This window comes from Rhodopseudomonas sp. BAL398 (assembly GCF_033001325.1).
In the GTDB taxonomy this organism is placed as follows: Bacteria; Pseudomonadota; Alphaproteobacteria; order Rhizobiales; family Xanthobacteraceae; genus JARJEH01.
Map to the genome: position 1 here is coordinate 2036473 of NZ_CP133111.1, position 113781 is coordinate 2150253.

Genomic DNA, 113781 nt, shown 5'->3' on the forward strand with positions numbered 1-113781 from the left:
CGGGCAGCCGGCCCCGCCACCACGTCAGGCCTCCGCAGCAGAGTATGACAGTGTCATGCAAAACTGCTATATCAATCCGAAAGGGTCCAGCCGATGCGCACCAGCAAGCCTATCACCGTCACCCTCGGCAAGCAGCAGACCAGTGTCGACCGCCGCCTTGCCTCCGGCGAGTACGAGTCTGCCAGTGAGGTGATGCGCGCCGCCTTGCGCGCGCTCGACCGCGAAGAGGCGTTGGTCAATGCGGCCATGCACGACAAGATCGCCGCCTCGCTGTCCGATCCCCGCGCCGATCTTGCGGCGGAGGATGTGTTCGCGCGGCTGCGCGATCATCACCAGCAGCAAGTGACCACCAAACCAACTGACGATTAAACGACGTGACCTATAGGGTCCGATTCCGCCCAAAGGCCGCCGCCGACCTGTTCGAACTCTACGATTATATCGCCGCCAGAGCCGGCCGTGCCCGCGCCGCGGCCTATATCGATCGCATCGAAACCGCATGCATGAAGCTCGCGACATTTCCATAACGCGGCGTCAAACGCGACGATCTGGCGCCCGGGATTCGGATCCTCGGCTTCGAACATCGCGCCGCGATCGCCTTTCGCATCGAGGATGACGTCGTGCGCATCGTACGGGTGTTTTATGCCGGCCGCGATTATGCGGCCGGGTTTGGCCAAGCCGACGACGATGGGGCAGACGGATAAGGCGGCAAGCACGCTTGCGCCATCTCCACCAAATGAAGCACCGTTTGCTTGGCCGCCGCGCCCCGGATGCAGCGCAACGCGCCGCCCTTGCGGCGTGGTGCGCTGCTGATCCGGGCCCCGGTTTGGCGCGCAGCAAAGCGGGGTCCCGGCTCTGCGGAGCAGCGCAAGCGCGCTGCACCGCGTCCGGGACACGGAAATCAACGGCGCGTCAAAGCGGCACCTGCCGCTCCAGCCAGGCGCCCGTCGCCTCCGGCGCGATCCATTCGAATTCGGGCAATTGGTGCCGGAACCAGGTGAATTGCCGCTTGGCGTAATGCCTTGTGTCGGCGGCGCCGATCGCCGCCGCTTCGTCGCGCGAAATCTCGCCACGCAGATGACGGATCAGCGCCGGCACGCCATGGGCCTTCATCGCCGGCAGCAGCGGATCGAGGTTGCGGGTGGCCAGCGCCGCGACTTCGTCCAGAGCGCCCTGCTCCAGCATGGTGTCAAACCGCGCGTCGATCCGGGCATAGAGGTCCTCGCGCTGCGGCGCCAGAAACAGCGCGACCACTCCGTCCGGCGGCAACAATGGCGGCAGGCCCTCGCCATGCCAATCAGTCAGCGAGCGCCCGGTGGCTTCGATCACTTCCAGTGCCCGGGCCACCCGGCTGCGATCGGCCGGCTGCAGCCGCGCCGCCGTCGCCGGATCGCGCCGCGCCAGCTCGGCATGCAGGGCTTCGACGCCGTCGCGCGCCAGCCGCGCCCGGACATCGTCGCGAATTGGCGATGGAACCGGCGGAACCGCCGACAGCCCCCGCGTCAACGCCTTGAAATACAACCCCGACCCGCCGGTGAAAATCGGCAGCAGGCCCTCGGCACGCGCCTGCGCCAGCATGTCGGTGGCGGCCGCCACCCAGGCCCCTGCGGAAAAATTCACCGCGGCATCAACGGTGCCGTAGAGCCAATGCGGCGCCGCGGCCTCGTCCTGCGGCGTCGGCCGCGCCGTCAAAACCCGCAAATCGCGATAGACCTGCATCGAATCGGTGTTGATCACCACGCCGCCGCGGGCTTGCGCCAGCCGCAGCGCTAAGGCCGACTTGCCGCTGGCGGTCGGCCCTGCGATAAGCACCGCCTTCGCCGCTGTCCCTTCCCCCTGTCCGATGTCGTCCGCCATGTCGCTCGTCGCCACGCTGATCTGCAATCCCAACGAGCCCGCGCTCGATGCCACGGTGATCGACGGCGCCCGCGCGGTGCTGCCTGCCCCCAACGACGCGGTCTGGCTGCATGACGGCGTCGCCGCCGACATCACCTTCGCCAGCGCCGACGACGCCCTCGCCCTCGCCGAGCGGCTGCGCGCCGCGCGCGGCGACCTGCCGATCGACGTGGTGGTGCAACCTGCCGCCACAAGGCGCAAGAAGCTTTTTCTCGCCGACATGGATTCCACCATGATCGGCCAGGAGTGCATCGACGAATTGGCCGATTTCGCCGGGCTGAAAGCCCATGTCGCCGCCATCACCGAACGCGCGATGCGCGGCGAGATCGAGTTCGAATCGGCGCTGCGCGAGCGCGTGGCCTTGCTCGAGGGCCTGGCCGTGAGCGTGATCGACGAGGTGCTGGCCAGCCGCATCAAGCTGACGCCGGGCGGCCGCGAATTGGTCGCCACGATGCGGGCGAACGGCGCCTATACCTGCCTGGTCTCCGGCGGCTTCACCCAGTTCACCGGCGCGGTCGCAGCACAGCTCGGTTTCGCCGAGCACCGCGCCAATCAGCTGCTGGTCGAGGGCGGCAAACTCACCGGCAGCGTCGCCGAACCGATCCTCGGCCGCGCCGCCAAGCTGGCGACGCTGCTGGAGCTGCGCGAGGCCGACGACATCGACGCCATCGACACGCTGGTGGTCGGCGACGGCGCCAACGATCTCGGCATGATCCAGGCCGCCGGCCTCGGCATCGCCTACCACGCCAAGCCCGCGGTGGCGGCGGCGGCCCACGGCCGGATCGACTATGGCGACCTCACCGCGCTGCTCTATGCGCAGGGCTACAAGCGCAGCGAATTCGTCGGCTGAGGCTCACGCGCCTCCCGCCGCGACGCCGAATAAGCGAAACGTTGTGCTTTCTCGTTTGTCATTCCGGGGCGCGAACTTGCGAGCGAACCCGGACTCCATTTGACAAGCGAATCCGACTTCTCCGCCCGTGTCCCGGGCGCGATGCGGCACACAGTGCCGCTTCGTAGAACCGGGACCCCGCTTCTGCCGCCGACACTACCGGTGCCCCGGCTCTGCAGCGCACCACACCGCTGCACGGCGCGTTGCGCTGCGTCCGGGGCACGGTTCGGTGTTGATGAAGCGCTGGCCGCGCTCAGATTCCGCGATGGTCAACAACCCGTTAACGCCGCCGACCCGGCAATTTACCCCACGCCGGCGACACGTTCAATTTTACTAAAGAAATCAGCAATCAATTGTGGCGGGCGTTTTGCGAGCGCGCATCTAAAGCGAAAACCCGCGGCATTCGGACATTTCTGCTTAACAGTTTGTCCAGCAAGCGCTCGCATAGTCGCCAGTCGAAACGAACATGATTTGGACTCGTGAGAATGGCAGAAGCTAATTCCCCGTCTTCCTTCGGCAAGGTGATTTCCGTGCGCGGATCGCTGGCGCGGGTCGGCTTGCTGATGGCGAGCGGCCTGGCGCCCGCCATGGTGCGCGCGACGGTCGGCCGCTTCATCAGCATCCGCACCGCGACCTCGACCATCGTGGCGATGATCACCGAGGTCTCCTGCGAGAACATGCCGGCGAACGATTCCTATATCGCCAACGCCTCGGTCGATCTGCTCGGCGAAATCATCACCATCGGAGCGCGGCCGAAATTCCAGCGCGGCGTCACCAACTATCCGACCATCGGCGACGCGGTCGAGCTGATCTCCAGCGAGGATCTGCGGATCGTCTATGCGCCGACCGGATCGGACCAGATCAATGTCGGCACGCTGCAGCAGGACCCCTCGGTGATCGCCTATGTGGACATCGAGGAAATGCTGTCGAAGCATTTCGCCGTGCTGGGCTCCACCGGCGTCGGCAAGTCCACCGGCGTCTCGCTGCTGCTCAACGAGATCCTGAAATCGCGGCCGCACCTGCGGATCTTCCTGCTCGACGTCCACAATGAATATGGCCGCTGCTTCGGCGACCGCGCTTTGGTGTTGAACCCGCGCAATCTCAAGCTGCCGTTCTGGCTGTTCAATTTCGAGGAAATCGTCGACGTGCTGTTCGGCGGCCGCCCCGGCGTGCCGGAAGAGCTGGATATTCTGGCGGAAGTGATCCCGATCGCCAAGGGCGTCTATACCCAGTATCAGAACGCCGACCGGATCGGGCTGAAGCGGATCGATCCGAAGACCATCGGCTACACCGCCGATACGCCGGTGCCGTATCGGTTGGTCGATCTGATCTCGCTGATCGACGAGCGCATGGGCAAACTGGAAAACCGCTCCTCGCGCATCATGTATCACAAGCTGATCTCGCGAATTGAGACGGTGCGCAACGATCCGCGCTACGCCTTCATGTTCGACAATGCCAATGTCGGCGGCGACACCATGGCGGACGTGATCAGCCATCTGTTCCGGCTGCCGGCCAATGGCAAGCCGATGACCATCATGCAGCTCGCCGGCTTCCCCGCCGAAGTCGTCGATTCCGTGGTCTCGGTGCTGTGCCGGATGGCGTTCGATTTCGGGCTGTGGAGCGACGGCGTCTCGCCATTGCTGTTCGTCTGCGAGGAAGCGCATCGCTACGCCTCCGCCGACCGCAATATCGGCTTCGGCCCGACCCGCAAGGCGGTGTCACGGATCGCCAAGGAAGGCCGCAAATACGGGGTCTATCTCGGCCTGGTGACGCAGCGGCCGGCCGAACTCGATCCGACCATCATCTCGCAATGCAACACGCTGTTTGCGATGCGGCTCGCCAATGAGCGCGACCAGACGCTGCTGCGATCGGCGGTGTCGGATGCCGCCGCCAATCTGCTGTCCTTCGTGCCCTCGCTCGGCACCCGCGAGGTGCTGGCGTTCGGCGAAGGCGTGGCGCTGCCGACCCGGCTGCGCTTCAAGGAAGTGCCGCAGCATCAATTGCCGCGCTCGGAATCGGCGATGTCGACCGTGCCGTCGGCCGCCGCCGGCCACGATATGCACTTCGTCAGCGCGGTGCTGGAACGCTGGCGCGGTGCCACCTCGCATCGCGACGTGCCCAACGATCCGGGATCGATGGAACGCCCATTGGCCCGCGCAATGGAAGCGCCGATGCTGCAGCCCTCGATGGGCCTCGATCCGGACCGCTTCACGCTGTTGAAAAAGCCGCTGCGCTAGCGCGCGCGCCTCTCGTCGCCACGCGCGACTTGCGCGGGCGGCGTGATCGCCTATGGTTCGCAGCCGCGCATCACGCGCCCTGCGGACCCGCCCCATGACCGAAGCTGCCCCACGCTTTCCGATCCCTGCCCTCGCCGACATGCCCGAGGACATCCGCGCCCGCATCGTCGCGGTGCAGGACAAATCCGGCTTCGTGCCCAACGTTTTCCTGGCGCTGGCCGCCCGCCCCGACGAATTCCGCGCCTTCTTCGCCTATCATGACGCGCTGATGGATAAGGACGGCGGCATCACCAAGGCCGAGCGCGAGATGATCGTGGTCGCCACCTCGGCCGCCAATCAGTGCCAATACTGCGTCATCGCCCACGGGGCGATCCTGCGAATTCGCGCCAAGAATCCGCAGATCGCCGATCAAATCGCGGTCAACTACCGCAAGGCCGAGATTACGCCGCGGCAGACCGCGATGCTCGACTTCGCCATGAAGGTGAGCCGCGACGCCGCATCGGTTGCCGAGCCGGATTTCGCCGAGCTGACGCGCCACGGCTTCAATAACGACGACATCTGGGACATCACCGCGATCGCCGCGTTCTTCGCGCTGTCGAACCGGATGGCCAACGTCACCAGCATGCGCCCCAACGACGAATTCTATCTGATGGGACGGTTGCCGAAATAGCCGCGGGCTCTCGCCGTGCTGGACTGGCCCGACATCCTCTTGCGTCTTGGCGTCGCAACGCTGGCCGGCGGCGCCATCGGTCTCAACCGCGACCTGCATGGCAAGCCGATCGGCCTGCGCACGCTGGGATTGGTCAGCCTTGCCACCGCGATGATCGTGATGGTGGCCGATCCCTCGGGCCGTAGCGGCGCGATCACCGACGCCACCAGCCGGGTGATCCAGGGCATCCTCACCGGCATCGGCTTTCTCGGTGCCGGGGTCATCATCCGCACCGAGCGCCATGCCCGGATTCACGGCTTGACCAGCGCGGCCTGCACCTGGCTCACCGCCTGCGTCGGCGTCGCCTGCGGCATCGGCCAATGGCCGATCATATCGGTCGCGCTGGCGATCACTTTCTTGGTGCTGATCGTCGGCGGCCCAACCGAACGCGCCTTGCACCGCCTGCTCGGCGGCAAGGACAATGGTGCCGACAAGGAGCCGAAGCCGGCGCCGAGCGATCCGCCGCCCTTGTGACGCGCCGCGTGCAGTGCAGCGCCAGTAGACGATGGACGAAGCCACGCGGGTCCGAGTTTTCCTGACCTGGCCGCCGCGATATGGTATCAAGCGGCAACCAATGCCGCGGACCGGCCATGAACAATCAGCCCTCCCCGATTTCGGACGACGAGCATCGCGTGCTGCAGTTTCGGCCGCGCAACGCAGCGCGTTTGCCGGAGGACCAGGACGTCCCGCCGCTCGGCGGGCCGCGACCGGCGAACGATTTGTCGCGCTATGCGCGCGGCGACGAGCCCGACGATTTTCGGCACCGCATGCTGGCCAACGCCGCGGCCTTCGCCTTTACGGTGGCGCTCGCCGCGATCGGCGTCTGGCTCGCCACCAGCATCGCTGATCTGCGTCGCAACCAGGACTGCGTGTTGATGGGCCGGCTCGATTGCGCCCATATCGCCTCGCCGCCGGGCTGAGTTTCGGGGCAAGCCGCGGCCGACGGCGCAGATCCGGCAAATCCGCCGTTTTTCCGCGCCATTGAACTCGGGGCAGCGCTCCGTTATACGGGCATTCACCCATCACAGCGCGGCCGGCCGAGCGCCCGACTGGCGCCGCCAATTGGCCCTTTTTATTCCGCTTATCAAAGGCTTAACGATGACTTCCACATTCGATCGAGTCGCCACCATCATCGCGGAAACCTGCGACATTCCGCGCGACACGATTACGCCGGAGAGCCATGCAATCGACGATCTAGGCATCGACAGCCTGGATTTCCTCGACATCGCCTTTGCGATCGACAAGGCCTTCGGGATCAAGCTGCCGCTGGAAAAATGGACCCAGGAGGTCAATGACGGCAAGGCGACCACCCAGCAATATTTCGTTCTCAGCAATCTCAGCGCGCGCATCGACGAATTGGTCGCCGCCAAGGGCGCCTAGCCGCCGGCGCCATGAACCTCGCATATTTCCACCTGATCGATCGAATCGCCGAGCTCAATCTCGATGAGCGGACCATTACGGTCGAAGCCCAGGTGCCGCAGGAAAGCACGATCTTCGAGGGCCACTTTCCCGGCTATCCGCTGATGCCGGGGGTGCTGCTGATCGAAGCCATGGCGCAGACCTCGGGCTGGTTGCAGATCGCGCTGATGAAATTCCAGCGCATGCCATTTCTGGCGGCGGTCAAGGAAGCCAAGATGCGGACCTTCGTCACGCCCGGCGAGACGCTGACGATCGAGGCATCGATCGTTCACGAAGGATCTGGCTTCACCATGACGGCGGCGAAGATCATGAGCGGCGGCAAACTGGCGTGCAACGCCACCCTGACGTTCCGCCATGTGCCGTTCCCCAACGCCGATCTGCGCGGACACATGGAAGTGATGGCCAAGCGCATTGGCTTTCCCGAACAGGCGATGACCGATGGCTGACACCGATGGCTGACATGGACAACACCCGCGCCGAACCCGTCGAAGCCTGGATCACCGGCATCGGCCTTGCCAGTTCGCTGGCTGATGGCCTCGGCGCCCATTGGGACGCGCTGGCTCAGCGGCGCATCAATGTCGATAGCACCAGCTTTGCGCCCTATATCGTGCATCCGCTGGCGCCGGTCAGCTTCGACACCCAGATCCCCAAAAAGGGCGATCAACGCCAGATGGAAGCCTGGCAGCGGATCGGCACCTATGCGGCCGGGCTGGCGCTGGACTCCGCCGGCATCAAGGGCAATAGCGCGATCCTGTCGAAGATGGACATGATCGTCGCCGCCGGTGGCGGCGAGCGCGACCTGGCGGTGGATTCCGCGATTCTGAGTTCGGACGCGCAGGGCAGTTCGCCACCCGGCTTCCTCAACGAACGGCTGATGAACGATCTGCGTCCGACGCTGTTTCTGGCGCAGCTGTCGAACCTGCTGGCGGGCAATATCGCCATCGTCCACGGCGTCACCGGCTCGTCGCGCACCTTCATGGGCGAAGAAGCCGCCGGCGTCGACGCGGTGCGGATCGCGCTGGCGCGGATCGCGGCGGGTCAGAGCGACATCGCGCTGGTCGGCGCGGCGCTGAACGGCGAGCGCAAGGACCAGTTGATGCTCTACGAGTTCGGCGACTTCAATCTGAAGGACACGTTCCAGCCGGTCTGGGCGCGCGAACCGAAAGGCGGGTTCACGCTGGGCTCCGCCGGCGCATTTCTGGTGATCGAATCGAAGCCGCACGCCCAGGCGCGCGGCGCCAAGCCCTATGCGCGGCTGACCAATGTGGTGTCCGATCTGACACGGCGGGCGCATCCCGGCGAGGTGACGGCGAGCATGGAGACGCTGTGGTCGAAGCTCGGTGCGGTGCAAAGCGACGCCGCCATCATCTCCGGCGCCACCGGAACCGAACCCGCGACCGCCGAGGAGCGGGCGTTTCTGCGCCAGCACCCGGACCATCCGGTGCGCGCCTTCGCAACCGCATTCGGCCACACCATCGAGGCACAATTTCCGCTCGGCATCGCGCTGGCAGCGCTGGCGCTCTCGCACGGCGCATTGTTTCCACCCAACGATCCAACCGGGGCGGAGATTGAAATGACCGCCGCCCCGACCCAGATTGTGGTCACCGGGACCGGACACTGGCGCGGCGAAGGCATGGCGCTTGTAGAGGCCGTCAGTTGAACCCGACCACCCGACCAATGGGGACGTCATGACAGTTACGCGCGATAAATTCGGCCGACCGATCGTGGTCGTCACCGGCATGGGCGTGGTCACCTCGCTCGGCATCGGCAAGACCGACAATTGGACCCGGCTGACCGCCGGCGAATCCGGCATCAAGACCATCACCCGGTTTCCGGTCGAGGGTCTGAAATCGACGATGGCCGGCGCCATCGACTTCATCAAGGTTGAGCCGTTCTCCTCGACCGTGCTGGGCGAGCGCCTCGCCAACATCGCCACCGACGAAGCCATCGCCCAGGCCGATATCGGCACCAAGGGCGATTTCCCCGGCCCGCTGTTTCTCGCCGTGGCCCCGGTCGAACTGGAATGGCTGCCGCGCCAGGAAGTGGCGCGCGCCAGCGGCGCCAACACCGAGATCAATTACGATGCGTTGCTGCGCGCCAGCGGCGGCGGCCAATTCGCGGCCTATCACCATCGCTTCATGTTCGGCTCGGTCGCCGACCATCTGGCGGAAACGTTCGGCACCAAGGGCTCGCCGATTTCGGTCTCCACCGCCTGCGCCTCGGGCGCCACCGCGATCCAGCTCGGCGTCGAGGCGATCCGCCGCGGCGAGGCCGACGCCGCGCTGTGCGTCGGCACCGACGGCTCGGTCAATGCCGAGGCGCTGATCCGGTTTTCGCTGCTGTCGGCGCTGTCCACTCAGAACGATCCGCCGCAAGCCGCGGTCAAGCCCTTCGCCAAGAATCGCGACGGCTTCGTGATGGCCGAAGGCGCCGGTGCGCTGGTGCTGGAAAGCTATGAGGCCGCCATCGCGCGCGGCGCCACCATCCTCGGCATCGTCGCCGGCTGCGGCGAACTCGCCGATTCGTTTCACCGCACCCGCTCCAGCCCCGACGGCAAGCCGATCGTCGGCTGCGTCAACAATGCCCTGTCGGATGCTGGTCTGGCCGCCGACCAGATCGACTACATCAATGCCCACGGCACCGGCACGCCGGAAAACGACAAGATGGAATATCAGGGCATCTCGGCCATCTTCGGCGAGCGCGCCAAGACGATTCCGGTGTCGTCGAACAAGTCGATGGTCGGCCATACCCTGTCTGCGGCCGGCGCGGTGGAAGCCGTGTTCTCGCTGCTGACGCTCGAACATCAGCGGATTCCGCCGACTATCAATTACGACGTCCCCGATCCGGCGATTCCCTTCGATGTGGTGCCCAACGTCGCACGCGACGCCCGCATGAGTGCGGTGATGTCGAACTCCTTCGGCTTCGGCGGCCAGAACGCCTCGCTGATTTTGACCCGCGAGCCGGTCTAGCCGCCATTGCGAGGCGTTGACGCCGCCGCCGGGTTGACGCCATGGCGGCAGCGGCGATACCCCAGCGCCTACAACTATCATTGCAGCCGAGGACACGATCGATGCGTGCGCTCACTTTGATCGCCGACCGCCAATTGGAGGTCGTGGATATGCCGCCTCCCCCGCCGCCGGCGGCCGGCGAGGTGCAGATTCGCGTCGCCGCGGTGGCACTCAATCACATCGACGTCTGGGGCTTTCGCGGCATGGCGTTCGTGAAGCGCAAATTGCCGATCGTGGTCGGCGCCGAAGCCTCCGGCGAGATCGTCGCGGTCGGCGACGGCGTGACGCGCTTCACGCCGGGGCAGCCGGTCGTGATGTATGGCGCGCAGACCTGCGGCCATTGCCAAGCCTGCCGCGAAGGCCGCGACAATTTCTGTGAGAATGTCGGCGGCTTGATCGGCTTCCACGTCGACGGCTTCGCCCGTGAGCTTCTGAACATGCCGGAGCGGCTGGTGATTCCGGTGCCCGCCGGCGTGTCGCTGCGCGACGCCGCCTGCGCGCCGATCGCGTTTTCCACCGTGCAGCACATGCTGTTCGACAATGCGAAACTGCAGCCCGGCGAGACCATCCTGGTCCATGCCGGCGGCTCCGGAATCGGCACCGTCGCCATCATGATGGCGAAGGCGATCGGCTGCACCGTGATCACCACCGTCGGCGACGATTCCAAGATCGAAGGCGTCAAGAAGCTCGGCGCCGACTATGTGATCAATTACCGCAACGACCGCTTCGAGCACGAGACCCGAAAAATCACCAAGAAAAAGGGCGTCGACGTCGTGTTCGAACATGTCGGCGCCGACACCTTCAACGGCTCACTCTTGGTGATGAAGCGCGGCGGTCGTCTGGTCACCTGCGGCTCGACCTCGGGCCCGACCGCGACCATCAATTTGATGCAGCTGTTTCAGCAGCAATACCGCATCTTCGGCTCGTTCGGCGCGACCATGACCAACATCGCCCAGAGCCTCGACAAGATGGCCGCCGGCATGGTGCCGGTGATCGATACCGAAGTGCCGCTGGACGATGTCGGCACCGCGCTGAAGCGGATGGAGAGCCGTCAGGTGTTCGGCAAGATCGTCGTCCGGTTCTGATGCGCCTACAACTGCTCCGGGCCAAGCTGCGCGCCAAGAAGGCGATCAAGCCCGTCGTCGGCTCGCTGGTCGGTGGGCTTGCGATCGGCATGCTGCGGCTGACTCGGCATTTCGATCCGATCAAGACCGCGAATTTTTTCGGCCGCCAGACCCGCAGGGTCGGGCCGCTGCTGCCGGAGCAGAAGATCGGCCGCGCCAATCTGACCGCCGCGTTCCCGGAGAAGTCGCCGGAGGAAATCGAGACGATCCTCGCCGGCGTCTGGGAAAATCTCGGACGGGTCGCCGCCGAATTCGCCCACCTCGATCATGTCTGGGATTTCGACCCCGATCATCCGGAGCGTGGCCGGGTCGAGATCACGCCGCGCACGCTCGAACTGTTCGAGCAGTTGCGGCTCGACGGCAAGCCGGCGCTGATCTTTGCCAGCCATCTCGGCAATTGGGAATTGCCGGCGGTCGCGGCGGTCGCGCATGGACTCGATACCGCGGTGCTGTTTCGTCGCCCCAACATCGCCTCGGTCGACCGCATTATCCAGGAGCTGCGCTCGGTCAAGATGGGAACGCTGGTCGCCGCCGGCAGCAGCGCCCCGTTCAAGCTGGCGCAGGCGCTGCAGGACGGCAAGCACGTCGCCATGTTGATCGATCAGCATTTTTCCAACGGCGTCGACGTGACGTTTTTCGGCCGCAAGGCCAAGGCCAATCCGATGCTGGCCCGGCTGTTGCGCCAGATCGAATGCCCGATCCACGGCGTCCGGCTGGTGCGGCTGCCCAACGACCGCTTCCGCGCCGAACTATCCGAGGAAATCCCCCCTGTCCGCGACGCCGATGGCAAGATCGACATCCAGGGCACCATGCAGGCGGTGACCTCGGTGGTGGAAGGCTGGGTGCGCGAACATCCCGAGCAATGGTTATGGCTGCATCGGCGGTGGCGATAGCGACAGCCTCATGGTGAGGAGCGCGCTCTTGCGCGCGTCTCGAAGCATGAAGGCCCTGCGTCGGCGATTGCAGCCTCATCCTTCGAGACGGCGCAAGAGCGCCTCCTCAGAGTCAAATTCAAGAAGCGATCAATAGAATCAAGCCGTCAAGGCCGTCATTGCGAGGAGCACCTGCGACGAAGCAATCCCGTCCTTGCCTGACGCCCCGTGATTGCTTCGCTTTCGGACGGCGCTGCGCGCCGGCCTCGGCTCGCAATGACGAATCCAGCTTGATTTGAGTGGTTTCTTTTTCGGTCAGGCTGTCAGGATGAGGCCCTCACCGCCCCGTCTTCACCCTGATCCACAGCCGGTTGATGATGCGCTGGGCGGCGGCGTCGCGGGCGGTGATGATGAACAGCCGCGCCTGCATCGCGGCGTCCGGATAGATCGTCTTGTCGCCGATCACCTTCGGGTCGATCAATTTCTTGCTGGCCAGATTGCCGTTGGCGTAGGCCAGGAAGTTCGAATTGCGTGCCGCGATCTCCGGTCGGTACAGGAAGTTGATCAGCTCATGGGCCTCTTCCACGTGGGGGGCATCGGCGGGAATTGCCAGATTGTCGAAGAACATCTGGGCCCCCTCCTTCGGAATCGCATAGCCGATATGGATTCCGTTATTGGCCTCGGCGGCGCGGCGCTGCGCCTGCTTGATATCGCCCGACCAGCCGACCACCAAACAGATCTCGCCGGTCGCCAATGCGCTGAGATATTCCGATGAATGAAACTTGCGCACGAACGGCCGCACTTTGCCGACCAGTTCGGCGGCCTTGTCGAGGTCGGCCGGCTTGGTGGAATTCGGATCGAGATGCAGATAGTTCAGCGCCGCCGGCAGAATATCGTCCGCCGAATCCAGCATGTGGACGCCGCAATCCTTGAACTTCGCCAGATTCTCCGGCTTGAAGATCATATCCCAGCTGTCGATCGCACCGTCGGGGCCGAGGATCCTGCGCACCGCATCGACATTGTAGCCGATCCCGGTGGTGCCCCACATGTAGTTCGCCGCATATTGATTGCCCGGATCGTAGACCGCCAGCTGCCGCGTCACCACGTCCCAGGCATTGTGCAGATTCGGCAGCTTCGACTTGTCGAGCTTTTGGAAGATATGCGCGGCGATCTGCCGCTGCAGGAAATAGGCGGTGGGAACCACGACGTCGTAGCCGGATTTGCCGGCCAGCAATCTGGTTTCCAGGGTCTCGTTGGCGTCGAAAGTGTCGTAGACGACCTTGATCCCGGTCTCCCGCGTGAACTCGTCGAGCACGCCGGGCGCCATATAGTTCGACCAATTGTAGAAATTGACGGTGCGATCTTGCGCCCGCGCCGGCTGTCCAAGCAGCGCGCAAACGCCGACGATCAGCGCGGCAAGCCGCAGCGCGCCGCGGATCGGCAGCGCCTCAGCGGCCATGGACCGCGTCCGACAACCGCTCGAGCGCGGTGTCGATCGTCTGGTCCTGCTTGGCGAAACAGAACCGCACCACCGACGTCACCGGATCCTCCTCGTAGAACGCCGAGACAGGAATCGCCGCGACCTTGTAGTCGGCGACGATCCGCTTGCAGAACGCCTCGTCGGTTTCGTTCAATCCCAAGGGGGCTAGATCGACGGTGAGAAAATAGGTGCCTTGCGACTGGATCACCGGAAAGCCGAGGCGTTCAAGCCCCTGAGCCAGCCGATCACGGCTTTTGGCCAGCTCCGTGCGCATCTGCAGGAAGTAATCGTCGGCCTTGCCGAGCCCATAGGCCACCGCGACCTGCAGGTTCGGCGCCGTCGTAAACGCCAGAAACTGATGCACCTTGGCGGCCACCCGCAACAGCGGCGGGGCGGCGCAGACAAAGCCGATCTTCCAGCCGGTCAGCGAGAAGATCTTGCCGGCCGAGCCGATCTTGATGCAGCGATCACGCATGCCATCGATCGAGATCAGCGGAATATGGCTGCGGCCGTCGAAGGTGACGTGCTCCCAGACCTCGTCGCAGATCGCCACCGCATCGAATTCCTGGCAGAATCGCGCCAGCAATTCGAGATCCTCGCGCGGATAGACCACGGCGGCGGGGTTGAGCGGATTGTTGAAGATTACGGCCCGGGTCTTGTGATTGAACACGCGCCGCAGCGACTCCTCGGTCAGCCGCCAATGCGGCGGCTCGAGCCGGACCAGGCGCGGAATGCCGCCGGCCTGCCGGATGATCGGCAGATAGGAATCATAGACCGGTTGGAACACGATCACCTCGTCGCCGGGCTCGACGACGGACAGAATGGCGCTGGCCAGCGCCTCGGTGGCGCCCGAGGTCACCATCACCTCGGTCCCCGGATCGAGCGTCACGCCGTGCCAATGGGCGTAATGCGTGGCGATCGCCTGCCGCAGCTCCGGGATGCCCATCATCGAGGGGTATTGGTTGTAACCGTCCATCACCGCGTCGGCGGCGGCGCGGCGAATATCCGCCGGCCCGGGATCGTCGGGAAAACCCTGACCGAGATTGATGGCACTGTTGTCGCGCGCCAGCTGCGACATCGTCTCGAAGATCGTGACCGGCAGATCGGCAAACACCTTGTTCATCGGCCGGATCAGCTGCCTGGCTTGGTCGGCAGGCCGGACGCCTTCCAGCCCAGAATGCCGCCGGCGAGGTGCTGGTCATAGGCCAGCCCCGCGGCCTGGGCGGCCAGCGAGGCCGTGACCGAGCGCTTGCCGGAGCGGCAGGCGAACACCACCTGCTTGCCCTGCGGATCGGGGATCTGCGCGGGGTCGAAGCTGGACAGCGGAACCACCACGGCGTTCGGATAGGCTTCGGCCGCCACCTCGTGCTGCTCCCGGACGTCGACCAGCAGATAGCGCCCCTCGGCGATCCCCTTGGAGACATCCTCCGCCGTCAAATCGTGAACTCGATGACCCTGAACACTCACTCTTGCCTCCCCGGCGGTCGCGCGACTCGCAGCCAATTCCGCAACCGCGAGGGCAGCGACGCCCTCCCATTGCCACGCCAAAGTCGCGCCTTGTGCGAGGAAAATCAAGCTCCGCAACAAATTCGTCATCATGGCTTGGTGAATATACGAGTCGGGTCAGCCACCCGTGATCGGATCAAATCCTGCCGGTCAGATCGTGAGGTCAGATCGTCACCTGGGTGCCGACCTCGACCACCCGTCCGGTCGGGATCTGGAAATAGTCGGTGGCGTCGTGGGCCGAGCGGCTCAGCGCAATGAACAGGTGATTCTGCCAGCGCGGCATTGCCGACTGCGCCGCCGGTTTCAAAGAACGCCTCGAGACGAAGAACGACGTCGACATGATGTCGAACTGCCAGCCCAGCTTGCGGGCAATCACCAGGGCCTTTGGCACGTTCGGTGATTCCATGAAGCCGAACCGCAGCCGCACCTTGGTGAACTTCTCGCTGACCTTTTCCATCCGAACCCGTTCCGACGGATCGACCCGCGGTGTTTGCGAGGTCTCGATGGTCAGGATCACATTGTGCTCGTGCAGCACCTTGTTGTGCTTGAGATTGTGCAATAGCGCGCTTGGCACATATTCAGGATCGCCGGTCAGAAATACCGCGGTGCCCTTGACGATATGCGGCGGTCGCTTCTCCAGGCTGGCGATTAATTCGTCGAGCGGCACCTCGGTCCGCCTGGTCTTGATCACCAGCATCGCGACGCCTTTGCGCCAGGTCCAGATCAGGATGGCCATGGCCAGCCCGAACAGCAGCGGCACCCAGGCGCCTTCCAACAGTTTCAGCAAATTGGCGCTTAAAAACATCGTGTCGACCACCACGAAGGGAATAATCATCAGCGCGGCCACGGCGGCGCGGAAGTTCCACAATTTCCAGATCACCACGAATCCCATGATGCCGTCGGCGACCATGGTGGTGGAGACCGCGATGCCATAGGCCGATGCCAGTCCGCTCGAGGTGCGGAACATGAGCACCAGCAGCACCACGCCGACCAGCAAAAGCGTGTTGACACGCGGCAGATAGATCTGCCCGGCGTGGGTTTCCGATGTGTAGCGAACGTCGAAGCGTGGCAGCAGGCCGAGTTGCACCGCCTGTGCGATCAGCGAATAGGCGCCGGTGATCACCGCCTGGCTGGCGATCACCGTGGCGGCCGTCGCCAACACGATCAACGGCACCAGGAACGTGTCGGGCGCCATCCGGTAGAACGGGTTTTCCAGCGTCGCCGGATTCGACAGCACCAGCGCGCCCTGGCCGAAATAATTGATCAGCAGCGCCGGCAGCACGAAAAACAGCCATCCGGTCTGGATCGGCCGGCGGCCGAAATGTCCGAGATCGGCATAGAGCGCCTCGCCGCCGGTCACCGCGAGGAATACCGCGCCCAGCGTCACCAGGCCGATGACCCCATGGGTCAGCATGAAATAGACCGCGTACCATGGATTGATCGCCGCCAGCACCGACGGATCATCCATGATGTGCGTGAACCCCATGATCGCGATGGTGCCGAACCAGACGATCATCACCGGCCCGAACGCCCGCGCCACCCTTGCGGTGCCGCCGCTCTGGACGCCAAACAGCACGACCAGGATCAGAACCGTCAGTGGAACCACGTAATGCTCAAGCGCGGGAGCGGCCAGCTTGAGGCCTTCAACCGCCGACAACACCGAGATCGCCGGCGTGATCATCGAATCGCCGATGAACATCGAGGCACCGAGCACTCCCAGCACCAGCAGCGGCCGGCTGCGGCGGCCGAGCGCGCGCTGCCCCAGCGCCATCAGCGACAGCGTGCCGCCCTCGCCGTTATTGTCGGCGCGCAACAGCAGCAGGACATATTTGGCGGTGACGACGATCAGCAGCGACCACAGGATCAGCGACAGCACCCCCAGAACCATCACCCGGGTCGCCGGCGCCCCCTCCGCTGCGGCGGTGACGGCTTCGCGAAACGCATAAAGCGGTGACGTTCCGATATCGCCGAACACCACGCCGATGCCACCGAGCGTCAGCCCCCAAAATCCGGTCGCAACGGGCGCTTCGCTGGATGCAACGGTGACCGCCATGATTTCCGAAGAATGCCCTGTCGGTGGTTTCGAACCCGCTAGCTGTCGGGGTTGTCGTTGCGCCGATTATAACACCGTTCCGGATAAGTCGACCCCATCTCTCATGGTGGCAACGGCAGAATTGCGGTGTATAATTCTAGGTCGCTCGGCCTATGGCTTCAAGCCTGGGGGAAGCGCTGGGCTCTCGCGCATCAGCGTGATGGTGACCCGGCGGTTTGCCGCCATCGATGGATCGTCGGGAAACAGCGGTTGGCTGTCGGCCTTCCCTGACACCGCGTAGATATGCGACGTCGGAAGGCCATCGCGCTCCAGGATCTGGCGCACCGCATTGGCGCGGTCGGACGACAGATCGAATGCGTTGTAATCGCTGCGCGGCGGCAGCAGCCCGGCCGAGGTATGGCCGACGATCGAGACCCGCAGCGGCGTCGCGCGCAGCGGCGCCGCCAGCTTCTCGATCAGCAGCTTGGTGCGCTCATAAGGAACCTTGGAGCCCTCGGCGAACATCGAACGGCCGTCCTGATCGATGATCTCCAAATTGAGGCCGTCCTTGGTCTCCTCGAACATGATGTTCTTGGAGATTTCGGCGATTTCCGGCATGTCCTGCAGCGCCTGGCGCAGCGACGCCGACGCCAGCGCGAATTCGCGGTCGACCTTGGTCTTGACGCCCTCGTCCTTCTTGATCTCGCCGGGGCTCGGGTTGTTGGTCGAGTGTTCGGGCGTGACGTGCTCGGCGTTCTTGACCTTGCCGCGGGTTGGCAGTCCGTCGGATTCGATGATGCCGGAATAGCGCGATTCGCTTTGCACGCCGAAGGCATCGCGCATCGAGCCGGCGACGATCATCAGCTTGACCTTGTCCTGCGTCGAGTAGGACACCAGCATGACGAAGAAGCTCATCAGCAGACCCATCAGGTCGGCGAAGGTGACGAACCAACCATGGCCGCCGGCGTGCTCTTCGGCTTTCTTCTTCTTGGCCATTGCTTGCTTTCCAGACGGTCGTCGCGCGCCGGCCTATGCCGGAACCGTCTCGCCCTCTTCGTGGCGGTGCTTTTCCGGCAGGTAGGCCAGCAGCATTTCGCGCACCAGCGTCGGGCTTTTGGATTCCCGGATCATCAGGATGCCGTCGATGATCAAGGTGCGGTTGGTGTCTTCATCGACTTTCTTGCCGTGCAGCTTGTCGGCGATCGGCAGACAGAACAGGTTGGCGACCAGCGCGCCGTACAGGGTCGCCAGCAGCGCGGTTGCCATGAACGGGCCGAGCTTGGAGGGGTCGGACATGTTGGAGAACATCTGCACCATGCCGATCAGCGTGCCGATCATGCCGAAGGCCGGCGCGCAATCGCCGATGGCGCGATAGATCTTGCTGCCCTCGTCGAGATGCATCAGAAAATTGTCGCGGTCCCGTTCCATGTTATCGCGGATGAATTCGAGGTCGTAGCCGTCGGCGACGTAGCGAATGCCCTTGGCGAGAAACGGCTCGTCGGTCTCGACCTTTTCCAGGCCGACCGGACCCGACTTGCGGGCGATCTCGGCGATCCGCGCCAATTCGTCGACCAGATCGCGCGCCGACAGGCTGCTCATCGTGAAGGCGAATTTGGCGCCGAGCGGCAGGCCGTGCATCATCACGCCAAGCGGAAACCGGATCATCGTCGCGGTGATCGATCCACCGAAGATGATGATCATCGCATGTTCGGAGATGAACATGTGAAGGTCGCCACCCATGAAGACCATCACGGCCACAACGGCCATACCGCCGATGAGCCCGGCACTTGTCATGATATCCATGGATCAACTCCGACGCATACGCGAACTGCCGGCTTCCTGCCGGGCGCAAACCAGTGCGGAACTGCGCGTTTCCAACGTAGCGCCGGCGCCATTAAAGACGCGTAAAGCTTAAGGCGCGGTTCCGCCGACGCCGGGTCGCGCATCGCTGGTTTTCGCTTTGATCAGCGCGTTCAAGGCTGCGCAGCGCCGCTTTTGTCGGGGCTGGCGACGCGGTCACCCTTTGCTAACCATAACCGAGGAGGATGGAACCGCGGCGCGAGCAACGCCGCGCTTGCGCCGACGGTGTCCTGGTTCAGTGGATCTCGGCGGACCGGGCCAGCGCCTGCTTCAGCTTCTCCAACGAGAACGTCGCACTACGCGCGACGTCGAGCATCGGCGTTTCCCGCCGGGCGCATAGTTCGGCCGCCTCGGGCAGCAGCGCCGCGACCTCGTGCGGCACCACCACCGCGCCGTGACGGTCGGCATGGATCAGGTCGCCGGAGCGCACCGCCATGCCGGCGACCCGGATCTCGTCGCCGAAGCCGGTGACATGGACATGGCCGTGGGACGGGCCGATCGAGCCGGCCAGCGCCTGGAAACCGGGCGCCCATTGCGGGATGTCGCGGATCGAACCATCGGTGATCACGCCGAGACAGCCGAGCGCCTTGTGGATGGCGCTGTTGACCTCGCCCCAGAATGCGCCGAATCCAATATTGGCGCCGTCGATGTCCTGGATCACGCTGATCCGCGGCCCCTCGCCGGTGCCGACATAATCGTAATAGGCTTGGCGGCCGGCCCGCTGTTCGGCCGCCGGCAAGGATGAGGCCGCGGTGGCGCGAATCGTCGCGGTGCGGGCGTAGCCGACGATCGGCGGCAGATCGGGAAATGGGCAGACCAGCGGCCTGGTGGTGAAGCCGATCAGGCGGCGTTGCGGCGCGACGATTTCCATCGCGTTGCAGATGGTCGGGGTGTCGTAGCGCCCCAGCGCTTCGAGCACGGTGACGGGCAGCAATCCGGGCGTGGAATCGGTCACGGCGTTTCTCCAGCTTCGCTCGACCCGGCGCGTTCTCTCGCGGCCGTTCAAGATCGGCGAATGCCACTGCCCTATAGCCGAAACCTGGGTCGGACCCAAATCGGATGGGCTTTGGCGGCCAGCAAGGGCGCTCAGTTCAGGTGGGCCGGCCGGTCATCCGCGGAATCACCCTTGAGCGGCACCAGCGGCGACGGGCTTTCGGCATTCGTTGCGGCCGCCGGCGCGGCCTGCGCCGCCGCGTTGCGCTGTTGCTCGCGATAGGAGCGCCAGCCGATCGGCAGGCTGAGCAGATACAGCACCGAGCAAATCGACAGAATGTGCCACGGATAGCCGATCAGTAGCGCGGTGAAGAACACCACCGCGACGAACACCGGCAGCACCATTTCGGGCGCCACCCGCATCCGCACCGTCTTGCCGGAAAACACCGGCAGCCGCGACACCATCAGGATCGCAACCACCAGAGTGAACAGCGCGGTCAGCACCGCCGGCGGCATCGGCACGCCGAGGAACGACATATAGACCGGCAACAGCACGATGATGGCGCCGGCGGGCGCCGGAATCCCGGTGAAGTAATTGGCCGCGAAGGCGGGCTTGTTCGGATCGTCCATGGTGGCGTTGAAGCGCGCCAGCCGCAGGCCGCCGCTGATCGCAAAGATCATCGCGGCGATCCAGCCGACATTGTTGAGGTCGTGCAGCTGCCAGAAATACAGGATCAGCCCGGGCGCCACGCCGAAATTGACGAAATCGGCGAGGCTGTCGAGCTCGGCGCCGAATTTCGACTGGCCCTTGATCATCCGCGCCACCCGGCCATCAAGACCATCCAGCACCGCGGCGAAGACGATCGCCGCCACCGCCAGCTCCATCCGGCCCTCGGTGGACAGACGGATCGCCGTCAGACCGGCGCAGATCGCCAGCAGGGTGATGAAATTCGGCACCAGCATCCGCACCGGGATCGAGCCGAACCGGCGGCGGGGGGAATCGGGCGAGTCGGGATCAAGCGGCATGTGCATCGGCCCTATATAGCAACCGCGAGGCTGCACCGCCATTGTGGCGGTTCCCCGGCCTCTGCCGCCCGCCGCGATGGTTAATCCGCGCGGTAGGTCCGGCCGCCATCGCCAAGGCTGAAATCGGCCAGCACGGTCTCGCCGGCAATCGCGGTCTGACCTTCCGAAACCAGCGGCTTGGTGCCTTCCGGCAGATAGACATCGAGCCTGGAGCCAAACCGGATCAGGCCGAACCGCTCGCCGGCCCCGACCACCTGGCCTTCGCGCACGAAGGACACGATCCGCCGTGCCACCAGCCCGGCAATCTGGATCACCCCGATCTTGCCGCCCGCGGGGGTCGAGATCACCAGCGAATTGCGCTCATTGTCTTCGCTGGCCTTGTCGAGCTCGGCATTGATGAATTTGCCCGGCGAATAGATGATCCGTTCGACCCGGCCCGCCACCGGCGCGCGGTTCACATGGCAATTGAACACGCTCATGAAGATCGAGACCCGCGGCAGCGGCTTGTCGCCCAGGCCGAGCTCGGGCGGCGGAATCAGCTGCACGATCATCGACACCCGACCGTCGGCGGGGGCCACCACGATGCCCTCGCCGACCGGCGTGACCCGCACCGGATTGCGGAAGAACAGCGCGCACCACAGCGTCAGCGCCAGCCCGATCCAGCCCAGCGGCGCCCAGATCCAGAACAGGATCAGGGTCGCCACCGCAAAGCCGCCGATGAACGGATAGCCTTCGGGATGGATCGGCGGGATCTGGGCGCGAATCGAATGGGCGATGGACATGGGATTGAAGCCTGGGTTCGAGAATGTGTTGCCAAAGACGCGACGCTAGTCGGCCACGGCCGGAGTCTCCAGATCGGTCATGGCCGGCGGCTGTGAATCATCGTCGATGTCCGCCGCGCGGACCGGCGAGGCCTCGTCAGCGATCAGCGCCAGCCGCTCGCGCGCTTCCTGCGCCTCACGTTGCCTGTTCCACATGCTGGCGTAAAGTCCGTTGGCGGCCAGAAGCTGTCCATGTGTGCCTCGTTCGGCGATTCGTCCCTGATCCAGCACAATGATCTCGTCGGCGCCGACGATGGTCGACAGCCGATGCGCGATCACCAGCGAGGTGCGGTTGCGTGATACCCGCTCCAGCGCTTCCTGGATCTCGTGCTCGGTATGGCTGTCGAGCGCCGAGGTGGCCTCGTCGAGCACCAGGATCGGCGGCGCCTTGAGCACGGTTCGGGCGATCGCCACCCTTTGCTTCTCGCCGCCGGACAGTTTCAGCCCGCGCTCGCCGACCTCGGTCTCGTAGCCCTTCGGCGAGACCCGGATGAAGGCGTCGATCTGCGCGGTCCTGGCCGCCTCCTCGACCTCGGCGTCGCTGGCGTCCCAGCGGCCGTAGCGGATGTTGTAGCGGATGGTGTCGTTGAACAGCACGGTGTCCTGCGGCACCATGCCGATCGAGGCGCGCAGCGACGACTGCGTCACCCCGCGGATGTCCTGGCCGTCGATCAGGATATGACCGGCGGAGACGTCGTAGAGCCGGAACAGCAGCCGCGAGATCGTCGACTTGCCGGCGCCGGAGGGGCCGACAATGGCGACGGTCTTGCCGGCCGGCACCTCGAAGCTCAGGCCCTTCAGGATCGGCCGCTGCGGATCGTAGGCGAAGCGGACGTCGTCGAACCGCACCGTGCCATTGCTCACGATCAGCGGCTTGGCGCCAGGCAGATCCTGGACCTCGGGATTTTTGTCCAGCACCGCGAACATCTTCTCGATGTCGATCACCGCCTGTTTGATCTCGCGATACACCATGCCCATGAAGTTCAGCGGCTGGTACAGCTGGATCATCATCGCATTGACCATGACGAAATCGCCGACCGTATTGGTGCCGTTGCGCACCCCGATCGCGCACATCACCATCGTCCCGGTCAGGCCGAAAGTGAAGATCAGCGCCTGCCCGGCATTCAGAACCGCGAGCGAGGTATAGGTGCTGACGCTGGCGCGCTCATAGCGCTCCATCGAGCGGTCGTAGCGCTCGGCCTCGCGCTCCTCGGCGCTGAAATATTTAACGGTCTCGTAGTTCAGCAGCGAATCGATCGCCTTGGTGTTGGCCTCGGAGTCGGAATCGTTCATCCGGCGGCGGATCTCGATCCGCCATTCAGTAGCCTTGTAGGTGTAGTACATATAGATGATCACCGTCACCATGATCACCGCGACGTAGCGCCAGTCGAACTGCCACAGCAGCACCGCCATCACCAGCGAGACCTCGATCACGGTCGGCACCAGCTGCAGGATCACCATCCTGACGATCACCTCGATGCCGAGCCGGCCGCGTTCCAGCACCCGGGTAAGGCCGCCGGTCTTGCGCTCCAGATGAAACCGCAGCGATAATTCGTGCATGTGCACGAAGGTCCGATAGGCCAGCTTGCGCACCGCATGCATTGCCACCTTGGCGAACATGCCGTCGCGCCATTGCGTCAGCAGCACCATCAGCACCCGCACGCCGCCATAGCTGAGCGTCATCAGCAGCGGCGACGCGATCAGCCACAGCGTCCAGTTCGACGGCTGGACCGGCGCGGTATCGGCGCCGGTGAGCGCGTCGATCGCCCATTTGAAGGTGAACGGCACCGTCAGCGTCGCCACCTTGGCGATCAACAGCAGCACCAGCGACCACAGCACCCGCTGTTTCAGGTCGGCCCGGTCACCCGGCCAGATGAAGGGCCATAGATGGACGAGAGTTCCGAACAAAGTGGCCTTCTGGGCGACGGCATCCTCGGGAATTTCGACGGAAGGGCCGGAGCCGTGAGAATGCGGATGCGCCATCAATTGTGCCTGGACAGAAAACGCGGCCAACCCGGCCGCCAGTGTCATGATCGGATGAAATTTCAGCTCGTCATATAGTGTTTTGTCGGCCCCGTGCACCCTGGCGTACCGATTCTTTGCTCCGGGAACGCAGTAGGACCGAATCGGCGGCGTCGGCCCGCCCAACGCAGTCTTGACGCTGTCATCTGGCGGTGCCACATCGCCCACCATGAGCAAGATCAAAACCGTCTGCGTCTATTGCGGCTCAGGCGCTGGAACCAACCCCCGCTTCCTCGAATCCGCCACCGCCTTCGGCAAGGAACTCGCCGAGAAAGGCGTCGCACTGGTCTATGGCGGCGGTTCTGTCGGCCTGATGGGCGCGGTGGCCACCGCCACGCTGGATCACGGCGGATCGGTCACCGGGATCATTCCGGGCTTTCTCGCCGATCGCGAATTGTCTTTGAAGCGGGTTCAGGACCTGATCGTCACCGACGACATGCATGCCCGCAAGCGGCTGATGTTCGAACGCTCCGACGCCTTCGTGGCGCTGCCCGGTGGCATCGGCACGCTGGAGGAACTGGTCGAGCAGATGACCTGGCAGCAGCTCGGCCGTCACCGCAAGCCGATCCTGATCGCCAATATTGACGGGTTCTGGGACCCGCTGCTGGTGCTGATCACCCATATGCGCGACACCGCCTTCATTCGCCCGACCTTTCCGGTCGAACTTTTGAAGGCAGACAGCGTGGCCGAGATCTTGCCGAAGCTCAACGCCGCCGCAGCTGCGACGCCGGAAGCTGCGACCATGCCGGCCGAAATCGCCGAGCGGCTGTAGCGCGCCGGCAGCCAGCCATCGACTTTGTCAGGTCCGGCTTTGTCAGGGCCGCGAAGGCATCAAGCATCTCTCACCGACGTCATTCCGGGGCGTGCGCAGCGACAGCTGCGCGCGAACCCGGAATCTTGCTCCAAGGACGACAGTGCGTTGCCGCAAGATTCCGGGTTCGCTCGGCCTACGGCCTCGCGCCCCGGAATGACAAACTTCTAACCAAAACGCGCTGCGTCAGCTCACGCCGGCGCGTTGGCCTTCACCAGCTTGTAGATCACCGAATCCATCAGCGCCTGGAACGAGGCGTCGATGATATTGGGCGACACCCCGATCGTGGTCCAGCGCTGGCCGTCCTCGTCCTCGCTCTCGATCAGCACCCGGGTCACCGCCTCGGTGCCACCATTGAGGATACGCACCCGGTAATCGACCAGCCGCAGCCGATCGATATATTTCTGATACTTGCCGAGATCCTTGCGCAGCGCGACGTCGAGCGCGTTGACCGGGCCGTTGCCCTCGGCGGCCGAGATCAGGGTTTGGCCTTCGACCTCGACCTTGACCACCGCCATCGCCACGGTGACGCGCTCGCCGTGCGAATTGTAGCGCTGCTCGACATTGACGTCGAATTGCTCGACCCGGAAATATTCCGGCACCTTGCCGAGCGTGCGCCGCGCCAGCAGATCGAACGAGGCGTCGGCGGATTCATAGGCATAGCCGGCGGCCTCGCGATCCTTCATCTCCTCGACCAGCCGGCCGAGCTTGGGATCACTCTTGTCGAAGGCAATGTTGGTGCGCGCCAACTCGGCCAGCACGTTGGATCGGCCGGCCTGATCCGACACCAGCACCTTGCGGTGATTGCCAATCGCGTCGGGCAGCACATGCTCGTAAGTGTGCGGGTCCTTCATCACCGCGGAGGCGTGAATCCCGGTCTTGGTGACGAAGGCGCTGGAGCCGACATAGGCGGCGTGCGGATTCGGCGCCCGGTTCAGCATGTCGTCGAGCGCGCGCGAGACTTTCATCAGCGTCGCCAGCTTGTCATCCGACACGCCGATCTCGAAGCGCTCGGAAAACTCCTTTTTCAGCTTCAGGGTCGGAATCATCGAGCACAGATTGGCGTTGCCGCAGCGCTCGCCCAGCCCGTTCAGCGTGCCCTGGATCTGCCGCGCCCCGGCGCGGACCGCCGCGAAGGTCACCGCGACGGCCTGCTCGGTGTCGTTGTGGGCGTGGATGCCGACATGATCGCCGGGGATATGCTTGGTCACCTCGGTGACGATGTCGGAGACCTCGTCCGGCATCGAGCCGCCATTGGTGTCGCACAGCACCACCCAGCGCGCGCCGGATTCATAAGCGGCCCTGGCGCAGGCCAGCGCGAATTCGGCATTGGCCTTGTAGCCGTCGAAGAAATGCTCGCAATCGACCAGCACCTCGCGGCCCTTGGCCTTCGCCGCCGCGACGCTGTCGCGGATCGAGGCGATGTTTTCCTCGTTGGTGGTCTCCAGCGCGACGCGGACCTGATACTCCGACGCCTTGGCCACAAAGCAGATCGCGTCGGCCTTGGCCTCGAGCAGCAGCGCGATGCCGGGATCGTTCGACGCCGAGCGGCCGGGCCGTCGCGTCATCCCGAACGCCGTGAAGGTGGCGCACTCGAGATTCTGATCGGCCGCGAAAAATTCGCTGTCGGTCGGATTGGCGCCGGGATAGCCGCCCTCGACATAATCGATGCCGAGATCGTCGAGCATCTGAGCGATCTTGCGCTTGTCATGCAAAGTGAAATCGACGCCGTTGGTCTGCGCGCCGTCGCGCAGCGTGGTGTCGAACAGAAACAGACGTTCGCGTTTCATGATGGTGCTCCCGGCGCGGCGCCAGCGGCGAGCGTCTTTTGCATCGAGGTGTTGGCGAGCCATTCGCCGTTGATGGTGACGGTGTTGCGCTGGGTGGCGACATAGCCGCGCTTGGCGAAGAATTCCGAGGCATTGTCGCTGGCGTCGACCGTGAGCTTCTGCGCGCCGCGAGCGCCGGCGAGCTTTTCCAGCGCGTCGCACAGCATCGCGGCGACGCCCTGCCCGACCGCGCCCGGATGCACATAAAGCAGGTCGATATGATCGGGCCCCTTGAGCGAGGCGAAGCCGACCGGCGCGTTTTGCAGCGTCGCCACCAGCGTCAATTGGCCGGCCAGCCGCGCGCCGAATTTCGGCTCATCATCGACCGCGCTGGCCCAGGCCTGCTGCTGTGGTTCGCTGTAATCGTCGCCGGTCAATTGCTCGACCGACGCAACAAAGATCGCGGCCAGCACCGGCACATCCACCGGCAGCAGCGGCCGCAACGCCGGTTTCGGCATGGCTTGTCCCATTATGATCACCAGAATCCGTAGAGTTTCAACACCAGCGCCACCGCGCCGACGAGCAGCGCGATCTTGATCGCGATGTAATACAGCCAATGCTTCGGAAACGGCGTGTCGGGCCGATGCGAGGTGTCAGGTTCGGTCATCGGGCGATCTCCCGTCTTGTTGCGGCGCGTGGCAAATTCTCACGCGCTCGCGCTGCTAGGCGAGCAGGAGCCATATGCGTCATTGCGAGCGAAGCGAAGCAATCCAGGGTGCCCAGCACGACGCCCCTGGATTGCGTCGTCGCTGCGCTCCTCGCAATGACGCCGCGCCAGGAGCCGCTCATCGCGCGATTTCCCACGTCGTCACCGGCTTGCCGTCGGCATCCTTGCCGTCCTTGATCGCAATGCCCATCGCGGCGAGCTCGTCGCGGATGCGGTCGGATTCGGCGAAGTCTTTTCGGGCGCGAGCGGCGGCGCGGGCGGCGATCTCTTTTTCGATTTCTCCGTTGCTCAGAGGCGTCGCCACAACCGTAACACTGCCGACCGAAGCTTGTGCGCTAGCCGCAGGAACGTTAATGCGCGCGCCGACCGGTCGGCGCGCAAGAACAGACTCTCGGTTCGAAAAACCGAGAAAGTTCATTGCAGCAGCCAGTTCTCCGAATCTCTTTTCTTTTCGTAGAGCATGCATCGCGGCAATTGCGCCAGATACATTGAGGTCATCGGCCAAACATTCGAGAATTTCAGACGAAACTTCCGCTGTGGGGATTGCCCCGTCAGTGTCGCGATACCAATCCCATAGCACCTTGTGATTCTCGTCCAACGCCTTGACTGTCCAATCAATCGGCGACCTGTAGTGCGTCTTGAGCATTGCTAGACGCAGTATTTCTCCGGCCCAGCTATCACCGCCAAACTTTTCCGTCTCCAGCAACTCCCTGATCGTCACGAAATTCCCCAGGCTCTTCGACATCTTCTCGCCTTCGACCTGCAGGAAGCCGTTGTGCATCCAGTAGTTCGCCATGGTCGGCGTGCCGTGGGCGCAGCGCGATTGGGCGATTTCGTTTTCGTGGTGCGGGAAGATCAAATCGAGGCCGCCGCCGTGGATGTCGAACACTTGACCCAGATAAGCGGCGCTCATCGCCGAGCATTCGATGTGCCAGCCGGGGCGGCCCCGGCCCCACGGGCTGTCCCAGCCGGGTTCGTTTTCTGACGACTGCTTCCACAGCACAAAATCGTTGGCGTGCTTCTTGTGCGAGTCGACCGCGATCCGGGCGCCGGCCTGCTGCTCGTCGAGCTTGCGGCCCGACAGCGCGCCGTAATCCGGCATCGACTGAGTATCGAACAGCACCTCGCCGCCGGCCTCATAGGCATGGCCGCGCGCGATCAACTGCTTGATCAGCGTCACCATGTCGGCCTTGCCGTCGGCGCGCGGCATCACGAAGTCGGTCGCCCGTGGCTCTACCGTCGGCCGCAGGCAGCCCAGCGCGTCGACGTCGGCGTGGAACTGGGCCTCGGTCTTCTCGGTAACCTTGCGGATCGCCTCGTTCAGCGGCAGGCCGGGAAAGTCGCGCGTGGCGCGATCGTTGATCTTGTCGTCGACGTCGGTGATGTTGCGGACATAGGTGACGTGGTTTTCGCCGTAGAGATGCCGCAGCAGCCGGAACAAGACGTCGAACACGATGACCGGCCTGGCATTGCCGATATGGGCGAAGTCGTAGACCGTCGGGCCGCAGACATACATCCGCACATTCTGCGGATCGATCGGGACGAAATCCCGCTTCTGCTTGGTCAACGTATCGTAGAGGCGCAACGCCATGCTGTCCGTCCTTGCGGCCGGGCGTCCAATGATCTCGTGTGAGAAAAGACGGCCTCAGCCAGCTGTTCGCTAGCTCATAATCCCGCGGCAAATGCCACAAATTGCGAGAAAACCGTTCATCTGCGCACCATGATCTAGCCAAGGGGATTGCGTCAAGCCCGACGAACTCCCGAGGCGGCGATCCGGACCGTTTTCGGCCCCTGACAAGTCCGGCGCGGCGCCGGGACGGCCATGGTTAATGATTCTTAACCTCTGGGGCCTATGCTGGGGCAGTCCTTCATTGATCCGGTGTGACATGAAATCCCTGACCGCGCTTCTGGCCTGCCTGTTCGTCGCCGCCGCTTCGGCCGCCTTTGCCGACAGCCGGGTGTTCATCATCGGCAATCAGACCGGCCATGGCGTCGACCAATGCCTGGCCAAAAGCGCGAAATGCGGCGCCCACGCCGCCCTGGCCTATTGCCAGTCGCGGGAATTCGCCCAGGCCACGGCCTATCGCCGGGTCGATCCCGACGAAATCACCGGATCGGTGCCGAAAACCGCCGGCAATTGCGCCGGCAGCGGCTGTACCGAATATGTCGCGATCACCTGCCAGCGCTGAGCCTTGCGGCGGCGCGGCTCTATCCCGCTGGATAATTGTGGGTTTTGCCACAGTGATACCCCGGAAACGACGTGACGCTGCCGCCTGGAGCGGCTAAGAGGCAGCGGCGTCGCGGCCTGGTCAGGTCCTGGTCGCAAGTCCTCGTGGCAAGTCATGGTCGCAAGTCCTGGTCGCAGGTATCGCGATGACCCCGGTCGCGCGGATTGCTGCGGCGGTTCTGCGGGTCGCCGGTATCGCCTTCGCTCGGAATCCTTTGAATGCCGGATATGTTCAAGACCCCCTCCTTCGCCCCGCGACGCCATTGGCTGACGGCCATCGTGCTGCTGGGGCTGTCGACGCTGAGCCCTGCCGCCTTCGCGCAGCAGGGCTATCCGCAGCAAGGCTATCCTCAGCAAGGCGGCCAGCCCAATCCGATGTGTCCGCGGCTGGAGGCGCAGCTCGCCTCAATCGACCGCGGCGGCGGCGATCCGGCCAAGGCCGAGCAGATCCGCCGCTTCGAAGACGCAGCCTCCCGGCAGCAGCGCGAACTCGATCGGGTGTCGCAGCAGGCCAAGCGGATGGGCTGCGACAGTTCGGGTTTCTTCTCGATGTTCAACGGCCAGTCGGCCGAGTGCGGCCCGCTCAACAACCAGATCCAGCAGATGCGCGGCAATCTCGACCAGATCACCGCCAGCCTGGAGCGGCTGCGCGTTGGCGGCGGTAATCCCGATCGCGACAATCAGCGCCGCTCGGTGCTGCTGGCGCTGGCGCAGAACAATTGCGGGCCGCAATACGCCAATCAGGCCCGCGAATCCGGCAGTTTCCTCGACAATCTGTTCGGCAACAACGGCGGCAATGGCGGCGCCGACATCGCCCCGCCGCCGGCCGGCGAACTCGGGCCGCGGGCCGGCACCTTCCGCACCGTGTGCGCGCGCAGCTGCGACGGCTATTATTTCCCGATCTCCTTCGCCACCGTGCCGGGCCGCTTCGCCGACGACGAGATGACCTGCAAGAATCTGTGCCCGGCCGCCGACGCCACGCTGTTCACCTATCGCAATCCCGGCGAGGACATGCACCAGGCAGTCTCGATCAACGGCACGCCCTATGCCTCGACGCCCAATGCGTTCCGCTACCGCAAGGAATTCATTCCGACCTGTTCGTGCAAGGCGGCGGGCCAGACCTGGTCGGAAGCGCTGAAGAACATCGACAATAAGTCCGCGGTCCCAAATGGCGATATCATCGTCACCGAGGAGAGCGCCAAGAAGATGGCCCAGCCCAAAGCCGCGCCGAAGTCGAGCGCAGCACCGGCCGCCACCCCGGCCGCCGCGCCCGCCGCCGCCGATCCCAACAAGCCGATCCGCTCCGTCGGGCCGACCTATCTGCCCACCGTGCGCTGAGGCCTCCGCCCGCGAGATCCCGGTTTCGCTCGCCGCTGACGCGGCGCGCGCTCCGGAATGACGGATCGCAGCAAGAACCCCGAAGCTGGGTCCCGGTTCTGCGAAGCGGCATGCATGCCGCATCGCGCCCGCCCTACCCCTCGAACGCCTCGCTGGAGGCGCGGCCGGCGCGGCTCACCAACGTCTCGTCGGGCGCGGCTGGCGCTTCGCCGGGATCGCGAAACTTGTTGGTGATCGGGTAGCGGCGGTCGCGGCCGAAATTCTTGCGGGTGACTTTGACGCCGGGGGCGGCCTGGCGGCGCTTGTATTCGGCGATGTTCAACAGCCGGTCGATGCGCAGCACAGTGTCGCGATCGAAGCCGGCGGCAATGATGTCGGCCAGCGGCTCCTCGCGCTCCACCAGCCGCTCCAGAATGCCATCGAGGATGTCGTAGGGCGGCAGCGAATCCTGGTCGGTCTGGTCCTCGCGCAATTCGGCGGTCGGCGGCCTGGTGATGATGTTGACCGGGATCACCTCGCCGGACGGCCCCAGCGCGCCGTCGGGTTTCCAGCCGTTGCGCAGCGTGCTCAGCCGAAACACCTGGGTCTTGTAAAGATCCTTGATCGGGTTGAAGCCGCCATTCATGTCGCCATACAGCGTGGCGTAGCCGACCGACATTTCCGACTTGTTGCCGGTGGTCACCACCATCGCGCCGGTCTTGTTGGAGATCGCCATCAACAGCGTGCCGCGGGTACGGGCCTGCAGGTTTTCCTCGGTGATGTCGCGCGGCAGGCCTTTGAAAGTGTCTTTGAGGATGTCCTCGAAGCCGTTGACGGCGGCGGCGATCGGCAGCACCTCGTAGCCGATGCCGAGCCTGGTCGCGAGCTCGGCGGCGTCGTCGAGCGAGACCTGCGCGGTGAAGCGGAACGGCAGCATCACGCCGCGCACCCGCTCGGCGCCCAGCGCGTCGACGGCGATCGCCGCGCACAGCGCCGAATCGATGCCGCCGGAGACGCCCATCAGCACGCCGGGAAAGCCGTTCTTGCGCACATAATCGCGCAGGCCCAGCACGCAGGCGGCGTAGTCGGCCTCGTCCTCGTCCGGCAGCTTGGCGATCGGCCCGTCACAGCGCCAGCCGGCATCGCCCTTGACCATCCGCAGCGTGGTCACGCTTTCGACAAAGGCCGGCAGCTGCGCCCCCAGCGTGCGGTCGGCATTGAGCACGAAGGAGCCGCCGTCGAACACCAATTCGTCCTGGCCGCCGACCTGGTTGAGATAGACCAGCGGCAGGTCGCTCTCGGTGACCCGCGCCACCGACACCGACAGCCGCATATCGGCCTTTTCGCGGGTATAGGGCGAACCATTGGGCACGATCAGGAATTCGGCGCCGGTCTCGGCCAGGCACTCGACCACGTTTTCGTAGTCGGCGGATTCCTCCATCCAGGTGTCTTCGCAGATCGGCACGCCGATGCGGACGCCGCGGATCGTCACCGGGCCGGATACCGGGCCGCGACAAAACACCCGCTTCTCGTCGAACACGCCGTAATTCGGCAGATTGACCTTGTAACGCAGCGCCGCGATCCGCCCGCCATCGAGCAGCGCGCAGGCATTATAGAGCTTGCCGCCATCGACCCAGGGGGTGCCGATCAGCACCGCCGGCCCCTCGCCGACGGTGTCGCGCGCCAGCTGCTCGATCGCCGCACGGCAGGCGGCCTGGAACGAGGGCTTCAGCACCAGATCCTCGGGCGGATAGCCGGCGACGAACAATTCGGGAAACACGATCAGATCGGCGCCGTCGGCCGCCGCCTGCGCCCGCGCGGCGCGTGCCATCGCGGCATTGCCCGCGATGTCGCCGACCGTGGGATTGAGCTGCGCCAGGGTGATGGTGAATTGGGTGTCGGTCATGGCCAAGATGTAGCTGGCGGCGGCGGGCTTCGCAATGTGGGGCGGCGGCATCACACCTCCCCGTGCCGACGATCGCATCTGAAAACCTGCAGCTGCGGCGGGCGCCATCCCTCCCCCTTGTGGGGAGGGTGACCCGCCCACTTGGGCGGGTCGGGTGGGGGGACGCGGGCACAGTGCTTGTGGCTCCCCCCACCCGACCCGGCTTCGCTGCGCTCGCCGGGCCGTCCTCCCCGCAAGGGGGAGGGATCAGAGCGCGCTCCCTCTCCCATGGGGAGAGGGTTGGGATGAGGGGTACAACCTCTCGTCGTGCCGTGCCCCCTCACCCGCCCGGCTTCGCCGGCGACCTCTCCCCGGTGGGGAGAGGTGGGCAGAACAGCAGCGCCGATGACTACAGCAGCCCCACGCGCTCACCGAGCGCGAACAGCCAGAATAGGCCGGCCATTGCCAAAGCCACGCCGACGGCGGCGGAGCCCATGTCCTTGACCCGGCCGATCTGCGGATCCTGTTCGGTGGTCAGGCGATCGGCCAGTTTCTCGATCGCGGTGTTGAGCAATTCGACCACCAGCACCAGCACCACGACGGCGATCAGCTCGACGCGGCGCATCGCGGTGGCGCCGACCAAAAAGGCCAGCGGCACTGCCAGCGCCAGCGCGATCAGCTCCTCGCGGATCGCCTGTTCGGAGCGGATCGCGAAGGCCAGCCCATTGCGGGAATTGATCGTCGCCCGCCAGAACCGCAGCATTATCTTGCCGCTTCGCGCATGATCAGGCCCGAAAATCGAAATCCGTTTTTCGGGCCCATGCGCTACAGCCCCGCGGCGGCCGGCAGCGGATTGGCCTTGCGGATACGGCCCTGCTTCAACAATTCGGCGATCAGGAAGGCGATGTCGATCGACTGGCCGGCATTGAGTCGCGGATCGCAGGCGGTGTGGTAGCGATTGTGCAGATCCTCGTCGATGATCGCGCGCGCGCCGCCGATGCATTCGGTGACGTCCTGCCCGGTCATTTCCAGATGCACGCCGCCGGCATGGCTGCCTTCGGCGGCGTGGATGGTGAAGAACGACTTCACCTCCGACAGGATGCGGTCGAACGGCCGGGTCTTGTAGCCGGAATTCGACGTGATGGTGTTGCCGTGCATCGGATCGCACGACCACACCACTTTGCGGCCCTCGCGCTGCACGGCGCGGATCATCGCCGGCAGATGATCGCCGACCTTGTCGGCACCGAAGCGGCCGATCAGCGTCAGCCGGCCGGGCTCGTTAGCCGGATTGAGCACGTCGATCAGCTTCAACAATTCATCGGGCTTCAGCGACGGGCCGCATTTCAGCCCGATCGGATTCTTGATGCCGCGGAAATATTCGATATGGGCGTGGTCGAGCTGCCGGGTGCGATCGCCGATCCACAGCATGTGGCCGCTCGTCGCGTACCAATCGCCGGTGGTGGAATCGACCCGCGTGAAGGCCTGCTCATAGCCGAGCAGCAGCGCCTCGTGGCTGGTGTAGAAATCGGTGGTACCGAGCGAGGAATCGACCGCGAAGGTCAGCCCGCAAGCGCGCATGAAATCCAGCGCGCCGGAGACCCGGTCGGCCAGATCCGCATAGGCCTTGGACTGCGGCGAGCCGGACACCGATTGCAGCATCCATTGATGCACATTCTCGACGCTGGCATAGCCGCCCTTGGCGAAGGCGCGCAGCAGGTTCAGCGTCGCCGCCGACTGCCGATAGGCATCCATCTGGCGCCGCGGATCGGGAATCCGCGCCTCCGGCGTGAAGCCGATGTCGTTGATAATGTCGCCGCGATAGCTCGGCAATTCGACGCCGTCGCGCTTTTCGGTGTTGGACGAGCGCGGCTTGGCGAATTGGCCGGCGATGCGGCCGACCTTCACCACCGGCGAGGCGCCCGCATAGGTCAGCACGATCGCCATCTGCAGGAACACCCTGAACAGATCGCGGATATTGTTGGCGCCATGTTCGGCGAAGCTTTCGGCGCAATCGCCGCCCTGCAGCAGGAAGGCTTCACCGGCGCAAACCCGGGCCAGCTCCTTCTTCAGGTTGCGCGCCTCACCTGCAAAAACCAGCGGCGGAAACGTCGCCAGCTGCGCCTCGACATCCGCCAATGCTTTCGCATCCGGATAAGACGGCATCTGCTGAACCGGCTTGCTGCGCCAGCTGTCGGGTGTCCAGCGTTCGGACATGGGACCAACTCCTGAATGAAAACCGCCGCTTAACGAAAGCGGCGGTGGCCGCCTTATACACAGGCTGGTCGCCGACCGCCAGTTGGAAATCGGTCGTCTGACGCAACCCGTTGCGGCTAAAGTCGAATTTGGCGTTCCGGGACGGCGGCGGGGCGCCCAACGGCCGTCGCGATGGCTGCGCGCCACGACATCGGCGCGAAGGAGTGACGAGCGACGGCAATTTGTCGCCCCCTCCTCGCCGGCGTCGGACAAGCGCACCGCGTCTGCGCTCGCCGCGCGTCACATATCTTTCGGAATGCGCCGGACTAACTGTCCGAAGCGCCGCGACTAATGATCGCAATCCGGTGATCAGCCCGGTCGGCATTCTGCGTAGCAGACAGCTTCGCTATTGGATCTCGACCTCGCGGCTCCACCTCGTTCATCCAGATACCGCTCGGCAATTCCCAGACGGACGACAAATGTACTTAGCGCGAGGATGACGGCGCAATTCTCCGTTGCGTTGAACCTTGCCTTAAGCTTCTCAAATTACGAGTAGTGAGATTACAAACAGAGGTGCATTCATCATGCTACCTATTTCAAATCTCGCGCGACGATTTTACCGCAACGAGAACGGCAATATTGCCGTCATATTCGCCTTGGCGCTGCTGCCGGTCTTGATACTCATTGGATGCGCGGTCGATTATGCACGCGCCACTCAACTTCGCGCCAAATTACAGGCTGCCGCCGACGCGGCGAGCATCGCCGCGGTCGCACGACAATCGGAGACCGCCAAGGCCTTCTTGCAAATGACGAAAGATGGCGAGGTTGAAGGCGGAGCCACCGAGGCAAAGCTCATGTTCGATGGAAACATCGATGGCCTCACCGGCTTCACCCTGAAAGAGTTCAAGGCGACGGTCAAAAAGAGCTCGTCGCAATTGACCGCCGTCACTGAATTCACGGCGGATGTTCCGACGATGTTTCTTGGCGTGATCAACAAAACGGTTCTGACCATTGGCGGAAGTTCGACCTCGACCTCGGGCATGCCGCTCTATATCGACTTCTACCTTCTGCTCGACAACTCGCCGTCGATGGGCGTGGGTGCGACAAAGGCCGACGTCGACATCATGGTCGAGGCTACGAAGAACAAGTCCTCAGATTCCAAATGCGCCTTCGCCTGCCACGACACCGAGAATTCAAATAATTATTACAAGCTTGCCAAGAGCAAAGGTGTAAAAATGCGGATCGACCGGCTGCGCGACGCCACCGTTCAGTTGATGGATACGGCGCGCAGCACCGCGACCTATTCAGACCAGTACCGCATGGCGATTTATGACTTCAACCGGTCCGCCTCGGCTGCACAGTCGGCCGCCGTCAGGAAGCTCGGGGCTCTCACCTCCAACATGTCCGACGCCAAGATTGCCGCCAGCTCCACCGACCTGATGACCGTGAATGGCCAGAACGAGTACAACGATCAGGACACCAGTTTCACCGAAATCTTCAAGGCGATGGACAAGGAGATCCCCGCGGCCGGCCCAGGCACGAAGAATGCGCCGCAGAAATACCTCTTCTTTGTTTCCGATGGCGTCGCCGATGAAGCCAATTCCAGTTGCGCCAAAAAGAAGACCGGAAACCGCTGTCAGTCCCCGATCAACACAAAGCTCTGCCAGACCATCAAAGACAGCGACGTCAAGATCGCGGTCCTCTACACCACCTATCTCGAGCTCCCCACCAACGATTGGTACAAGGAGTGGATTGCGCCTTTCAACAAGGGGCCTTTTGGCCCGTCGCCGAACAGCGAAATCGCCAACAACATGAGAGCCTGCTCTTCGGACGGCCTGTATTTCGAGGTCAGTCAGGACGAAGACATTTCTGCCGCGATGAATGCGCTATTTCAAAAGGCCGTCGCCAATGCCCGCATCTCTCGCTGATTGCCGGTCTATCACCACCGCATTTTCCACGCCCGCATTTTTGAGCCGGACATGGTGCATCAATGTATTACGACATTGCGATTGCGATATTCGCCGTCTACGGAATCCTGGCCATCCATGAACTCGGCCATCTCGTTGTCGCACGAGCCTTCGGGATTCGCACCTTTGGTCTGACGCTCGGCGTCGGACCCAAGCTCGTCGGATTTCGTTGTCCCTTGGGGGTCCATTGGACGATCGCTGCGCTGCCGATCGGCAGCAGCTGCAAGCTTTCCGCAGTCGCGGGCGCCGGTCCAGACAACGTCCAGACGGCACCGGCGGGCCGAGCCCTCGCGGATACCTCGATCGGCGAACGCGCCGCGATCTACGCGGCCGGCCCCGTGATGAACATCTGTGTGGCGGTCGGGCTGATCGGGGCGAGGAGCTGGAGCAATGGCGAGTTCTCGTTGTCGTGGATCGAACGCGCGGAAGCGACGACGATCGCGTTGATCGCAGGCATTTCGATCTTGATCGGCCTCTTCAATCTATTGCCGATCTTGCCATTGGACGGCGGGGTTCTGGCACTGCTTGCGCTCGAAGCCAGACGGGGCAAGCCGCTGAGCCGCCGCAGCGAGAGCCATTTTCGTACTGTGGGGCAAGGCTTGATCACAGCGGCGAGCGTGTCGATCGCGATCTTGTTCGCGCTGCGCTACTGGCATCTGATCTAGCCCGGCCGCCCTACTCCGCGGCCTCGCGGACGTAGCGCGCGCTCGGCGTCCGCATCGTCACCAACTCTTCCGCCGCGGTCGGGTGCAGCGCCATGGTGGCGTCGAAATCGGCCTTGGTGGCCTTCATCTTCACCGCCACCGCGATGATCTGGATCAGTTCGGCGGCTTCGGGGCCGACAATGTGGCAGCCCAGCACGCGGTCGGTCGTGCCATCGACGATCAGCTTCATCAGGATGCGGCCCTGATTGCCCGACAACGTCGCCTTGATCGGCCGGAAATCGGCCTTGTAGATATCGACGTGAGAGTGGATCGCACGCGCCTGCTGCTCGGTCAGCCCGACGGTGCCGACCTCAGGCTGCGAGAACACCGCGGTCGGAATATTGGAGTAGTCGACCGTGACGGGCCGCTTGCCGAACACGGTATCGGCAAAGGCGTGGCCCTCGCGGATCGCGACCGGGGTCAGATTGATCCGATGGGTGACGTCGCCGATGGCATAGATATGCGGCACCGAGCTTTGGCAGAATTCGTCGACGGCGATGCCGCCATTGTCCGGATTGATGGCGACGCCGGCCTTCTCCAGCCCGAGATTGGCGACATTGGGATGGCGGCCGATCGCGAACATCACTTGGTCGGAGGCCACGCTGGATCCGTTCGACAGATGCGAGGTATATTCCGCCCCGTGCTTGTCGACTGCCGCGACCGTGCAGCCGGTCAGGATGGTGATGCCTTCGCGCTCCATCTCGGTGCGCACATGATTGCGGACGTCCTCGTCGAAGCCGCGCAGAATATTGTCGCCGCGATAGACCAGCGTGACGTCGCTGCCCAGGCCAGCGAAGATGCAGGCGAATTCCAGCGCGATATAGCCGCCGCCCTGGATCAGGATGCGCTTGGGCAGCTCCGGCAGATAGAACACCTCGTTGGACGAGATCACATGCTCGATGCCGGGGATCGCCTTGCCGTGATTGGGCGCACCGCCGGTGGCGATCAGCACATAGCGCGCCCGCATGGTCTCGCCGGTGTCGAGGCGCAGCGTGTGGGCGTCATCGAACACCGCGCGGGATTTGACGACGCGGGCGCCGGATTTCTCGACATTGCTGGCGTAGATCGACTCCAGCCGGTCGATCTCCTTGTCCTTGTTGGCGATCAGTGTCGCCCAATCGAAGCGCGCGGGCGGAATCGTCCAGCCGAACCCGGCGGCGTCCTTGATCTCCTGATGGACATGCGAGGCATAGACCATCAGCTTCTTCGGCACGCAGCCGCGGATCACGCAGGTGCCGCCGAAGCGATATTCCTCGGCGACGACGACGCGGGCGCCATGCCCGGCGGCGATCCGGGCGGCGCGCACGCCGCCAGAACCGCCGCCGATGACGAAGAGATCCGCGTCGAAATCAGTCATCTCAGCATCCCGCTTGTTTGGCTCAGCGGTCCGCCTGATTCGACCGCGCGTTGGTTACGTCGTTCGGCGCCCGACCCGGTCAGGTCGGATGTCCTTGTCAGATCTCTTTGCCGCGCTTGCGCATCTCGGCGCGGAAGTCGGCATTGACCTCTTCGGAGAAGCTCTGCGCCCACTGGTTCATAAAGGCCATGCTGGCGGCAATCGACTTCGGCTCCTGCGTCAGCAGCTTCTTACCGAGCGGCGATTTGTAGAACGTCACCAGATCCTTCAATTCCTGTTCGGTGAAGTCCTCGGCATAGATCTTGGCCATGCCGTCCCCGATCTCGTGCTCGCGGCCCGCCAGCTTTTTGGCCACGATCAGCGCGACCTCCTTGAGGTCCTTCTGATAGTTGAGATTGTTGCGCAGCAACGCGTCCATGGTCCGTTGAACGATATTCGGCACCGCGCTGGCATACATCGCGGCGGCGTTCTTCATCGTCAGGATTTCCTTCGCGGCCGCGAGTGCGGCCGGCGACGGTGGCTTGGCCTGCGCTTGCGCCTGGCTCCCCGACGCGGCGATGCCGAGCGCAATGACCGCGGCGAACAATGCGTTGAAAAGATACTTCATTCCGATTCTCCAGAATTTCGGCATTACGGCCGTTCGATCGTTCGAATTCCATTGGGGCCCGCAAGCATTGCCATGTTTGCCATTCGGATGAACAGCCCATGTTCGACAACGCCGGCGATCGCGGACAATAAACCTGCTAGACGTGGGGCATCTTCGATCCGCCCCAGATGAGCATCCAGGATCCAGTGGCCGCCATCGGTGACGAAAGCATGGCCGTCCGGGCCATTTCGCAGCGCAATCGACCCGGATGCGCCGATCTGCGCCACCGCCCGCTCGATCGCCCGCCGGGTCGCCGCAAGGCCGAACGGGATCACCTCGACGGGCAAGGGAAACCGACCCAGGGTGTCGACCCATTTCGATTCATCCGCAATCACGATCATGCGATCCGACGCCGCCGCGACGATCTTTTCGCGCAGCAACGCCCCGCCGCCGCCCTTGATCAGATTGAGCGCGGGATCGATTTCGTCGGCGCCGTCGACCGTCAGGTCGAGCCGGTCGATCTCGTCCAACGTGGTCAGCGCAATGCCGCAGCGCTGGGCGTCGGCGCGCGTGCCTTCCGAGGTCGGCACCGCCACGACATCGAGGCCGCCGCGCACCCGCTCGCCGAGCAGTTCGACGAAATGCTTGGCGGTCGAGCCGGTGCCAAGGCCAAGCTTCATCCCGTCGCGAACATGCTCCAGCGCGCAGGCCGCGGCCTTCCGTTTCAACTCATCCATCGTCATCGCACGCCTCTTCCCCGATTTCGCGCCGTAGCAGCCCCCGCCTCGGCCCCTTGGCCGGCCTATCTAGCGGCGTTTGGCGGTCGCGAACAGGGCGGATTATCCCAATGAACGAACCGACCCAGTTGCATGATCGCGCCCGGGACGCTAGCGATTTGCCATGACATCATCACCCATCATCGTATTCGACCTCGACGGCACGCTGGTTGACACCGCCCCGGACCTGATCAACGCGCTGAATCACATCCTGACCCGCGAAGGCATGCCGGCGGTACCGATCGCCACCGCGCGCAACATGATCGGTCAGGGCGCCAGACGGCTGCTGGAACGCGGCCTGGAGCTCGACGGCCGCGCCTTCAGCCCGGCCGATATGGCGCGGTTGACCGAGGATTTCATCAGCTATTACGCGGCCCATATCGCCGACGAATCGCGCCCCTTCGAGGGCCTCGAGGCCACGCTCGACGAATTGTCCGGCCTCGGCTACCGCTTCGCGGTCTGCACCAACAAGCTGGAATGGCTGTCCAAGCTGCTGATCGAGCGGCTCGACATGACGTCGCGATTCGCCGCGATCTGCGGTGCCGACACCTTCGGAGTGGCCAAGCCTGACCCGACCATCCTGCGCGAAACCGTCGCCCGGGCCGGCGGCCAGCTCGCCAATGCGGTGATGGTGGGCGATGCCGGGCCTGATGTCGGGGTCGCCCGTCGCGCCGGGGTTCCGGTGATCGGGGTCGAGTTCGGCTATACGGAAACCCCGATCGCCGAGCTCAAGCCGGACCTGCTGATCAGCCATATGCGCGAACTGCCGGACGCCGTGGCGCGCCTCCTGCCGTTGGCGCGACCGGCGTAACAATCTGAAATATCAGGGGAAAAACACAACATCCGAAAGTCTTATTAACCATATCTTAACGATTGCGCTGGGACCAGTTGCCAGCCCAATCGGACGCTCTTATGGTCGCCCGCAGTGTGGCAGTTGGCCGCAGCAAAGTGGCGGATTTAGCATGCGTCGAGTCATTGTCATTACCGTTGCGGCCTTGGGTCTGGCCGGCTGTTCCTCCATGGACGCCTTCAAGTCGGAGCCCAAGCCAGTCGCTGTCCAGCTCGAATCGGTTCCGCCCGGCGCCGACGCCAGCACATCGGCCGGCCCCGGATGCAAGACCCCCTGTTCCGTCTCCGTCCCGCCGAGCGATTTCAGCGTGACCTTCACGATGGACAAGTTCGTGCCGGTGACCGTCCCGGTGCAGGTGGTGACCAAGGAAGGCAATCTGTTCACCGCGGCGACCACGACCGTCGATCCCAATCCAGTGTCCGCAGAATTGCAGCCGGCCAAGCCGGTGCGACATCGCCGCGGCCGGTCGGCGCCGCGCAAGCCGAGGGCTGCGGCCTCCGCCCCGGCAGCGGCCAGTTCGGCGTTTCCCGCCCCCGACGCCGCTGCCCGCTGAGCGGGCCGCACAGCGGGATACCATCCCGATTGTGTCAGCCCGACTTCATGCATAGATATTGACGAGCCGGATGCCGCCCCCGCGGCATCACCAACCAGGCGCGTCGCATGATCAAGCCGTCGTTCAACTTGCCCGCCGCCGAATCGCGGCCGATGACCGACCCGTTCGGCCGAACCATCAGCTATTTGCGGGTCTCGATCACCGATCGCTGCGATTTCCGCTGCGTCTATTGCATGTCGGAAGACATGACCTTTCTGCCGCGCGCCGACCTGTTGACGCTCGAGGAACTGGATCGGCTGTGCACCGCCTTCATCGCCAAGGGCGTGCGTAAGCTGCGGCTGACCGGCGGCGAACCTTTGGTCCGACGCAACATGATGTCGCTGGTGCGCTCGCTGTCGCGCCATCTGTCCAGCGGCGCCCTGAACGAGCTGACGCTGACGACCAACGGGTCGCAATTGGAGCGATATGCCGCCGAACTCGCCGATTGCGGCGTGCGCCGGATCAATGTCTCGCTCGACACGCTGGATCCGATGAAGTTCCGCGCCATCACCCGCTGGGGCGACCTCGACAAGGTGCTGGCCGGGATCGCGGCGGCGCGCGCCGCCGGCCTCGCGGTCAAGATCAACGCGGTGGCGCTGAAGGGCACCAATGAGGATGAAATCCCGGCGCTGATGCAATGGGCGCACGGCCTCGGCATGGGGTTGACCCTGATCGAGGTGATGCCGCTCGGCGAGATCGGCGAAGGCCGGATCGATCAATATCTGCCGCTGTCGCAGGTTCGGGCGCGGCTCGCCGATCGCTACACGTTGACCGACCTTGCCGACGACACCGGCGGCCCCGCCCGCTATGTCGGGGTCGGCGAGACCGGCGGCAAGCTCGGATTCATCACCCCGATGACGCATAATTTCTGCGAATCCTGCAACCGCGTCCGTGTCACCTGCACCGGCACGCTGCACACCTGCCTCGGCCACGAGGATGCCTCGGATCTGCGCCGGCCGCTGCGGGCCTCGCCCGACGACGCCCTGCTCGCCGAGGCGATCGACCGCGCCATCGGGTTGAAGCCGAAGGGCCACGATTTCATCATCGACCGCGCCCACAACCGCCCCAGCGTCAGCCGCCATATGAGTGTCACCGGCGGCTGAGCGGCGCCCGGTCCCCTGTATAACAGCTTGATCCGGCGTCCCTTTGTCGATTTTCCAATTGACGATCGCGCGGCGCGCTGAAATGGTGCCGACGCTTATCACCCCGCGGCTGAACCAGCCGGTGCCGGCTCTGGCATTGACGATCGGGGCGACATGGGAGGCGGCCATTGCGGGCTTTGCTGGGACTGAGCCGGGGAATTGACGCGTTCAACAGCCTGATCGGCCGCTGGCTGTCATGGCTGATCGTCGTCGCCGTGATCATTTCGGCTACCAACGCAATCGTTCGAAAAATATTCGACATGTCGTCGAACTCGTTTCTCGAATTGCAATGGGTGCTGTTCAGCGTCGTGTTCCTGCTGTGCTCACCCTGGACGCTTCTCGACAACGAACACATCCGCATCGACATCATCAACCACGCTTTGCCGCTGCGCCTGCGCGGCTGGATCGACATGATCGGGCACCTGTTTTTCCTGATCCCGTTCACGCTGGTGATGCTGTATTTCTCGGTGCCGTTCTTCCTGGTCTCATTGAGCCAGGACGAGCAATCCTTCAGCGCCGGCGGATTGCCGCAATGGCCGGCGAAATCGCTGATCATGATCGCCTGCGTGCTGCTGCTGATCCAGGCCATTTCCGAGATCATCAAACGCGCCGCGATGATGTTGGGAATCATTCCGGATTCCAACGCCACCGTCATTAGCGCGCAACGCGCCGCCGAACTCGAAGCCGAGCGACTGGTGATGCACATCGCCGGTGAGAAGCGCACCGCCGGCGAAAAAACTTGAGCCGCAGCGCGGTCATCGAGCTGAAAAGCAATTTCCTGGGGACCTATTTCCAATGACCGCTCTGTTCATCCACAACATGGCGCCGATCATGTTCGCGTCATTGGTGCTGTTCTTGCTGCTCGGCTATCCGGTGGCGTTCTCGCTGGCCGCCAACGGCCTGTTGTTCGCCTTTATCGGCATCGAGCTGGGGCTGTTTCACCCGGACTTCCTGCAGGCGCTGCCCGACCGCGTCTACGGCGTGATGAACAACGATACGCTGCTGGCGATTCCGTTCTTCACCTTCATGGGACTGGTGCTCGAGCGATCGGGCATGGCCGAGGATCTGCTGGAAACCATCGGCCAGCTGTTCGGCTCGATCCGCGGCGGCATCGCCTATGCGGTGGTGTTCGTCGGCGCGCTGCTGGCGGCGACCACCGGCGTCGTGGCGGCCTCGGTGATCTCGATGGGCCTGATCTCGCTGCCGATCATGCTGCGCTACGGCTATGACCGCCGCGTCGCCACCGGCATCATCGCGGCGTCCGGAACGCTGGCGCAGATCATTCCGCCGTCGCTGGTGCTGATCGTGATGGCCGATCAGCTCGGCCGCTCGGTCGGCGACATGTATGAAGGCGCTTTCATTCCCGGCCTGGTACTGTCGCTGATGTACGCCGGCTATGTATTCCTGGTGACGATCCTGGCGCCGAAGGCGGTCCCCGGCCTGCCGCTGGAGGCGCAGACGCTGCGCGAAATCGAGACCGCCAAGCATCCGCTGATCCTGCCGATCGCCGCCCTCTCGGCCGCCGCCACCGCGTACTTCTTCGTGGTCCATGTCGCCTTGTTCGACTGGTCGATGCCGGCCTTCACCTGGGCCGGCCTCGGCCAAACGGTGATGCAGGGCTTCTGGTTCGTGATCCTGCTCGCCGTGCTGTTTCGCCCTTTCATCGGCATTATCCGCACCATGACGATGTCGCTGTATCTCGTGGTGATCGGATCGACCATCCTCGGGCTGGTGGCGATGACATTCACCGGCGTCAAGTCGGGCGCCGACTACGTCGTGCTGACGATGTCGGCCACCGTCGCATTGTCCTTCGTGGTGGCGGTGATCAATCACGTGCTGCGGCTGAAACTGCTGTCGAAACTGGCCGAGCAGGTGGTGTTCGTGATGGTGCCGCCGCTGGGCCTGATCTTCCTGGTGCTGGGCACGATCTTCATCGGCGTGGCGACGCCCACCGAGGGCGGCGCGATGGGCGCGGCCGGCGCCATGATCCTGGCGATGATGAAGCGCCGGCTGACCTTCGACCTCACCCGCCAGGCCGCCGAAGCCACCGCCAAATTGTCGGCCTTCGTGATCTTCATCCTGGTCGGCGCGCGGGTGTTCTCGCTGACCTTCTACGGCGTCGACGGCCATCGCTGGGTCGAGGAGTTGCTGATCGGCCTGCCCGGCGGCCAGGTCGGCTTCCTGATCTTCGTCAACGCCTTCGTGTTCGTGCTGGCGTTCTTTCTCGACTTCTTCGAACTCGCTTTCATCGTGATCCCGCTGCTCGGCCCGGCCGCCGAAAAACTCGGCATCGACCTGATCTGGTTCGGCGTGATGATGGCCGTCAACATGCAGACCTCGTTCATGCACCCGCCATTCGGCTTTGCGCTGTTCTATCTGCGCTCGGTGGCGCCGCGGGAATCCTATCTCGACCGGGTCAGCGGCAAGCGCATCGAGCCGGTGACCACGGGGCAGATCTACTGGGGATCGGTGCCGTTCGTGATCATTCAGGTGATCATGGTGGCGCTGGTGATCACCTTCCCGGCGATGGTGATGCACTACAAGGGCGCGGCCTCGAAGGTCGATCTCAAGACCATTGAATTCAACCTGCCGCCGATGGAGCAGGCCCCGCTCGATTTCGGTCCACCGAAATAGGCTGAGCGCTCGGGCGCGCACGCCCCACGCCCCACGCCCAAGAGCCTGTCATTCCGGGGCACTGGCGGCGCAAGCCGCCGGTGAACCCGAAATCTCGCTCCATCTCCCTTCGTGCCTTGCCGCGAGATTCCGGGTTCGCGCGCGCTGATGCGCGCGCGCCCCGGAATGACGTTGTCGGTCGAAGGGCGCAGGCCAATGCAAAAAAAGCCCGGCCTTCTGGCGAAGGCCGGGCGTCTTGTTCTGCGGTGAAAGCCTGGATCAGCCGCGGGTGCGCGAGCGGATCATGAAGCTGTCGAAGGTGTATTCGGCGACCTGCCACCACAGATACTCGTCGGAGCGATAGGCCTGCATCGCATCGATCGACTTCTTGAAGTCCGGATTCTTCGCGGAGATTTCGCCCCACAATTCATTGGTCGCCTTCAAGCACGCATCGAGGATTTCGTTGGAGAACGGACGCAGCTGCGTGCCGCCGGCGACGAGGCGCTTCAAGGCCGTCGGGTTCAGCATGTCGTAGCGCGCCGCCATCCAGGTGTTGGTCGCCTCGGCGGCGTTGCTGAGAATCGCCTGATAGCTCTTCGGCAGCGCGTTGAACTTGTCGATATTGGCGAAGGCGTGGACCGTCGGGCCGCCTTCCCAGAAACCCGGATAGTAGTAGTACTTCGCGACCTTCTGGAAGCCCAGCTTCTCGTCGTCATAGGGCCCGACCCATTCGGCGGCGTCGATGGTGCCCTTTTCCAGCGCCGGATAGACATCGCCACCGGCGATCTGCTGCGGCACCACGCCGACCTTCTGCAGCACCTGACCGGCAATACCGCCGATCCGCATTTTGAGCCCCTGCAGATCGGCCACGGTCTTGATTTCCTTGCGGAACCAGCCGCCCATCTGGGTGCCGGTGTTGCCGCAGGGGAAGCCAATGACGCTGTACTTCTTGTAGAATTCATTGGCGAGTTCGTTGCCGCCGCCCTGATACAGCCACGAATTCTGCATCCGTGCGTTGAGGCCGAACGGCACCGAGGCGAAAATCGCGAAGGTCGGATCCTTGCCGACATAGTAATAGGAAACCGTGTGGCTCATCTCGACGGTGCCATTCGAGGTGGCGTCGAGCGCCTGCAGACCAGGAACGACTTCGCCCGCCGCGAACACCTGGATCTGGAACTTGTTGTCGGTCATCTCCGCGACTTGTTTCGAAAGATATTCCGCGCCGCCATAGATCGTATCAAGCGACTTCGGGAAGCTCGACGTCAGGCGCCACTTCACCTCGGGCGAGGATTGCGCGATCGCCGGCGAGGCAACCGCAGCGACCGCAGCGCCGGTTGCTGATACTTTCAAAAAGTCACGACGTTTCATAAGGCATCTCCTTGTTGACCGGATTTTCCCGGAATTTCATGGCGCGTGGTCGCCCCACAATGCGGTTCGCCTTCCCTAGCAGGCTTTGGCGCGAGGGGTCTGTAGCACGGATGGGTGCCTGCGGAAAACGGCTGCAACAAGTTCGGTCGAAAACATTGTACGAAAGTCGCATGCGACGATCCGCGCGGGACTCGATCGGCGCACGTCAACTCGCAGTGTGCACTGCAGTATCAATAGCGCCGCTCAGGCGGCGGCGGTCAGTTTGAGCTGATCCCTGACCTTGGCGGCGATATCGCGGTAGGCGGCCGCATGCGGCCCATCGGGCTCGCTCGCCACCACCGGCGTTCCGGAATCCGAGGTGGCGCGGATCGACATATGCAGCGGGATCTCGCCCAGGAACGGCACCCCGAGCCGCTCCGATTCCTGGCGCGCGCCGCCATGGCCGAAAATGTCGGATCTGGTGCCGCATTCCGGGCACTGGAAATAGCTCATGTTCTCGACCACCCCGAGAATCGGCACGTTGAGCTTGCTGAACATCGCAATGCCGCGCCTGGCATCGATCAGCGCCAGATCCTGCGGCGTCGAGACGATCACGGCCCCCTTCAACGGGACGTTCTGCGCCAGCGTCAGCTGGGCGTCGCCTGTGCCCGGCGGCATGTCGACCACCAGCACGTCGAGCGTGCCCCAGGCGACGTCGCGCAGCATCTGGGTGATCGCCGACATCACCATCGGCCCGCGCCAGATCATCGCGACCTCCTCCTCGACCAGAAACCCGATCGACATGATCGACAGCCCGAACCGCTCGATCGGAATCATCTTGCGCTCGTCGTCGAGTACGGGTTTTTCGCTGATGCCGGTCAGCCGCGGCACCGAGGGGCCGTAGATGTCGGCGTCGAGCAGCCCGACCCGCAGCCCGAGGCTGCGCAGGCCCAGCGCCAGATTGAGCGCCGTGGTGGATTTGCCGACGCCGCCCTTGCCGGATGCCACGGCGATGATGGCGGCAACGCCGGGGATCTCGGCCTGTTTCGACATCGGCGATGCGGGTCCGGGTCCCGCCGACGGCTTGTGCGCCGAAGCCGGGGCCACGCCGTGGTCATGCCGATGCGGCTGCGGCGCCGCGCCCGGCCGGCGCTCGGCGGTGAGCGCGATCATCGCGCCGGTGACGCCCGGGATGGCGCGCACTGCGGTTTCCGCCGCGGCCCGCACGCTCTCCCAGGCCTTCGCCTCCGCGGCGTCCACATTGATGGAGAAATACACTTTGCCATTGTTGACGGCGATCTCCGACAGCACCTTGGCCTTGGTGAGGGAGACGCCACGCGGCGACATCACTTGCGCCAAACGATCGAGAATTTGCTGTTGGGTGACGGTCACTGAAATCTCCTGCGTGGTGGCCAAGTTTCACAGCCGAGTGTCACAGGCAAGTGGGACGGCCGAGCCCAGACCGACCACAAGCCGACCATCTATTCAAGGTATGAATTGGGCCGAGTGTTGGGGCGCCAATCTGCCCCGCGCATGCGCCGCTTCGTAGTTCGGCTCGATCATCCTTCGGGCGTTGCCAGCCATCGCTTAAGGTTTATGCTGCACGTCCACCTTGCCGAGCCGCTTTCGCCGGCTCCGACGATCCCATTTTTCCACCACATTTCGGCAAGCCCCGGCTTGTGTCGAAAAAACTGAAGGTTGCATCATGGCAAAAGTCGCATTTCTCGGTTTGGGCGTCATGGGGTTTCCGATGGCCGGACACCTCATGCAGCGCGGCGGCCACGAGGTCACCGTGTATAACCGCAGCTCGGCCAAGGCGCAGGCCTGGCTCGACAAATTCGGCGGCCGCACCGCGCCGACGCCGAAGCAGGCGGCGGCGGATCAGGATTTTGTGATGGCCTGCGTCGGCAATGACGACGATCTGCGCAGCGTGACCATCGGCGACGACGGCGCCTTTGCCGGCATGAAGGCCGGCGCGATCTTTGTCGATCACACCACCGCCTCGGCCGAGGTCGCCCGCGAACTCGACGCCGCCGCCACCAAGGCCGGCTTCCACTTCATCGATGCCCCGGTGTCGGGCGGCCAGGCCGGCGCCGAAAACGGCGCGCTGACGGTGATGTGCGGTGGCAGCGCCGAGGCCTATGCCAGCGCCGAACCGGTGATCGCCGCGTATGGCAAGATGTGCAAGCTGCTCGGCCCGGCGGGCTCCGGCCAGCTCACCAAGATGGTCAACCAGATCTGCATCGCCGGCCTGGTCGAAGGGCTGTCGGAGGGCATCCACTTCGCCAAGAAGGCCGGGCTCGACGTCAACGCCGTGATCGAGACCATCTCGAAGGGCGCGGCGCAATCCTGGCAGATGGACAACCGCCACAAAACCATGAATGACGGCAAGTTCGATTTCGGCTTCGCCGTCGAGTGGATGCGAAAGGATCTGGCGATCTGCCTCGGCGAGGCCCGCCGCAACGGCGCCAGCCTCCCGGTCACCGCGCTGGTCGACGCGTTCTATGCCGAAGTGGAGAAAATCGGCGGCAAGCGCTGGGATACGTCGAGCCTGCTGGCGCGGCTGGAACGCTAGGCGGGACGGCTGCGCGGGCCGAGAACGCGCGGCTTTCGCCCCCGCGCGCGCGCTGCCGTTAGGTGGTTGTTAACCTGATTATTCTTCCTTCTAAGGCTGCTCTTAAGGATTTGGAGCGAAAATAGAACAGTAAAAACGCGCATGTTTTGCGCCGGATTTGTGTTGGTTGATGAGTAATCCCGCCGAAAAGCCCGAGGTGTTCCAGCTTCCGGCAGACAGCACGGTTGCGGCGCCTGTCCGCAACCGGCGCGCGGCATCGCAGCGGGTCCGCGAGGCGCGCGATCGGCTGACCTCGACCAGCGGCACAAGGCCCGCCTTCGATTACGAACTGGTCCGCCTCTACGCCCAGACCCGGCAGTCGGCATCAATGGTGGTGATGCTGCTGGTGGTGGCCACCGGGCTGCTGTTCGGGATCTGGATGGACGCGATTTCGGCGGCGGCCTGGACGCTGGGGATGCTGTGCATCCATGCCGTGGTGATCCGCAACTGCCACCGTTTCCTGGGCGAGCAGCCCTCGCCGATCCAGACCCGCAAATGGCGGACCCGCTTCGTGATGCTGGATCTGCTCTACGGCCTGGCCTGGACCACGTTGCTGATTCACCCGGCCGGCCTCGGCATCGTCTCCAACACCTTGCTGATGTTCCTGATGCTGCTGGTGATCGCGGTCTCCAGCATGCTGGCGGCGAGCTTGCCGATCGCCGCCCTGGCGGCGACCGCGCCGGTGACCCTGGCGATCGCGCTGAACTTCGCGCTCGGCGCCACCTTCGACAACTATGTGCTGGCGCTGCTGGCGATCACCGCCGAAGTGTATTTCGCGCTGCTGGCGCGACGGCTGCATTCGACCACGCTGGCGACGCTGGAAGCCCGCGCCGAAAAGGACGCGCTGATCGGCGAGCTCGAACAGTCCAAGGCGATTTCCGACGAGGCGCGGCATCGCGCCGAGGCCGCCAACGTCGCCAAATCGCGGTTTCTGGCGCAGATGAGCCACGAGCTGCGCACCCCGCTCAATGCCATTCTGGGCTTTTCCGAGGTGATGAAGAGCGAGATCTTCGGCGGCCACGCGGTGGCGGTCTACAAGGACTATTCGGCCGACATCCACAATTCCGGCGTGCATCTGCTCAACCTGATCAACGAGATCCTCGATCTGTCGCGGATCGAGGCCGGCCGCTACGAGCTCAACGAGGAAGCGATCTCGCTGGTCCATGTGGTCGCCGACTGCCACCATCTGCTGAAGCTGCGCGCCTCCAGCCGCGGCATCACCATCCACGAAGTGTTCGAGCAGGACATGCCGCGGATCTGGGGCGACGAACGCGCGGCGCGGCAGATCGTGCTGAATTTGCTGTCGAACGCCATCAAATTTACCCCGCAAGGCGGCGAGATCTGGCTCAAGGTCGGCTGGACCGCGTCCGGTGGCCAATATCTCAGCGTCAAGGATACAGGCTCCGGCATCGCTGAAGACGAGATCCCGATCGTGCTGGCGTCATTCGGCCAAGGCTCCAATTCGATCAAATCCGCCGAACAAGGCGCCGGCCTCGGCCTGCCGATCGCCAAGAGCCTGGTCGACATGCATGGCGGCACCTTCACGCTGAAATCCAAGCTGCGGGTCGGGACCGAAGTCATCATCACCTTCCCGCCCGAACGCGTGATGTCGGCGCTGGCGCCGATGGCCCAGGAGGCGCCGCCGCTGCAGCCCGGACATGCCGAAATCGACGAGAACAGCCGCCCGCGCAACAAGCCGATCATGAATGCCGGCACCGGGCTGTAGCCTGGAGCTTGCGAAGGAAGCCTAATGTGCGTCACCATGTGGCATGAGCATTGAAACCCCATGCATCGCCGTCTGCATGATCGATCCCGAAAGTGCCCTGTGTCTGGGCTGCGGCCGCACGCTGCCGGAAATCGCCCGCTGGCACCGGCTCGACTCAGCCGAGCGGCTGGCGATCATGGACGCGCTGCCGGCGCGGATGTCGGATGCCGGCCTGGTTCCGCCGGGCCAGCCGAGCGCGACAGCCGCCACGTAACAGGTGCGGCGTGAGCCGGCTGCTGCTGATCGCGCTGGTGCTGGTGGCGACGGTGGGCGCGGTGCTGGCCTATGGCGATCCCAAGCGGATCGCCCATGCCAGCCAACTGGTTGTGAGCATCCTGCACACGCCGAGCCCCAGACCGACCCGATCGGTGCAGATCCCGCGCGGCCATGGCGGCGAATTCGCGCTGCGCGCCAAGATCAACGGCGTCAGCGCGCCGATGGTGATCGACACCGGCGCGACCTCGGTGGTGCTGACCTATGAGACCGCGATGGCCGCCGGGCTGCCGCTGGAATTGCTGAAATTCGACGTCGCCGTCGAGACTGCCGGCGGCCGCACCCACGCCGCGAAACTGTCGCTCGACAGTCTGGCGATCGGCCGGCTGGTCGAGCGCTCTGTGCCGGCTTTGGTGGTGCCGCGCGGTCAGATGAAGACCAATCTGCTCGGCATGAGTTTTCTCGATCGGCTGGAAAGCTGGGAGGTCCGCGCCGACCGGCTGCGGCTGCGCGGCTACCCGTAACGCCGCGCCCTCCCCGCACGGCTTGCCCCGACCCGACCTTTGCCGGCGACAAGGGTCAGGCGATTTCGTAAGCCGGCCCCGCGACCAGCGCGATAGCGTCGCGCAACACCGCGACGCCGGCGCCGGGCCTGGTGCCATGCTCGGCGAGATGGCGGCGGAAAGCGCGCGCGCCCTTCACGCCATGAAACGCGCCGACCAGATGCCTTGTGATGGCGTGCAGCCGCGTGCCTTGCGCCAGCTGCTCGGCGATATAGGGCATCATCGCCTCCAGCGCGTCCTGCATGGTGGCGTGCGGCGGCGCCCCGCCGAACAGCTGCGGATCGACCGCCAATAGCCGCCACGGCTCCTGATAGGCGGCGCGGCCCAGCATCACGCCATCGACATGGTCGAGATGTGCCGCGGCCTCGGCGACGCCGGCGATGCCGCCATTGATGCTGATCGGCAGCTGCGGAAACGCCGCCTTGAGCCGATACACCAGCGCGTAGTCCAGCGGTGGCACGTCGCGATTCTGCTTCGGCGACAGGCCCTGCAGCCAGGCCTTGCGGGCATGCACGATCAGCGCGTCGACGCCGGCGTCGACCACCGCGCGCGCCATCGCATCGAGCGCGATCTCGGGATCCTGATCATCGATCCCGATCCGGCATTTGACCGTCACCGGAATCCGCACCGCGCGCTTCATCGCCGCGACGCAGTCGGCGACCAGCGCCGGCTCCGCCATCAGGCAGGCGCCGAAGCGGCCATCCTGCACCCGATCGGACGGGCAGCCGACATTGAGATTGATCTCGTGATAGCCGAAATCCTCGCCGATCCGCGCGCTGGTGGCGAGATCCGCCGGGTCCGAGCCGCCGAGCTGCAGCGCCACCGGATGTTCGCATGCGTCAAAGCCGAGCAGCCGCTGCCGATCGCCATGAATCACGGCGCCGGTGGTCACCATCTCGCTATACAGCCGCGCGCGCCGCGTCAGCAGCCGGTGGAACACGCGGCAATGCCGATCGGTCCAATCCATCATCGGCGCGACGGAAAATCTATGTGGCTGATTTGGCTGCATTTTTTCAGTACATTCAGATCGTTAAGTCTCGTCGTGTGCACTCATTTTGCGACGTCATACGACGCTTTTTCCGGGTTTTCGATGTCTCAGTGCACACGCAGCGCAAGCGCCGTGGCTACCTTTAGCAGATTAAAGTCGGGTTCGTGGCGCGCCCAAATCCGGCGCAAGGGGAAATATGTCAACGAGACTTTCCAGCGCCGAAAGGACGCCGAGGAACGGAGGATTGATATTGAACACCGGATTGATCAGCAAGAACCGGCAACGTCACGCAAATCACGAGATGCTCGGTTCTTTGGCGAACTCATCGCACTTCATCGCCAAGACTTAGTGGAAGTGGGCAAGAACATCGGGCGCTCGAAGAGCGCCAGTCTGATCTTACTCGACGAGAGACTTGCATGCGGCGGGCGGCGGCGGCATGGCCGACAATCGCTTCGTGAAGACCATCGCCGTCGACTGGGCGCTGCTGCGACAAAGTATTTTGAAGCGCTCCTCGCCGATGCGGTCCGGGATGAAGGGCGGGTCGGACGGCGCCAACACGGCGCCGAGGGGTGACGGGCCCTCCCCACCGGTTGCCACTCATGTCGCGGCGCTGCCTCAGAATTGCGCAAGGATTGCCCATGTTCTCCCCTTGCAGAAAGATATCGCTTTCCATTATGTCTATACATGTTAGAGTAACTGAACAGGGGTGGGAGTAGGCTTGGCCGCGATGAGTGAAGCAGTGCTGTCGTTCGATGCTATCGGCCAGGATTTCCCGACGCCGGGCGCGCGCTCGACCATTCGGGTCATCGACGGCATCAGCTTCGAGGTCGGAAGTGGCAAATTCGTTGCGGTGATCGGGCCGAGCGGCTGCGGCAAGAGTACGTTGTTGCAGATGGCCGCCGGCCTGTTGATGCCGACACGCGGCGGGGTTCGCCACCGCGGCCGCGCCGTCCGCGACGTCAACCGCGAAGTCGGCTTCGTACCGCAGCAGGCGCAGTTATTTCCGTGGAAGACGCTGGCTGAAAACGTCGAACTGCCGCTGCTGTTGCGCGGCATCGCCGCCGAGGAACGCCGGCATCGGGTCGCGTCCGCGCTCAAGGCGGTCGGCCTCGACGGCTTCGAGCATTATTTTCCAGGCCAGTTGTCCGGCGGTATGCAGAAGCGCGGCTCGATCGCGCGGACGCTGATTTACCGACCAGACGTTATCCTGATGGACGAGCCTTTCGGTGCGCTCGATGCACAGACCCGCATGGTGATGCAGGACGATCTGCAGATGCTGGCCCGGGACGCCGCCGCAACCGTGCTCTTCATCACCCACGACATCACCGAGGCGGTGCTGTTGGCGGACCGCGTCGTGATCATGAGCCAGCGCCCTTCCCGGTTGCTGGCGAATATCGAGATCAATCTGCCGCGGCCGCGCGACGTGTTCGAGCCATTTCGCAATCCCGGTTTCGATGCCGCCTACGACGCGGTGTGGTCGGTATTCCGTTCGCAGATCGATATCCGGGAACGTTCGCATTGAGAGAGAAGGCCACGATGAACGACGCCACCGCTACGGCCATTCCTCCGGCTGCCTCCGAAAATTGGGCCGGCAGGCGGCGCAGTCTGGTTGCGCGAGCCGCCCATGGCTTTCTGGTGCTGCTGCCCGGGATCGCGATCCTGCTGTTCTGGCAATGGGCGTCTGGCCGGCTGATCAAGGAGATTTATGTCAGCAAACCCACCGCGGTCGCCGACCGGCTCTATGAGCTGTTCAGTTCTGGCGAGATCTATCCGCACCTGTGGACCACCGGGCAGGAATTGGTGCTGGGCTATCTGATCGGCGTCGGTGGCGGCATCCTGGCTGGCTACGCGCTCGGCCGCTCGCCGCGACTTGCCACGATCTTCGAGCCCTATGTCATGGCGTTCTACGGCGTGCCCAAGATCGCGCTGGCGCCGCTGTTCATCATCTGGTTCGGCATCGGCATCTGGTCGAAGATCGCGCTGGCCGCCATCATGGTGTTCTTTCTCGTGTTCTATAACGTGTATTCCGGCGTCCGCGCGGTCGATCGCGAACTCGTCAATTTGACGCTGGTGATGGGCGCGAGCCAGCGCCAGCTGACCTATCACGTCTATCTTCCCGCCGCCGCCCCCTACGTCATGCTCGGCATGCGGATGGCGGTGCCCTACAGTGTCATCGGGGTCATCGTCGGCGAGTTCACCTCCTCGATCCAGGGCCTCGGCCTGTTCATCCACGAGGCATCGTCGACCTACGATCCCGCCGGCGTATTCGCCGGGATCGTCATCCTGCTGGCCTTCGTGGTGGTGGCCAATACCATCGCCGGGCGGCTGGAACGCCATTTCCTGCGCTGGAAAACCCCGACCGCACTGGGCCCGAGCGCAGTCTGAGACTCCCACCCGACCTGCCAAAGGAGCGAACATGCCTTCGATCAGCGGCCTGACCCGAACACTGACCCTGACAGCGACCTTGCTGCTTGTTCCGACGCTGGCGCTGGCGCAGCAACCGGTCAGGATCGCCCAGGGCTTCGCGTCATTGAGCTTCCTGCCGGTGTGGGGCGCCCGCGCGCTCGACAGCTTCGCGCCGCAGGGCCTCAGCGCCACGGTGCTGAATTCTCCGGGCGGCGATCCGGCGGCGCTGGCGGCGCTCGACGCCGGCGATGCCGATCTGGCGGCGGTCGGCACCGAGTCGGTGCTGCGCGCCGTCTCCAAGGGCCAACCGTTCGAGATCGTCTACAATCTGATGTCGAAAGTGACGTTGCAGCTGGTGGTCGCTCCGTCGCTGCTGGAAAAGGCCGGCGTCAAGCCGGGCGATCCGCTGCAGAAGCGGCTCGCCGCGCTGAAGGGCGCGATCATCGGCGTGTCCGCAGTCGGCGGCACCCAGGACACCGCGGCGCGCTGGCTCGCCACACAGGGCGGCCTCGATCCCAAGACCGACATCAAGGTAGCGCAGGTCGGCAGCCCGCGGGCGCTGCAGGCCGCGCTGGAGAACCACCGGATCGACGCCTTCGTGCTGTCGCCGCCGGAAGGCTATCTGGCGACCAAATCCGGCGCCGGCATCATTCTGGTCTCGCTCGGCGACGACTTTCCGCTGCTCGCCAACCAGCCCTATCTGGTGCTGGTGGCCAAGAAGCCGATCGACGACAAGGCGAAGGCGCTGATCGTCAAGACGGTCCGCGCGATGCAGGCCGCCAGCGCCGCGCTGGTGAAGGATCCGGAGGCGACCGCGCAGGCGATCCAGAAGCAATTCTTCGCCAAGGCCGAGCCCGCGGCGATCACCGCGGCAATCAAGGCGATGCAAAGCGGCGTCGCCAATGCCGGCAAGCTCGACGTCAAGGCGTTCGAGAACCAGCTCGCCTTCTCCAAAGAGGTCGGCACCGTGTTCGACAAGGAGTTCGATGCCGAAGCAGCCCGCAACGATGTCTGGACCAACGACTTCGTCGAGGCCGCCAAGAAGTAAGCAACATGTCGGGCCGGCTGAACCGCTCAGCCGGTCGGGGTGAAACGCGCGATCAGATCGTAGAGGTGGCCGGGATGCGTTATCCGTACCGCCGTGATCGGCTCGCCGGTTCGCCATGTCCGTCGTTCGATGACGAGGCACGCCGCCCCAAGGTCGATCTTGAGATCCTCGGCGAGACGCTGGTCGGCGTTGCATGCGGTGATGCGATGCTCGGCCTCGGTCCACGGCACATGGCCGACCAGCCAGGTGTTCGGCGGCGTGATCGAAAAATCCACCCGCAGCGCATCCGGCACCGCCTGCAGATTGATCAGCCGATCCTCGATCGCGAAGGGCTGGCCCTGGGCCTCGTGCAGACAGCGGATCGCCAGCAGCCGGGTGCCGGCGCCGACCGCGATCCGGGCCCTGTCGGCGGCCGTGGGCCGGCGCTGGTGCAGTTCGATCAGCCGAAAGCCGTAGCGCTCGCCGCGCTTTTCGACCTCGCCCTTGAGATCGGGTATCTGCAGGATCGCCGACTGCACGCGGGGCCGCGACACGAAGCTGCCGGCCCTGCGGCGGCGCACCACCAGGCCCGCCTCGGCCAGCGCCGAGATCACCTTGTTCACCGTCATCCGCGAACAGGAATAGGTTTCCATCAATTCGTGTTCGAACGGCACACGGTGCCCCGGCGGCCAATCCCCAGATGTGATCTTGGCCTCGAGATCGCAGCGGATTCGTTGATACAACGCTTTCGGCGCGATCTTCGCGCCAGCCTTAAGTTTCGCGGTCATGCGAGAAGCAACCCCTCGATCGCCCGGCGGAATCGCAACGCGACCGTGTCCCGGCAATGATGTTGGCCGTCCTTTACCACCTTGCGGCCCTGCGCCCATACGCAATCCACCAGCGGTCGGCGGCTGCCGAAAATCCAGCTATCGAGGATGGCATCGCCGGCGCGGCCGGCCAGGCCGACATCGTCCGCGTCGAGGCTGACGATATCGGCGAAGCCGCCTTCGGTCAGCCCGCAGCCTCCAACGCCGAGCGCCTGGGCGCCGCCGCGCAGAGCGCCGTCGAACAGCGCCCGCCCGCTCGACCCGTCGGCCAGCGCCATGACGTTGCGGGCCTGGCGCGCCAGGCGCTGCGAATATTCCAGTTGCCGCAATTCATCGGTGAGGCCGATCAGCACATTGCTGTCCGAGCCGACGCCGAACCGGCCGCCGTGCTTGACGAAGGCCGGCGCATCGAAGGTGCCGTCGCCGAGATTGGCTTCGGTGACCGGGCAAAGTCCGGCCACGGCGCCGCTCGCCGCGATCGCGGCGAGTTCGGCGTCGGTGGCGTGGGTGGCGTGGACCAGACACCAGCGGCGATCGACCGGGGCATTGTCGAACAGCCATTGCAGCGGCCGCTGCCCGCTCCAGGCGAGGCAATCGTCGACCTCCCTGGTCTGCTCGGCGATGTGGATATGGACCGGGCCGGCGCCGGCCAGCGCCACCACCGCAGCAAGCTCAGTAGGCGTCACCGCGCGCAGCGAATGCGGCGCCACCCCCACCACCGCGCCGGATTGCCCGGCCACGGCGCGCCGGCTCGCCTCCAGCAGCCGCGCGTATCGCTCGATATCGTTGATGAAACGTCCCTGCCCCGGATCGGGCGCGCGGCTGCCGAAACCCGCATGGGCATAAAACACCGGCAGCAGCGTCAGACCGATTCCGGTGGCCTGCGCGGCGGCCGCGATCCGCTCGGCCAGTTCGGCGACATTGTCGTAAGGCCCGCCATTCGCGTCGTGATGGATGTAGTGGAATTCGCCGACCCGGGTCAGCCCCGCTTCCAGCATCTCCACATAGGCCTGCGCCGTCACCGCCTCGATATCGTCGGCGGTCATCCGGCCGACGAAACGATACATCACCTCGCGCCAAGTCCAGAAACTGTCGGTCGAGGCGCCGCGCAATTCGGCGAGCCCCGCCATGCCGCGCTGGAAGCCGTGGCTGTGGAGATTGCAGACGCCCGGCAGCCCGATGCGATGCCGCTCGTCGCCGGGCTCCGCCGCCACGCCGCAGGACACTTGCGCGATGCGACCGGCCGCGACCGCGATTCTGACGTCGCGCACCCAGCCCTGCGGCAACAACGCCTGGTCGAAAAACAATCCCGTCACCGTGTGCCTCCGAACTGCGCGAAGCTCTGGACAGGTCCGATCGCGCCACTTAATATGTATAGACAAATCTGCATGCTGCCAAGCGCGGCGCCAGCACCGGGTCCACTATCATGATTGTCGTCGATCACGTCTGGCATCGTTGCCGTCTTGCTACGCTGTCGCCGTCCCAGCAGGGTCTCGGCGTCGTCGATGACGGCGTGATCGCCGCGACCGACGGCCGCATCGTTTATGCCGGCCCGGCGGCCGCCGCTCCGACGTTGGAGCCAAGGCAACGCACCGACTGCCAGGGCCGCTGGATCACGCCGGGGTTGATCGACTGCCACACCCATCTGGTCTATGGCGGCAACCGCGCACTCGAATTCGAACAGCGCCTCGCCGGTGCCAGCTACGAGGAGATCGCGCGCGGCGGCGGCGGCATCGTCTCGACCGTCAAGGCGACCCGGCAGGCCAGCACCGCGCAACTGATCGCCGCCACGCTGCCGCGGCTCGACGCGCTGATCGCCGAGGGCGTCACCACGGTCGAAATCAAATCCGGCTATGGCCTTGAACTCGACAGCGAACGTCGGCAGTTGCTGGCCGCACGGTCGCTCGCAACCGAACGCCCGGTCTCGGTTCGCACCACCTTTCTCGGTGCCCACACGGTGCCGCCGGAGATGAAGGGCGACAGCGGCGGCTACATCGACGCGGTCTGCACAACCATGCTGCCGCGGATCGCGGCGGAAGGCCTGACCGATGCCGTCGATGCCTTCTGCGAAGGCATCGCGTTTTCGCCCGACGAGATCGCCCGGGTATTCACCGCGGCCCAGACGCTCGGCCTGCCCGTTCGTCTGCACGCCGACCAGTTGTCGAACCTGCACGGCGCCGCCCTCGCCGCACGGTTCGGCGCGCTGTCCGCCGATCACCTCGAATATGCCGACGAGGATGGCATCGCCGCGATGGCAAGGGCCGGCACCGTCGCCGTCGTGCTGCCCGGCGCCTACTACTTCATCCGCGAGCGCCAGGCGCCGCCGATCGAGGCGATACGGCGCCACCGCGTGCCTATCGCGCTCGCCACTGACAGTAACCCCGGCACCTCGCCGCTGACGTCGCTGCTGCTGACCATGAATATGGGCGCAACGCTGTTCCGTCTTACCGTCGAGGAATGCATCGCCGCGGTGACGCGGGAAGCGGCGCGCGCGCTCGGGGTCTTCGTCGATTCCGGCAGTCTCGACGCCGGCAAGTTCTGCGATCTGGCGATCTGGGACATCGAGGCTCCGGCCGAGCTCGTCTACCGGATCGGCTTCAATCCGCTCCATGCCCGGGTGTGGCACGGCGCCACGACGTCTTTTGCCTGAAGGAATTCCAATCATGACACGCATCGACAATGCCCGCGTGATCCGCGCCGCGCGCGGGACCACGCTATCCGCCAGGTCCTGGCTGACGGAAGCGCCGCTGCGCATGCTGATGAACAATCTGGATCCGGAGGTCGCCGAAAAGCCCAGCGAGCTCGTGGTCTATGGCGGCATCGGCCGCGCCGCCCGCGACTGGGAAAGCTTTGATCGCATCGTCACCACCTTGAAGCGACTGGAAGGTGATGAAACCCTGCTGGTGCAATCCGGCAAGCCGGTCGGCGTTTTCCGCACCCATGCGGATGCGCCGCGGGTGCTGATCGCCAATTCCAATCTGGTGCCGCATTGGGCGAATTGGGAGCATTTCAGCCTGCTCGATCGCAAGGGCCTGATGATGTATGGCCAGATGACCGCCGGCTCCTGGATCTATATCGGCAGCCAGGGCATCATCCAGGGCACCTACGAAACCTTCGTCGAGATGGGCCGCCAGCATTTCGGCGGCGATCTCGGCGGCAAGTGGATTCTGACCGGCGGGCTCGGCGGCATGGGCGGTGCGCAGCCGCTCGCCGCGGTGATGGCGGGCGCATCCTGCCTCGCGGTCGAATGTCAGCCGTCGCGGATCGAGATGCGGCTGCGCACCCGCTATCTCGATTGTCAGGCCGGCACTCTCGACGAGGCGCTGGCGATCATCGAACAGGCCGGTCGCGACCGCAAGCCGGTGTCCGTCGGCCTGCTCGGCAACGCCGCCGACATCTTTCCCGAACTGGTGCGGCGCGGCGTTCGGCCCGACATCGTCACCGACCAGACCTCCGCGCATGATCCGGTCAACGGCTATCTGCCGAAAGGCTGGACGCTCGACCAATGGGAGCAGCGTCGCGAAAGCGATCCGAAGGCGGTGGCGACGGCGGCGCGGGCCTCGATGGCCGAACATGTCCGCGCCATGCTGGATTTCCATCGCATGGGCATTCCGGTGGTCGACTACGGCAACAACATCCGCCAGATGGCGCTGGAAGAAGGCGTCAAGGACGCGTTCGATTTTCCCGGTTTCGTGCCGGCCTATATCCGGCCGCTGTTCTGCCGCGGCGTCGGTCCGTTTCGATGGGCCGCATTGTCCGGCGATCCGGAGGACATCTATCGCACCGACGCCAAGGTCAAGGAGCTGCTGCCGGACAATGCCGCCCTGCATCACTGGCTCGACATGGCCCGCGCGCGCATCGCGTTCCAGGGACTGCCGGCGCGGATCTGCTGGGTCGGGCTCGGCGACCGCCACCGTCTGGGGCTGGCCTTCAACGAGATGGTGGCGCGCGGCGAGTTGAAAGCCCCGGTGGTGATCGGCCGCGACCATCTGGATTCCGGCTCGGTCGCCTCGCCCAATCGCGAGACCGAGGCGATGAAGGACGGCTCCGACGCGGTGTCGGACTGGCCGCTGCTCAATGCGCTGCTGAATTGCGCAAGCGGCGCCACCTGGGTCTCGCTGCATCATGGCGGCGGCGTCGGCATGGGGTTCTCGCAGCATTCCGGCATGGTGATCGTCTGCGACGGCACGCCGGAGGCGGCGACCCGGATCGGCCGGGTGCTGTGGAACGACCCCGCCACCGGCGTGATGCGCCACGCCGATGCCGGCTATGAACTCGCCATCGACTGCGCCCGGGAAAAGCAGCTCGATCTACCGAGCCTGCGCTGAGGCTCGAGCGCATTGCAGATCGTCCGCGCAACTGACCGCCTGGTGATGCCGTGGAAGAACGGCGGCGGCTCCACCACCGAGATTGCCGTCGCGCCGCCGGCGGCGTCGCTGGATGGGTTCGACTGGCGCGTCAGCATGGCGACCGTCGGCACCGACGGACCGTTTTCGAGTTTCGTCGGCGTCGACCGCACCCTGGCGATCGTCGAGGGCAACGGCGTGATCCTGTCCATCGGAAGCAATCTGCCGGTCAACCTCGGCGCATCCGCGCAGATCAGCTTTCCCGGCGACGTCCCGACCTCGGCCTGGCTGATCAGCGGCGAGACCACCGACCTCAACGTCATGACCCGCCGCGACCGCTTTCGCCACAGCCTGCAACGCGTCGCGCAACCGACCGCGCTGGACTTCCATGGCGCCGGCGACGTTGCGGTGGTGCTGTCGCTCAACGGCAGCACCGCGATCGCATCCGATACCGGACGCGACATGCTGGAAGACGGCGACGCGGCCGTGCTGCGGCAGACGGACCAGCTGGCGTACCGGATCCTGCCGGCAATCGGATGCGACTGCTTTCTCGTCTGGCTGCGCCAGATCTAGCGGCTGCTACGCGGGACTGGCGTAACCGGCCTGACGCGCGCCGGCGTCCCATTCGGCAATCGTCTCATAGGCCGCCAGATCAACCGGCGCGAAGCCGGCAAGGCACAGCGCGTCGCTCAAATCGGCGCAGTCCGTATTGCTCGCGAACCCCAGCAGCGTCGTGCGCAGCGCCGTGACCACCTCGTCCGGACAGGATCGGCTGGCGACCAGAAACGGAATCGGCGCGGCCTCCGTTGTCGCCACCACCCTGATCTGCGTCGCGAGCTCGGGCTCATGCCGGAGCATCAGATCGAGCGCGTAGCTGTCCAGCGGGCCGACATCGATGGCGCCGCTTAGCACAGCCTCGATCACGCGGCGCGGGGTGAACAGCGGACCAATGCTCTCGCGATAGAGATCATTGCGTCTGGCCAGGCGATACGGAAGCAAATGGTGGCGTAGCGCATTGTACCCGGAATGCGAATCCGCGACGGTGAAGCCGAGCCGACCGCCGAACGTCTGCTCCAGCGTCTGCAAGCGCGACCCGGCGCGGACGATCAGGCGCGTCGCATAGACCGGGCGGCCCGGCACCACCGCGTGAAGCGGCACCGGCGCCGCGATCGGTTGCGGCCGCTCCGTCGCCAGCAGATACGGAAACCCGCACATGAAGCCGCAGCCGAGATCGGGCCGCGACCACAGCTCCGCCAGCGGCAGCGGAAAGGCGTGATCGATCACGTTGAGATCGACGCCGGATGCCCGCGCCAGCCAAGCGAACAAGTCCCGCCACGCCGCCGCCGCCGCCGGAGCGACCGCATACATCCGTGCATTGGCGACATACATCATCGTGCGAGGCTCAGGACGTTGGTTCAGGCAAAGCGCAGGCGCTGACCGATGCCCAGGCGTTGAGATTTTTCCAACATCGCATGGCCGAGCGCGATGTCCGACAGCGACAGGCCGCGGTGCCAGAACAGATTGGTCTCGTCATCGCTCTGCCGGCCCGGCTTCAGGCCGGCGACGATCTGTCCAAGCTCGGCATGCAGCGTCTGTTCGGACAATTTTCCGGCCTCGACATGGGCGCGCAGGCTGCCGAACTTGCCGCCCTTGCACTGCCCCCAATCATCGACGACCAGCTTGGTCATCATATCCGTCAACGACAGTTCGATCGCGCTCATTGTTCCGTAAGGCACGACAAAGGCGCCCTTCTTGATCCACGCGGTCTTCAACAGCGGCGTCGGCTTGTCGAGCCGCGAGGCTTCGACCACGATATCGGCACCTTCGACGCAACTCTGCCAGTCCTCGGTGGCGACGACCTTCTTGCCGAGATCCTGGCTCAGCCGTTCGGCAAAGCTGTTGCGGCTCTCCTCGCGGCGGGAGTGCACGCGGATCTCGTCGAAATCGAACAGATGGTTCAGCAGCCGCACGTTCCAATAGGCGGTGCCGCGCGCGCCGATATGGCCGAGGATCTTCGAATTCTTGCGGGCCAGGTGTTTGGCGCCGAGCGCAGTTACCGCGCCGGTGCGCATGTCGGTGATGCCGCTGGCATCGAGGATCGCCTTCGGCGCGCCGGTGCGCGGGTCGAATAGCGCCAGGATCGCCAGTTCGGAAGGAAAGCCGAGCTTGTAGTTATCGACGAAGTCGCCGACGATTTTGACGCCCGCGGAATCGATCGGCGCCTTGATGGCACCGCGCAGCACGTTGAAGTGCCCGTTGGCGACCCCGGGCTCGAGATGAACGCGCGGTTCGATCACCGTTTCGCCCCTGCCCTGGCTGGCGAGGCTCGCTTCCACCGCCGCCAGGATCTCGTCGTCGGTGATCTTGAGCTCGTCGATGTCGAGGCGATTGAGATAGGCGATATAGATCGGCGGCAAGGCGCATCTCCTCGGCTTCGGCTGCAATATGTCTATACATTAAGGCGAAGCGACCGAATGTCAACGGCCTCGGAGATTCACGGCAGCGACCGGTCGAGCGCCATCACCGCCTGGTAGATCACCGCCGCGCCGGCCGCGATCGCGTCGCGATCCGCCCATTCTTCCGGGGCGTGGCTCTTGCCGCCGCGGCACGGGACAAAGATCATCGCCGATGGGCAGATCCGGCTCATGAAGGCGGCATCGTGACCGGCGCCGCTCGGCAGATCGGTTTCACCGAGCCCGAGATCGCGCGCGCCCTGCCGCAAGGCGGCGCGCAGATCGGCGTTGCAGGCGACCGGCGAGCCGTCGGACAGCGTGGTGAAGGATGCCCGCGTCACCTGCGCCGCCGCGGCATGCGCCAAGCTCTCCCGATCGATAAGCTCGACGAAGCGCGCGGTCAGCGCCGGCGCCGTGGTCCGCGCGTCCACGACAAGGCGGCAGCGCCCCGGCACGATGTTCGAGGCGGATGGATCGACGCTGAGGATGCCGACGGTGGCGACGAAGTAATCGGCTCCCTCGGCGGCCAGTTGTTCTGCGGCCCGGCGCACCGACACCACCGTGGCGGCGGCCGCCACCAGCGCATCGTGGCGCAGCCCGATCGGCGTCGTCCCGGCATGATCAGGCTCGCCCTGGAACACGATCTCGATCCGGCGGATGCCGACGATCGACGTGACGATGCCGACATCGAGCGATTGCGATTCCAGCACGATCCCCTGCTCGATATGCAATTCGAGGAAAGCCCGGATGTCGTCGCGCCCGGCGCGCGCGAGCTGGTCGGGATCGCCGCCGACCCGCCGCAACGCATCGCGCAACAATTCGCCTCCGGGCTCGCTGAGATCGAGCATGCCGGCATCGAGCGACCCGGTCATGCCGCGGCTGCCGATGCAGGACAATCCATATTCGCTCGGCTCCTCGGCCAGGAAATCGATCACCTCGATGCTGTGCCGGGGCCGGATGCCGGAATCCCGGAGCGCCCGCACGATCTCGAGCCCGGTGGCGACGCCGGCGATGCCGTCGAACCGCCCGCCGGCCGGCACGGTGTCGCTATGCGATCCGATTGCGATCACGCCGAGCGCAGGATCGCTGCCTTCGATCCGGCCGATCAGGTTGCCGGCCGTATCCATGCGTGTGGCGAGCCCCGCCTCGGCAAACCGCCGCGCCAGCCATTCGCGCCCCTCCAGGAACAACGCGGTGAAAGACCGCCGCGTATAGGGGCGAGCCGGATCGGTGATCCCGGCAAGCGCCATCACATCGTCCCAGAGTCGAGTCGCATCGAGCGGCAAATTGGTTTTCATCTGATTCCAGTCCAGCAGGCGCGATCGCCCGGCACGTGTGGCCCGTCGGGGCAGCGGAGCCGCATAAATACGCTATAGCGGGTTGTCGCAAGCTAATTTCACCGCTGCAGACGCTCCAAGCAGCGCCCCGGGCAGTTCCACACCGCACCGTCACACGCGCCGTTGCGCATTCCGGATTTGGCGCATCGCGTCCCACTTACGCGCGAAGGCTCCCGTCGTGTTGCCGATGCAACCGCCGCCTTCCCTCAAAGTAATGGACGAAAGGTGCGGACGCCACCGATCGCAACGATTGGAAGCGGCGCAGCCGCCTGCGGTACATATTCGACGTTGAGCGCGAAGCTGATCGGCGGCACGCCGATGCCCAATCCGGCAATGAAGCCAAGAATCGCCAATTGCGTTACGCTTGACGCCAAGACGCTACTTAGCGTGACGGCCAATGTGGCGAGATATCCTCGGCGACGTTACCAGTCAGATGGCGTGCGTCAGTTCGCAGCGGTGACCATTTTGCCGGGCTGTTTGGCGCCCCGCTTGGCCGGCACCGCCAAGATCGCGGCCATTGCTGCACGCAGTCGGTCGGTAGCATCCGCAGACACCGACTCCGCGCGCCAACCGACGTAAACGTCGGGCCGGACCAGCAGTGCACCGTTCTCGCGCGACCTCTGGAATTTGCATCTCGATAACGGCAAGCAGGGCGTCGGGCACCGGCATCTCCGCGCAACTTTGAGACAACATTGCTGCCATGCTTTGTGACCTTGTCACGGAACAATCGGGTAACAATGCTAGCAAGGCGCCGCCAAAGGAAATTCGCCGGAGGTTCAGACTGCTCTATTGCGATTAAGTGGCGCACTCATAAGCAGAGCCCCACTTAGTCGAGATTCGACCTCTTCACCGCCATAGCGACCTCCTGATTGGCCGTGTGCGAGACCTCGCACACGCAATGTCAAGGTGCGGGTATCGCAGCCACCGACGCCCTCGGAGCGGCTACCCCCTTCATAGGATATCGGCCCTCATGATCGACTCGACATTCGTTGAGCTGTCGCGTTGGCAGTTTGCCTCGACGGCACTCTATCATTTTCTGTTCGTGCCGTTGACGCTCGGACTGTCCTGGCTCCTGGTGATCATGGAGACCGTCTATGTCATGTCGGGAAAGGAAATCTACAAGGACATGACCAAGTTTTGGGGCAAGTTGTTCGGGATCAACTTCGCCCTCGGGGTCACGACCGGCCTGACTATGGAATTCGAGTTCGGGACCAATTGGTCTTACTACTCGCATTATGTTGGCGACGTCTTCGGCGCGCCTTTGGCGATTGAAGGCCTGATGGCCTTCTTTTTGGAATCGACCTTTATCGGCCTTTTCTTCCTGGGATGGGACAGGCTCTCGAAACGCAAGCACCTGGCCGTAACGTTCCTCACCGCGATCGGCTCAAATCTGTCGGCGCTGTGGATCCTGATTGCCAATGGCTGGATGCAGAATCCGGTCGGCGCGGTGTTCTCTCCCGAGACCATGCGGATGGAGATGACGAGCTTCGCCGAGGTGTTCTTGAACCCGGTGGCTCAGGTCAAGTTCGTCCACACCGTCGCGGCCGGCTACGTGACGGCCTCGGTCTTCGTGATGGGCATTTCGGCCTGGTACATTCTGAAGGGCCGCGATCTTGCGTTCGCGCGCCGCTCCTTCGCGGTGGCCGTGGGCTTTGGCCTGGCGGCGTCTCTATCAGTGATCGTGCTCGGCGACGAGAGCGGCTACACGCTGGGCGATGTGCAGAAGGTCAAGCTCGCGGCGATCGAAGGCGAATGGAAAACCGAGCCGGCTCCAGCTGGATTCACGGTGTTCGGCTTCCCCAGCCAGACCGGCCACAAAACGGGAGATGAGCTGAAGATCCCCGCAATCCTCGGGCTGATCGCCACGCGATCCTTGGACACGCCGGTGACCGGCCTCGCCGATCTCGAAACGCAGCACGCAGCCCGGATCAGGTCGGGACAGATCGCTTATGCCGAGCTCAAGAAGATCCGCGCGGGCGACGCCTCGCCACAGACCAGGGCGACTTTCGACGCCCATGTCAAAGACCTCGGTTTCGGGCTGTTGCTGAAGCAGTTCGTCGAAGATCCAGCGACGGCAACCGAAGCACAGATCAAAGCCGCCGCCGCGTCGACGATTCCGACGGTGTGGCCGCTGTTCTGGGCGTTCCGCATCATGGTGGCCATGGGCTTCTTGATGCTGTTCGCCTTCGCCGTTGGGTTCTGGCTCAATGCGTCAAAGCGACTCGAACACAATCGCTGGTTCCTGCGCCTTGCCGTGCTGCTGATCCCGGCGCCATGGATCGCGTCCGAGACTGGATGGTTCGTCGCCGAATTCGGCCGCCAGCCCTGGGCCATCGGCGAGGTGTTGCCGACCTTCATGGCGACCTCGAGCCTGACATCCGGAGACTTGATCTTCTCGCTCGCCGGCTTTCTCACCTTCTACACCATCCTGCTGGTGATCGAGCTGTTCCTGATGTTCAAGTTCGCGCGCCTCGGCCCGAGCTCGCTCGGTACCGGACGCTATCATTTCGAGCGCGACGGCGCGGCCGTCGTTCCGGCGACGTAACCCGAGGAAATCCCCATGCTCGACTATGAAACTCTTAAATTGCTGTGGTGGATGATCGTCGGCGTATTGCTGATGGGCTTCGCCATCACCGATGGCATGGACATGGGCGTCGGCACCTTGCTTCCCTTCGTGGGACGCACCGACGTCGAACGCCGCATCGCCATCAATACTGTCGGCCCGCATTGGGACGGCAATCAGGTATGGTTCATCACCGCCGGCGGCGCGATCTTCGCCGCTTGGCCGGCGGTGTATGCCGCGGCGTTTTCCGGATTCTACATGGCGATGCTGCTGGTGCTGTTCGCGCTGTTTTTCCGGCCGGTTGGTTTCGATTATCGCTCCAAGATCGAGAACCCGACCTGGCGCAACGCCTGGGATTGGGGGCTGTTCGCCGGCGGCGCGATCCCGGCGCTGATCTTCGGCGTCGCCTTCGGAAATCTGCTGCAGGGCGTCCCGTTCTGGCTCGACGAGTTCCTGCGCGCCCATTATCAGGGCGCGCTGCTCACCGCGCTGCTGCCGCTGCTCAACCCGTTCGCGCTGCTCGCCGGCATCATCAGCCTGTTGATGCTCACCGTCCACGGCGGCACCTGGCTTCAACTACGCAGTTCCGGCGCGGTCGCCTCGCGCGCGCGAGCGGCGGTGATGATGTTCGCTCCGGTCGTTACCGTGGCCTTCGCACTGGCCGGGATATGGCTGTGGCTCGGCATTGACGGCTATCGCATCGTCACCGAGCCGGCGCATGGCGCGGCGTCGAATCCGCTCCTCAAGGAGGTGGTGCGCGCGCCCGGTGCATGGCTCGACGTCTATGGACGGCTTCCGGTCGCGATGATCGTTCCGGCGCTGGGTCTGTTGGGTCCGCTGCTCACCGCTGGATTGGCGGCGGTGCGGCGACCCGGGCTCGCCTTCGTGACCAGTGCGTTCGGCATGATCGGGATCATCGGAACGGCAGGGCTGTCGATGTTCCCCTTCATCATGCCGTCGAGCATCAATCCGAATTCGAGCCTCACCATCTGGGATGCGGCTTCGAGCCACCTCACTCTGACGGTGATGTTCTGGGCGGTGGTGATCTTCCTGCCGATCGTCCTGGCTTACACAATTTGGTGCTACGCCAATATGTGGGGCCGGGTCACGGGCGAAGAGATCGAAGCGCGCGCGCATTCCGCCTACTGAACACGGAGACGACCAATGTGGTATTTCGCCTGGATCCTCGGTGTCACCGCAGCAGCGGCGATCTCGGTCATCAACGTGATGTGGTACGAGTTTCAGGACGGCTTGATCGTGGCCAAGCCGTCCCGGCCAAATCCTGACGGCTCCACGCCTCCAGAGCGGGTGGTGTAATCTGACATTGCTCTATCGCTGCGGCGCAGGCCGGCGCAACGCATGCGCCGGCCTCGCGTCATTCGACACAAGGTCTCGCCGACCGTGACGACCAACTCCGCCGGATCGATTGCACTGCTGCGTTCGCTGCGGCCGGTGGCTGGCCGCAACGCACAGGTCGCAACGGTCGCGGCGGCGCTTGGCGGGGTGCTCGCGGTCGCAACGGCTCAGGTCATCGCCAGCGGCGTTGACCGCATCGTCTTTGCCCATGCTTCGCTGTCGGCAACGATGCCGTTGCTCGGGATGCTGGCAGGTATCGCGGTGATGCGCGCAACAGCCTCCTGGGTCACCGAGCGATCGGCGTTCGAGGCCGCCGCGGCGGTCCGACGCCATCTGTTCCGGCGCGGGCTCGAACGAGTCTCTGAACTCGGCCCAATCCGGCTGGCAGATCGCCCGCCGGGCGAACTCGCCGCCACCTTGACGGAGGCGATCGACGCGGTCGCGCTGCTGTGGCGATCGTGGAAGCCGGCGATGGTTCGGGCGATCGCAGTTCCGCTAGCCGTGCTGGCTGTCGTGGTGCCGCGCGACCCGTTGGCCGCGGCGATCCTGGTCGTGGCGCTTCCGCTGCTGGTCTGGTTCTCGATCCTCACCGGAAAAGGTGCAGAAGAGGCCAGCGGGCGGCAATGGGCCAGCCTTGCGCGTCTCGGCGGCCACCTACTCGATCAGATCCGCGGTCTCGCCGAACTCAAGCTCGCCGGAACGTCCAAACAGGCGGTCGCCTCCGTCAAGGCTGCGGCCGAGGCCTATGGTCGCGAGACCATGGCCGTGCTGCGCATTGCCTTTCTGTCGGCGCTCGCGGTCGAATTCGTCGCCACCGGCGCGATCGCCGGCGTCGCCGTCGCGGTCGGCTTTCGGCTGATGTGGGGCGAGATCGATTTCGCCACCGGATTCTTCGTTCTGCTGCTGGCGCCGGAATTCTTCGCGCCGCTGCGCGACATCGGGGTGCGCCGGCACGCCCGCATCGAAGCCCTGGCGGCGCTCGACACCATCGCGGCGGTTCTCGACCAACCGATGCCCCCTGCCACTTTCGGTCGTCCATGGAGCCCTGGCGGCGCTCCGGCGATTCGCTTCGAGGCCGTTGGGGTCATTCATGACGATGGCCGTGTGGCGCTGGACGGTCTCGATCTCGATATTGCCGCGGGCGAGCACGTCGCCATCGTCGGCCCGTCGGGAGCCGGCAAGAGCACTCTGCTCGCTTTGCTCACCCGCTTCCTGGAGCCGACCAGCGGTCGGATTCTGATCGATGGTCAGCCGCTGTCGCAGATCGATCCGGTCGATTGGCGGAGCGCGCTGGTCGCCCTGCCGCAAACTCCGCCCTTCTTCGACGGCACAGTCGCCGACAACATCGTCATGGGCCGAGCCGCGCCCGGGGGCGACCGCGACGGAACATTACACAACGCGCTGATCGCGGCGCGTGCCGATGCATTCGTGGCGCGGCTGCCGCAAGGCCTAAAGACCCCACTGGCCGAGCGCGGACGCAACCTGTCGGGCGGCGAGGCCCAACGTCTGGCGCTTGCCCGCGCTCTGTTCGGCGCCGGCCCGCTGGTGCTGTTCGACGAGCCGACATCGCATCTCGATGACGATGCGCAGGCGATCGTCATGCAAGGCTTGGCGGAGTTGCGGAAGGGCCGCACCGTACTGACCATTGCGCATCGCCTCGAGACCGTCGCATCCACCGATCGGATCGTGGTCATCGATCACGGCCGCGTCGTGGAGGCCGGACCGCCAGCGGTCCTGCGCGCCGCCGGGGGGCGCTGGGCCACCATGATGATGGATGCCGCGCCGCCATCATCACAGAAGGTGCAGCCCGATGCGTGAGCTGTTCCGGCTGTTCCGACTCTGGCGTGTGGCACGGCCCTGGCTGCTCGCCGCGCTGCTGATTTCACTGGTCACCACGCTGGCCAATGTCATGCTGATGGCGACGGCCGGATGGTTCGTCACCGCAATGGCGGTCGCGGGCCTGACCGGCGTGCCGATGAACTACTTCACGCCATCATCGATGATCCGCGCCGCTGCGATTGTCCGCACCGGCGGTCGCTGGCTCGACCGGGTCGTCAGTCACGAAGCGACGTTCCGGCTGCTCGCAGCCACCCGCACCGCGTTATTCCAAAGGCTGGAGGCGATCGCGCCAGGTGGCATCGACGAATTGCGATCGGGTGACGTCGCGGCAAGGCTGAAGCTTGACGTCGACCGCCTGGAGCTTGTTTTCCTTCGCTTCGCCTCGCCGCTGATTGTCGCGACCGCAACCGGCGCCATCGTGGTCGCGGTGGTGGCGTGGCGTGGCGAAGCTGCGCTTGCCGTCGCCATCGCCGCTTTGTTCGTCGGCGGCGGGCTCTGCCTTCCCTTCCTGCTGGCCCGCGCGGCGCGCGGCGCGGCCGCGCGAGACACCGCGATCGCCGGCGAACTCGGGTGCCGCACGATCGAGCATCTTGACGGCCTCGCCACCCTGCTGGTGACCGGCGACGATCGCCGTCGCATCGATCAATTGGATCGATTGCTCGTGCAGCGGATTGACGCCGAGCGCCGCACCGTCAGCTGGAATACGTTCGGGCAAATCGGGACCGCAGCCGCGTCCGATATCGCCATCATCGTCGTTCTCGGCGCCGGCGCCTGGGAGATGGCCGCAGGGCGGATGGCCGGCCCTGAACTGACCCTGACGCTGCTTCTGGTGTGGTCGGCTTTCGAAGCATTCGCTCCGATCCCCGCCGCGGCATCAGGCCTCGCCGGCACGCTGTCCTCGCTGCGCCGACTGTTCGCATTGTGGGACCGACCACCCTCTGTGCACGACACGCAGCGGCCTGGCCCTCTCCCCGAGGCTTACGATCTGGTCGCTGACGGCGTTTCCTTCAGCTATCCGGGGCGCGCCACACCCGCGCTTGACGACGTCCATTTCGCTTTGCCGCAAGGCGCCGAGCGCGTTCTCGATGGCCCAAGCGCGAGCGGAAAATCGACGCTGATCGACCTCCTCCTTCGCGTCCACGACCCAGATGCCGGCGAGATCCGGTTGGGCGGCGTCCCGATTCAGGATCTGTCGCTCGCCGATTTGCGGTCCCGCATCGCGCTTGTCCCGCAACAGCCGCATGTGTTCGCCGCGACCATCGCCGACAATCTGCGCGCTTTCGCACCTGGCGCCAGTGACGCCGAAATCTGGTCCGCCCTCGACAGCGTTGAACTGAAGCAAACGGTCGAGCGCATGCCACAGCAGCTTCTGACCAATGTCGGCCATGGCGGCGCGCGGCTCTCCGGCGGCGAAGCGCGTCGGCTGGCCGTTGCGCGCGGCCTGTTGCGCCGGGATGCCCGCATCCTTGTCCTCGACGAACCGACCGAGGGCCTCGACGACGCCAAGGCGCGTGCGATGCTGCGCACGATCGCGCAGACCCGGCAGCGCCGCAGTCTTCTGCTGGTCTCACACCGGATGCGCGCCCATCGACCATGGCGATGAGCTCTGAGGTTTCCCATGCGGTCGCGGCGCGCCTATGCGAAGATCCTCGCCACGGGCCAGCTCAAGACGGGAGATCAGGTCATTCTGGGAATGAAAGGCTAGCCATGGAGCACAATTTTTAATCAACACGCGATACGCCCCGGAGATGGTACGCTATCCATTTCCGGAGCCGCGCCTGACCGGTTGTATGGCGCGACGGACGTAATCCGTTGTCGTACCGTATCCTTGTCGATAGAGCCTGCGCGAAGTGCTAACACCATCATCATCAATTCAAACGACGTCTTGCAGTCCCACGCAAAAGATGTTTACATTTCTTCGTCGCAGCTGATCGTCAGCGCGGTTTTGCCGAACCACCGATGATGTTGGTTAGGCTCAGGCTGGGTAGCCCGAATGATCCGCAAGGATTGCTCGGGATTTTTTTGGCCTCGATGTCGGGGATTCTGCCGATTGATGTTGGCTGCGCGGTGCCCGTCTCGAACAAGAAGGTTGGTCATGCTGCACATCGATCGGGTTATCGGCAGCCGGCTCGAAGCCGCCTTCGCGGATCGTATTCACCATCTCGAGCACCGCGGCGCGGTGGACATAGTCAACGTCGCGGTCGCCGACCTCGCAAGGCGACGACTGCTGATTACCACAAGCGGCGGAGAGAAATTGGCAATCGCGCTGCCACGCGAGCAAAAACTCTTCGACGGCGCGGTGCTGTTGATCGACAATGAGCGCGCGATCATTGTCCGCGCCGCTGCCGAACGTTGGCTGCGACTCGAGCCGCGTTCAATCAGCGACGCCATCGAGCTCGGCTATCACGCCGGAAACCTGCATTGGCGGGTGCGGTTCGACGGTGAATTTCTGTCAGTGGCCCTGGAGGGACGTCCAGAGGATTATCTCGCCCGGCTCGGCGAGTTGATTTCGATGCGGCGCGTCGGCGTCAGCGTGATCGACGACGGTGCTGACGACCATCGGCATGATCATCCACATGCCCACGACCATCACCTCGTCGTCAACGACAGATCTCCCGGCGATCACGGTCACTGATCATGCGCGCGATATTGCAGGCGATCTGGCAGGCGGACGGAAGTTTCCCGAGCGGCTCGTTTGCATTTTCCTACGGCATCGAGGGCCTGATCGCCTTGCGCGGCAATGTTGACGCGACGGCCTTGTTGGAAATCATCTCGGGGCTGCTGCGGCAGCGCTGGAACAGCTGCGATCGCGTCGCGCTGTTGCGCGCGTTCCGCGCCGGCGGCAACATCGCCGAAATCGCGGTGGCCGACCGCGACGTCGAGGCATCAACCTTCGGTGTCTCCATGCGCGAGGGCTCACGCCGCAACGGCGGCGCCTTTCTGGCGTCACACGCGCGCCTCGCCGACGGCATCGCTTCGACTTTGCGCAAGGCCGTTCGTTCCGGCGAATGCCTGGGACACATCACGGTGATGCAGGGGGCGGTGTGGCAGGAGTTGGGGCTTGACGAGGAATTGGCGCAACTGACGTCAGGCTATGCCATTGCGTCCAGTGCCGTCGCCGCTGCCGTGCGGCTCGGCGCCATCGGTGCGCTCGAAGGCCAGAAGGTGTTGGCGGGATCGCTGCCGCTGATCGAACAACTGATGTTGCATTCCATCCCAACCGAGACCGAGCTGCGAAGCTTCCTGCCCTATCTCGAGGTCGCCGCGGCCCGCCATACGCGGGCAGACCTCCGCCTGTTTGCCAATTGAGAGGACGACATGCTGCTGACGCCGACCGAACTTGAACGCCTGACCATCTTCACCGCCGCCGAATTGTCGCGGCGGCGGCGCGCCAAGGGTCTGAAGCTGAACTACCCGGAGGCGGTCGCGATCATCACCGACGAAATTCTGGAGGGGGCCCGCGAGGGCCGCAGCGTCGCCGACCTGATCGGCTATGGCTCGACCATCCTGAGCACCGACGACGTGTTGCCCGGCATCGCCGCGATGATGCACATCATCCAGGTCGAAGGCGTGTTTCCCGACGGCACCAAGCTGGTCACGGTCCACGAGCCTATCCGGCCGGCGCCGGGCTCTTCGGAAGATATCGAGAAGCCCGGCGCGATCACCGCGCAGGACGGCAGCATCGACCTCAACGCCGGCCGCAAGACGATCAGCATGACGGCAGTCAACACCGGCGACCGTCCGATCCAGATCGGCTCGCATTTCCATTTTTTCGAGGTCAACAAGGCGATGGAGTTCGATCGCGCGGGCGCCTTCGGGATGCGGCTCGATATCCCCGCCGGCACCGCCGTGCGGTTCGAGCCCGGCGCCTCCAAGGACATCACGCTGGTGGCATTCGGCGGCCGCAGTGAATTGACCGGCCTGAACAATCTGACCGCGGGTCAGAGTGGCGATGACGCAGTTCGCGACGCGGCGCTGGCGCAGGCCCGGGCACGCGGTTTCAAGGGAGCCTGAGCAGATGGTCAAGATCGATCGCCGCGATTACGCGGCCCTGTATGGCCCGACCACTGGCGACTCGGTGCGGCTCGGCGACACCACGTTGTCAGCCGTTGTCGAGAAGGACCATGCGGTCTATGGCGACGAATGCCTGCATGGCGGCGGCAAGACGCTACGCGACGGCATCGGCATGGCAGGCCTCACCAGCGCCGAAGGGGCGCTGGATTTCCTGCTCTGCAATGTCCTTGTGATCGACCCGGTACTCGGCATCATCAAGGGCGATCTCGGCATCCGCCACGGCCGCATCGTCGGCATCGGCAAGGCCGGAAATCCCGCCATCATGGACGGCGTCGATCCGCGGCTGATCGTTTCCACCGGCACCACGGTCCGCGATTGCGAGGGCATGATTGCCACACCCGGAGCGATCGACGTCCACGTCCATTTCGACAGCGCCGGCCTGGTCGAGCACGCACTCGCCAGCGGCATCACCACCATGATCGGCGGCTCGCTCGGCCCGATCACCGTCGGGATCGATTCCGGCGGCCCGTTCAACACCGGCAAGATGCTGCAGGCCGCTGAAGCCTGGCCGATGAATTTCGGATTTCTTGGCCGCGGCAATGCGCATCGCGCCGAACCGATGGTGGAGCAGCTCGAGACCGGCGTGATGGGGCTGAAGCTGCACGAGGATTGGGGCTCGATGCCGGCGGCGATCGATTGCTGCCTGAGGGTCGCCGACGAGCTCGATTTCCAGGTCCAGATTCACACCGACACGCTGAACGAATCCGGCTTCGTCGAGGACACGCTGGAGGCGATCGGCGGCCGCACCATCCACATGTATCACACCGAAGGCGCCGGCGGCGGCCATGCGCCGGACATCATCCGAGTTGCCGGCGAGCAGCACTGCCTGCCCTCCTCGACCAATCCGACCAATCCCTACACCGTCAACACCTTCGACGAACATCTCGACATGACGATGGTGTGCCACCATCTCAACCCGGCGATTCCCGAAGACGTCGCTTTCGCCGAAAGCCGGATCCGCGCCCAGACCATCGCCGCCGAAGACGTCCTGCACGACATCGGCGCGATCTCGATGCTGGGCTCCGACAGCCAGGGCATGGGCCGGATTCACGAGGTGATCTGCCGGACCTGGCAATTGGCGTCGAAGATGAAGGAGCAGCGCGGGCCGCTGCCGGAAGACAAGCCCGGCTTCGGCGACAATGCGCGGATCAAGCGCTACATCGCCAAATACACCATCAACGCCGCGCGCACCTTCGGCATCGCCGATCACATCGGTTCGCTGGAGCCCGGCAAACTCGCCGATATCGTGGTGTGGCGCCCGGCGTTTTTTGGCATCAAGCCGGAGCTGGTGATCAAGAGCGGCTTCATCGCCTGGGGCGCGATGGGCGATAGTGCGGCCTCGTTGATGACCTGCGAGCCGATCCTGATGCGGCCGCAATGGGGCGCGTTCGGCCGCGCCCCGGCTGCGCTATCGGCCAGCTTCGTGCATCCACTGGCGATCGAACGCGACCTCAAAGGCGCGCTCGGCCTGTCCAAGACACTGCTGCCGGTGAAGGGCACGCGCAAGCTGACCAAGCGCGACATGCTGTGGAACGATTTCTGTCCGAAGATCACTGTCGATCCCGAGACCTTCGACGTGTTCGTGGATGGCGAGCTTGCGACCTGCGAACCGGCGCGTGAAGTGCCGCTGGCGCGCCGCTACATGCTGAGGTGATCATGCTGCAGGATATCAAGAGCACGACCGCGGCGAAGAAGGTTTCGGCAGCGGCCCGGGTCGGGATCGGCGGCCCGGTCGGCTCCGGCAAGACCGCGCTGATCGAAGCGCTGATCCCCGAATTGCAGCGCCGCGGCGTCGATCTCGCCGTGGTCACCAACGATCTCGTCACCAAGGAGGACGCCGAGCGGTTGCGCCGCTCCGGGCTGATCGATCCGGCGCGGGTCTCGGCGGTGGAGGCCGGCGCCTGCCCGCATACGGTGATTCGCGAAGATCCGACGCTGAACATAGCCGCCGGCGACGATCTCGAAGCAAAATTTCCGGGTGTCGAACTGATCCTGTTCGAATCCGGCGGCGACAACCTCGCCTCGACCTTTTCGCTGGATCTGGTCGACTGGTGGATTTTCGTCATCGACGTCGCCGGCGGCGACGACATTCCACGCAAGAAGGGTCCAGGCCTGCTGCGTTGCGACCTTCTGGTCGTCAACAAGGTCGATCTGGCGCCCTATGTGGGCGTCAATCTCGATCAGATGTTGGCCGATGCCGATCGGGTCCGGAACGGCCGCGCCGTGATTGCGAGCAATGCGCGCTCTGGCCAGGGAGTCGAGGCGATTGCAGATGCTATCCTTGCCGCTGTCCTGTTCCGGGTTTGACTCCGGCCGCGAGGCCGAAGCGCTACTCGTCGCCGAATTCGCCGGCGGGCGCACCATCCTGCGGCGCCAGCATGTCGGCTATCCGCTGCATGTCACCCGCGCCTTCTATCTCGATCGCCCGCGCCCGGATCTGGCGACGCTGTATCTGCAATCGGCCTCCGGCGGCCTCTATGCCGGCGACAGGCTGAAACTCAATCTGACGGTCGGCACCGACGCGGCGCTGAACCTGACCACCCAGGCCGCGACGGTGGTGCATCACGGCCGCGAATCCGGCGCACAGCAGCACCAGGCGATTAAGGTGATGAGCGGCGCGTTCTGCGCGTTGATATCGGATCCCTATGTGCTGTTTCCCGGCGCGGCGCTGGCGCTGAAGACAGCGGCGGAAGTCGCCGAGGACGCCGTGCTGATTGTCGCCGACGGCTTTGCGGTGCATGATCCGCAACGCGTGGGCGCGACGTTCGCGCGCTTCTCGACCGACACGCAAATTCTGCGGCCGGACGGCAGGCGATTGCTGATCGATGCCGGCGAGATCGGCGGCCCCCAACTCGCGGCGCAGTTCGGCGCGCTCGGCGGCATGGCGGCGTGCGCGACTCTGCTGGTGATCGCGCCCCCGCAGCGCTGTCCTGACCTCGCCGGGTTGGAGGCCGCCGCCGATCGCTGCGGCTGCCTCGCCGGCGCCAGTGCCGCGCCCAATCAGGCCGGCGTCGCGATGCGGCTGCTGGCACCGGACGGCGGCACATTAACGCGCGGCATCGAGGCCGCGTTTCATGTCGCCGCCAAAGCCGCACTCGGAGCCGACCTGGCGCGGCGCCGCAAATAGCTCAAATCCGCGGTTCGTCAGTCTCTAAACACAACCGTCTTCGAGCCGTTGGCAATGACTCGACCGTCCAGATGCCAAGTGATGGCGCGCGAGAGCACGCGACGCTCGATCTCGCGGCCCTTGCGCACCAGATCCTCGACCGTGTTGTGATGGCTGATGCGCTCGACGTCCTGCTCGATGATTGGACCCTCATCGAGATCCGTCGTGACATAATGCGCCGTGGCGCCGATCAGTTTGACGCCGCGCGCGAATGCCTGGTGGTATGGCTTGGCGCCTTTGAAGCCCGGCAGGAACGAATGGTGGATGTTGATACAGCGCCCGGCCAGCTTGGCGCAAAATCCGTCCGACAGGATTTGCATATAACGCGCCAGCACCACCAGATCCGTCCTCGCGGCCTGGATCACCTCCCACAGCTGCGCCTCCTGCTCCATCTTGGTCGCCTTGGTGACGGGCAGATAATGAAACGGGATGCCGTCGAGATCGAGATGCGCATAGGTCTCGCGCGGATGATTGGAGATCACCGCCACGACGTCCATGGCGATCTCGCCGGTACGCCAGCGATACAGCAGATCGGCGAGGCAGTGATCGAATTTTGACGCCAGGATGGCGACACGCTGGCGCTCGGCGAGGCTGCGCATCGTCCAGGTAATCGCAAAGCGATCGGCGACGCTTTCGAACGCCGATTTCAACGCCTCGATGCTGTCCCCTTTCAGCATCGCAAAGCGCACACGCATGAAGAACAGCTGCGTCTCGGCGTCGTTGAACTGATGCGCCTCGACGACGTTGCAGCCGACTTCAAACAATGTGGTGGCCACCGCGGCAACGATGCCGGGCTGGTCGCGACAGGACAGCGACAAAACGACATTGGTATGAGGCATCACGATGGCTCCTGGAGATTGGCATTCCTGCGGGTGGTCAGGATTGCTTGGACGTGACCGCTAATCCGCCGGCTGCCGCAGAGGCGCCGAGCCAGTGCAGGAAACTACCCGCGAAACTGCGGGCGATCGCGATTTCGAAGGCGGCATCGCCGGTCTTCCAGATCGTCGCGCCGAGATGATGCACGCTGGTCGCCGCGCAATCGTCGATTGCGAACGAGCGAAGATCTATTTGAAATCCTCTTTCGAGGGTTGCGGGCAGCGCCGGACCTGACAAAGCGAGAATCGCCACTGCGTCGGACTGCGCCACCACAGATGCAACGCCTTCCAATCTGTCCGCCAATTCCCCGATAAATCCAGCCGACTGAGACATCGCCAGCCATTTGCCGGGGCCGATCCCGAGCCAAGTCACGCCATTGCCGCTCACGCGTTTCGGCGCATCGATCAGGTCGACGCCGGAATATTGTCGGAGTCGCGCGGCCAGCGCGGCCGTCTTACCGTTGCGCGCCATCACGGTCGCAACCGCGCGGTCCGCGATGGCGGTTGCGATCACGCCGGCGCCCTGCCCGGCCGGCGCCAATAACTGCCATGGACCTTGATGGATCAACTCAACCACGGAGCTTCGTCCCTTCCGGATCGATAAAGATCGGCGACACGACCTCGGCCTCGACATCGCCTGATCTGATCGGGTCATAGACCCGAATCCGTTCACCGAGGCGCTCGGGACCGCGCGCCAACAGGCCGAGTCCGATCCAGTGGCCGAGCGACGGGCTGAACGCCGTCGAGGTGATGAAACCTTCGTCACTGTCGGGGTTCGGTATCGCGCCCGGCGCAAACAGATGCGCGCCGTTACGCAACCGATCCTTGCGATCGAGCGGCTTCAGGCCGACCAGGGTCGGGCGCAACGGATCGACCAGCGCCGGGCGCCCTGCCATGATCCGCCCGACAAAATCCTTCTTGCTCGACATCATCCGGCCAAGGCCAAGATCGCGCGCCACGGTCTGGCCGTTCAGTTCGTTGCCGGCGACGTGGCCTTTCTCGATGCGCATCACTCCCAACGCCTCGATGCCGTAAGGCGTCACGCCGAACGCCTCGCCGGCCGTCATCAACGCGCGGGCCAGCGCATCACCGTATCCCGCCGGCACCGCGATCTCATAAGCGCGCTCGCCCGAAAACGAGATCCGGAACAGCCGCGCCGTGACATTGCCAAGCGCGAATTCGGCGCAGGCCATATAGGGCAATGTCGCGTCGGACAGATCAACGCCCGCGCCAAACAGGCCTTGCAGCAGGTCGCGCGAAAGTGGGCCGCTGATCGCGAATTGCGCCCACTGCTCGGTGATCGACACCATCTGGACGTCGAGTTCAGGCCACAGCACCTGGTGGCAGAATTCGAGATGCTGCATCACCTTGACGGCATTCGCCGTGGTGGTCGACATCACGTAGTGATCGTCAGCCAGCCGCGCGACGGTGCCGTCGTCCATCACAAAACCGTCCTCGCGCAGCATCACGCCATAGCGCACCTTGCCCACCGCGAGGGTCGAAAACATGTTGATATAGACGCGATCGAGAAACACGCCGACGTCGGGACCGCACAGCGCGATCTTGCCGAGCGTCGAGACGTCGCAGATTCCCACGGCGGTCCGCGCCGCTTCGACCTCGCGCACCACGCTTTGCAGCCAGTCGGTTTCGCCATGCCGTGTGAACCATTGCGCCCGCAACCATTGCCCGGTTTCAACGAATGACGCGCCCTGCGTGGCGGCCCAGTCGTGCGCGGAGGTAAGCCGGGTCGCCTTGAAATGGCGGCCGGAATTGAGGCCGGCAAACGCGCCAATCGCCACGGGTACCTGCGGCGGCCGCGCCCGCGTGGTGCCGGCCTGGGCGATGGTCTTGCCGGTGAGTTCGGCCATGATCGCAAGGCCGTTGAGATTCGAAGTCTTGCCCTGATCGGTCGCCATGCCGAGCGTGGTATAGCGCTTCAGATGCTCGACGGAGCGAAACCCCTCGCTCGCCGACACCGCGATGTCCTGCGCGGTGACGTCGTTCTGCAGATCGACGAAGGCTTTGGTCCGCGACCCGACGACATGCCAGAGCGGCGTCACCGCGCAGGCTTCGTCGCTGACCCGACAGGCGTGCGGTTGGGAGGGATGGAGGCCGAGCCGCGTCGCCGCTGCGGCGCCGCAACGCGCTCCGTCGTCGAGCGCTTCGGCCAGCGTCAGATTTCCCGCCGCGGCACCCGCGATCGACATCGTCTTCGGCGCGCCGCCGGCCAGAAACGACGATAGCTGCGGCGACCATTCGCCCTTGCCGCCGAGATGGGTGGCGAGCGCGATGTTGGGATTCCAGCCGCCAGAAACCGCCAGCACATCGGCCTGCAAGGTCTGCCTGGCGCCGCTGGCATCGATGAAGTCGACGGATCGCAGCGTCTGCCCGCCATGCGCATCGACCACTCGGGCGCCGAGATGGGCCGGCGTGTTGCCGGCCAGCGCGCGGACTTGGACAGAGACTTGCGACCGCGGATCGATCACCGCCTCGACCTGAACGCCGACGCGAGAAAGATCAGCGGCGGTACGCCAGCCATCGTCGCTACAGGTGAACACGACGACGCGGCGCCCGGGCGCTGCGGCGAAGCGATTGACGTAGCTGCGCACGGCCGAGGCGAGCATCACGCCGGGACGGTCGTTGCCGCCGAACACGATCGGCCGCTCAATCGCACCAGACGCCAGCAGCGATTCGCGCGCCACGATCTTCCAGAGCCGCTGGCGCGGCGTGAACGGCGCCGGCACCGGCAGATGATCGGCGACCCGCTCCAGCACGCCATACTCGCCGTCATAGACGCCAAACACGCTGGAGCGGCGCAGGATCCGCACATTCGGCAGCGAGGCGAGTTCGATATCAGCGCGCCGTGCCCAAACGGCGCTGGGGACGCCGTCGATCTCCAGCGTTTCCGACAACAGCCGGCCGCCCAACTCAAAATCCTCGTCGACCAGGATCACGCTGGCGCCAGCACGCCCAGCCACCAGCGCGGCGGAGAGCCCGGCGGGTCCGCCGCCGATCACCAACAGGTCGCAGAACGGATAGGCCTTTTCGTAAGTGTCCGGGTCCGGTTCACCGCTGAGCCGGCCGAGACCCGCGGAACGCCGGATCAACGGCTCGTAGAGCTTCTCCCACAGCGCCGCCGGCCACATGAAGGTCTTGTAGTAGAACCCTGCAGCCAGCAGCGGGCTGGCCATTTGGTGGACCGCGCGCAGGTCGAAGCGCAGCGACGGCCAGCGGTTCTGACTCTCGGCCACGAGACCATCGTAAAGCTCAACCGTGGTCGCCTTGGTGTTGGGCTCGCGCCGCGCGCCGCCGCGCAACTCGACCAGCGCGTTGGGTTCTTCCGGGCCGGCCGAAAAGATGCCGCGCGGCCGGTGATATTTGAACGAACGGCCGACCAGCCGAACGCCATTGGCGATCAACGCCGACGCCAGCGTGTCGCCAGCCAACCCATTCATGGTCTTGCCGTCGAAGGAGAAGCGCAGCGTCTTGTTGAGGTCGACCAAGCCGCCGGCAATTCGAAAAGGCGACGTCATGCCCGCCCCCGACTGTCGGCAAGCCGGACCTCGCTAATGTCATGGCTGATGGTGTCACGCGTCACGACCAGCCAGCTGCGGCAGCCGTTGCCGTGATACCAATACCCCTGATGCGGGCCGGCAGGATTGTCGCGCAAATAAATATGCACGAACAGCGCCGCCTGGTCCACGGCGTCATCGCCGCTCGCGATCGGCGCCGGCGCCGCGTCGCCGAGATAGTTGAACTCGGCAACGTCGCGCGGACCACAATAGGGGCAAGGGATTCTCATGGCAGGCTCAATGCAAATTCGGTTGGGCGCCCTGGCCCTTTTCGTCGATCAAATCGCCGCGGGCGAAGCGGTCGAGCCGAAACCGCGTCGCCGCCTCATGAGGCTGGTCGCACGCCAACAAGTGGGCGAACGCCAGTCCGGAACCCGGCGTCGCCTTGAAGCCGCCATAACACCAGCCGGCGTTCAGATAGAGGCCCTCCGTCTGCGTGCGGTCGATGATTGGCGATCCGTCCATCGACATATCGACGAGGCCGCCCCAGCTGCGCAGCATGCGGGCGCGACCGATTGCCGGCATCAGTGCCATGCCGCCTTCGCAGACGTCTTCGACGGTCGGCAGATTGCCGCGCTGGGCGTAGGAGTTGTAGCCGTCGATATCGCCGCCAAACACCAGCCCACCCTTGTCGGACTGGCTGATGTAAAAATGTCCGGCGCCGAAAGTGATGACACCGGGGATCACCGGCTTCAAGCCTTCGGAGACGAGTGCCTGCAACACATGAGATTCGATCGGCAACCGCATCCCGGCCATCGCCGCGACCCGTGAACTGTTGCCCGCCACGGCGATACCAACCTTCTTGGCCGAGATCGCGCCGCGCGTGGTCTCGACCCCGGTGACACGCCCGTCCGAGATCGAGATCCCTGTGACTTCGCAATTCTGGATGATGTCGACGCCGCGGTCGCTGGCGCCGCGGGCGAACCCCCAGGCGACAGCATCGTGCCGCGCAGTGCCGCCGCGCGCTTGCAGCAGGCCACCCTTGATCGGAAACCGCGCGGCATCGAAATTCAGGAATGGGTAGAGTTTGCGCACCCCATCGCAATCCAGCAATTGCGCATCGACACCATGAATCCGCATCGCGTTGCCGCGTCGGGCATAGGCGTCGCGCTGGGCGTCGGAATGATACAGGTTCAGCACGCCGCGCTGGCTGATCATGGCGTTGAAGTTGAAATCCTGCTCCAGCCCTTCCCACAGCTTCATGGACAGTTCGTAAAGCGGGATATTGCCCGGCAGCAGATAGTTGGAGCGGATGATGGTGGTGTTGCGGCCGACATTGCCGCCACCGATCCAGCCCTTCTCCAACACCGCGACATTGCGCACGCCGTAACGGCTGGCGAGATAATAGGCGGTCGCCAGACCATGGCCGCCGCCGCCGATGACGATGACGTCGTAGGAGGACTTCGGCGCGGCGTCGCGCCAGACCGCCGGCCAGTCGCGGTGGCCGGTCAGCGTCTTCCCGAGCAAAGAGAACAGCGAATAGCGCATGCGAGATCCTTCGCTTGACAGTGTCGCGGATCGGCAAACCAGGCTATAGATCGCCAACGACATCGACTTGCTCAGGAGCGACATTGCCGATTTCCGCGACCCGCCCGGCCAGGATCGGATTTTTGCTGATCGACGGCTTCGCCCTGATGTCGTTCGCCGCGGCGATCGAGCCGTTGCGCGCCGCCAACAACCTGTCCGGCCGGCTGCTTTACCAATGGTTTCACGTCTCGGTCGATGGCAAGGCGATCAACGCCTCCAGCGGTCTTTCGATCAAGCCGGACTGCGCCATCGCCACCGAGCAACTCTTCGATATCGTTTTGGTTTGCGCCGGAGGCAATCCAACGAAATTCTCCGATCGCGCGACCATGACCTGGCTGCGCGGCCTGGCCCGCCGCGGCGTCACCATCGGTGGCATATCCGGCGGGCCTTACATTCTGGCGCGCGCCAAGGTGCTCGACGGCTATCGCTGCACCATTCACTGGGAGCACGTCCCCGCCTTCGTCGAGGCGTTTCCGCACTTACAGCTGACGCGCAACCTGTTCGAGATCGACCGCGACCGCATGACATGCGGCGGCGGCGTCGCCGGACTCGACATGATGCACGCGCTGATCCGCCGCGATCACGGCCAGCAACTGGCCTCGCGCATCAGCGACTGGTTCCTGCAAGCCAATATCCGGCTTGGCGACACTAGCCAGCGCGTGGCGACGCGCGACCGCGCCGGCGGTCACCCGAAATTGCTCACTGCGATCGAGCTGATGGAGCGTCGGCTGCGCGAGCCCGCCAGCCGGGCCGAGATCGCGCGCGCGGCCGGGCTGTCGCTGCGCCAGCTGGAACGCCTATTCGCGAGCCATTTCAAGACCAGCATTGAACGCCATTATCTGACGATCAGACTGCAGCGCGCCCGCATCCTGCTACGGCAAACCGCGCTCCCGGTGACGCAGATCGGCGCGGAATGCGGGTTCCAGAGCCCCAGCCATTTCTCCCGCGCCTACCGCCAGCATTTCACACGAACGCCGTCAGCCGATCGCCTGCTCTAGCACCTTGGCGTTGCTTTGCGACGAGGCCTCGCTCTGTGCCAGACGCTGATGCGCAGCGGATTTCTGTTCGGCCGACATGCCGCGCACCAGACTCTCCAATTCGGCCATCGCCAAACCGACGCCATGGCGGCTCGCCAATGTCAACCAGACGAATGCCTCGACCGGATCGACCGCCGTACCCAGACCCTTGGCATAGCAATAGCCAAGCCGCGCCTGCGACGGATAATGGCCCGCCAAAGAGGCGCGCCGATACCAGCGCACGGCCTCGGCCAGATCGGGAGCGACACCCATGCCCTTCGTCAGAACAACCGCATAGTTAAACTGGCCCAGCGCGTCGCCAGACTCGGCCGCGCGTAAGAACCACGCCGCGCCTTGCGTCGGATCCGCGGCAACACCATCGCCCTTGGCGTACATCGCGCCGACATTGTTGGCGGCGAGCGCATTGCCGTGTTCGGCGGAGCGGAGGTAATACGCAAAGGCGCGCGCCGCATCCTGATCGACACCGAGCCCGTTGGCATAAAGCGCGCCGAGCCAGGCTTCGGCATCGGCGTCGCCACTCTCGGCGAGTGGCTCCCAGATCTGCCGCGCCAAGTCGAAGTCTTTATCCAGATAGGCGCGTTCGCCGTCCTGAACCAGCATGATCGTTCTCCTACGGCCGCGTGTGCGCGGCGATCTTGTACAGATAGACGCAATCGACGTTCTCGGATTGCTCCAAGGCCGGTTCGCCGGCCGTCTTCAGGTGATCGACAAAATAGTCCTGCACCGTGCGGGCGGCGCGATTGGTCAGCAACTGCTTGTAGAGCCAGGGATCCTCGGCATCGCGCACGCCGTGGCGATCGAACAGCGCCTGTTTCGGCTGATCGGCGATTCCGACATACCAGTTCGAAAACGTCGGATCGAATTCCTTGATATAGGCCAGGAATTCGTATTTGACCTGCTGCACGCTGAATACCATGAGCTAGCGTCCCACCCGCGCCTGCAACAGAGGTGCGTTCCAATAGGCAACGTGCTCGGCGCAGATCCGATCGAGAAATTGCTGGTTGAATTTCCAGCCGGCGCGCGAATGCTCGATATCGTCACCAGCCTGGGGGCGTTCGACCTCCGCCTGTGCGGCCGCCGCCACCTCCGCGGCCCGCTCGACCAGCGCGATCAATTCGTCACCTGCCGTATCCGGGAACTGGTCATGCTTGAACACCGACATCCGCCAGAGCGTCTGATCGAACGCCGTCGGCTGCAACACGATCGCAAGCGTGGCGCGGCACGACTTGATGACTACCAGATTTGGAAAATACCATTCCGCCGAGATATAGTTACTGGCGCCGCCGCCGTCCGGGAGCGAGCGCGCGGTGTCAACCAGGGCAGCGCCGGCCAGTTTCCAGTTGGCACGGGCCTCGAGCCATTGTCCACGAACCCGCGTCGCGTTGCCCTCCACCACGGCCTCGATCGCCGGCAGCGACACGTCGCGACCGAGGGTGGGATCGACATTGACATAGATAAACGGACCACGGGTCTCGACGCTGACCGACAGCAGACGCTCCGGATAGACGCCGAGATACTGCCCCGCCTCCGGCGTCATTTCGCTGCCCAGCCGATCGCCTGGGATCACGTCACGATCGCGGCTGTGACCGCAAGATGTGTAGGAGCACTTAGTCTTCCGCCCCGTCTGGCATTGCGCCGGAACCGCGCGACAGCCGCCGTGCTGCGCCTTATTGAAACGCGCGACAAGGCCGCCGCCAGGCAGGCGCTGAACATGAATCGCGTGATTACCGACCGTGTAGGACATTAGGTCGCCGGGGGCGCGGATTTCCGCATCCGAGCCGATGCAGACCCAATCCCGGGTCCACACCTTTTCGTTCTCGAGCTCCTGAAACACGGGTGACACATAGGCTTGGGCCGGCAACGCGCTGGCGATGCCAAACCTGCTTCGGCAGGCGGCATAAAGCTCGGCCCGCAGAAAATCGACATCGCCATCGACGAAGCCCAATTCCGGATGTGCAAGCATGGCAACCTCGCTTGGGTTGAAGCGGCGCCCGCCAGAGCGGGCGCCGGATCCTACTTTCGGGCCTTGTTCATCGGCTGGTCGTAATCGGCCCGGCCGCGATGCACGATGGCCTCGGGGCTTGGCGGCGGCAACGGTCCGTCTTTCATGAACCGATTGAGCACGTTGCCGACCAGTTTCGAGATGTTGTTGTCGCCGTTATTCCAAGGCAGCGAGCCGCAGAACGCGATCGACGAGAACGCGAACGAGGCGCCGCCATTCGGCGTCTCGTGGTAGGCGATATCGGAGCGCACCCGCGGATGCTGGGTGCCGTCGAGCCCCTGCTGGTTGAAGCCGTAATCTTCCATCACCAGCAGATAGCCTTCGGTGTGACGTCCCGCCGAGGTTGCCACCACCAAGGTATGGGGCGGACTGCCCAGCATGGTGTCGACGATATCGAGCTCAGTGCCGGCGGCACCGCCACCGACGAGGCCAAAATTGCCGAGCTTTTCGTCGTAGTTGATACCCTCGAACGCCCACGCCACCCGGGCGTCGTTACTCTCCGGGGTGCGAGAATAGTAGGTCGAGATGTCGAAGCCTTCCGACGACATGCCGGTGCCTGCGATGGTGTGCAGATAGCGACCGCGGAACCGCCACATGCCGCCGAGCTCGCCGGTGCCCTGATGATAATATTCGCCTGGATCGGCGCGCCAGGTGCGGATGCCGGATTCGCAACGGCGCATTTCGGTGACGACGCCGCGCCCGAGGCCGTCATAGGCCGGGTGATACGAATGCACCCAGTACCAACCGTCGGCACCCATATACATGAAGCGGCCCCCGCGCTGCATGTAATTGTGCAACGCATCGAGCTGTGGCCCGCTATTGTGCTCCGGATGCGAGCCCGAGATCACGACGTTGTAGTTCTCAAGCCGGGCGAGACCATCATAGCTGACGTCCTCGTCGGTGATGACGTCGTATTCGTACCCCATCTTCTCAAGCCAGTAGATCATGTGCAAATCGGCCGGATATTGCCACGGTGCCTGCGCCAGGAAGTGATCATATTTAGGTCGGATGCTGAGGATCGGCCGCAACCGCGACGACAGACACAATCCGCTGCCATCGGTGTGGGTGTCGTAGATCGAGCCGCCATATTCGCGATGCTCGGACAGGAACATGTTCTGCTGCTGCATGATCGGCACGCGATACACCAGCAATTCGGCGCCGCCGGCATTGTTGGCCAGATGCTCGTTGGCGTAGGCCATGTAGCTGATGGTCGGCACCATGAAGGCGATCTTGGATTGCTCTTGCCCGACCCGCGGCACCACCCAGAACGGGATGTAGTCCTCGTCGCCATCTGTCGACGTGAGCTTGGCAGCATAGAACTTGCTGCTGGTGCCTTCCGGTACGGTCCAGCTGAAGCTGGTCGCCCAGCGCGCATCATCGATGTCGTCGTCGTGGAAATGAATCGCGCCATATTGCGTCGGCGCCACCTTCCAGTCGAACACCAATCCCTGCCAGTTGTAGCCGGTCATCGCCCGGGTCGGACAATTGACGATGGTGGCGTCAAACAGGTAGGGGCCCTTGTCTTTGCCCACATTGGTATTGATGCCGTCGGAGAATTCCCACGCGGCGACGATGGATTCCGAGAGCTTCCCGGTCGGACCCGAGTTTCGTCGCTCCGACAGGCCGGGCTGCGCGCCCTGCTTCATGGTTTCGATCTCCAGGCGGGTCAGCGCCTTGCTGGAGATCCTGGGGCTATCGATCTTGCCGTTGTAGTGACCCTTGATCAAGATTCCGGGCGGCACCGAGGCTTGGGCCTGAGGGGAGTCGGTGATGCTGCCGCAATAACCTGCAATGACCGTCGGCGTGCCCTTTGTGTAGGTCAACTTGGTGCTCAGCGTCTTGGTCACTGGCCCAATTTCCGGATCTAACGCATAGACCACCTGGGGCTCATGATACAGCGTCGCCTCGCCGGTGGTGCCGTCGAAGCTCGCCGCTACGAAGTGCCAGGCGTGGTCGCGCACAGGCGCGCCGGTCGCGATCACCTGGTCGTTGACGCGGAATTCGATGCAGCCATCTTCGTTCAGGAACAGACCGTATCCCTTGCCGTCATGCCATTTCGTCACCAGGCCCTGAGCGCCGTGCTTCCAATATTTCGGATGCGTCTTCGGCGTGGTCGGCCAGATCCAGCATTGCAGCGTGACGCTCTCAACGCAGAATTGCGGCTTGTCGACAACGAAACCGTAGGACCCCGAGTAAATCTCCTGCTTGACGCCCTTGTAGCTACCGTTGCAATCGGCCTTGATCATCTCTTCGATGAAGCCAGGGCCGCGCGGATTGGTGTCGCCATGGATCATCTTGACGATGTCGGCCTGATACTCGGCGGGGCCATCGCAATTCACGAAGAATTTGATCGTGTCGCCGGGGTGCACGCTGAACTTGTCGGCGTATCCGGTAATCTTCATCCAGCTCATATTCGTTTCCTCTGATAACGCCCGCTCGTGCACAACGCGAAAGCTCAGGTCACAGTCCAGAAATCATCGCGGCGTTTCCAGCCCTCTCGGAAATGCTCTGGAAATCCGTCGGTCTCAGCGAATTCGTCGAGCCGCATCACGAATATGTCGTGCTGCGGGTCTTGCTCATTGTCGTAGACCTTCTCGGTAGCAAACTCGGGCGGTACGCCGCGGATGCCGCTCAAGCGCGCGATCCGCCATTCCTTCTCGATCTTGGTGCAAACGACCACCAACTTGCCCTTGGCAGGCTGCGCCCGCATCCGCAGCAGCACACGGTTGAGCTGGAAGTCTTCGTGGATGCCGCCAGTGACCGTGGTGGTGTCGCCTGGCGTCGCGCATTTCAGCACGCTGTTGCCGGCCACGCCCTTCATCGAATCGATGCACTCCTTGTGCACCTTCATCATGCGCTCGGCGTCGGCGGTGTCCTTGCGAGGAATGGGAATCATCGGAGTCCTCCTGTTTGATCAGATTGTGAGATGCTTCTGGATGAGAGCGCTGTCGAGTTGATCGATCGCGCCGGTAGCAACGACCCGGCCATTGTCGATCATCAGGAACGCGTCGCCGAGGCGACGTGCCACCTTGATGTGCTGTTCTGTGAGCAGCAGTGTGATGCCGAGTTCCTTGTTCAGCATCAGCAGGGTCTCGCCGATCTCGTGAACAATGTTGGGCTGAATTCCTTCGGTCGGCTCGTCCAGCAGAAGCACTTTCGGGTCGACCGCGAGCGCGCGCGCGATCGCCAATTGCTGCTTCTGGCCGCCCGACAGCAGCCCAGCGCGGCGGTCGAGGTTTTCCTTCAAATAGGGAAACAACCGCAGGCAGATCTCCGGAACCTCGCTGGCGCCGTCCGGCCGCGCGAAGGTGCCGAGCAGGATATTCTCCCGGACGGTGAACTCGGCGAGTATACCGCGTCCCTGCGGCACGTAGCCGATGCCGAGCTTGGCGCGCTCATAAGTCTGGGCGCTGTTGATGTTCTCGCCGTTGATGACGATGTCGCCAACCGAGCGGTCGGTCAGGCCCATGATGGTGCGCATCAAAGTCGTCTTGCCGACGCCGTTGCGGCCCAGAACGCAAAGGCATTTGCCCTGTTCAAGCCCGAAGGAGAAATCCTTCAGGATCGGCGTCTTGCCGTAATAGGATGTAACGTTGTCCATCGACAGCAACATGATCAGGCCTCCGCCTCGCCGAGATAGACTTCGCGCACCTTGGCGTTTGACTCGATCTCGCTGATCGGCCCTTGCGCCAACAGGCTGCCCATATGCATCACGGTGACGACATCGGCGATCTCCCGCACGAAAGCCATGTCGTGCTCGACCACAACCAAGGTATTGGTCTTCTTCAACTCCCTGAAAATCTCGACAGTCTTCTCGATTTCGGCTTCGGTCATCCCGGCGACCGGCTCGTCCAGCAGCAACAACCGCGGGTCCTGCATCAGCACCATGCCGATCTCAAGCCACTGGGTTTCGCCGTGCGACAGAATACCCGCCTCGACCTCCAGCCTGTCGTTGAGCGAGGTCTGGCTTACGACCTGCTCTAGCCTTTCCGCAAAGCCACGTTCGCTGAACCGGAAGATGTTTTTCAGCGGATTGGTGCTGCGGCTATAGGCCACTTCAAGATTTTGCCGGACCGACAGTTCGCGAAACACCGCCGGCACCTGGAACTTGCGACCGATGCCGCGGCGCGCGATCTCGTGCTCACCTAGTCCGGTGATATCGTCGTTACAGAACAATATCTGCCCGGAGGTCGGCTTCTGCCGACCGGTGATCAGGTCCATCGTAGTCGTCTTGCCGGCCCCGTTCGGTCCAACCAGGCAGCACAACGTCGCCTCGACAATCTCGATGCTGAAATCGTTGATTACCGGCGTCCCGTCGAAGCTCTTCGTAAGATGCCTGATTTCAAGAAAGCTCATCGGAGAATTCCTATTCGCCTGGTTGTGAGAGCAGGCGATGTGCCGCAACGTCGGCACCGTTGCGCTTTTGCCGCGTGGACAAACGACCCAGGATGGTTTCCACAAGCCCGGCTATCCCCTTCGGCAGGAAACGCACCACCAGGATGAAGAAGCCTCCGAGAACCAGGAGCCAAGTGCTGAGAAATGTATCGCCCAGATAGCTCTGGGCACCCTGGATCAGAAACGCACCGATGATGGACCAGATCAGCGACAACCGGCCGCCGATCCCGGCCCAGATCACCATCGAGAGACTGAACGTGGTGTCAAACTGCGACGGCGAGACATACTGCGTCAGCACCACCCAGCAGCATCCAGCAACGGCCGCGATGAAACCCGCAATGGTGTAGACGGTGGTCTCGTAGCCCGCGACGTTGTAGCCGAGAAATCGCACCCGCTCGGCGTCGCCGCGCACCGCCTGCACCACCAGGCCGAACCGGCTCTGGGTCATCAGTTTGGCGCCGACGGTCGCGACAAACAGCAGTGCCAGCACCGACCAATAGGCTTCGGGACTATAGGGATCGACGATGAGTTCGCCGAGCTTGAGCGGCGCCGGCGGCGTGATGCCGTTGGCGCCGTTGGTGTAGGGTTGGACATCGAGAATCAGCGTGCCCCAAGCACTCAGCATGGCCAGCGTCATGATCGCAAAGAACGGTCCCGACACACGAGCGCGGAACATCAATCCCCCGAACAGCAGGCAAAACAGCGTCGGAACCACCAGCGCCAGAATGATTCCGAATGTGGTGCTGCGGAATGGCTCCCAGAGCATCGGCAGATGATCGAGACTGTTGTTCAACATGAAGGGCGGCATCGGATTGGACGCATCCTGTGTCTGCATCTGCATCGTCATCGCCATGCCATAGGCGCCGAGCCCGAATGGAATCCCCTGCCCCAAATTCAGGATTCCGCCGAAACCCCAGCAAAGACTGAGCGACAACGCCAACATGCCGAAAACGCCATAGGTCGCGAACTGGTTGAGCAAAAATGAATCGCTCACAATCATTGGCACAACAGCAAGCAGCAGGAAGATCGCGCCATATGCCGCCCACTGCGCCTTGACGTTGTAATAGATGTTCATTCCCAACTCGCTCCTCATTCGCAGACTTCGGCGGGTGGCTAGCGTCGCTTGGCGGATGGCGCAAACAGTCCTTGCGGACGAATTCGCAAAAACACGACGATCAAAACGTAGAGAACGAAGCGAGCGAAGGTGTCGTTGGTGAAGTACGCGAAGATCGACTGCAATTCGCCGGTGGCGCCGCCGGCAACGACGCTGCCGGCCAGCGTTCCGCCGCCCACCACGACGACCAGAAATGCCTGAACCACATAGCCGGCTCCCATCGTCGGCAGCACGATATTGAGTACCCCGAACAACGACCCGGCAATCCCCGCAAGCCCGGCGCCGACCGCGAAGGTCAGCATGTAAATTCGGTCGGAGTTGATGCCGAAGGACGCCGCCATCTCCTTGTCCTGCATCACCGCGCGGACCTGGACCCCGAACCTCGTACGATAGAACAGCGCCCACAGCGCCACCACGAGCGCAATGGTGATCGCCAGAACAATCACCCTGAATGCTGATATGTTGACGAATCCGAACTGGAAATTGCTCGTAAACATCGGCGGCACCGCGATATATTTCGGGTCGCTGCCGAAGATCAACCGCACGCCCTGCATTAACACCAGCGAGACGCCGAACGTCGCAAGCAACGTGTCTAACGGGCGTTTATAGAGATAGCGTATCAGGCCACGCTCCAGCACCAGGCCAATCGCCCCGACGATGACGAAAGCCGCAGGAACGCAGAGGAAGAACGGCAAGCCAAAATAGCTCTGAAGCATGTAGGAGCTGTAGGCACCCAGCATGATAAATTCGCCATGCGCCATATTGATGACGCCCGCGGTTCCATAGATGATGGTCAGACCCAGCGCGGCGATCAGCCAGATGCTCGCAATGCTGATACCGAGGATCAGCGCGTTAATGAACGAGCTCAGATCAAACGAACCAAAGAACGATCCGACGGCCATTTTTTCTCCATTGCTCCCGACAGCAGACATCGATGACCGCGATCCCGCTTTCGGGTTTGGATATGACTGCCGACGAGAACGGGCGTTGAATTCGCGTCACCATCGTCGGCAGATCTGATTGTGATTTCAGCGGGTCTCCTCGCCGTCAGATCACGCTTTTGCGGATCTTGCCGTCTGGCGCCTTCAGGCCATCGGCCGTGCATTTGCCGAGGTCGGGATAGATCGAATACGGATCAGGCGCGACCTGTTCTTCGGCTGCCTTGACGATCTTGAAGCTGCCATCGGCCTGGCACTGGCCGATCTTTGGCTTCAGCCAGGTGTTGAAGTTCTGGTCATCAATCCAGATCAGACCTTCCGGCGAGACATCGTCCTCCACGCGAATGCCGCCCGAATGGTCGCGGATCGCGCGCGGCGTGATGCCCTCGAGGCCGACCGCCTTGATGGCTTTCTCCAGACCGTATTTGAACACATAGGCGGAGAGATAGGTCTCCTCCATATTGTAATGCGTTGTGCCGTTCTTGCCGTACTTGCTCTTCAGGAAGCCTTCGACAAATTTGTGGTTGGTCGGGTTGTCGAGAGCTTCGAAGTAAGGCGCGGACAAGAAGTGGCCGGCGCCGAACTCGTTCCCCATGGCGCGGGTCTCGATCTCGCCGGTGGTGAGCGAGGCGATCGGCATCGTATCAACCTTGAAGCCCTCTTGCTTGAATTGCTTGTGGAACGCGATATCGGAGGCGCCGACCACGGTGGAGAAGATAAAGTTCGGCTTGGCATCACGAATCTTGTTCAACACCGGGCCGAACTCGGATCCCCCCAGCGGGATGTACTCTTCGCCGAGCAATTCACCGCCGGCCTGTTCCAGCCAGATCTTGGCGTTCTTATTGGATTCTTTCGGCCATACATAGTTCGACCCAACGAAGAACACCTTCTTCCCGAAATTCTTCACCATGTAGGGAATGAGGTCTTTGGAATGCTGGTTGGCGAGCGGTCCTGTGCAGATGGTGTTCTGCGTGCATTCGGCGCCCTCGTAGCAAGTCGGATAATAGAGCAGATGGTTCTGCGCCATCACCGTCGGAAGGATGGCCTTGCGGCTTGCCGAGGTGTAACAACCGAATATCGACACCACCTTGTTGCGAAGGATCAGCTCTTTGGTCTTTTCCGAATAGACTTTAAAGTCGGATTTCGCGTCGACAATCACGGGTTCAACAGGCATCCCGGCGATGCCGCCAGCCTTGTTGATCTCGTCGATCGCGTACTGCATCACCAGCGTGGAGTCCTCCTCCGGCACAGCCAGCCCGCCAGACAACGAGAACAACAAGCCTATCTTGATGGGCCCGCCCTTCTTGATCCAAGACTGCGCGCCCCAGGCTTGATCGATGGTTCGAACGAACGCATAAGGCGCTGCAATGGCAGCACCCGCCCCCAGAGCTGTTGTCTTCAGGAATGATCGACGGCTAGACGGCATTTGCAGCCTCCAAAGAAAAGATGAGTTTCTCTCCACGAAATCTAATTTCCACAGAGTATGTTAATGAGGAGCATTCTCAAGAGTAAACTTTTTGCACTGTGAGGCACTCGTTTCATCATACCGGTGAAATCAGCGGCAGCTTTTTTGAAAATTGGCGAAGCCGGGCTTCCGGTGCTCTAGAAATATGCAGCCTTGGATTTCGCGGAGGCGATCCGCCGAGCGGCTTTGCAGGTGGTCGATGCTGGGCAATCGAAGCAACGCCGCGTACGCCATGCGGCGTGAACGACATCTGCCGCTGCGGCATGCGCATATTTGCAGGAAACGATCGAGGCGACGCCAAATGCGAAGCCCCCTCAAACGGAACGTTGTGATTTAGTTGGCCGTTAAATCATAGATTGTTAAATTGACGGCGCGTGCTGCATATTGCGGGTGAGCCGAAATCTCAAGAAAGACCTGTAGAAAAATGAAAAAGACAGTGGCTATTAAAACGGAACCGGCTCGCAGCACGGGGGATTTTCACACCGGCTCGAACGCGCCTCAGGATAGCGAGCGAAGCTTGGAACGCGCCTTGGGGGCCAAGATTCGGATGATCCGGCGCGAACGCGATCAGTCAGTGTCCGACCTCTCCAGCGCCGCGAAAATCTCCGCCGGGATGTTGTCGAAGATCGAGAATGGCCAGATCTCGCCATCGCTGTCCACGTTGCAATCGATTGCGGCCGCACTGAATGTGCCGCTTAGCCTCTTGTTCGCCGCCTCCGAGGAGCGGCGGGACTGTTCCTTTGTGCGGGCCAAGCAAGGCGTCGCGATCGAGCGGCGGGGTTCAAAGGCGGGCCACTTGTACCAACTGCTAGGGCATGTGATCGGCGGAGAAGTCGTGGTTGAACCATATTTGATCACACTGGCGGAGGGAGCCAGCACTTTCACCGCCTTCCAGCACGCAGGAATGGAATTCATCTACATGTTAACCGGCGAAGTGATCTATCGCCACGGTGACAACGCCTATCGGCTGCGGCCCGGAGATTCGATCCTGTTCGATTCCGGCGCGCTACATGGCCCCGAAACGCTGGTGAAGCTGCCGATGACCTATCTGTCGATTATCGTCTATCCCAGAACATAACGCGGCGTTCGAGGGAACCGGGCATCGTATCTCGGTCCCCGGGTTCGACGTGCCGACGAACAGCACGAGCCACGTCAGATCCGGAAATGAGCGGCCCGTCTCGCGGATCACGCACGACCCTTCGAAAGAGACTTTTCTTCTCAGGAAAATAACATTCTCTGTAGTTGACCTGCTGCCGTGTTCGTGGCTATGCTTCGATCAGCAACGGAGCAATCGGATGTGCGGAATCGTCGGGCTTTTCCTGAAAAACAAGACACTCGAACCGGCGTTGGGTGAGATGCTGTCGAAAATGCTGGTGACGATGTCTGCCCGCGGGCCGGACAGCGCCGGCATGGCGATCTATGGAGCCAGCCATGGCGACAAGGTGAAGTTGACACTGCGCGCCGAGGACGTGACCTCAATCGACGATTTGGTTGCAGAATTGTCGGCGGTGCTGACCGCCCCACTCGACGTCAGCGTGCGGGCCAATCACTTTGTGGTGGCGATAGTCCGAGACGACGAAGCCGCAGCGCTACGATGGCTGAAAATCCATAAGAGCGAGCTTCAGCTGGTGAGCGTCGGCAGCAATATGGAGATCTACAAGGATGTCGGATTGCCCGCGCATGTGGTTTCCGAATTCGGGCTTTCCACCATGAGCGGCAGCCACGGCATCGGCCACACCAGGATGGCAACCGAATCGGCGATCACCATCGACGGCGCACATCCATTTTCAACGGGGCAGGACCAGTGCCTGGTCCACAACGGCTCGCTGTCCAATCACAATTCCATCCGCCGCAATCTTGTGCGCGAAGGCATGACGTTTTCTACCCAGAACGATTCTGAAGTGGCCGCCGGCTATCTGACCTGGCGGATGAGCAAGGGCGACAGTCTGAAACAGTCGCTGACCTCGAGCCTCGACGATCTCGACGGTTTCTTCACATTCGTTGTCGGCACCCGGACTGGATTCGCCGTGCTCCGCGACCCGATCGCCTGCAAGCCGGCGATCATGGCAGAGTCCGATGACTATGTGGCATTCGGCTCGGAATATCGCGCGCTGTCGGTGCTGCCTGCGATCGAGAAGGCTCGCGTGTTCGAGCCAGAACCTGCAACTGTCTATGCCTGGGAACGCTCCTGATGCCGACCTTCGACCTCGCTGTTACTACCGTTCGCGACGTCAATCTCGCGCTCCATCAGCTCACACCGGACACCAACCAGACTGCCTGGCAAATCGAAAATCCGCAGGGCAAGCACGCGATCGGCGTCGGCATCAACGTTCCGGTCGAACTCGAAATCAACGGTCACGTCGGTTACTACTGCGCCGGCATGAACAAGCACGCCAGCATCCGAATCCACGGCAATGCCGGCACCGGCGTCGCCGAGAACATGATGTCTGGTACCGTCCACGTGATGGGCGACGCCAGCCAGTCCGCCGGCGCCACCGGCTGCGGCGGCCTGCTGATCATCGACGGTGACGCCTCAGCACGCTGCGGCATCTCGATGAAGGGCATCGACATCCTGGTGAAAGGGTCGATCGGTTCGATGAGCGCCTTCATGGCGCAGGCCGGAAATCTGGTTGTGTTCGGCGACGCCGGAGATGCGTTAGGCGATTCAATCTATGAGGCGACGATTTTCGTTCGCGGCAAGGTGAAGAGCCTCGGCGCCGATTGTATCGAAAAGCCGATGACCCCCGAGGACCGCGAGCGGCTTTCCGAATTGCTCGGCCGCGCCGGCATGGAAGGGGCCGCCGAGATCGACGATTTCCGGATGTATGGCTCGGCGCGCGAACTCTATCACTTCCATGTCGACAACATCGCGAATTACTGACGGGAAAGCCCATGTCCGTTCCTCCAAACCGCACCACCCCGCGGGTCTCGGCGACCTTCGATCCGTATACGATTTCCGAAATCCAGCGCGCCGCCGCCACCGGCATCTATGACATTCGCGGCGGCGGTTCGAAGCGGCGAGTGCCGCATTTCGAGGATCTGCTGTTCCTCGGCGCCTCGATGTCTCGCTATCCGCTCGAGGGTTATCGCGAGAAGTGCGGCACCGACGTGGTGCTGGGCGCGCGCTTTGCGAAAAAGCCGATCCATCTGAAAACCCCGGTGACGATCGCCGGCATGAGTTTTGGCTCGCTGTCGGGCGCCGCCAAGGAAGCGCTGGGGCGCGGCGCCTCCGCGGTCGGCACCAGCACCACCACCGGCGACGGCGGCATGACCGAGGAGGAGCGCGGCCACTCCGAGACTCTGGTGTACCAATATCTGCCATCACGCTACGGCATGAACCCGGATGATCTGCGCCGCTGCGACGCGATCGAAATCGTGATCGGCCAGGGTGCGAAGCCGGGCGGCGGCGGCATGCTGCTCGGCCAGAAAATCTCCGAGCGCGTCGGCAAGATGCGCACGCTCCCCGCTGGAATTGATCAGCGCTCCAGTTCGCGCCATCCGGACTGGACCGGCCCGGACGATCTCGAAATCAAGATCGAGGAGCTGCGCGAAATCACCGATTGGGAGAAGCCGATCTACGTCAAGGTCGGCGCCAGCCGGCCCTATTACGACACGGCGCTCGCCGTCAAATCCGGCGCCGACGTGATCGTGATCGACGGGATGCAGGGCGGCACCGCGGCGACACAAGAAGTGTTCATCGAGAATGTCGGCATTCCCACGCTGGCAGCGATCCGCCCGGCAGTTCAGGCGCTGCAGGAACTCGGCATGCACCGCAAGGTGCAGCTCATCATCTCCGGTGGCATCCGCAACGGCGCGGACATCGCCAAGGCGCTGGCGCTCGGCGCCGACGCGGTGTCGATTGGCTCCGCTGCGCTGATCGCACTCGGCGACAACAGCCCCAGCCTCGAAGCCGAATACGAGGCGCTCGGCACATTTGCCGGCGCCTATGACGATTGGCACGAAGGCCGCGACCCGGCCGGCATTACCACGCAGGATCCCGAACTGGCGCGGCGGCTCGATCCGGTTCTGGCCGGCCGCAGGCTCGCCAATTTCCTCTCGGTCCTGACGCTGGAGGTGCAGACGATCGCGCGCGCCTGCGGCAAGAGCCATATCCACAATCTGGAGCCCGAGGACCTGGTCGCCCTGACCGTCGAGGCCGCGGCGATTGCCCGGGTGCCGCTGGTCGGCACCGACTGGATCCCAGGACAGCAGCGTTACTGACCAAGCCCAACCCAGCGATCAAGAGGACTTCATGACAATCGACCTCGCCGCGACCGCCAAAGAAAAGAAGATCAAGTACTTTCTGATTTCCTTCACCGATCTGCTCGGTGTCCAGCGCTCCAAGCTGGTGCCGGCGGAGGCGATCACCGCGATGGCCAAGAACGGCGCGGGCTTCGCCGGCTTCGCCACCTGGCTCGACATGACCCCCGCCGATCCCGACATGTTCGCGATCCCGGATCCCGACAGTCTGATCCAGCTGCCCTGGAAGCCGGAAGTCGCCTGGCTCGCCGCCGATCTCTGGATGGACGGCAAGCCGGTCGACCAGGCGCCGCGCAACCTGCTGAAGAAGCTGAAAGCCAAGGCGGCGGAAAGCGGGCTGCAGCTGAAGAGCGGGGTGGAGTGCGAATTCTTCCTGATCTCTCCGGACGGAATGAGCGTCAAGGACAGCGCCGACCGCCAGTCGAAGCCTTGCTACGACCAGTCTGCGCTGATGCGGCGTTTCGACGTGGTCAGCGAAATCAGCGACGCCATGCTCGCGCTCGGCTGGCGCCCCTACCAGACCGACCACGAGGACGCCAACGGCCAATTCGAAATGAATTGGGACTACGACGACGCCCTGGTCACCGCTGACCGCCACGCCTTCTTTAAATACATGGTGAAGTCGGTCGCCGAGAAACACGAGATGCGGGCGACCTTCATGCCCAAGCCGTTCTCGCATCTCACCGGAAATGGCTGCCACATCCACGTTTCGCTGTGGAAAGGCGCCGATAACGCCTTCGAGGATGCCGCCGGCGAACTCGGCGTCTCAGCGCTCGGCTACAATTTCATCGGTGGCATCATCCATTCCGCCGACGCGCTGGCCGCGATCCTCAACCCAACCGTCAACTCCTACAAACGCATCAATGCGCCGCGCACCACTTCGGGCGCGACCTGGTCGCCGAGCTCGGTGACCTATTCGGGCAACAACCGCACCCACATGATCCGGATTCCGGAAGCCGGCAGGTTCGAACTCCGGCTCGCCGACGGCGCCGTCAACCCTTACGCGATGCAGGCCGCAATCCTTGCCGCCGGCCTTGACGGCATCGATTGCAAGCGTGATCCCGGCAAGCGGTTGGACATCAACATGTACAAGGATGGCCACACCGTTGAAAATGTCAAACGGCTGCCGCTCAATCTACTCGACGCGCTGCGCGCGCTCGAGTCCTCTCTCCTGCTGACGGAAAGCCTCGGCGAATATGTCCCGGCCTATCTGAAGCTGAAGCACCAGGAATGGAACGATTTTTCGCGCCACCTGACCGATTGGGAGCGCGACATGACGCTGGACTGCTGAGGTCACTGGGTTTTGCACGATGAACACCGCCGATGACCCTCAATCCTGGACGACGCTGGCGCAGTTGGCAAAGGGTAAGGTTCCGGACGGTCGGATGCGAATGCAGCCCTACTGGTGGCGGGCGGCGCCGCCCCTCGATGGACCATGGCCGGCGCTTCCGGCACGGATCGACGTGCTGATCGTCGGTGCCGGCTTCACCGGACTGTCCGCGGCTCTGACATTGGCCCGCGCCGGCCGCGAAGTGTTGGTGGTCGATGCTGGCGTACCAGGCTTTGGCGCGAGCACCCGCAATGGCGGCCAGGTCGGCAGCGGCAACCAGAAATTTCGCGTCAAGACGCTGATCGCGATGAAGGGAGAGCGCCACGCTGTGGCGCTGCTCAAGGAAGGCGTTGCAATGCTCGATCACATCGAGCGGCTGATCGCCGAGGAAAACATCGATTGCGACTTTGTACGCTGCGGCCGGTTTCGCGGCGCGATGCGGCCGGATCATTACGAGGCGATGGCGCGCGATCTCGAGGATCTACACCGCTACACCCAAGTGGCGTTCGAGATGGTGTCGCGCGCGGCACAGCATCGCGAGATCGGCTCCGAGTTGTTTCACGGCGGCTCGCTGTTGCCGCTGGACGCGAGCTTGGATCCCGGCCGCTATCACACCGGATTGCTGTTGCGCGTGCAATCCGCCGGCGGCGCTGTGCGCGGCCACGCCGCGGTGCGCGACATCACCCCCGAGGCCGGCGGCTTCAACGTGCGGTTCGATGACGGCGCGCTCACCGCGCGCGATGTTCTGGTCGCCACCAACGGCTACACCAAGGCAGTCGGTCGTTTCTTCACGCAGCGCATGGTCCCGGTCGGCTCGGCGCAGATTGTGACCGGACCGATCCCGGCGGCGCTGTTCCGGCAACTGATGCCGAGCGGCCGCGTCTATGGCAACACCAGCCGGGTTTTCTCCTATTTCCGTCCTGCGCCCGGCGAGCGCCGCATCATCTGGGGCGGCCGAGCCAGCCATTTGCACGACGCGTCGAGACCCGCAGCCTATGCGCACCTCGCACGCGATCTGCTTCGCGCCTTTCCGGGGCTGGGCAATACCTTGGTGACTGATGGCTGGACCGGGCAGATCGGCTACACCTTCGACGAATTTCCGCATCTCGGCTGCGCCCCGAACGGTGTGCACTACGCGCTCGGCTATTGCGGCACCGGGGTCTCGCGTTCGACCTATTTCGGTCGGATGATTGGGCTGAAAATTCTCGGCCACCCCGGTTCCGAGACGGCGTTTGACAACATGCCGCTGCCGGGGCACCCGCTGCAATTTCTCTCCCGGCTGGCGGTGCCGGCGATCGAATCTTGGTACCGCCTGCGTGATCGTGGCAATTTTTAAAGACCGAGTCAGCGGGTCTGGATTTGACAATGCGCCGCCTGGATCTTGCGGTGGAAATTTATCGCGTCCGAGGTTGCATTTTCCAGTTACGTTCGGGCTGTCAGGCGCCTTGGGTGCACGCCATTCCACGCTATGACGCAACGTCTTGTGCGGTTTTCGACGCCGCAGTGGTCACCGTCTATCCGACGGCGACGCGCTCATGCACCGCGCTGCGCGACATACACCCGAGGCCGGCGGCTTCCCGCTGGATTGTCCGACGCGTCAGTTGGCGTCGGGGCCCGCATTGGTGGGTTCCGGCCGCCGCCAGCGCGCCCATTGCCGCTCCAGAAGCGGCAGCAATCCGCTCGGCGTCGCCAGGATGACCGCGATCACCACCACGCCGTAAATGAAATAGTGCAATCCCGGCAGGGTGCTGCCGAGCTGGCCGCGCAGCACTTCGCCGAGCGGCACCAGCAACAGCGCGCCCAGCGCCGGCCCATAGGCCCGGCCGAGGCCGCCGACAGTCGCAAACAACACGATCTCGATGGTGATGACCGGGGAGATCAGCAGATAGGGGTCGGCGAAGGTTAGATAGCGAACATAGGCGGTGCCGACGATCGACGCGAGCACCGCCGAAATCACCATCGCGGCGATTTTGTAGCGCAGCACGTTGACGCCGATCGCCTGGGCCGCATTCTCGTTGTCACGGATGGTGCGCAGATAGAAGCCCAGCGGCGCGTTGAGGATCGCCACGCTCGCCAAAACGCAAACCGTCGCCAGCGTCAGCATCACCCAGAACGCACCGCTGCCGCCGCCGAACTGAAAGGCGAGGAAATCGCCGGTATCCTTCGGCAATAGCAGCCCCGAGGCGCCGCCCAGGAAATCCCAGCCCTCGACGACGATCGCGCCCATTTCGGCAAATGCCAGCGTGATCAGCACGAAGGACAGATGGCCGAGCCGGAACCGGAAATCGATCCAGGCGATCAGGGCGCCGAGCACGCCGGAGATCGCGGCGGAGATCAGCAGCCCCAGCCACATATTGATGCCGAGCTTGAGCAGCAGCGCGCTCGACAACATCGCACCGATGCCGATGAACAGGCTGTGCGCCAGCGACACCTGTCCGGCCATGCCGCCGACGATATTCCACGACGAGGCCAGCGCCACGTAGATCAGCGCCAGGGTCACGATATGCAGATAGTAGCTCGACAGCGCGAATGGCAGCAGCGCCGCCAGCACCAGCACGCCCCACAGGATCGGCGAGGAAAGCGTCTTGTAGAACTCCTCCTTCATCGCGAGGAACTCCAGGTCAGGCCCTGCGGCCGGAACAGCATGATCGCGACAAAGATCAGATAGGGCAGCAGCGGACCGAGCGGGGGCTGGAGGTAAATCGTTCCGAACGCCTCGGCGAGGCCGATGACGAGACCGCCGAGCATGATGCCGACGAAATTCGTCATGCCGCCGAGCACGACGACCAGCAGGGTGATGACGGTGTAGCGCAGTCCCTGGGTCGGCTGGATCGGCGTGCCCGGCAGCAACAGCGCCGCGGCCAGCGCCAGAATGCCGATGCCCATCGCGAAGGTCAGCACCTGAACGCGGCCGACGTCGATGCCCATCAGCGCCGCGGCATGGGCGTTCTGGTGAACAGCGCGGATCGATCGGCCGAAATCGGTCGAGCGCAGCATGACGTAGAGCCCGATCGCCAGCGCAAAGGAAATCACGAAGGCGATCACATGAGGCGCGCGCAGAACCACATCGCCGAGAATGAACAGCTTGGATTCCACCACGGAGGGCGTGCGCGCCGGCTGGCCGCCGAACACCATCAGGATGCCGTTCTGCAGCACCAGGCTGAGGCCGAGGGTCAGTTGCACCACCATCAGGAACTGGTGCCCGACCATCGGCCGGATCAGGAACCGGTAGACCAGCGCGCCGATCACCGTCATCACCGGAACCGTGATGATCACCGAGACATAGGGATCGAGCGACAGCGCCGAATACAACGCCAGGCACATGAACATGCCGAGCGAGATGAAGTCGCCATGCGAGAAATTGACGACGCCGCTAACGCCATAGACGAGGCCCATGCCGAGCGCCAGCAGCCCGTAAGTGCTGCCGATCAGCAGCCCCTGGGCGAGAGCCTGATAAAGTTCGATCACGCCGCTCTCCAATCACAAGCCAAGATAGGCACGCTGGGTGCGAGGATCATTCCTGATCGCGTCGACACCGCCTTCCACCGCGACCTGGCCCCGCTCCAGCACGTAGCAACGCTGGGCGTGGCGCAACGTCAAATTCAGGTTCTGTTCGACCAGCAGGATGCTCAGCCCCTCGGCGTGCAATTTGTCGATGATGCCGAAAATGTACTGCACGAACAGCGGCGACAGCCCGAGCGATGGCTCGTCGAGCATCAGCACCTTCGCCTCCGCCATCAGCCCGCGGCCGATCGCCAGCATCTGCTGTTCGCCGCCCGAGAGCGAGCCCGCGTTCTGCGCCAGCCGCTCGCCCAACCGCGGAAACAGCTCCAGCACCTTTTCCATCAGCCGCGCCCGATGCGGCCGCGCCCGGCCGTTGATGCCGCCCAGCAGCAGATTCTCCCGGATGCTCATCTCGGGAAACACCAGGCGGCCTTCCGGCACCTGGACGATGCCGCGTTCGACGCGCTCGCGCGGCGCCAGCCGCGTGATGTCCTCGCCCTGCCACAGGATGCGACCGGCCATCGGCTTGACCAGGCCGGACAGGCTGTTGATCATCGTGGTCTTGCCGGCATTGTTGGCGCCGAGCAGGCCGACGAACTCGCCGGCGCCGAGCTTGACATTGATGTCACGCAGCACCGCCACGCCGCCATAGCCCGCGGTCAGGCCCTCGATCTCAAGCATCGAGGTGATCTCCGAAATAGGCATCGATCACGCTCTGATCCTTGAGAATCACGTCGGGCGTCCCCTCGGCGATCTTCTCGCCGAAATTGATCACCACCATCCGCGTCGCCAGCCGCATGATCACCGGCATCACGTGCTCGACCATGACGATGGTCACGCCTTGCCGGTTCAATTCCTGAATCACCGCGATCGGCGCCGCCGTCTCGCCCATGGTCAGGCCGGCCATCACCTCGTCGAGCAGAATGCAGCGCGGATCGGTGGCGATGCATTTGGCAAGCTCGAGCAGCTTCTTGTCCTGCAACGACAGCGTCGGCGGCAGCTTCAACTCCTTGCCGCCGAGGCCGACGCGCAGCAGCGCCGCGGCCGCATAGTCGATCGCCTCGCGCATCGGCCGACGGGTCAGCGCCGCGGTCGTCACGACGTCGAGCGCCGTCATGTCGGCAAACGACTGCACGATCTGGAAGCTGCGCATCAACCCGCGTCGCACCAGGCGATCCGGCGACACGCCGAGGATGCTGTGGCCGTCATAGACCACTTGGCCCTCGCTCGGCGTGATGAAGCCGGAGATCACGCCGAACAGCGTGGTCTTGCCGGCGCCGTTCGGGCCGATAATGCCGACGATCTCGCCTTGCCCGACGGAGAAGCCGATCGCGTTGAGCGCGACCAGCCCGCCGAAGCGCTTGGTGACGTTATCGACTGTCAGGAACGCCACGGCGGTCGCCTAGCTGCGCGGCCGCGGCGGCACCTGGGCGAATTCCTTGGGGAATACGACCTGCTGGTTCTGGTCCTCGGTCCACTGGATGAACATCGCCGAGCCGTCCTTGAGCAGGCGATCCTCGGCAAACTGCAGCCCCTTCGGCTTGGCGACGTAGAGATTGGGATCGCCGAACGGAATGTTGACGCTGCGGAACGCCTTGAGAAGATCGTCGCTCTGCAGCGAGGCGGCGTTCTCGAGCACCTGCTGCAGGACGCGGGCGGCCTGGGCGTATTGGATGGCGCCCTGCCCGATCCGCTCGAGCTTGGCCTCATCGCGCAGTTCGGTGATGATCTTCTGCATCGAATCGATCTTGGCGCCGGGGCTGAAGCCGGTCATGCCGAACAGATTCTTGGTGAGCACCGCCTTGCCGATCTCGGGACCGAGATCCTTCCACAGCGTCAGGTCGGTATAGCCGCCGGTGCCGCCGCAGAACAGGCTGTCGTGGTAGTTCAGATTGTAGCGCGCCTGATGCAGAAGGATGCCGTCGCGCGGCGTCACCAGACCGGCGACCACGTCCGGCTTGAGCGACCGGATCCGGATCATCGCTGAGGTCTGGTCCTGCGCCTTGGTGTCGAGCGCGGCTTCACCGATGATCTCGACGCCGCTGGCCTTCAGCTTTTCGGTCAGGAACTTGTTGACCTGCTGGCCGGCTTCATAGTTCGAGTAGCCCATCACCGCGGTCTTGATCTTGAACTTGTTGTCGTCGCGCAGCGAGATGATGAAATCGTGGATGGTTTGGGCGTAGCCGCGATCGTAGGGGTAGCCCAGCGTGAACATGTAGTCGGATCGCGAGCCGCCCGCCCACACCGACAGCGTCGGCATCTTCAATTCGTCCAGCACCGGCGTCAGCGCCAGCATCTGCGCGCTCAGAATGGTGCCGGTCAGCAATTGCACCTTCTCTTCGGTGATCAGACGCCGCGCTTCCGCCGCGGTGCGCGCCGGCTGGCTGGTGTCGTCGGCCATCAGCAGCTCGATCTGGGCGCCGCCCTTGCTCTTGATACCGCCTTCGGCGTTGATCTTCTTGATGATGTATTCGAACGCCGGCTGTCCTTCCTGCGCGTAGGCGGCAAGCCCGCCGCTCATCGAATTGACGACGCCGACCCGAATCGTCGACCCAGCCGCGCCGGCGCGCCTGACGAACGGCGCCGCGATCGACCCCAGCAGGATGCCGGACGCGCCGATCCCGAATGTTCTGCGATTGATGGCCATATCGATTCTCCCATATTTGCGCGCGTTTAATTTGCGCGTCTTCGATCTTGATGTTCGCCGGACTAAGGCGTTGTTTTTCTCGCGCCGTCAAATCGTCATTGCGCATCTGCGTCGGATCGCCAACGCGATCCATCAAATTCCGCACCGCGGCAAGATTGCTCCGTCACGCCCGGCCGTAAAGCGTGACCACACAGGCGCCCCCCAATCCAAGGTTGTGTTGCAGCGCATGGGTGACATTCGGCACCTGGCGGCGATCGGCGGTGCCGCGCAATTGCCAGACCAGTTCGGCGCATTGGGCGAGGCCAGTCGCGCCAAGCGGATGCCCTTTCGACAGCAATCCGCCCGACGGATTGGTGACGACCTTGCCGCCATAGGTGTTGTCGCCATCCATGATGAATTGTTCGGCGGTCCCTTCCGGGGTCAGCCCGATCGCCTCGTAGGTCAGCAATTCATTGGCGGTGAAGCAGTCGTGCAACTCCACTACCTGGACGTCGTCCGGGCCAACCCCCGCCGCTTCATAGACCGAAGTGGCCGCCTGCTTGGCCATGTCATAGCCGATCAGCTTGATCATCGAGCGGTCGGCGAAAGTGCTGCTGCCATCCGACGTCATCGCCTGCGCCTTGATGGCGATCGATCCGTCGAGACCATGACGCGCCGCGAAGGCCGGCGAACACACGATCGCAGCCGCAGCGCCGCAGGTCGGCGGGCAGCATTGATAGCGCGTCATCGGACCGTACTGCGACGGCGAGGCCATCACCTCTTCGACCGACAGCAGGTTGCGAAACAGCGCGAACGGATTGTTGGCGGCGTGCTGCCGCGCCTTGACGGAAATCCTGGCGAAGGTTTCCGGGCTGGTTCCATGCATGGCGGCATATTCGGCGCCAGCACCGCCGAAGAACTGCGCCGCACGCGGCGCCTTCGGATCGTGCGGCTGCAGTTCTCCCATCAATCCGGCATGGCGGACCATCGGCCCGACACGATCGGGAAAATTCGACCCGAGCGCGCCGGGCCGCATTTCCTCGAAGCCGACCGCGAGTGCGCAGTCGATCTGTCCGCTGGCGACGGCCTGACGGGCGAGAAACAACGCCGTCGAGCCGGTCGAGCAATTATTGTTGACGTTGACGATCGGGATTCCGGTCAGCCCGGCGGGATACAGAACTGCCTGCCCGCAGGTGGAGTCGCCGTATACATAGCCCGCATAGGCCTGCTGGACCGCCGAATAGGGCAAACCGGCGTCGGCCAGCGCCGCAGCCACCGCCTTCGACCCCATCTCGATATAGCTCTCGCTGGCGCCCGGCTTGGCGAACGGTACCATGCCGACGCCGACCACTCTGACATCCATGCTCATCGTTGCGTTCCTTTCGTCGGCGTTACTTGTCGGTGGCGCTGATCAGTTCTCCTTCGGGCACCCAGGTGGTGCCGTCGAAGCGCGCAATCTGCATCTGGCTGAACGGCGTGTAGCGGGTCGGCGTCGTGGTGATGGTGATGCCGGGCAGCAGCAGCGGTGCCGACAGCTCGGTCAGGTTGGTCGCCTGCTTCAGCACATTATCCCGCGTCAGCTCGTCGCCGCAGCGCTCCAGAATCTTCACCGCCACATAGGCCGCCATGTAGCCGGAGATGTTGCTGCTGTCGGTCAGATTGCCGGACGGATACCATTTCTCCAAGAACGCCTTGTAATCCTGGACGTCCTTGGCGTTCTCCCAGCGCGGGTCTTCCGGCCGCTTCACGGCGAGCGCGGTGATCAGGCCCTTGGAATTGTCGAGCCCCGCGGGCTCCAGGACTGTCTTGATCGACGACGACACCGCCGACAGATAGGTCAGTGGCTTCCAGCCCAGTTCGGCGATCTTGCGGACCGCCTGCGCGCCGAATTTCGGCGTGGTCATGATGAACAGCGTATCGGCGCCGCTGGCCTTCAGCGTCACGATCTGCGAATCGATCAGCGATTCGGTGGTCTCGTAAGTCATTTCCTTGACGATCATCGCGGCGGCCTTGTCGCCGAGGCCGTCCTTCAGGCCGCGGACATAGTCCCGGCCGGCATCGTCGTTCTGCGAGAACACGCCGAGCTTGGCGTCAGGCTTGTTCTTCAGCAGATACTTGGCGAACACCTGCCCCTCCAGGTGGTAGGGCGCATACAGATAGGTCGAATAGGGGAACGCCTTCGGGTTGTCCCATTTGGCGGCGCCCGAGGTGATCAGGATCTGCGGCACCTTCTTGATGTTGAGATATTTCTGCGCCGCCGAGGCGGTCAAAGTCCCGAGCTGACCGACCACCGCCAGCACCTCGTCCTGCTCCACCAGGCGGCGGGTCTGCTCCACCGTCTTCGGCGGGCTGTAGGAATCGTCGAGGCTGATCAGCTTGATCTTGCGGCCGTTCACCCCACCTTGCGAATTGATCATCTCGAAATAGGCGCTCTCCAGCCGGCCGACGGTGCCGTAGGCGGACGCCGGGCCGCTGTAGGGCATCGTCTGCCCGATCTTGATCTCGGTATCGGTGACGCCCGGGCCGTATTTCTTCTCGGCGGCCGAGGTCGAGAACGGGGCGGCGCCGGCCATCATCACGGCCAGCACAACAGTTGCGATTGTCGTCCGCATGGTTCGTTCCCTCATGGTGTTTGCCGGTTCATGAGCGACCGGCTTGTGGTCGGCTATCGTTTCATTCAGATCGCATCCCAGTTGAAGATGTCGGCCGAGCGGTCGAGCTTGTAGAACGACGATTTCAGCGCCGGCATGCCGTGTTCGGCGATAGTCTGGCAGGTCCAGCCGCCGTCGCGGTGGATCGAGCGCAGCGGGCGCGACTGGCCCATCAGGAAGATCTCGTTCATCCGCACCGCGAAGATCTGCCCGGTGACATCCTTGGCGGCATCGCTGAGCAGGAACACCGACAGCGGCGCGATCTTCTCCGGGCCCATCTGCTGCATCCGCGCCACGCGTGCCTTCTCATCCTCCGTCTCGGTGGGGATGGTGCCGATCAGCCGGCTCCAGGCGAAGGGGGAGACGCAATTGGAGCGGACGTTGAAGCGCTGCATGTCGAGCGCGATCGATTTCGACAGGCCGACGATGCCGAGCTTGGCGGCGGCGTAGTTGGCCTGGCCGAAATTGCCGATCAGGCCCGAGGTCGAGGTGAAGTGCACGAAGGTGCCGCTCTCCTGCTCGCGGAATAGCCGCGCCGCGGCGTGCGAGGTGTAGAACGAGCCCATCAGATGCACCTTGATGACCTGCTCGAAGGCGTCGATGCTCATGCGGTGAAAGATCGCGTCGCGCAGGATGCCGGCATTGTTCACCACGCCGTCGAGCTTGCCATAGGTGTCGACCGCCATCTTGATGATCTTGCTGGCCGGAACGGCTTCGGCGACGGTCTCGAAATTGGCGATCGCGGTACCGCCGCGCCTCTTGATCTCCTCGACCACCTCGTCGGCAGGCGTCGCGTCAGTGCCGGAGCCGTCGGCGGCGACGCCGGGATCGTTGACGACGACCTTGGCGCCTTCGGCGGCGGCCAGCAGCGCGATCTCGCGGCCGATGCCGCGCCCGGCGCCGGTGACGACGATGACTTTGCCGTCGAGTGATTTGGTGGTGGACATGATTTTTTCCCTTGTTTGTTAAGGCGCGGCGTTTAGTTGATCGCGCGGTCGCTCAGACGGGCGCCGCGGCGGCTGTCTGCAGACGATCGGGCGCGGCGACGGCGTCAGGCTGTCACCTCGGCCCTGCCATTGTTGATGACGACGAGATCGCGCTCGGCCACCCTAGCGCGAAACGACACCACGCCGCCGGGCTCGGTCCAGATCTCGGTCACGATCGTCTCGCCCGGAAAGACCGGCGCGCTGAAGCGAACCTGCATCTTGCGCAGTTTCGACGGGTCGTTCCCGCAGACGGCGGCCAGCAGCGCCCGGCAGACGACGCCGAAGGTGCACAGCCCGTGCAGGATCGGGCGGTCGAACCCGCCGACGCGCGCCACCGCCGGATCGGCATGCAGCGGATTGTAGTCACCCGACAATCGGTAGATCAGCGCTGCCTGCGGCAGCGTCGCGATGCCGACGCTCTGGTCGGGGGCGCGATCGGGCAATGGGTGCGGCGCCGGCAACGGACCTGACGGACCACCGAAGCCGCCATCGCCGCGCATCATCGTGGTCGAGGTCAGGCGGCACAGCAGTTCGCCGGTCGATTTATCGACCACGTCGCGCTCCGAGACCAGCACCGCGCCCTTGTCCTTGCCCTTATCGAACAGGCCGGTAACGCGCGAACGGCCGATGACGGTCGCGGCGGTCGGCAGCGGCTTGAACAGTTCGATCGCCTGCTCGCCATGCAATACCTTCTTCCAGTCGACGCCGGTGGCGGGATCGCTGACCCAGAACCCCGGATAGCCCAGCACCACGGCCATCGACGGCAGGGTCTGCAGCCGGCCCTCATAGACGAATTGCAACTGGCCCTCGTCGAGCGGATCGGCGCCGTAGCCGAGGCCGAGCGCATACAGCATGGTGTCGCGCGTCGTGTAGCTGTGTTCGATTTCGGCGATCGGCCATTGCCGCAACGCGTCCGGGTCGATAGCCATCGTGAGCGTTTCCTCTTTTTTGATTGTGCCGGCAAAATTGCCACGCCGGGGGCAATGTGGCAATATGCGAAAATAGATTTCGCAATTTAGCACAAGCGCCGGCGCGGCGACGTTTCGGCTTCGCGGTGACGGCCAGGGCCGGCATCGCGGCTGGCCGTCTGCAGCGCCTACCAAGGGTCACATGATGGACGACGACAAGCGACGCAGGGCCGGCCCGGGACAGCGCCCCGCGGCGGCCAAGAAGCCCGCGGAGGCGCCCCGCGCCGCCAAGCAGGTCGGCCGGAGCTCCCCCGTCGCACCCGACGAGCGGACCAAGAAGAAGAGCGCGCGGCTGCAGCAACAGCGTGCCGCGCGCCGCCCCCGCGCGGCGCAACAGGGCGACATCGCCGAGGATAGCGGCGGCCGGCTGTTCGTCACCGCGCTGGCGCGTGGCCTCGACGTGCTGAGCGCATTCCGCGCCGGCGACGGCGCGCTGGGCAATCTTGAGCTCGCCCGGCGCACCGAATTGCCGAAGCCGACGATCTCCCGCATCACCCACACGCTGACGCAGCTCGGCTATCTGTCCTACAATAGCCGGCTCGGCACCTATGAGCTCGGCGGGCGCACGCTGACGCTAGGCTATGCGGCACTCGCCAATCTCGACATCCGGCGGGTGGCGCGACCGATCATGCAGCAGCTTGCCGAGACCCACAATCTGCACATCGCGCTCGCCATGCGCGACAAGTTGATGATGCTGAATATCGAGACCTGCGAGGGCCACGGCCTGGTCGGATTGCGCCTTGCGCCGGGCACGCGGGTGCCGATGGCCATCACGGCGATCGGCAAGGCCTATCTGGCGGCCATTTCCGAGGCCGAGCGCGGCCGTGTCCTGGATGCGATCCGCCGGCAATATGGCGACGACTGGCCGATGATCATGCGGTCGGTCGAAACCTCGATCCGCGAGGTGGCGCAGCGCGGCTTCTGCGTGTCGATGGGCGAATGGCGCAAGGACATCAACGCGGTCGGCGCCACGGTCGCGTCGCCCGGCGGCGAGACCATCTATGCGCTGAGCTGCGGCGGCCCGGCCTATCTGGTGTCGCAGGAGCAGCTCGAAGGCGACTACGGCCCGGCGCTGGCCGCCGCCGCGAGGGCGATCAGCGCGTCGCTGGGCAGCCCGACCAGCTGACGCCAGAGCAATTCCGGTCCTGACAGATCAGAACCGGAGCTCTCAACTTCTGGTTTGGCGCGTTGTCGTCACGCGAACCGGTAACCACTTCGCTCGACAACGCGCTAATTGACCTGCCTGGCCTTGCCGTCCCAGAACGGCGCGCGCAAGGCCGCCTTGTTGATCTTGTTGACGCTCGACAGCGGCAGCGCCTCGTCGCGGATCTCGACGCTGCGCGGACATTTGTAGCCGGCGATCAGGCCGCGGCATTGCGCAATGACGTCCTCGGCGGTCAGCGCCGCGCCGGCGCGCCGCACCACCACGGCGTGAACGGCTTCGCCCCAGCGCGGGTCGGGAATGCCGATCACCGCGCATTGCAGCACATCGGGATGCACGCTAACCGCGTTCTCGACCTCGGTCGAGTAGACGTTCTCGCCGCCCGAGATGATCATGTCCTTGATCCGGTCGGCGATGTAGAGATAGCCGTCCGGCTCGAAATAGCCCGAGTCGCCGGTGTGCATCCAGCCGCCGCGCAGCGCCTCGGCGGTGAGTTCCGGCCTGTTCCAATAGCCCTGCATCACCATCGGCCCGCGCACCGCGACCTCGCCGACCTCGCCGGTGGGTAGTTCGAGATCCATTGCGTCGACGATCTTGATCTCGGCGGACCATAACGGCCGGCCGGCCGATCGCAGACGCCGGCTCGGCGCCTCGGGCAGATGATCCTCCGGCCCGAGAATCGAGGCCACCGGCGATAGCTCCGTCATGCCGTAGGACTGCGCAAAGCGCACCGACGGAAACCGCCGCATGCATTCGGTCAGCACCGCTTCGGGCATCGGCGAGGCCCCATAGGTGATCATCCGCAAGCTCGAAAGATCGTAGGAATCGAGATCGGGCAATTCGAGCATCATCGCCAGCATGGTCGGGACGAAGGTCGCCACCGTGATCTTGTCGCGGGCGATGGCATCGAGCACATCGATCGGCGTGAACCGCGGGATGACCACGTGCTTGCCGCCCAGCAAGGCCGTCGTGAACACGCGCGCGCCGGCGCCCAGATGGAATAACGGCCCGGCGTGCAGGCTGACCATGGTCTCGTCGAAGCCGAGCCGCCCGGCTGTGACAGCGGCATTCGCCCAGACGTTGCGATGGCTGAGCATCACGCCCTTGGAGCGGCCGGTGGTGCCGCCCGTATAGAAAA

The 113781-nt window shown here is 64.1% G+C and carries 109 protein-coding genes (1 of these 109 only partly in view); 53 read left to right on the forward strand and 56 right to left on the reverse strand.

What is annotated here, in order from left to right; translation table 11 throughout:
* Positions 1-93: 93 nt before the first annotated feature.
* Positions 94-369 (forward strand): type II toxin-antitoxin system ParD family antitoxin, encoded by a 276-nt coding sequence (locus RBJ75_RS09800; protein WP_044407549.1) that lies wholly within the window; start codon positions 94-96, stop codon positions 367-369.
* Between the two features lie 5 nt (positions 370-374).
* On the forward strand, positions 375-524 hold the full coding sequence (locus RBJ75_RS09805; protein ID WP_234707340.1) for a type II toxin-antitoxin system RelE/ParE family toxin: 150 nt from the start codon (positions 375-377) through the stop codon (positions 522-524).
* 385 nt (positions 525-909) lie between these two features.
* On the opposite strand, the gene miaA is transcribed toward RBJ75_RS09805, so the two are convergent.
* Positions 910-1854, reverse strand: a complete 945-nt coding sequence (miaA, locus tag RBJ75_RS09810) for a tRNA (adenosine(37)-N6)-dimethylallyltransferase MiaA (protein WP_044407555.1) — start codon at positions 1852-1854, stop codon at positions 910-912.
* Between miaA and serB the strand changes: the two genes are divergently transcribed.
* The 11 genes from serB (at position 1853) to RBJ75_RS09865 (ending at position 12172) form a co-directional block, all read left to right on the forward strand.
* Positions 1853-2743: a phosphoserine phosphatase SerB gene (gene serB / locus RBJ75_RS09815; RefSeq protein ID WP_044407621.1), complete on the forward strand. Its 891-nt coding sequence runs from the start codon at positions 1853-1855 to the stop codon at positions 2741-2743. The two genes, miaA and serB, sit on opposite strands and share 2 nt — an antisense overlap.
* A 524-nt stretch (positions 2744-3267) precedes the next feature.
* Positions 3268-5019, forward strand: coding sequence for an ATP-binding protein (locus RBJ75_RS09820; RefSeq protein WP_044407558.1), 1752 nt, complete (start codon positions 3268-3270; stop codon positions 5017-5019).
* A gap of 94 nt (positions 5020-5113) precedes the next feature.
* Positions 5114-5689, forward strand: coding sequence for a peroxidase-related enzyme (locus RBJ75_RS09825; RefSeq protein ID WP_044407561.1), 576 nt, complete (start codon positions 5114-5116; stop codon positions 5687-5689).
* A gap of 15 nt (positions 5690-5704) precedes the next feature.
* Positions 5705-6202 carry an MgtC/SapB family protein gene (locus tag RBJ75_RS09830; RefSeq protein WP_044407564.1) on the forward strand — a complete coding sequence of 166 codons (498 nt, stop codon included), beginning with the start codon at positions 5705-5707 and terminating at the stop codon, positions 6200-6202.
* A 116-nt stretch (positions 6203-6318) separates the two neighbouring features.
* The gene (locus RBJ75_RS09835) at positions 6319-6648 is read left to right on the forward strand and encodes a hypothetical protein (RefSeq protein WP_044407567.1); all 330 of its coding nucleotides are present in this window, start codon (positions 6319-6321) and stop codon (positions 6646-6648) included.
* A gap of 178 nt (positions 6649-6826) precedes the next feature.
* Positions 6827-7108 carry an acyl carrier protein gene (locus RBJ75_RS09840; RefSeq protein ID WP_044407570.1) on the forward strand — a complete coding sequence of 94 codons (282 nt, stop codon included), beginning with the start codon at positions 6827-6829 and terminating at the stop codon, positions 7106-7108.
* 11 nt (positions 7109-7119) lie between these two features.
* A complete protein-coding gene (locus RBJ75_RS09845; RefSeq protein ID WP_044407573.1) occupies positions 7120-7593 on the forward strand; it encodes a 3-hydroxyacyl-ACP dehydratase FabZ family protein in 474 nt (157 codons plus the stop codon).
* A 5-nt stretch (positions 7594-7598) separates the two neighbouring features.
* On the forward strand, positions 7599-8807 hold the full coding sequence (locus tag RBJ75_RS09850) for a beta-ketoacyl-ACP synthase (protein WP_044407576.1): 1209 nt from the start codon (positions 7599-7601) through the stop codon (positions 8805-8807).
* Between the two features lie 28 nt (positions 8808-8835).
* Positions 8836-10116: a beta-ketoacyl-ACP synthase gene (locus RBJ75_RS09855; RefSeq protein WP_044407579.1), complete on the forward strand. Its 1281-nt coding sequence runs from the start codon at positions 8836-8838 to the stop codon at positions 10114-10116.
* A 101-nt stretch (positions 10117-10217) separates the two neighbouring features.
* Positions 10218-11240, forward strand: coding sequence for a zinc-binding dehydrogenase (locus RBJ75_RS09860; protein WP_044407581.1), 1023 nt, complete (start codon positions 10218-10220; stop codon positions 11238-11240).
* Positions 11240-12172: a lipid A biosynthesis lauroyl acyltransferase gene (locus RBJ75_RS09865; RefSeq protein ID WP_044407584.1), complete on the forward strand. Its 933-nt coding sequence runs from the start codon at positions 11240-11242 to the stop codon at positions 12170-12172. Before RBJ75_RS09860 ends, RBJ75_RS09865 begins: the two co-directional genes overlap by 1 nt.
* A 316-nt stretch (positions 12173-12488) precedes the next feature.
* Here RBJ75_RS09865 and RBJ75_RS09870 read toward each other — a convergent pair whose 3' ends face one another.
* The 10 genes from RBJ75_RS09870 to RBJ75_RS09915 form a co-directional block, all read right to left on the reverse strand.
* The gene (locus RBJ75_RS09870) at positions 12489-13610 is read right to left on the reverse strand and encodes a polyamine ABC transporter substrate-binding protein (protein ID WP_044407587.1); all 1122 of its coding nucleotides are present in this window, start codon (positions 13608-13610) and stop codon (positions 12489-12491) included.
* Positions 13600-14754, reverse strand: coding sequence for an aminotransferase (locus RBJ75_RS09875; RefSeq protein ID WP_044407590.1), 1155 nt, complete (start codon positions 14752-14754; stop codon positions 13600-13602). The genes RBJ75_RS09870 and RBJ75_RS09875 overlap by 11 nt, the downstream gene beginning before the upstream one ends.
* An 8-nt stretch (positions 14755-14762) precedes the next feature.
* Positions 14763-15098 carry a rhodanese-like domain-containing protein gene (locus tag RBJ75_RS09880; protein ID WP_044407593.1) on the reverse strand — a complete coding sequence of 112 codons (336 nt, stop codon included), beginning with the start codon at positions 15096-15098 and terminating at the stop codon, positions 14763-14765.
* A 202-nt stretch (positions 15099-15300) separates the two neighbouring features.
* On the reverse strand, positions 15301-17190 hold the full coding sequence (locus tag RBJ75_RS09885) for a potassium transporter Kup (protein WP_044407596.1): 1890 nt from the start codon (positions 17188-17190) through the stop codon (positions 15301-15303).
* 150 nt (positions 17191-17340) lie between these two features.
* On the reverse strand, positions 17341-18165 hold the full coding sequence (locus tag RBJ75_RS09890; protein WP_044407599.1) for a flagellar motor protein MotB: 825 nt from the start codon (positions 18163-18165) through the stop codon (positions 17341-17343).
* A 33-nt stretch (positions 18166-18198) separates the two neighbouring features.
* On the reverse strand, positions 18199-18972 hold the full coding sequence (locus RBJ75_RS09895) for a motility protein A (RefSeq protein ID WP_044407602.1): 774 nt from the start codon (positions 18970-18972) through the stop codon (positions 18199-18201).
* A gap of 292 nt (positions 18973-19264) precedes the next feature.
* Positions 19265-19984 (reverse strand): RraA family protein, encoded by a 720-nt coding sequence (locus RBJ75_RS09900; RefSeq protein WP_044407604.1) that lies wholly within the window; start codon positions 19982-19984, stop codon positions 19265-19267.
* Between the two features lie 131 nt (positions 19985-20115).
* Positions 20116-20988 carry a CDP-diacylglycerol--serine O-phosphatidyltransferase gene (pssA, locus tag RBJ75_RS09905; RefSeq protein WP_044407624.1) on the reverse strand — a complete coding sequence of 291 codons (873 nt, stop codon included), beginning with the start codon at positions 20986-20988 and terminating at the stop codon, positions 20116-20118.
* 80 nt (positions 20989-21068) lie between these two features.
* Positions 21069-21770, reverse strand: a complete 702-nt coding sequence (locus RBJ75_RS09910) for a phosphatidylserine decarboxylase (protein ID WP_044407606.1) — start codon at positions 21768-21770, stop codon at positions 21069-21071.
* Positions 21771-21815: 45 nt separating this feature from the next.
* Positions 21816-23792: an ABCB family ABC transporter ATP-binding protein/permease gene (locus RBJ75_RS09915; RefSeq protein ID WP_044407627.1), complete on the reverse strand. Its 1977-nt coding sequence runs from the start codon at positions 23790-23792 to the stop codon at positions 21816-21818.
* A 208-nt stretch (positions 23793-24000) separates the two neighbouring features.
* On the opposite strand from RBJ75_RS09915, the gene RBJ75_RS09920 reads away from it, so the two are divergent.
* Positions 24001-24603 (forward strand): TIGR00730 family Rossman fold protein, encoded by a 603-nt coding sequence (locus RBJ75_RS09920; RefSeq protein ID WP_044407609.1) that lies wholly within the window; start codon positions 24001-24003, stop codon positions 24601-24603.
* A gap of 230 nt (positions 24604-24833) precedes the next feature.
* Here RBJ75_RS09920 and cimA read toward each other — a convergent pair whose 3' ends face one another.
* From cimA to cysS, 4 genes are all read right to left on the reverse strand, one after another.
* On the reverse strand, positions 24834-26432 hold the full coding sequence (cimA, locus tag RBJ75_RS09925; protein WP_044418255.1) for a citramalate synthase: 1599 nt from the start codon (positions 26430-26432) through the stop codon (positions 24834-24836).
* On the reverse strand, positions 26429-26941 hold the full coding sequence (locus RBJ75_RS09930) for a GNAT family N-acetyltransferase (RefSeq protein ID WP_044418254.1): 513 nt from the start codon (positions 26939-26941) through the stop codon (positions 26429-26431). The genes cimA and RBJ75_RS09930 overlap by 4 nt, the downstream gene beginning before the upstream one ends.
* 5 nt (positions 26942-26946) lie before the next feature.
* Positions 26947-27078, reverse strand: a complete 132-nt coding sequence (locus RBJ75_RS09935; RefSeq protein WP_276156882.1) for a hypothetical protein — start codon at positions 27076-27078, stop codon at positions 26947-26949.
* Between the two features lie 178 nt (positions 27079-27256).
* On the reverse strand, positions 27257-28729 hold the full coding sequence (gene cysS / locus RBJ75_RS09940; protein WP_044418253.1) for a cysteine--tRNA ligase: 1473 nt from the start codon (positions 28727-28729) through the stop codon (positions 27257-27259).
* A 295-nt stretch (positions 28730-29024) separates the two neighbouring features.
* Here cysS and RBJ75_RS09945 point away from each other — a divergent pair, with 295 nt between their 5' ends.
* Together RBJ75_RS09945 and RBJ75_RS09950 are read left to right on the forward strand one after the other, a co-directional pair.
* Entirely contained in the window at positions 29025-29327 is a 303-nt protein-coding gene (locus RBJ75_RS09945) for a hypothetical protein (protein ID WP_044418252.1), read from the forward strand.
* A gap of 257 nt (positions 29328-29584) precedes the next feature.
* The gene (locus tag RBJ75_RS09950; RefSeq protein ID WP_044418251.1) at positions 29585-30703 is read left to right on the forward strand and encodes a DUF2865 domain-containing protein; all 1119 of its coding nucleotides are present in this window, start codon (positions 29585-29587) and stop codon (positions 30701-30703) included.
* A 133-nt stretch (positions 30704-30836) separates the two neighbouring features.
* Here the strand turns inward: RBJ75_RS09950 and RBJ75_RS09955 are convergent, their stop codons facing one another.
* From RBJ75_RS09955 to RBJ75_RS09965, 3 genes are all read right to left on the reverse strand, one after another.
* Positions 30837-32588 (reverse strand): NAD+ synthase, encoded by a 1752-nt coding sequence (locus RBJ75_RS09955; protein ID WP_044418256.1) that lies wholly within the window; start codon positions 32586-32588, stop codon positions 30837-30839.
* Between the two features lie 388 nt (positions 32589-32976).
* Entirely contained in the window at positions 32977-33330 is a 354-nt protein-coding gene (locus RBJ75_RS09960) for a diacylglycerol kinase (protein ID WP_044417075.1), read from the reverse strand.
* Between the two features lie 62 nt (positions 33331-33392).
* On the reverse strand, positions 33393-34781 hold the full coding sequence (locus RBJ75_RS09965) for a class II 3-deoxy-7-phosphoheptulonate synthase (RefSeq protein ID WP_044416735.1): 1389 nt from the start codon (positions 34779-34781) through the stop codon (positions 33393-33395).
* Between the two features lie 563 nt (positions 34782-35344).
* Between RBJ75_RS09965 and RBJ75_RS09970 the strand changes: the two genes are divergently transcribed.
* Together RBJ75_RS09970 and RBJ75_RS09975 are read left to right on the forward strand one after the other, a co-directional pair.
* Positions 35345-36688, forward strand: a complete 1344-nt coding sequence (locus RBJ75_RS09970; RefSeq protein WP_044416733.1) for a TadE/TadG family type IV pilus assembly protein — start codon at positions 35345-35347, stop codon at positions 36686-36688.
* A gap of 62 nt (positions 36689-36750) precedes the next feature.
* Entirely contained in the window at positions 36751-37392 is a 642-nt protein-coding gene (locus tag RBJ75_RS09975) for a site-2 protease family protein (protein WP_044416731.1), read from the forward strand.
* 10 nt (positions 37393-37402) lie between these two features.
* Here RBJ75_RS09975 and gor read toward each other — a convergent pair whose 3' ends face one another.
* The 3 genes from gor to rpiA all read right to left on the reverse strand — a co-directional run bounded on the left by gor (position 37403) and on the right by rpiA (position 40117).
* Positions 37403-38788 (reverse strand): glutathione-disulfide reductase, encoded by a 1386-nt coding sequence (gene gor / locus RBJ75_RS09980; protein ID WP_044416729.1) that lies wholly within the window; start codon positions 38786-38788, stop codon positions 37403-37405.
* 97 nt (positions 38789-38885) lie between these two features.
* On the reverse strand, positions 38886-39395 hold the full coding sequence (locus tag RBJ75_RS09985; RefSeq protein ID WP_044416737.1) for a DUF2059 domain-containing protein: 510 nt from the start codon (positions 39393-39395) through the stop codon (positions 38886-38888).
* Between the two features lie 23 nt (positions 39396-39418).
* Positions 39419-40117, reverse strand: a complete 699-nt coding sequence (gene rpiA / locus RBJ75_RS09990) for a ribose-5-phosphate isomerase RpiA (protein WP_044416727.1) — start codon at positions 40115-40117, stop codon at positions 39419-39421.
* Between the two features lie 157 nt (positions 40118-40274).
* Here rpiA and RBJ75_RS09995 point away from each other — a divergent pair, with 157 nt between their 5' ends.
* The 5 genes from RBJ75_RS09995 to RBJ75_RS10015 all read left to right on the forward strand — a co-directional run bounded on the left by RBJ75_RS09995 (position 40275) and on the right by RBJ75_RS10015 (position 45368).
* A complete protein-coding gene (locus RBJ75_RS09995) occupies positions 40275-40961 on the forward strand; it encodes an HAD-IA family hydrolase (protein WP_044416725.1) in 687 nt (228 codons plus the stop codon).
* Between the two features lie 151 nt (positions 40962-41112).
* Positions 41113-41553 (forward strand): lipoprotein, encoded by a 441-nt coding sequence (locus RBJ75_RS10000; protein ID WP_044416723.1) that lies wholly within the window; start codon positions 41113-41115, stop codon positions 41551-41553.
* A gap of 107 nt (positions 41554-41660) precedes the next feature.
* Positions 41661-42695, forward strand: a complete 1035-nt coding sequence (gene moaA, locus RBJ75_RS10005; RefSeq protein ID WP_044416721.1) for a GTP 3',8-cyclase MoaA — start codon at positions 41661-41663, stop codon at positions 42693-42695.
* A 167-nt stretch (positions 42696-42862) separates the two neighbouring features.
* Positions 42863-43477: a TRAP transporter small permease subunit gene (locus RBJ75_RS10010; RefSeq protein WP_044416285.1), complete on the forward strand. Its 615-nt coding sequence runs from the start codon at positions 42863-42865 to the stop codon at positions 43475-43477.
* 52 nt (positions 43478-43529) lie between these two features.
* Complete coding sequence (locus RBJ75_RS10015) at positions 43530-45368, forward strand: TRAP transporter large permease subunit (RefSeq protein ID WP_276156976.1); 1839 nt, start codon at positions 43530-43532, stop codon at positions 45366-45368.
* Between the two features lie 258 nt (positions 45369-45626).
* Here the strand turns inward: RBJ75_RS10015 and RBJ75_RS10020 are convergent, their stop codons facing one another.
* The gene (locus tag RBJ75_RS10020; RefSeq protein ID WP_276156974.1) at positions 45627-46715 is read right to left on the reverse strand and encodes a TRAP transporter substrate-binding protein; all 1089 of its coding nucleotides are present in this window, start codon (positions 46713-46715) and stop codon (positions 45627-45629) included.
* Positions 46716-46958: 243 nt separating this feature from the next.
* A complete protein-coding gene (locus tag RBJ75_RS10025) occupies positions 46959-48086 on the reverse strand; it encodes an Mrp/NBP35 family ATP-binding protein (RefSeq protein WP_044405623.1) in 1128 nt (375 codons plus the stop codon).
* 313 nt (positions 48087-48399) lie between these two features.
* On the opposite strand from RBJ75_RS10025, the gene RBJ75_RS10030 reads away from it, so the two are divergent.
* The 4 genes from RBJ75_RS10030 to RBJ75_RS10045 all read left to right on the forward strand — a co-directional run bounded on the left by RBJ75_RS10030 (position 48400) and on the right by RBJ75_RS10045 (position 51810).
* Complete coding sequence (locus RBJ75_RS10030) at positions 48400-49269, forward strand: NAD(P)-dependent oxidoreductase (protein WP_044405622.1); 870 nt, start codon at positions 48400-48402, stop codon at positions 49267-49269.
* Positions 49270-49438: 169 nt separating this feature from the next.
* Positions 49439-51034 (forward strand): sensor histidine kinase, encoded by a 1596-nt coding sequence (locus tag RBJ75_RS10035; RefSeq protein WP_044405621.1) that lies wholly within the window; start codon positions 49439-49441, stop codon positions 51032-51034.
* Positions 51035-51077: 43 nt separating this feature from the next.
* Positions 51078-51287 (forward strand): DUF1289 domain-containing protein, encoded by a 210-nt coding sequence (locus RBJ75_RS10040; RefSeq protein WP_044405620.1) that lies wholly within the window; start codon positions 51078-51080, stop codon positions 51285-51287.
* Between the two features lie 10 nt (positions 51288-51297).
* Entirely contained in the window at positions 51298-51810 is a 513-nt protein-coding gene (locus RBJ75_RS10045) for a TIGR02281 family clan AA aspartic protease (protein ID WP_044405619.1), read from the forward strand.
* 55 nt (positions 51811-51865) lie between these two features.
* Here RBJ75_RS10045 and dusA read toward each other — a convergent pair whose 3' ends face one another.
* Positions 51866-52819: a tRNA dihydrouridine(20/20a) synthase DusA gene (gene dusA / locus RBJ75_RS10050; RefSeq protein WP_044405618.1), complete on the reverse strand. Its 954-nt coding sequence runs from the start codon at positions 52817-52819 to the stop codon at positions 51866-51868.
* Positions 52820-52837: 18 nt separating this feature from the next.
* Between dusA and RBJ75_RS10055 the strand changes: the two genes are divergently transcribed.
* The 4 genes from RBJ75_RS10055 (at position 52838) to RBJ75_RS10070 (ending at position 56291) form a co-directional block, all read left to right on the forward strand.
* The gene (locus RBJ75_RS10055; protein ID WP_276156194.1) at positions 52838-53410 is read left to right on the forward strand and encodes a hypothetical protein; all 573 of its coding nucleotides are present in this window, start codon (positions 52838-52840) and stop codon (positions 53408-53410) included.
* 154 nt (positions 53411-53564) lie between these two features.
* Positions 53565-54359, forward strand: a complete 795-nt coding sequence (locus RBJ75_RS10060) for an ABC transporter ATP-binding protein (protein ID WP_052628804.1) — start codon at positions 53565-53567, stop codon at positions 54357-54359.
* A 14-nt stretch (positions 54360-54373) separates the two neighbouring features.
* The gene (locus RBJ75_RS10065) at positions 54374-55222 is read left to right on the forward strand and encodes an ABC transporter permease (protein WP_052628803.1); all 849 of its coding nucleotides are present in this window, start codon (positions 54374-54376) and stop codon (positions 55220-55222) included.
* A 31-nt stretch (positions 55223-55253) separates the two neighbouring features.
* Positions 55254-56291, forward strand: a complete 1038-nt coding sequence (locus RBJ75_RS10070; RefSeq protein WP_044405616.1) for an ABC transporter substrate-binding protein — start codon at positions 55254-55256, stop codon at positions 56289-56291.
* Positions 56292-56317: 26 nt separating this feature from the next.
* Here RBJ75_RS10070 and hutC read toward each other — a convergent pair whose 3' ends face one another.
* A complete protein-coding gene (gene hutC / locus RBJ75_RS10075; protein ID WP_044405615.1) occupies positions 56318-57058 on the reverse strand; it encodes a histidine utilization repressor in 741 nt (246 codons plus the stop codon).
* Positions 57055-58413: a formimidoylglutamate deiminase gene (locus RBJ75_RS10080; protein ID WP_044405614.1), complete on the reverse strand. Its 1359-nt coding sequence runs from the start codon at positions 58411-58413 to the stop codon at positions 57055-57057. The genes hutC and RBJ75_RS10080 overlap by 4 nt, the downstream gene beginning before the upstream one ends.
* Positions 58414-58523: 110 nt before the next feature.
* Between RBJ75_RS10080 and hutI the strand changes: the two genes are divergently transcribed.
* Genes hutI through RBJ75_RS10095 form a run of 3 tightly spaced genes read left to right on the forward strand, consistent with a single transcriptional unit; the run spans position 58524 to position 62016 of the window.
* Positions 58524-59747 (forward strand): imidazolonepropionase, encoded by a 1224-nt coding sequence (hutI, locus tag RBJ75_RS10085; RefSeq protein ID WP_044405613.1) that lies wholly within the window; start codon positions 58524-58526, stop codon positions 59745-59747.
* Positions 59748-59757: 10 nt separating this feature from the next.
* Positions 59758-61425, forward strand: a complete 1668-nt coding sequence (hutU, locus tag RBJ75_RS10090; RefSeq protein ID WP_152647584.1) for a urocanate hydratase — start codon at positions 59758-59760, stop codon at positions 61423-61425.
* A gap of 12 nt (positions 61426-61437) precedes the next feature.
* Positions 61438-62016 carry a HutD family protein gene (locus RBJ75_RS10095; RefSeq protein ID WP_044405611.1) on the forward strand — a complete coding sequence of 193 codons (579 nt, stop codon included), beginning with the start codon at positions 61438-61440 and terminating at the stop codon, positions 62014-62016.
* A gap of 6 nt (positions 62017-62022) precedes the next feature.
* Here the strand turns inward: RBJ75_RS10095 and RBJ75_RS10100 are convergent, their stop codons facing one another.
* The 5 genes from RBJ75_RS10100 to RBJ75_RS29475 all read right to left on the reverse strand — a co-directional run bounded on the left by RBJ75_RS10100 (position 62023) and on the right by RBJ75_RS29475 (position 65880).
* On the reverse strand, positions 62023-62835 hold the full coding sequence (locus tag RBJ75_RS10100; protein ID WP_080900854.1) for a phosphate/phosphite/phosphonate ABC transporter substrate-binding protein: 813 nt from the start codon (positions 62833-62835) through the stop codon (positions 62023-62025).
* A 23-nt stretch (positions 62836-62858) separates the two neighbouring features.
* A complete protein-coding gene (locus RBJ75_RS10105) occupies positions 62859-63860 on the reverse strand; it encodes an ornithine cyclodeaminase family protein (RefSeq protein WP_044405609.1) in 1002 nt (333 codons plus the stop codon).
* Between the two features lie 77 nt (positions 63861-63937).
* On the reverse strand, positions 63938-65194 hold the full coding sequence (locus RBJ75_RS10110) for a Zn-dependent hydrolase (RefSeq protein ID WP_044405608.1): 1257 nt from the start codon (positions 65192-65194) through the stop codon (positions 63938-63940).
* A gap of 245 nt (positions 65195-65439) precedes the next feature.
* Complete coding sequence (locus tag RBJ75_RS10115) at positions 65440-65631, reverse strand: hypothetical protein (RefSeq protein WP_152647582.1); 192 nt, start codon at positions 65629-65631, stop codon at positions 65440-65442.
* A 45-nt stretch (positions 65632-65676) separates the two neighbouring features.
* Positions 65677-65880, reverse strand: coding sequence for a hypothetical protein (locus tag RBJ75_RS29475; RefSeq protein WP_411194500.1), 204 nt, complete (start codon positions 65878-65880; stop codon positions 65677-65679).
* Between the two features lie 323 nt (positions 65881-66203).
* Here RBJ75_RS29475 and RBJ75_RS10120 point away from each other — a divergent pair, with 323 nt between their 5' ends.
* From RBJ75_RS10120 to RBJ75_RS10170, 11 genes are all read left to right on the forward strand, one after another.
* Complete coding sequence (locus tag RBJ75_RS10120) at positions 66204-67778, forward strand: cytochrome ubiquinol oxidase subunit I (protein ID WP_044405607.1); 1575 nt, start codon at positions 66204-66206, stop codon at positions 67776-67778.
* A gap of 15 nt (positions 67779-67793) precedes the next feature.
* Entirely contained in the window at positions 67794-68945 is a 1152-nt protein-coding gene (gene cydB, locus RBJ75_RS10125; RefSeq protein WP_044405606.1) for a cytochrome d ubiquinol oxidase subunit II, read from the forward strand.
* Positions 68946-68960: 15 nt separating this feature from the next.
* Positions 68961-69113, forward strand: coding sequence for a cytochrome bd-I oxidase subunit CydX (cydX, locus tag RBJ75_RS10130; RefSeq protein ID WP_080900853.1), 153 nt, complete (start codon positions 68961-68963; stop codon positions 69111-69113).
* An 84-nt stretch (positions 69114-69197) separates the two neighbouring features.
* The gene (gene cydD, locus RBJ75_RS10135; RefSeq protein WP_044405631.1) at positions 69198-70970 is read left to right on the forward strand and encodes a thiol reductant ABC exporter subunit CydD; all 1773 of its coding nucleotides are present in this window, start codon (positions 69198-69200) and stop codon (positions 70968-70970) included.
* Positions 70927-72594: a thiol reductant ABC exporter subunit CydC gene (cydC, locus tag RBJ75_RS10140; RefSeq protein WP_317528936.1), complete on the forward strand. Its 1668-nt coding sequence runs from the start codon at positions 70927-70929 to the stop codon at positions 72592-72594. Before cydD ends, cydC begins: the two co-directional genes overlap by 44 nt.
* Positions 72595-73086: 492 nt before the next feature.
* Complete coding sequence (ureE, locus tag RBJ75_RS10145) at positions 73087-73626, forward strand: urease accessory protein UreE (RefSeq protein WP_080900857.1); 540 nt, start codon at positions 73087-73089, stop codon at positions 73624-73626.
* Between the two features lie 14 nt (positions 73627-73640).
* Positions 73641-74300 (forward strand): urease accessory protein UreF, encoded by a 660-nt coding sequence (locus tag RBJ75_RS10150; RefSeq protein ID WP_234707306.1) that lies wholly within the window; start codon positions 73641-73643, stop codon positions 74298-74300.
* 9 nt (positions 74301-74309) lie between these two features.
* Entirely contained in the window at positions 74310-75005 is a 696-nt protein-coding gene (locus RBJ75_RS10155; RefSeq protein WP_044405603.1) for an urease subunit gamma, read from the forward strand.
* A 4-nt stretch (positions 75006-75009) separates the two neighbouring features.
* Entirely contained in the window at positions 75010-76719 is a 1710-nt protein-coding gene (gene ureC, locus RBJ75_RS10160) for an urease subunit alpha (RefSeq protein ID WP_044405602.1), read from the forward strand.
* 2 nt (positions 76720-76721) lie between these two features.
* The gene (ureG, locus tag RBJ75_RS10165; RefSeq protein ID WP_044405601.1) at positions 76722-77372 is read left to right on the forward strand and encodes an urease accessory protein UreG; all 651 of its coding nucleotides are present in this window, start codon (positions 76722-76724) and stop codon (positions 77370-77372) included.
* Positions 77338-78192: an urease accessory protein UreD gene (locus RBJ75_RS10170; RefSeq protein ID WP_044405600.1), complete on the forward strand. Its 855-nt coding sequence runs from the start codon at positions 77338-77340 to the stop codon at positions 78190-78192. The genes ureG and RBJ75_RS10170 overlap by 35 nt, the downstream gene beginning before the upstream one ends.
* A 17-nt stretch (positions 78193-78209) precedes the next feature.
* Here the strand turns inward: RBJ75_RS10170 and purU are convergent, their stop codons facing one another.
* The 5 genes from purU to RBJ75_RS10195 are packed head-to-tail and all read right to left on the reverse strand — an operon-like array spanning position 78210 to position 84166.
* Positions 78210-79070 carry a formyltetrahydrofolate deformylase gene (gene purU, locus RBJ75_RS10175; protein ID WP_044405599.1) on the reverse strand — a complete coding sequence of 287 codons (861 nt, stop codon included), beginning with the start codon at positions 79068-79070 and terminating at the stop codon, positions 78210-78212.
* Between the two features lie 37 nt (positions 79071-79107).
* A complete protein-coding gene (locus tag RBJ75_RS10180) occupies positions 79108-79683 on the reverse strand; it encodes a sarcosine oxidase subunit gamma (RefSeq protein WP_044405598.1) in 576 nt (191 codons plus the stop codon).
* On the reverse strand, positions 79676-82639 hold the full coding sequence (locus RBJ75_RS10185; protein WP_044405597.1) for a sarcosine oxidase subunit alpha family protein: 2964 nt from the start codon (positions 82637-82639) through the stop codon (positions 79676-79678). Before RBJ75_RS10185 ends, RBJ75_RS10180 begins: the two co-directional genes overlap by 8 nt.
* A complete protein-coding gene (locus RBJ75_RS10190; protein WP_044405596.1) occupies positions 82636-82908 on the reverse strand; it encodes a sarcosine oxidase subunit delta in 273 nt (90 codons plus the stop codon). Before RBJ75_RS10190 ends, RBJ75_RS10185 begins: the two co-directional genes overlap by 4 nt.
* 7 nt (positions 82909-82915) lie before the next feature.
* Entirely contained in the window at positions 82916-84166 is a 1251-nt protein-coding gene (locus tag RBJ75_RS10195; RefSeq protein WP_044405627.1) for a sarcosine oxidase subunit beta family protein, read from the reverse strand.
* Between the two features lie 83 nt (positions 84167-84249).
* Here RBJ75_RS10195 and RBJ75_RS10200 point away from each other — a divergent pair, with 83 nt between their 5' ends.
* A complete protein-coding gene (locus RBJ75_RS10200; RefSeq protein WP_044405595.1) occupies positions 84250-85203 on the forward strand; it encodes a GlxA family transcriptional regulator in 954 nt (317 codons plus the stop codon).
* Here the strand turns inward: RBJ75_RS10200 and RBJ75_RS10205 are convergent.
* From RBJ75_RS10205 to RBJ75_RS10250, 10 genes are all read right to left on the reverse strand, one after another.
* On the reverse strand, positions 85183-85842 hold the full coding sequence (locus RBJ75_RS10205) for a tetratricopeptide repeat protein (protein ID WP_044405594.1): 660 nt from the start codon (positions 85840-85842) through the stop codon (positions 85183-85185). The genes RBJ75_RS10200 and RBJ75_RS10205 overlap by 21 nt on opposite strands.
* Positions 85843-85852: 10 nt before the next feature.
* Positions 85853-86158, reverse strand: coding sequence for a hypothetical protein (locus RBJ75_RS10210; RefSeq protein WP_044405593.1), 306 nt, complete (start codon positions 86156-86158; stop codon positions 85853-85855).
* A gap of 3 nt (positions 86159-86161) precedes the next feature.
* Positions 86162-87205: a hypothetical protein gene (locus tag RBJ75_RS10215; protein WP_052628801.1), complete on the reverse strand. Its 1044-nt coding sequence runs from the start codon at positions 87203-87205 to the stop codon at positions 86162-86164.
* Between the two features lie 50 nt (positions 87206-87255).
* Positions 87256-89655: a N,N-dimethylformamidase beta subunit family domain-containing protein gene (locus tag RBJ75_RS10220; protein ID WP_080900851.1), complete on the reverse strand. Its 2400-nt coding sequence runs from the start codon at positions 89653-89655 to the stop codon at positions 87256-87258.
* A gap of 44 nt (positions 89656-89699) precedes the next feature.
* Positions 89700-90140: a hypothetical protein gene (locus tag RBJ75_RS10225; protein WP_044405592.1), complete on the reverse strand. Its 441-nt coding sequence runs from the start codon at positions 90138-90140 to the stop codon at positions 89700-89702.
* Between the two features lie 18 nt (positions 90141-90158).
* A complete protein-coding gene (gene urtE / locus RBJ75_RS10230) occupies positions 90159-90857 on the reverse strand; it encodes an urea ABC transporter ATP-binding subunit UrtE (RefSeq protein WP_044405591.1) in 699 nt (232 codons plus the stop codon).
* 2 nt (positions 90858-90859) lie between these two features.
* The gene (gene urtD, locus RBJ75_RS10235) at positions 90860-91600 is read right to left on the reverse strand and encodes an urea ABC transporter ATP-binding protein UrtD (RefSeq protein ID WP_044405590.1); all 741 of its coding nucleotides are present in this window, start codon (positions 91598-91600) and stop codon (positions 90860-90862) included.
* 10 nt (positions 91601-91610) lie between these two features.
* A complete protein-coding gene (gene urtC / locus RBJ75_RS10240) occupies positions 91611-92714 on the reverse strand; it encodes an urea ABC transporter permease subunit UrtC (protein WP_044405589.1) in 1104 nt (367 codons plus the stop codon).
* A 38-nt stretch (positions 92715-92752) separates the two neighbouring features.
* Positions 92753-93655 (reverse strand): urea ABC transporter permease subunit UrtB, encoded by a 903-nt coding sequence (urtB, locus tag RBJ75_RS10245; protein WP_044405588.1) that lies wholly within the window; start codon positions 93653-93655, stop codon positions 92753-92755.
* A 145-nt stretch (positions 93656-93800) separates the two neighbouring features.
* On the reverse strand, positions 93801-95117 hold the full coding sequence (locus RBJ75_RS10250; RefSeq protein ID WP_044405587.1) for a transporter substrate-binding domain-containing protein: 1317 nt from the start codon (positions 95115-95117) through the stop codon (positions 93801-93803).
* Between the two features lie 463 nt (positions 95118-95580).
* Here RBJ75_RS10250 and RBJ75_RS10255 point away from each other — a divergent pair, with 463 nt between their 5' ends.
* The 6 genes from RBJ75_RS10255 to RBJ75_RS10280 all read left to right on the forward strand — a co-directional run bounded on the left by RBJ75_RS10255 (position 95581) and on the right by RBJ75_RS10280 (position 102082).
* Positions 95581-96234, forward strand: coding sequence for a helix-turn-helix domain-containing protein (locus RBJ75_RS10255; protein WP_276156713.1), 654 nt, complete (start codon positions 95581-95583; stop codon positions 96232-96234).
* Positions 96235-96451: 217 nt separating this feature from the next.
* Entirely contained in the window at positions 96452-97348 is an 897-nt protein-coding gene (locus RBJ75_RS10260) for a class II glutamine amidotransferase (RefSeq protein WP_044412213.1), read from the forward strand.
* Positions 97348-98037 carry a protein glxC gene (locus RBJ75_RS10265; RefSeq protein ID WP_044412210.1) on the forward strand — a complete coding sequence of 230 codons (690 nt, stop codon included), beginning with the start codon at positions 97348-97350 and terminating at the stop codon, positions 98035-98037. Before RBJ75_RS10260 ends, RBJ75_RS10265 begins: the two co-directional genes overlap by 1 nt.
* An 11-nt stretch (positions 98038-98048) precedes the next feature.
* On the forward strand, positions 98049-99377 hold the full coding sequence (locus RBJ75_RS10270) for an FMN-binding glutamate synthase family protein (protein ID WP_044412207.1): 1329 nt from the start codon (positions 98049-98051) through the stop codon (positions 99375-99377).
* A gap of 31 nt (positions 99378-99408) precedes the next feature.
* Positions 99409-100707: a type III glutamate--ammonia ligase gene (gene glnT, locus RBJ75_RS10275; protein ID WP_044412204.1), complete on the forward strand. Its 1299-nt coding sequence runs from the start codon at positions 99409-99411 to the stop codon at positions 100705-100707.
* A 19-nt stretch (positions 100708-100726) separates the two neighbouring features.
* Positions 100727-102082, forward strand: coding sequence for an NAD(P)/FAD-dependent oxidoreductase (locus RBJ75_RS10280; RefSeq protein WP_044412201.1), 1356 nt, complete (start codon positions 100727-100729; stop codon positions 102080-102082).
* 261 nt (positions 102083-102343) lie between these two features.
* Here the strand turns inward: RBJ75_RS10280 and RBJ75_RS10285 are convergent, their stop codons facing one another.
* The 9 genes from RBJ75_RS10285 to RBJ75_RS10325 form a co-directional block, all read right to left on the reverse strand.
* Complete coding sequence (locus RBJ75_RS10285) at positions 102344-103351, reverse strand: branched-chain amino acid ABC transporter permease (protein ID WP_044412198.1); 1008 nt, start codon at positions 103349-103351, stop codon at positions 102344-102346.
* Entirely contained in the window at positions 103348-104214 is an 867-nt protein-coding gene (locus RBJ75_RS10290) for a branched-chain amino acid ABC transporter permease (protein WP_044412216.1), read from the reverse strand. Before RBJ75_RS10290 ends, RBJ75_RS10285 begins: the two co-directional genes overlap by 4 nt.
* 12 nt (positions 104215-104226) lie before the next feature.
* Positions 104227-104931 carry an ABC transporter ATP-binding protein gene (locus tag RBJ75_RS10295; RefSeq protein WP_044412195.1) on the reverse strand — a complete coding sequence of 235 codons (705 nt, stop codon included), beginning with the start codon at positions 104929-104931 and terminating at the stop codon, positions 104227-104229.
* Positions 104924-105643 (reverse strand): ABC transporter ATP-binding protein, encoded by a 720-nt coding sequence (locus RBJ75_RS10300; protein ID WP_044412192.1) that lies wholly within the window; start codon positions 105641-105643, stop codon positions 104924-104926. The genes RBJ75_RS10295 and RBJ75_RS10300 overlap by 8 nt, the downstream gene beginning before the upstream one ends.
* A gap of 9 nt (positions 105644-105652) precedes the next feature.
* Positions 105653-106897 (reverse strand): ABC transporter substrate-binding protein, encoded by a 1245-nt coding sequence (locus RBJ75_RS10305; RefSeq protein WP_276156712.1) that lies wholly within the window; start codon positions 106895-106897, stop codon positions 105653-105655.
* Between the two features lie 163 nt (positions 106898-107060).
* Entirely contained in the window at positions 107061-108245 is a 1185-nt protein-coding gene (locus tag RBJ75_RS10310) for a lipid-transfer protein (protein WP_044407285.1), read from the reverse strand.
* A 22-nt stretch (positions 108246-108267) separates the two neighbouring features.
* Positions 108268-109488: an ABC transporter substrate-binding protein gene (locus RBJ75_RS10315; RefSeq protein WP_152647628.1), complete on the reverse strand. Its 1221-nt coding sequence runs from the start codon at positions 109486-109488 to the stop codon at positions 108268-108270.
* Between the two features lie 65 nt (positions 109489-109553).
* Positions 109554-110474 (reverse strand): SDR family NAD(P)-dependent oxidoreductase, encoded by a 921-nt coding sequence (locus RBJ75_RS10320; RefSeq protein WP_317528942.1) that lies wholly within the window; start codon positions 110472-110474, stop codon positions 109554-109556.
* A 104-nt stretch (positions 110475-110578) separates the two neighbouring features.
* Positions 110579-111442, reverse strand: a complete 864-nt coding sequence (locus tag RBJ75_RS10325; RefSeq protein WP_044407526.1) for a MaoC/PaaZ C-terminal domain-containing protein — start codon at positions 111440-111442, stop codon at positions 110579-110581.
* A 181-nt stretch (positions 111443-111623) separates the two neighbouring features.
* Between RBJ75_RS10325 and RBJ75_RS10330 the strand changes: the two genes are divergently transcribed.
* A complete protein-coding gene (locus tag RBJ75_RS10330; protein WP_234707339.1) occupies positions 111624-112607 on the forward strand; it encodes an IclR family transcriptional regulator in 984 nt (327 codons plus the stop codon).
* Positions 112608-112711: 104 nt separating this feature from the next.
* Here RBJ75_RS10330 and RBJ75_RS10335 read toward each other — a convergent pair whose 3' ends face one another.
* A protein-coding gene (locus tag RBJ75_RS10335) for a long-chain-fatty-acid--CoA ligase (protein ID WP_044407528.1) crosses the window boundary here: on the reverse strand, positions 112712-113781 show its 3' portion. 487 nt of this gene lie beyond the right edge of the window; only the last 1070 of its 1557 coding nucleotides appear in the window; its start codon lies off the right edge, out of view; it ends in the stop codon at positions 112712-112714.

Bases quoted from the DNA above. Each gene is read 5' to 3' on its own strand.
- RBJ75_RS10015 (WP_276156976.1), top strand. From the start codon at position 43,530: ATGACCGCTCTGTTCATCCACAACATGGCGCCGATCATGTTCGCGTCA.
- RBJ75_RS10295 (WP_044412195.1), bottom strand. From the start codon at position 104,931: ATGCTTGAGATCGAGGGCCTGACCGCGGGCTATGGCGGCGTGGCGGTG.
- RBJ75_RS09820 (WP_044407558.1), top strand. From the start codon at position 3,268: ATGGCAGAAGCTAATTCCCCGTCTTCCTTCGGCAAGGTGATTTCCGTG.
- cysS (WP_044418253.1), bottom strand. From the start codon at position 28,729: ATGGCGTTGCGCCTCTACGATACGTTGACCAAGCAGAAGCGGGATTTC.
- RBJ75_RS09995 (WP_044416725.1), top strand. From the start codon at position 40,275: ATGACATCATCACCCATCATCGTATTCGACCTCGACGGCACGCTGGTT.
- urtD (WP_044405590.1), bottom strand. From the start codon at position 91,600: ATGAGCTTTCTTGAAATCAGGCATCTTACGAAGAGCTTCGACGGGACG.
- RBJ75_RS10320 (WP_317528942.1), bottom strand. From the start codon at position 110,474: ATGTCCACCACCAAATCACTCGACGGCAAAGTCATCGTCGTCACCGGC.
- RBJ75_RS09985 (WP_044416737.1), bottom strand. From the start codon at position 39,395: ATGAAGTATCTTTTCAACGCATTGTTCGCCGCGGTCATTGCGCTCGGC.
- RBJ75_RS09960 (WP_044417075.1), bottom strand. From the start codon at position 33,330: ATGCTGCGGTTCTGGCGGGCGACGATCAATTCCCGCAATGGGCTGGCC.
- RBJ75_RS09870 (WP_044407587.1), bottom strand. From the start codon at position 13,610: ATGGCCGCTGAGGCGCTGCCGATCCGCGGCGCGCTGCGGCTTGCCGCG.
- RBJ75_RS10155 (WP_044405603.1), top strand. From the start codon at position 74,310: ATGCTGCTGACGCCGACCGAACTTGAACGCCTGACCATCTTCACCGCC.
- RBJ75_RS09840 (WP_044407570.1), top strand. From the start codon at position 6,827: ATGACTTCCACATTCGATCGAGTCGCCACCATCATCGCGGAAACCTGC.
- RBJ75_RS09855 (WP_044407579.1), top strand. From the start codon at position 8,836: ATGACAGTTACGCGCGATAAATTCGGCCGACCGATCGTGGTCGTCACC.
- RBJ75_RS10035 (WP_044405621.1), top strand. From the start codon at position 49,439: ATGAGTAATCCCGCCGAAAAGCCCGAGGTGTTCCAGCTTCCGGCAGAC.
- RBJ75_RS09860 (WP_044407581.1), top strand. From the start codon at position 10,218: ATGCGTGCGCTCACTTTGATCGCCGACCGCCAATTGGAGGTCGTGGAT.
- RBJ75_RS10110 (WP_044405608.1), bottom strand. From the start codon at position 65,194: ATGAAAACCAATTTGCCGCTCGATGCGACTCGACTCTGGGACGATGTG.
- RBJ75_RS09915 (WP_044407627.1), bottom strand. From the start codon at position 23,792: ATGGCGCATCCGCATTCTCACGGCTCCGGCCCTTCCGTCGAAATTCCC.
- RBJ75_RS10070 (WP_044405616.1), top strand. From the start codon at position 55,254: ATGCCTTCGATCAGCGGCCTGACCCGAACACTGACCCTGACAGCGACC.
- RBJ75_RS10210 (WP_044405593.1), bottom strand. From the start codon at position 86,158: ATGGTATTCAGCGTGCAGCAGGTCAAATACGAATTCCTGGCCTATATC.
- RBJ75_RS10170 (WP_044405600.1), top strand. From the start codon at position 77,338: ATGCTATCCTTGCCGCTGTCCTGTTCCGGGTTTGACTCCGGCCGCGAG.
- RBJ75_RS10030 (WP_044405622.1), top strand. From the start codon at position 48,400: ATGGCAAAAGTCGCATTTCTCGGTTTGGGCGTCATGGGGTTTCCGATG.
- RBJ75_RS10020 (WP_276156974.1), bottom strand. From the start codon at position 46,715: ATGAAACGTCGTGACTTTTTGAAAGTATCAGCAACCGGCGCTGCGGTC.
- RBJ75_RS09930 (WP_044418254.1), bottom strand. From the start codon at position 26,941: ATGGGACAAGCCATGCCGAAACCGGCGTTGCGGCCGCTGCTGCCGGTG.
- hutI (WP_044405613.1), top strand. From the start codon at position 58,524: ATGATTGTCGTCGATCACGTCTGGCATCGTTGCCGTCTTGCTACGCTG.
- RBJ75_RS10065 (WP_052628803.1), top strand. From the start codon at position 54,374: ATGAACGACGCCACCGCTACGGCCATTCCTCCGGCTGCCTCCGAAAAT.
- RBJ75_RS10205 (WP_044405594.1), bottom strand. From the start codon at position 85,842: ATGCTGGTTCAGGACGGCGAACGCGCCTATCTGGATAAAGACTTCGAC.
- gor (WP_044416729.1), bottom strand. From the start codon at position 38,788: ATGACTGATTTCGACGCGGATCTCTTCGTCATCGGCGGCGGTTCTGGC.
- cydB (WP_044405606.1), top strand. From the start codon at position 67,794: ATGCTCGACTATGAAACTCTTAAATTGCTGTGGTGGATGATCGTCGGC.
- RBJ75_RS10215 (WP_052628801.1), bottom strand. From the start codon at position 87,205: ATGCTTGCACATCCGGAATTGGGCTTCGTCGATGGCGATGTCGATTTT.
- RBJ75_RS10220 (WP_080900851.1), bottom strand. From the start codon at position 89,655: ATGAGCTGGATGAAGATTACCGGATACGCCGACAAGTTCAGCGTGCAC.
- pssA (WP_044407624.1), bottom strand. From the start codon at position 20,988: ATGCCGCTTGATCCCGACTCGCCCGATTCCCCCCGCCGCCGGTTCGGC.
- RBJ75_RS10225 (WP_044405592.1), bottom strand. From the start codon at position 90,140: ATGATTCCCATTCCTCGCAAGGACACCGCCGACGCCGAGCGCATGATG.
- glnT (WP_044412204.1), top strand. From the start codon at position 99,409: ATGACAATCGACCTCGCCGCGACCGCCAAAGAAAAGAAGATCAAGTAC.
- dusA (WP_044405618.1), bottom strand. From the start codon at position 52,819: ATGATGGATTGGACCGATCGGCATTGCCGCGTGTTCCACCGGCTGCTG.
- cydC (WP_317528936.1), top strand. From the start codon at position 70,927: ATGCCGCGCCGCCATCATCACAGAAGGTGCAGCCCGATGCGTGAGCTG.
- urtB (WP_044405588.1), bottom strand. From the start codon at position 93,655: ATGGCCGTCGGATCGTTCTTTGGTTCGTTTGATCTGAGCTCGTTCATT.
- RBJ75_RS09835 (WP_044407567.1), top strand. From the start codon at position 6,319: ATGAACAATCAGCCCTCCCCGATTTCGGACGACGAGCATCGCGTGCTG.
- RBJ75_RS09845 (WP_044407573.1), top strand. From the start codon at position 7,120: ATGAACCTCGCATATTTCCACCTGATCGATCGAATCGCCGAGCTCAAT.
- RBJ75_RS10055 (WP_276156194.1), top strand. From the start codon at position 52,838: ATGTGGCTGATTTGGCTGCATTTTTTCAGTACATTCAGATCGTTAAGT.
- hutC (WP_044405615.1), bottom strand. From the start codon at position 57,058: ATGACCGCGAAACTTAAGGCTGGCGCGAAGATCGCGCCGAAAGCGTTG.
- purU (WP_044405599.1), bottom strand. From the start codon at position 79,070: ATGCCTCATACCAATGTCGTTTTGTCGCTGTCCTGTCGCGACCAGCCC.
- RBJ75_RS09970 (WP_044416733.1), top strand. From the start codon at position 35,345: ATGCTACCTATTTCAAATCTCGCGCGACGATTTTACCGCAACGAGAAC.
- serB (WP_044407621.1), top strand. From the start codon at position 1,853: ATGTCGCTCGTCGCCACGCTGATCTGCAATCCCAACGAGCCCGCGCTC.
- RBJ75_RS10120 (WP_044405607.1), top strand. From the start codon at position 66,204: ATGATCGACTCGACATTCGTTGAGCTGTCGCGTTGGCAGTTTGCCTCG.
- RBJ75_RS10280 (WP_044412201.1), top strand. From the start codon at position 100,727: ATGAACACCGCCGATGACCCTCAATCCTGGACGACGCTGGCGCAGTTG.
- RBJ75_RS10305 (WP_276156712.1), bottom strand. From the start codon at position 106,897: ATGGCCATCAATCGCAGAACATTCGGGATCGGCGCGTCCGGCATCCTG.
- rpiA (WP_044416727.1), bottom strand. From the start codon at position 40,117: ATGACGATGGATGAGTTGAAACGGAAGGCCGCGGCCTGCGCGCTGGAG.
- RBJ75_RS09895 (WP_044407602.1), bottom strand. From the start codon at position 18,972: ATGGATATCATGACAAGTGCCGGGCTCATCGGCGGTATGGCCGTTGTG.
- RBJ75_RS10100 (WP_080900854.1), bottom strand. From the start codon at position 62,835: ATGATGTATGTCGCCAATGCACGGATGTATGCGGTCGCTCCGGCGGCG.
- RBJ75_RS09800 (WP_044407549.1), top strand. From the start codon at position 94: ATGCGCACCAGCAAGCCTATCACCGTCACCCTCGGCAAGCAGCAGACC.
- RBJ75_RS09920 (WP_044407609.1), top strand. From the start codon at position 24,001: ATGAGCAAGATCAAAACCGTCTGCGTCTATTGCGGCTCAGGCGCTGGA.
- RBJ75_RS09825 (WP_044407561.1), top strand. From the start codon at position 5,114: ATGACCGAAGCTGCCCCACGCTTTCCGATCCCTGCCCTCGCCGACATG.
- RBJ75_RS10190 (WP_044405596.1), bottom strand. From the start codon at position 82,908: ATGAGAATCCCTTGCCCCTATTGTGGTCCGCGCGACGTTGCCGAGTTC.
- RBJ75_RS09865 (WP_044407584.1), top strand. From the start codon at position 11,240: ATGCGCCTACAACTGCTCCGGGCCAAGCTGCGCGCCAAGAAGGCGATC.
- RBJ75_RS10310 (WP_044407285.1), bottom strand. From the start codon at position 108,245: ATGAGCATGGATGTCAGAGTGGTCGGCGTCGGCATGGTACCGTTCGCC.
- RBJ75_RS09910 (WP_044407606.1), bottom strand. From the start codon at position 21,770: ATGTCCATCGCCCATTCGATTCGCGCCCAGATCCCGCCGATCCATCCC.
- RBJ75_RS09975 (WP_044416731.1), top strand. From the start codon at position 36,751: ATGTATTACGACATTGCGATTGCGATATTCGCCGTCTACGGAATCCTG.
- RBJ75_RS09935 (WP_276156882.1), bottom strand. From the start codon at position 27,078: ATGACCGAACCTGACACCTCGCATCGGCCCGACACGCCGTTTCCGAAG.
- RBJ75_RS10270 (WP_044412207.1), top strand. From the start codon at position 98,049: ATGTCCGTTCCTCCAAACCGCACCACCCCGCGGGTCTCGGCGACCTTC.
- RBJ75_RS10265 (WP_044412210.1), top strand. From the start codon at position 97,348: ATGCCGACCTTCGACCTCGCTGTTACTACCGTTCGCGACGTCAATCTC.
- RBJ75_RS10250 (WP_044405587.1), bottom strand. From the start codon at position 95,117: ATGCCGTCTAGCCGTCGATCATTCCTGAAGACAACAGCTCTGGGGGCG.
- RBJ75_RS10000 (WP_044416723.1), top strand. From the start codon at position 41,113: ATGCGTCGAGTCATTGTCATTACCGTTGCGGCCTTGGGTCTGGCCGGC.
- RBJ75_RS10260 (WP_044412213.1), top strand. From the start codon at position 96,452: ATGTGCGGAATCGTCGGGCTTTTCCTGAAAAACAAGACACTCGAACCG.
- ureE (WP_080900857.1), top strand. From the start codon at position 73,087: ATGCTGCACATCGATCGGGTTATCGGCAGCCGGCTCGAAGCCGCCTTC.
- RBJ75_RS10185 (WP_044405597.1), bottom strand. From the start codon at position 82,639: ATGACGTCGCCTTTTCGAATTGCCGGCGGCTTGGTCGACCTCAACAAG.
- ureC (WP_044405602.1), top strand. From the start codon at position 75,010: ATGGTCAAGATCGATCGCCGCGATTACGCGGCCCTGTATGGCCCGACC.
- RBJ75_RS09875 (WP_044407590.1), bottom strand. From the start codon at position 14,754: ATGAACAAGGTGTTTGCCGATCTGCCGGTCACGATCTTCGAGACGATG.
- cimA (WP_044418255.1), bottom strand. From the start codon at position 26,432: ATGAAACGCGAACGTCTGTTTCTGTTCGACACCACGCTGCGCGACGGC.
- RBJ75_RS10330 (WP_234707339.1), top strand. From the start codon at position 111,624: ATGATGGACGACGACAAGCGACGCAGGGCCGGCCCGGGACAGCGCCCC.
- RBJ75_RS09890 (WP_044407599.1), bottom strand. From the start codon at position 18,165: ATGGCCAAGAAGAAGAAAGCCGAAGAGCACGCCGGCGGCCATGGTTGG.
- RBJ75_RS09965 (WP_044416735.1), bottom strand. From the start codon at position 34,781: ATGTCCGAACGCTGGACACCCGACAGCTGGCGCAGCAAGCCGGTTCAG.
- ureG (WP_044405601.1), top strand. From the start codon at position 76,722: ATGCTGCAGGATATCAAGAGCACGACCGCGGCGAAGAAGGTTTCGGCA.
- RBJ75_RS10060 (WP_052628804.1), top strand. From the start codon at position 53,565: ATGAGTGAAGCAGTGCTGTCGTTCGATGCTATCGGCCAGGATTTCCCG.
- RBJ75_RS10040 (WP_044405620.1), top strand. From the start codon at position 51,078: ATGAGCATTGAAACCCCATGCATCGCCGTCTGCATGATCGATCCCGAA.
- RBJ75_RS09955 (WP_044418256.1), bottom strand. From the start codon at position 32,588: ATGACCGACACCCAATTCACCATCACCCTGGCGCAGCTCAATCCCACG.
- RBJ75_RS09885 (WP_044407596.1), bottom strand. From the start codon at position 17,190: ATGGCGGTCACCGTTGCATCCAGCGAAGCGCCCGTTGCGACCGGATTT.
- RBJ75_RS10195 (WP_044405627.1), bottom strand. From the start codon at position 84,166: ATGCGCTATTCGCTGTTCTCTTTGCTCGGGAAGACGCTGACCGGCCAC.
- miaA (WP_044407555.1), bottom strand. From the start codon at position 1,854: ATGGCGGACGACATCGGACAGGGGGAAGGGACAGCGGCGAAGGCGGTG.
- RBJ75_RS10315 (WP_152647628.1), bottom strand. From the start codon at position 109,488: ATGCGGACGACAATCGCAACTGTTGTGCTGGCCGTGATGATGGCCGGC.
- RBJ75_RS09850 (WP_044407576.1), top strand. From the start codon at position 7,599: ATGGCTGACATGGACAACACCCGCGCCGAACCCGTCGAAGCCTGGATC.
- urtE (WP_044405591.1), bottom strand. From the start codon at position 90,857: ATGTTGCTGTCGATGGACAACGTTACATCCTATTACGGCAAGACGCCG.
- RBJ75_RS10255 (WP_276156713.1), top strand. From the start codon at position 95,581: ATGAAAAAGACAGTGGCTATTAAAACGGAACCGGCTCGCAGCACGGGG.
- moaA (WP_044416721.1), top strand. From the start codon at position 41,661: ATGATCAAGCCGTCGTTCAACTTGCCCGCCGCCGAATCGCGGCCGATG.
- cydX (WP_080900853.1), top strand. From the start codon at position 68,961: ATGTGGTATTTCGCCTGGATCCTCGGTGTCACCGCAGCAGCGGCGATC.
- RBJ75_RS10285 (WP_044412198.1), bottom strand. From the start codon at position 103,351: ATGAAGGAGGAGTTCTACAAGACGCTTTCCTCGCCGATCCTGTGGGGC.
- RBJ75_RS10325 (WP_044407526.1), bottom strand. From the start codon at position 111,442: ATGGCTATCGACCCGGACGCGTTGCGGCAATGGCCGATCGCCGAAATC.
- RBJ75_RS09945 (WP_044418252.1), top strand. From the start codon at position 29,025: ATGAAATCCCTGACCGCGCTTCTGGCCTGCCTGTTCGTCGCCGCCGCT.
- urtC (WP_044405589.1), bottom strand. From the start codon at position 92,714: ATGAACATCTATTACAACGTCAAGGCGCAGTGGGCGGCATATGGCGCG.
- RBJ75_RS09950 (WP_044418251.1), top strand. From the start codon at position 29,585: ATGCCGGATATGTTCAAGACCCCCTCCTTCGCCCCGCGACGCCATTGG.